We start from the raw sequence: 115,343 nt of genomic DNA, 5'->3' as shown, positions 1-115,343 counted from the left end.
TTTCCATCAACTCGTCCAGGTCCTGACTGATGCAGATCACGGCGGTGCCATTTGCCGCCAGATCCAGCAGTGCCTGCCGGATTGAGGCGGCGGCGGCCGCGTCAACGCCCCATGTGGGTTGGTTCACGACCAGAACCTCGGGGTGTTGCAGCACCTCGCGACCGATAACGAACTTTTGCAGATTGCCGCCCGACAGCGCCCGCGCGGCCGTACCGGGCCCAGGGGTTCGGACATCGAACGTTTTGATGATCCGTTTGGCGAATTCTTCCGTGGCGGCCCATTTCAAAAAGCCGCGGTTCATCAGATTTTCACGCTTGGCGCCTGTCAACAGGGCGTTTTCGGTCAGGCTCATTTCAGGGGCCGCGGCGTGGCCCAAACGCTCTTCGGGGGCGGTCAGAAGGCCGCGATCGCGCCGGGCGGTGGGCCCAAGGTTGCCGATGGGCTGACCCATCAGGCGGATCGCTTCGTTGTCGGTTGTCAGTTCACCAGAAAGGGCGCCCCAAAGCTCATCCTGGCCGTTGCCAGCAACTCCGCCGATACCCAGGATTTCGCCCTTTTTTACGGTGAAATGGATATTTCTCAACGAGGTGCCAAATTCACCCGGTGACCCGAGGGACAGACCGGTAACATCCAGCGCCACATCCCCCAATTCGCGACCAGCGCGCGCCGGGGCTTCAAATGCACTGCCAACCATCAGTTCGGCCATTTCGCGGGCGGACGTATCACGCGGGATACAGGTGCCGACGTTCTTGCCAAGGCGCAGAATCGTGGCATGGTCACAAAGCGCGCGTATCTCTTCAAGCTTGTGCGAGATATATAGGATCGCGACGCCTTCGGAGGTCAGTTTACGCAGGGTTTCAAACAGGATTTCAACCTCTTGCGGGGTCAGGACGCTGGTTGGTTCATCCATGATCAACAGGCGCGGATCCTGCAGCAGGCAGCGGATGATTTCAACGCGCTGGCGTTCGCCTGCGGAAAGATCGCCCACTGTCCGGAAAGGATCGAGCGGCAGGCCATAGGCTTCCGAAACATCGCGGATACGTGTGGCCAGATCGCGCATGGGCGGAGGATTTTCCATCCCGAGCGCCACGTTTTCCGCGACGTTCAACGCGTCGAAAAGCGAAAAATGCTGAAAGACCATGGCAACACCAGCCGCGCGCGCGGCGCGTGGTTCGGTCGGCGCGAAAGGCGCTCCGCGCAATGTCATGGTGCCACTGTCGGGTTTGACCAGGCCATAGATCATCTTGACCAATGTCGATTTTCCAGCGCCGTTTTCACCCAGCAGGGCATGCACTTCACCCTCGGTAATCTCGAACGAGACATCGCTGTTGGCGATGACCCCGGGGTAGGCCTTGGTCAGCCCGGAAATTCTAAGCAATGTTTTCGTCACGCTATCTTCTCCTGCCCAAGCTGCTGAGGCGATCGTTCATTCAATAATGCTGCAGCAACACCCACTGCAATTGCCTGTGGGTGTTTTCCCAGGTCTGGATCCCCAATCGGGCATTGAATGCGCGCTATTTGTTCGCCTGCGTGACCAAGCAACGCCAGGCGTTTGCGAAAGCGGGCCCATTTGGTGGCCGAACCGATCAACCCGACGTGGCCAAAGCCATGTGCCAAAAGCTGGTGGCAAAGTTCAAGATCAAGCGCGTGAGAGTAGGTGAGAACCAGATGATTTGCGTCAACCGGGGCATGACGAACCAGACGTGCGGGGTCTTGTGCGGGCAGGGCGGTGACGTTGGGTGGGATTTCGTCAGGAAACCGGTCAGTAGCAGTATCCACCCACGTGATTTGCACCCACGGCAACGGCGCAAGTGTATGAACCAGCGCGCGGCCCACATGACCCGCCCCCCAGATCCACAGGGTTGTGGTCGGGGTCTCAAACGGTTCAATCATCCAGTCGCCGATCAGTTGCGGCATCGGGGGCACGCCTTGCGCACGGGTTGCGGCAAGAAGGCGTTTGACCTTGAAAGGCATATCGCCATGGCCGGCAACCAAACGGGCAAAGACCTGTTGCTGGGTGAGTGTTTTCAGCCGCTCGGCGTCGTAAATTTCTGTCAGAACGTCCACTGCACCGCCGCAGCATTGGCCCATTTCAGGACCAAGCGCGTGACGGCCAAGCTGGTTGGGGGCGGCCTGCAACCGTGCGGCGCGGGCAAGGTTGAATTCCAGGGTACCACCACCGATGGTGCCGGATTGTCCTGTCTCCCAGACAAGCATCGCCGCGCCAACTTCACGCGGCGTCGAGCCGTGTGTGGCGGCGACCACAACCCGGGCCACGCGGCCATGTTGCGCTACGGCGCGGGACAGGCTGTTCAGATCAAATCCCATCACGCACCTTTTGAACGGTATGCAATATCTGTTCGGCGGTGGCGGGCGCATCCAGCGCCGGATAACCCGGCCCGCAGGCGGCGACCGCATCCGATAGCGCAAGAAAGGCCGATATACCCAACATGAAAGGCGGCTCTCCCACCGCTTTGGAGCGATAGATCGTATCTTCGCGGTTTTCGCTGTCCCAAAGGGTGACGTTGAACACATCGGGCCGGTCGCCACAGGCCGGGATCTTGTAGGTCGATGGGGCGTGAGTGGTCAGGCGGCCCTTGTCGTCCCAGACCAGTTCCTCGGTTGTCAACCAGCCTGCGCCCTGAACATAGCCGCCTTCGATCTGTCCGATGTCCAGTGCCGGGTTCAGGCTGGCCCCTGCGTCATGCAGAATGTCGGTGCGCAGGATGCGGTTTTCGCCGGTCAGCGTATCAATTACCACCTCGGTCACGGCGGCGCCGTAGGCGAAATAAAAGAACGGGCGCCCATGGCCCTTGATCCTGTCCCAGGCGACTTTTGGCGTTTTGTAAAACCCCGTGGCACTAAGGCTGATGCGGTTTTCATAAGACAGTTTTGCGGCTTCGGCGAAAGTATAACTGTGATCGCCAAGGCAGACTTTACCATCGGCAAAGGTGACGTTTGATGCGTCCGATTGATGGTGTTTGGCCAGAAATTCAGCCATCCGGTCGCGTATCTTATCGCAAGCCGCCTTGACTGCCATACCATTGAGATCACTGCCGGAACTGGCGGCGGTGGCCGAGGTGTTGGGAACTTTGGAGGTATCAGTGGCGGTGATCTTGATCGCCTCCAGGGGTAGGCCAAAGCGGGCGGCGGCCACCTGTGCAACTTTCTGGAACAGGCCCTGGCCCATTTCTGTGCCACCGTGGTTCAGATGAACCGAGCCGTCTTGGTAGACATGTACCAACGCGCCCGCCTGATTGAGATGGGTAAGGGTAAAAGAGATGCCGAATTTGACGGGGGTCAGGGCGATGCCCTTTTTCAGCACCGGATTGACCGCGTTCCAGTCTATTACGGCCTGGCGACGGGTGTGGTAGTTGCTGTTTGTGACCAACGCGTCGGTCATCTCATGCAGGATGAAATCCTCAACGTCCTGCCCATAAGGTGTGGTGTCATGTGCCCGTGCTGTGGCGGCGGCGTAGAAATTGACTTTACGAACCTCAAGCGGGTCGGCGCCAAGATGGTGGGCGACATGGTCGATAACTCGTTCGATCCCGACCACTCCCTGTGGGCCACCAAATCCGCGATAGGCTGTGGCGGATTGGGTGTTGGTCTTCAGACGATGCGATTCGATGCGCGCGGCGGGCAGGTTATAGGCATTGTCGGCATGCAGCATAGCCCGATCCGCCACGGGCAAGGAAAGATCCTGCGCCCAGCCGCACCGAGCGTATTGGACAAATTCGACCCCCATCAGTTTTCCCGTATCATCAAAACCCGCGCGATAGGTGATGCGGAAATCATGCCGCTTGCCGGTAATCATCATATCGTCGTCGCGGTCATAGCGCATTTTGCAGGGCTGATCGGTCAGGCTGGCGGCGACGGCGCAGGCAATGGCCAGCGCATTCCCCTGACTTTCCTTGCCGCCAAACCCACCGCCCATACGGCGGGTTTCCACGCGGACGGCATTCATGGGCCGACCCAGGGCATGGGCGACCTTGTGCTGAATTTCGCTTGGATGCTGGGTGGATGAGTGCACCAGCATGTCGCCATCTTCCTGTGGGAGGGCCAAAGCGGCCTGACCTTCAAGATAGAAATGTTCCTGCCCGCCAATTTCAAAGGTTCCTTCGATCTGGTGGGGCGCATTGGTGATAGCTTGGGCCGCGTCGCCTTTGGAATAGGTGCGGGGGCCTTCTTCGAACCGGCTGTCGGCGGCCAAAGCGTCGTCGATGCTCAGGATCGCGGCGGTCTCTGCAATCCTGGCCGAGCCGAGACGCGCCGCTTTGCGGGCGGCAAGGTGGCTGGTCGCTACAACCAGAAACAGAGGCTGGCCCAGATAGTGAACCTCGCCCTTCGCCAGAAGCGGTTCATCATGAGCAGACGGAGAGCAGTCTGCATCATGCGGCAGATCGCCATCGGTCAGAACCGCTATCACGCCGGGTGCCGCGCGCACGGCAGAAAGGTCAATCGCGGTGATCCGGCCTGCGGCCACATCCGAAAGGCCAAAGGCCAGATGCAGACAGCGGGCAGGTGTTGGTATATCATCGACGTAGCGCGCCGTCCCGGTCACATGCAGGTGTGCGGCATCATGGGGCAGGGGCTGTGAGACGCTCATGGCTGGACCTCCAGCACGCTGACGGACCCACCCAGGTCTTCCAGATAGTAGCGCGTCAACATGTTGCGGGCGGTCTCTGACCGGTAGCTGGCCGAGGCACGCATGTCAGACATAGGCGTATAATCCAAACCCCACGCAGGCCAAGCGGCTGCGATAGTCTCTTTGGTCCAGGGCTGGCCGGTCAAGGCCGCTTCGACATGGGATGCGCGTTTGGGTGTACCCGCCATGCCGCCAAAGGCGATACGGGCAGAGGTTACCATGCCATCTTCGACTGTGATGTTGAAACAACCGCAGACGGCGGAAATATCCTGATCAAATCGTTTGCTGAGTTTGTAGCAGCGCAACCTGTCGGTCTGGCGCGGGATGGTAATGAATTCAACGAATTCGCCACGGCCGCGATCCTGTTTGCCATACTCGATAAAGAAATCCTCAAGCGGCAAAGTGCGGCGGGTATCGCCCAGACGCAACTGCAGCACGGCACCCAGGGCGATCAGCGCGGGAGGGCCATCGCCGATGGGAGAGCCGTTGGCAATATTGCCGCCAATGGTCGCGGCGCTGCGCACTTGAGCCGATCCATAGCGGCGGATCATGTCGGCAAAGCTGGGGTGCAGGTCTTGCATGGCCGCACCCAATCGATCGAGGGTGACAGCGGCGCCAATGCGGATTTCGTGATCGGTGCTCTGGATTTGCTGCAGGTCAGCGCAACGATGCAGGAATGCAGCGGGTGTGATATCCTGCAAGCGCTTGGTAACCCAAAGCCCCACGTCTGTGGCCCCGCCCACCAGTGTCGTGTCAGGGTTTTCCAGCAAAAGCGCGGCGAGCGCGTCGGAGGACCCCGGCAGCGCCGGGGCCGCCTCGGCGCCCGCGTCGCCCCTGAGGGTCTCCATGTCGTGAAGCATCCAGGGTGGGACAGGCTGATCGGCGGCGGATCTTGCCGCGCGAATGATCGGCGCATAGCCCGTGCAGCGGCAAAGATTACCCGCCAGTACCGTGTCGTGATCACTGTCGCCGTTAAGGTGTGCCACTGCCATCGAGACCACAAAACCAGGCGTGCAAAAGCCGCATTGTGAACCGTGGTTTTCGATCATCGCCTGTTGAACCGGGTGCAGCATGCCGTCAGGGCCGCTGATGCCTTCAACCGTGCGCACCGCTTTGCCGTGCAGTTGCGGCATTAGCAGGATGCAGGCGTTAAGTGCTTTTGTCCCCTGCGCGTCGCTGACCATAACCGTGCAGGCCCCGCAGTCGCCCTCGTTACAGCCTTCCTTGGTGCCGTTTAGATTGCGGCTTTCACGCAGCCAGTCCAATAGTGTTTGAGTGTCAGGAATATCACTTAGGTCCACCCATTCTCCGTTCAGAAGAAAGTGTATGTTCATGCAAATTTGCCCGCCACGATACCTATGCCTTTTTATGCTCCCCTCGATGTGGCGTAGAAAAGAGCAGGCTTTCCCTGCTTTCAGGCTATGCGGGCCCAAGTGGGTTTGGCAAGGGCGCAGTGAAGCGCGGTAACTGCAATTGAGTTGCCGCATTGTGAATTTTGCTACTTTATCAACATACTAAAGGAGCCTTGAGTGATTGCCTTGGTTTTCTTGAAACTGCTTCTGGACGGCACCGGAAATTTTTTCCAGGTGCAGGCCGGACCTACGCATTGAGGTGGCAGACGGCCAAAGCCTGTCTTAGGGTAGGGGCATGAGCACTGATCCCCGATTCATCCACCTGCGCGTGCATACCGAGTATTCGCTTCTTGAAGGGGCGATGCGCCTGAAGAAACTTTCCGGCCTCTGTGCTGCGGCAGGCATGCCCGCAGTGGCGGTGACCGACACCAACAACATGTTTGCAGCACTTGAGTTCTCAGTGACGGCAAGCGGGGCAGGTATCCAGCCAATCATGGGTTGCCAGGTTGACATGGCCTATGTCCCGGCGACGCCGGGCGAGCGGGCCAAGCCACCCGCCCCGGTGGTTTTGCTGGCGCAGAACGAACGTGGCTATGAAAACCTGATGAAGCTGAACTCTTGCCTGTACCTGCGGGGGGATGGTGAATTACCGCATGTAACGGCAGATGATCTGCAGCGGCATGCCGAGGGGGTGATTTGCCTTTCGGGTGGACCGGACGGGCCGGTTGGCCGCTTGCTGCAAGCGGGGCAACGCCCAGCGGCCGAGGCGCTAATGGCGCGGCTGAAGGCGGCCTTTGGTGATCGGCTTTATGTCGAGCTGCAACGACACCCAGGTGAAAACGGTGCGCCGGAGGCGGAAAAGCTGACCGAGCGCGGCTTTGTCGAAATGGCCTATGCGATGGGCCTGCCACTAGTGGCCACAAACGATGTCTATTTCCCCAAGTCCGAGATGTACGAAGCGCATGATGCTATGATTTGCGTGGCCGAAGGGGCCTACGTTGACCAAAGCACGCCGCGCCGCCGCCTGACCGCGCAGCATTATTTCAAAAGCCCACAGGAAATGGTGACGCTTTTCGCCGATCTGCCTGAGGCGATTGAAAACACTGTTGAAATTGCCAAGCGATGTGCTTTCGGTGCCTATTGCCGCGATCCGATCCTGCCAAAGTTTGCCGATGATGAAGTGGACGAATTGCGCCGACAAGCCAAAGCAGGCTTGCAGGCGCGCCTTGCAGTTATCCCGCATGCCGCACCGGTCGAGGACTACGAGGCACGGCTCGAATTCGAGTTGGGCATCATCGAGGGTATGGGCTTTCCTGGTTATTTCCTGATCGTCGCGGACTTTATCAAATGGGCCAAGGATCACGATATTCCGGTGGGTCCGGGGCGCGGATCGGGTGCAGGCAGCCTTGTGGCCTATGCCCTGACGATCACCGATCTTGACCCGCTGCGTTATTCGCTGCTTTTTGAGCGGTTTCTGAACCCCGAGCGAGTTTCGATGCCGGACTTCGATATCGACTTCTGCATGGATCGCCGCGAGGAGGTGATCCAATACGTGCAGGAGAAATATGGCCGCGACAGGGTGGGGCAGATCATTACCTTTGGTGCACTTCTGAGTAAGGCTGCGGTGCGCGACATCGGCCGGGTTTTGCAGATGCCGTATGGGCAGGTAGACCGGTTGTCCAAGATGATCCCGGTGGAAGGCGTTAAACCTGTCAGTATCGAGCAGGCACTGGCCCAGGAAGACCGTCTGCGCGAAGAAGCCAGGAACGAAGAGGTGGTCGATCGCCTGCTGAAATATGGCATGCAGGTGGAAGGGTTGCTGCGCAATGCCTCGACCCACGCGGCCGGCGTGGTGATCGGGGATCGCTCATTGGATGAGTTGGTGCCGCTTTATCAGGACCCGCGTTCGGATATGCCAGCAACGCAGTTCAACATGAAATGGGTCGAACAGGCCGGACTGGTGAAGTTTGACTTTCTGGGTCTGAAAACTTTGACCGTGATTCAAAATGCGATTCAGCAGATCCATGGTGAAGGGCGCGATCTGCATGTCGCTGCCGATGGTCGCCGGATCTACGAGCCCGCGCCGGGGGCCGAGAATGATATCGGACATATCCCGCTGGATGATGAAAAGACGTATGAACTTTATGCGCGGGCCAAAACTGTGGCGGTGTTCCAGGTTGAAAGCTCGGGCATGATGGACGCGCTAAAGCGCATGAAGCCGACCTGTATCGAGGATATCGTGGCGCTTGTGGCACTTTATCGTCCCGGCCCGATGGAAAACATTCCGACCTATTGCGAAGTCAAGAACGGCCTGCGCGAGATTGAATCGATCCACCCCCTGATCGACAGCATTCTTGAGGAAACCCAGGGCATCATCGTCTATCAGGAACAGGTGATGCAGATCGCCCAGGTGATGGCAGGCTATAGCCTTGGTGGTGCTGATCTTCTGCGCCGCGCGATGGGTAAGAAGATCAAAGAGGCGATGGATGCCGAACGACCCAAATTTGAAAAAGGCGCGGGTGAGAACGGTGTTGAAAAGAAAAAAGCCAGCGAGGTTTTTGACCTGCTGGAGAAATTTGCCAACTATGGCTTCAACAAATCCCACGCCGCTGCCTATGCGGTGGTCAGCTATAAGACGGCGTGGTTGAAAACCAATCACCCGGTTGAATTTATGGCTGGTGTGATGAACTGCGATATTCACCTGACCGATAAGCTGGCAGTTTATTTCGAAGAGGTGAAAAAGGGGCTGGATCTGCCTTACCTGCCGCCCTGCGTAAACCGGTCAGAGCCGACGTTCGTCGTGCGCGAGGGGGCATTACACTATGCGCTAGGGGCTTTGAAGAACGTGGGTGTTGAGGCGATGAAGCTGATCACCGAGGGACGTGGCGACAAACCGTTTGCAACGCTTTACGATTTTGCCCGACGGGTCGATCTGAAACGGGTTGGCAAGCGGCCATTGGAAATGCTGGCGCGTGCAGGCGCCTTTGATGAGTTGGACCGCAACCGTCGCCGTGTGTTTGACAGTGTCGAGGCGCTGACGAATTACTCGGCAGCGATTCATGATCAGAAAAACTCGAATCAGGTGTCGCTGTTCGGTGAGGCGGGCGATGACTTGCCCGAACCACGTCTGAGCCCGGTAGAAGACTGGCTGCCTGCGGAACGCCTGACCGAAGAATTCAAGGCGATAGGCTTCTATCTGTCCGGTCACCCGCTTGACGACTACATGGCCGCCTTGCGACGCAAAGACGTGAAAACGCTGGACGAAGTGACGGTACAGGCCGAGCGCGCCCCTGCGATTGTGAAAATGGCGGGCGTTGTGGCCGGACGGCAAGAGCGCAAGTCGGCGCGTGGCAATCGATTTGCCTTTGTCCAGCTCAGCGATACAACCGGGGGGTACGAGGTGACGTTGTTCTCGGACACGCTGGAGAAATCGCGCGATTACCTCGAGACTGGTGCGCAGGTGGTGATTACTGCCGAGGCGACGTTGGAGAGCGACCAGTTAAAATTGTTGTGCCGTTCCGTGGCGCCGATTGACAATGTGGTGGCCGACGCGGGCGCTGTGGGCCTGCGGATATTTGTAGATCAGGCCGACGTGATCCATACCGTCGCTTCGGTGCTGCAGAATGCAGCGCAAACGGTCAAGACAGGTGGACGAGGCCCCATTCATTTCTGCCTGATGGATCAGGGCCTGCCCGGTGAGGTCGAAATTGCGACCGGTCAGGAGTATCCGGTTACCCCGCAAATCAAAGGCGCCATAAAAAGCCTTGGTGGCGTTGTGATGGTGGAAGAGTTGTGACAACCGGCAGCACTGCGCAGGAGTTTGACGCCTATACCCTGTTTGATGATGTGCCTTATGGCACAGCAATGCTGAACGGTACTGAAACCATACTGCACGCGGCGCTTTATCTGCCCAATTCGTATTCAGCGCCGCCGCCCTTGTTGCTCTGGCTGCACGACGGGGCGTTCAAATTTGGCAGCTATAAACAAAGGATTTGTGGCCGGGTCGGGCGCCGAATGGCGCGGGCAGGCATCGCTGTAGCAGCCATTCAATACCGGCTTAATGCCACGCCCGAAGATCTGTCGCCAACTGTGCGCGACCAGTTCGACGAACTGATGGGCAAAAGCACGCGGTTGATCCGCAACGGTCTAACCCATCACCGGTCGCTGGCCGCGATGGAGGATTGCGTGGTCTTCCTGAACTGGGCCGAGCAGCAGGCCGATCTTTACGGTTGGTCTGGCGGCCGGGTCATCGGCGGAATGTCAGCGGGTGGCATCACCGCCTTGAATGCGCTTTTTACCGCGCCTTCGCTTGGCCTGAATCGTCCGCCCGTGGCTGGCGTATTCTGCTTGTCGGGGGGGTATACCTATCCCGATCTGGTTCACGCGCCGACGCAAACCAGGGTGCTGGCCCTTCACAACCCAGATGACAGACGGGTGTCGATCCGCGGCGTACGGATGTTAAAGGAAAAACTGGGCGACCGGATGGAGCTTTTGGAATCCGACAGCATGATTCACGGGCGTATCGCGCTGACGCCGGATGAAAGGCCGATGGTCAGTTTTGCGCGCTTGTCCGAATTTGTCCGCAAAGCCGTGAATCAGTAATTTCAGAATGGGCTACCAGTGTGGTGGGCGCTCGTCCCCCAAAACCACTTGCGGGCTATTGGTCGCTTCGCGTTCGGCCTCGCGTTCCAGCAGCAACTGAACACGGCGGGTCAGCATGGCAATCTCGGTTTCCTGCCGGGCCACGATGTCTGACAACTCGTCTGTTGTGCGGGTCAGATGCGCGATCTGTTCTTCAAGTTTTTCCATGTTTGCAGGTGTACGGTGCAGCGCCTGCGCCGGTCAATAGCATGTGTATCGTCCCGGCGGGGAAAGCCGCGCCTTGCCCCCGATGCGCCCTTGGGCTAGACCCCGCGACGACAGCCACCCGCAAGGACCAAGCCATGGCCAAGCCTAAAAAACAACCCCGCCCCAAGGCTGAAACGCCGAAAGGGTTTCGCGATTATTTCGGCGCCGAAGTATCCGAACGCGCCGAGATGCTGCAAAAGATCGCCGGGGTCTATCATCGCTACGGGTTTGACGCGCTGGAAAGCAGTGCGGTGGAAACGGTCGAGGCGCTTGGCAAGTTCCTTCCGGATGTGGACCGTCCAAACGAGGGCGTCTTTGCCTGGCAGGACGAGGACGAGAAATGGCTGGCGCTGCGCTATGATCTGACGGCGCCTTTGGCGCGGGTTTACGCACAGCATCGCAACGATCTTCCGACGCCCTATCGGCGCTATGCCATGGGGCCGGTCTGGCGCAATGAAAAACCGGGGCCGGGGCGGTTTCGCCAGTTTTATCAATGTGATGCGGATACGGTTGGCACAGCGAGCATGGCGGCAGACGCCGAGATTTGCGCGATGCTTGCCGATTGCCTTGAAGAGGTCGGCATCCCCCGCGGCGACTATGTGGTGCGGGTGAACAACCGCAAGGTTCTGAACGGGGTTTTGGAGGCGATTGGTTTGAGTGAAGACCTTCTTCTCAATCCTCGCCCAATGACAGTCGATGAAGCCGCAGATGCTCTTTACGCCGAAATGGTCAGGAGGAACATTGAGCAGATTTCGCGAGCTGATGTCCTTCGTCAGATCGACAAGTTCGACAAAGTTGGCCTCGAGGGCGTCAAAGCCCTTCTGACAGACGGTCGAGAAGACAGTTCGGGTGCTTTTATTGAGGGTGTTGGCCTTACTGAGGATGCAGCAGAAAGAGTTCTACTGTTTCTAACATCTCGCGGGCATTCGAATTCTGAAACCTTGGCCAATCTGCGCGCGGCGGTCGGTGGCTCGGACATGGGCATGCAAGGCGTCAACGAACTCGAGGAAATCGCCACCCTCCTCGCCGCCCAAGGCTATGGTCCCGACCGCATCGTGATCGACCCTTCGGTGGTGCGCGGCCTGGGCTACTACACCGGCCCTGTTTTCGAGGCCGAACTGACCTTTGAAATCTTTGACGAAAAAGGCCGCAAGCGCCAGTTCGGCAGCGTTGCGGGCGGCGGGCGTTATGACGATCTTGTCAAGCGCTTCACCGGACAGGCTGTGCCGGCCACGGGTGTCAGCATCGGCGTTGATCGCCTGTTGGCGGCGCTGCATGAAAAGGGCCGGATTGGCGGCTCGGTTCAGGGGCCGGTGGTCGTTACGGTGATGGACCGCGACCGGATGGCTGATTATCAGAAAATGGTCGGCGAATTGCGCGCTGCCGGTATCCGCGCCGAGGTGTACCTCGGTAACCCCAAGAGCTTTGGCAACCAGTTGAAATATGCCGATAAGCGCAACAGCCCCGTCGCGGTGATCGAGGGCGGCGATGAAAAGGCCAAGGGTGTGGTGCAGATCAAGGATCTGATCCTTGGCGCGCAGATTGCGGAAAATGCCACGCTGGAAGAATGGAAAGAGCGACCCAGCCAGTTTGAAGTACCCCGTACGCAACTGGTTGAAAAAGTTCGCGAAATTCTGGGCGGGCAGGGCTGATGCCTGAACGCGCCGCAATTCGGGCCGAGGCCACCCGTCTGCGCACCATGTTCGAGGCGGCAGGGGCGCAGCCGGTTGAAACCTCGGTGCTGCAACCCGCCGAGGTTTTGCTGGACCTTTATGGCGAGGATATCCGGGCAAGGGCCTATGTGACATCGGATGCGTTGCGGGGCGAACAGATGCTGCGCCCGGATTTCACGGTGCCTGTCGTGCAGATGCATATGGAGCACGGGGCCGAGCCGGCGCGTTATACCTATTCGGGCGAGGTTTTCCGGCGGCAGGAAGATGATGCTGACCGCGCCAATGAGTATACGCAAGTCGGGTTCGAGCTGTTTGACCGCGAGCAACCACAGGCGGCGGATGCAGAAGTTTTCTTTATGATTTACAGCATGTTGTCGTCTTTTGAATTGCGCGCCTCGACCGGAGATATCGGTATCCTGATGGCGGCAGTCGAAGGGTTGCAAACAACCGAGCGGCGTAAGCGGGCCCTGATGCGGCACATCTGGCGCCCGCGGCGGTTTCGGGCACTGATCGAGCGATTCTCGGGGCGGGCGGTGGTGCCAGAAAGCCGGATGGCCCTGCTGGCCGCGCGGGATCCTCTGGCTGCGGCCGGTCCGGTGATAGGGTTGCGTGGACTGGATGAAATTTCAAGTCGCATCAATGCCTTGCGTGAAGATGCAGCGGCTGATCCGATCTCGGAACAGGACGTGTTGTTGATTGATGCCATTCTGGCGGTGCGTGAAACCAGCGACAATGCGCTGGAGCGGCTGCGTGATATCGCGGTGGATATGCCGGCGATCACGACCGCCGTAGACCGGCTGGCGGCGCGGCTTGATGCGCTGGATAAACGCGGCGTAGACGTTACGAAACTGGATTTTGAGGCCAGCTACGGACGGACACAGATGGAATATTATGACGGTTTTGTCTTTGGATTTTATGCAGAAAATCGCCCCGACCTGCCGCCGGTGGCAACGGGTGGGCGCTATGATGCGCTGACCCGGCAACTGGGGCAGGGGCGCGAAATTCCGGCAGTGGGTGGCGTGATCCGGCCGGGGCTTCTTCTGGAACTGGGAGGCGTCGGATGAGCCTCAAACTGGGTGTACCGTCCAAGGGGCGGCTGATGGAAAAAACCTTTGACTGGTTCGGTGAGCAGGGCATTACGCTGGGGCGCGCCGGGTCGGACCGGGAATATGCGGGTTTTGTCCAGGGTATTGATAATGTTGAACTTATCCTGCTGTCTGCAGGCGAAGTGCCGCGCGACCTGGCCGCCGGGCGCATTCATCTTGGGGTAACGGGCACGGATCTGGTACGCGAAAAACTGGGCGGTTGGGAAAACCGGGTGAAGGAACTGGCCGAACTGGGGTTCGGGCATGCGGATCTGGTGTTGGCGGTGCCGACTTGTTGGGTGGATGTGAACACGCTGGATGATCTCGATGCCGCCGCCGCTGCATTTCGGTTAAAGCACGGATTTCGCTTGAGAATTGCCACCAAGTACCACCGTCTGGTGCGTGATTTTCTGCGCGACAATGGCGTGGCGGATTACCAGTTGGCGGATAGTCAGGGCGCCACCGAGGGCACGGTCAAGAATGAAACCGCCGAGGCGATAGCCGATATTACCTCGACCGGCGACACGTTGCGGGCGAACCATTTGAAAATACTGGATGATGGGCTGATTTTAAAGTCGCAGGCGACGTTGTTCAAATCACGGATGGCCGAAATGAGCGATGCAGATCGCGCGACTTTGGTTGCGCTGAAGGAAAAGCTGCGGATCGACTGATCGAACTTTGTAAAGCCACTTCGGTTCATGGCGTCGAAATAGAGCACCCGCATGAACCTGAGAATCATTCGCATAATTTTCCCGGCGTAAACCCGGTGTGCCAATCGCACCGAAGGTGCCAGACCGGCGCGCGCATCGCGCGCTCAATTGGATCAGACCAGCCTAATCTGGCGGTGCAGACGCCCCGGAAAGGGCGCCTGCGGTTTGTCTGCAAGAAGTGAAAGTCAGAAGCGGAATGTACCGCGGATCTGAACGGTGGTCGCTTCTAGATCGCTACCTGTTGAGCCGAAATTGTCAAACTCGTGATACAGAACCTCGCCACCGACCGAGAAGTTTGCCGAAACAAGATGTTCGTAGCCAGCACCGATGAAATAACCATTGTCGTCGCCGGCGTTATTGGTATCGGCCCAGGCGTAGCCTGTGGTGCCATAGATCAGGCCATTGCCAACCTTATAGCCGCCACGGGCTTTGAGGCGAAAAATTTCCTCGACGTCGGTGGTGCCGATGGTGATGTCGGCAAAGTCATAATCCAGACCGGCACCGATCACCCAGTTGTTGCCCAGATCATAGTCATAGCCACCGACGATACCGCCGATGACACCATCGTCGTCACCACCCGGGCTGGCATCGACATTGGCAAAACCAATCTGGGCACCGCCATAGAAGCCTGTCCAGTCCTGAGCGAATGCAGGCGCGGTCATAAGCGTGATTGCGGCTGCGATAAGGGGGGTCGATTTAAGCATTTTCACGTCCTTTTGGTTACATTTCTGTCCGTTGCACACTGGGTGCGTCCGACTATGGCGGACATGGGGATAGCACCCGTATAAGGCAAGTGTGGTCGTAGTAGCGTTTGTTCAACTGGGCGTGACCGGAGTGGCTGAAAATTGCTGATGCGTGGATGGGCTGCGCTGAAAACTGCCTGTGTTCAATCAGTTCTCGGAAATGTGATCGCCCCATTCGGGCGCCCGCCCGCCCACCCTGTCCGCCCTCATGGGGCGATTTGGGGAATTGGTTAAAGCACGCCTATGTCCGCCAGTGCGGCGGATAGTTCAGGCGGCAGGCAGTCTTCACTGGCCCGTCCCTGTGTCAGGTCGGGCGGAGCATCAGACGGGCTGAGATAGCGCCAGCCCTGGAACGGGCGTTTTGGGGCGGTGGCGGTGCGGATCACCTCGGGGTCAAGCACAAAGGCGCAACGGCGGATTCCGTCATTTCCGATCACTTCGTCAAACCGGATCAGGCGCTGGCGGCATTGTAACATCCCCTGAAATACCCAGTAGATCGAGCCACCCTGCAGGATTTCGGCTTCGCGTTTCGGCCACATCCGGGTGATGTGGCGCGGCAGGCCATCCGGGCCCTGCGCACGGGGCGTGGATTGCCAGTCGCTCAGCCCTTCGACCGAGGTTGTTCCGACGCTGAGTTTGATCAGGTGCATTGTCACCACAAGAATCCCCACATTGGGCACATAGGGTAGTGGAAATGGCGACGGCTTCAAGCTATTGTGGTTGCCTGCTGGCCCAAGGAATCGCTACATGACCCGATTTTCCACCCCGATCGCCGAACAGATCTGGAATATGAAATACCGTTTCAAGGCGCCGGATGGCACGCCCCACGACAAGACGGTCGAAGATAGCTGGCGTCGTATTGCAAGGGCGTTGGCGCAGGTCGAGAACGACAAGGATCTGTGGGAAGACCGGTTTTACGGGGCGCTGGAGGATTTCAAATTCCTGCCGGCGGGGCGTATCACCGCAGGGGCGGGCACGGGCCGCAAGGTGACGCTGTTCAATTGTTTTGTCATGGGCACGGTGCCCGACGACATGGGCGGGATATTCGACAACCTGCGAGAGGCGGCGCTGACGATGCAGCAGGGCGGCGGGATCGGCTATGATTTCAGCACGATCCGGCCCAAGGGCGCGGATGTAAAGGGCGTGGGGGCCGATGCCAGTGGCCCGCTGAGTTTCATGGATGTGTGGGATGCGATGTGTCGCACGATCATGAGTGCGGGGTCACGGCGCGGGGCGATGATGGCGACGATGCGTTGCGATCACCCCGATATTGAGGGTTTTATTGCCGCCAAGGCCGATGCGGTGCGTTTGCGTATGTTCAACCTCAGCGTACTTGTCACCGATGAATTCATGGCGGCGGTCAAGGCCAACGGGCCCTGGGATCTTGTATTTGACGGTAAGGTCTATCACACCATTCAGGCGCGCGATCTGTGGAACCGGATCATGCAGGCGACCTATGATTTTGCTGAACCTGGGGTGATTTTCATCGATCGGATCAATGCCGCCAACAACCTGAGCTATTGCGAGACCATCGCAGCCACCAACCCTTGTGGCGAGCAGCCTTTGCCCCCCTATGGGGCCTGCCTGTTGGGGTCGATCAACATGGCAAAGCTGGTCAGAGATCCGTTTGAAGAACGCGCGCATCTGTGTGAAACGGCGTTGAATGATCTGGTAGGTAAAGCCGTCAGGATGATGGATAATGTGGTGGATGCGTCAAAATTTCCGCTTGAGGCACAGGCCGCCGAGGCACGGGCCAAACGGCGGATTGGTCTTGGGGTCACGGGACTTGCCGATGCGCTGCTGATGGTGGGTTTGCGCTATGGATCGGATGAGGCCGCAAAGCAGACCGAAGACTGGCTGCATGCGATTGCACGGGCGGCTTATCTGGCGTCGGTAGACCTGGCGAAAGAAAAGGGCGCGTTTCCCCTGTTTGACGCCGAAGCCTATCTGGCCAGTGGCACGATGCAAGGCATGGACGAAGACGTGCGTGCAGCGGTGGCCGAACATGGTATTCGTAATGCGTTGCTGACCAGTATCGCGCCGACCGGAACGATCAGCCTTTATGCGGGCAATGTCAGCAGCGGCATCGAGCCGGTCTTTGCCTATGCCTATACCCGCAAGGTGCTGCAGAAGGATGGCAGCCGCACCGAAGAGGAAGTGGTGGATTACGCCGTGCGGATGTGGCGCGATAAGTTTGGCGACAAGGAATTGCCCGATTATTTTGTCAATGCCCAAACGCTGGCACCGCTGGATCACGTCAAGATGCAGGCGGCGGCGCAGAAGTGGGTGGACAGCTCGATTTCCAAGACGATCAACTGCCCCGAGGATATTGCGTTTGAGGATTTCAAAGAGGTCTATATGCAGGCCTATGAAACGGGTTGCAAAGGCTGCACGACCTATCGGCCCAATGATGTGACGGGCAGCGTTCTGAGTGTGTCCGAGAGTTCTGAAAAGGTGCCGGGCGAAGCCCCCAAACAGGTGCATGGCGATTTCCCGGCAGAGGGTGGCGAGATTGTCTATATGTCCGAGCCACTGGACCGGCCCACCGAGTTGGAGGGCGCTACCTATAAGTTGAAGTGGCCCGACAGCAACCATGCGATCTATATCACCGTCAACGATATCGTGCTGAACGGGCACCGGCGCCCGTTCGAAGTTTTCATAAACTCGAAAAACATGGAACACTTCGCCTGGACCGTTGCGCTGACACGAATGATTTCGGCCGTGTTCCGGCGTGGTGGCGACGTGTCGTTTGTCGTTGAGGAACTCAAGGCGGTCTTTGATCCGCGCGGTGGGGCCTGGATGAAGGGCAAATACGTGCCCAGTATTCTGGCGGCCATTGGCGGCATTCTGGAACAGCACATGGTGCAGATCGGATTTCTGGAAGGCGAAGGCATGGGGCTGAAGAACGATCCGCAGGCGCAGGTGGTCAATCTGGGCGGCGCGCCCAAAGGCCCTGCCTGCCCGGCCTGCGGAGAGTATGGCATGCACATGGTCGAGGGCTGCATGACCTGCGGCAGTTGCGGGCATTCCAAATGCGGGTGATCATGGGGTAACCGCGTGTTTATGCTGCACCTTAAAGAGCAGGGCTGCCAGGGTTTTTAGCCTGCCGCAACGCTAGATGTTAATTCTGTGAGAAGTGGCTTTACCGTGAAAGCCGGTCTGCGATGCCTGCCATGAATCGAAGGCCCTGTTCCAGTTCTTGAACTTCGATATATTCATCCGGCGCATGGGCCCGAGAGATCGAGCCGGGACCGCAGACCACTGTTGAAAATCCGACGTCGCTGAAATAGCCGGCGTCGGTGCCAAATGCGACAACGCTACGGCTGTTCTGGCCGGTGATCTCGCTGACAAAGGCGGCGGCGCGTTCGGCGTTGCGATCGTCCAGTGAGGGCACGTTGACCTCGGTGATGATCTGGATGTCGGCCTTTGGATTGATGGCCTTCATCGGTGGCAGCAGTTCGTTTTGGGCATACTGGGTGATTTCAGCGATGATGGCCTTGCTGTCCTGGCCGGGCATCGGGCGGAATTCCCAATCGAAATTGCACCAGCCTGCGGTGGCGTTGCGCGCGGCACCGCCTTCGATGATACCGACATTGAAGGTGCCGTAGGGCGGATCATAGGGGGTATCCGGGTTGGACTGTGCCGCCAGCCGGGCGCCGATTTCCTCGATCTTGGCGATCAGGCGCCCCGCCACCGAAATGGCGCTGACACCTTTGGTGGGATTGCAGGAATGCACCTCGACCCCGGTGATTTCGGTGCGCATTTCGGCACCACCCTTATGGCCGGTGACAATGTTCATCTCGGTCGGTTCGCCCACGATCACAATGCCGGGGCGGAAGGGTTTGCCGGCCATGCTTTCCAGCAATGGAGGCATTCCCAGCCCGCCGGTTTCCTCGTCATAGGAAAAGGCGATGTGGATCGGCCTTTTCAGGTCTGCAGCTTTGAAAAGCGGAACAGAGCCCAGAACGCAGGCAAGAAATCCTTTCATGTCCACCGACCCGCGCCCATAAAGACGCTCATCCTGGCGGATAAGCTGAAACGGGTCCGTGCCCCATATCTGTCCTTCGACCGGCACCACATCGGTATGGCCGTTCAGAACAACGCCGCCGTCCAGCTCTGGACCGATTGTTGCAAATACATTGGCGCGTTCGCCATCCGCGTCATGGGACAGGGTCACCTCAACCCCATGGCCTTCGAGATAGTCCTGAATATAGCCAACGATGCCGTGGGTTGCTTGACCCGAAACACTGTCAAACCCAACAAGGTTTTTCAGAATCTCAATTGTATAATCCAGGTTGTCGGCCAACTGCGCGCCCTTTCCGTGGTACTTGTTCTGCCGCAGCCTATAGCGGCGAAATTCGATTCTGCCAGCTAAAGATTGAGCCATGTCGCAAACAAGACAGGCAGGCGTCGCATTGGGCGTACGGTTAAGGACATGACCCTCGATGCGCTGTTCATCTCCTGCACGGCACCGGCCTTTGCGACCGCGCATTACAACACCATCGTACGCGGCCAGTTGGCCCGGTATTGGCAGCATGATCCGCCGGATATGCGCATGCCACCGGTTTGGTCGGGTGGGTATAGGTCTATTACCGAGCATCAAGAAGAGAAGACGGGTCAGGCCGTCATAGCCTGTCAGGCACCGTCGAATTCGCACAGCGTGTGCACATCCATGCCCAGCGCCTCGATTCGTTTGCGCCCGCCCAGTTCGGGCAGGTCGACGATGAAAGCACAGCCGACGATTTCACCGCCCAGCCGCTCGATCAGTTTGATCCCGGCCTCGGCGGTGCCGCCGGTGGCCAGAAGATCGTCTACCAGCAGCACCTTGTCGCCGGCCTCGATCGCGTCATCGTGGATTTCTACCACGGCCTCGCCATATTCAAGCTGATAGTCTTCAGAGATCACGGCACCGGGCAGTTTGCCCTTTTTGCGGACCGGAACAAAGCCGACGCTAAGCTGATGCGCTATGGCGCCTCCCAGGATAAAGCCGCGAGCCTCAAGCCCTACAACCATGTCGATTTCCATACCGGCATAGGGGTTCAGCATCTGGTCGATAGCCATGCGAAAGCCGCGCGGATCCGCAAACAGCGTTGTCACATCGCGGAACATGATGCCTTCATGGGGAAAATCCACGATGGTGCGGATGTAATCCTTGACGGTTCTGGTGGGGGGCATGGTGCGGCTCCGATTGTGATCCGGCAGTGGTTGTGGCGCAGGACGGGCGCGGGTGCAAGGGGTCAGGCGGCGCCTCGATATTCGGCGATAGCCTGGGTGAGGGCGCTGACCGCCCAGAGTGTGAGGCCGAAAACCACGATGCAAAGCATAAAATTAAGCGCAGACTGTATCAGACGAGGGATGCGAGCCGCCGGATTGCCAAGAAACGGAATCTCGGGGCGCAGCAGAAAGCGCGAGGCGATATAGCCAAAGAGCAGCGCCGATAGCAGCCAGTAGGTGACAGAAAAGAGGATCTCGTCATGCGCCTTGGCGAGGTAACTGGCAAAACCCACGACCAGTACCCAGCGGATGACCTGAAAAACTTCATCCGCAAGTGCCTCGAAACGACGGCCCATATCATAGCGCCAGGCCTGATCAGCAAGTTTGTCGATAAGCTGTGTCATGTGCCATGTTGTGACGACCATGTGTATCCGCGTCCAGTGGTGGCAAGCCCGACGCGCGAAGAGTTTACCAGAGCGTGGGTTTCGCCATCATCAACCAGAAGACAGCGACAAGCGCGCCAAAGGCGGGCCAGCCCAGGGCCTACCATATCCGATAGGCGCGGTGGGCTGTCAGAGGAAGTGGCGTGCGCTTGGCAAGGGCCTCGGCGGCCAGATGGTACCGCGCGAAGTCGGCGGTCGCACCGTCGATTCCTATGGCCGATATTAGCAGGGCACGCGTAACTTCAGGCAGCGCGCTATACAGCGCCTCGGGGGCGGTAAGGTGGACCGCCTCGTAGATATCCGGAGGGGCAGTCAACACCCCGGCGGCGTTGATCACATGGGTGACGCGGGCAAGGTGAGGCTGCCAAAAGGCCGGGTCGGCGGTCTGTTCGCTGGTCAGATCGACACGCAGGGGGCGTCAAATCCCATGCACGCCAGCCTTTTGGTCCGCAGTGCCGAGGCAATGACCTGTCAACGGGATGCGCGCAGCCCGCAGGCCAGATGGCACCCGATGAAGCCATCGGCGCCAAGGACCAGAACCGTGCCGGGGCGGCCCGTCATGCAGACCGGCGCAGGGTGGCGGTTATCAGCCCCATGCCGATCAGGGTCATCCCGCCCGCGCGTGTAAGCCAGGTGATAACGTTTGGCCTGCCGATGGTCTGACGCAACCGATCGGCCAGCAGCGCATAGGCCAGTGCGTTCAGCGCCGCGAGGATGACAAAGGTGGCGATCAGGATTGCGAATTGCGGGGCCAGCGGGGCGCCAATGGTGACGAACTGTGGCACGAAGGCGATGAAAAAGCCGATTGATTTGGGGTTGAGCGTAGTGACAGCCGCCGCATGGATCAAAACCTGACGCGGGGTACTGTCGGCGGTGGCGACCGTATCCAGCCCCTCGGACCGGGGCGCGCGCAGCAGTTTCACACCCAGCCAGATCAGATATGCGGCCCCAACCCATTTGAGGATCGTAAAAAGCGTGGCTGAGGTCAGAACCAACGCCCCAAGCCCGGCCAGAGAGGCGGTCATGGCGATGAAATCGCCCAACGCCACCCCGGTGGCCGAGGCAATGGCCACGCGGCGCCCTTGGCTAAGCGCATAGCTGAGCACCAGCAGAACTGTGGGGCCGGGGATAAGTAGCAGCGCAGTTGAGGCCGCAACGAAGGTCAGCCAGAGATCAAGGGGCATATTCGAAATCCGAGTTTATAGTTGGAGAGCGTCGCGCAATATCAAGTTCAGCCAGGTAACATTCGTTCATTGGCAAATTATAATAGCGCCTTCGAGCCCCAAGGAAGTCCCGCATATCATCAGGGTGCGGCTTTGATAATCCTTTTACACTTGCTAAATGGCTGCGGGGCAGCTTTGGATCCGGATACTCGAGCCAATGTTGAATTTCTACCGCCAGGTAGTCTTCGCGCTCCGTAACAACATTGACCAAGGCTTCTCTCAACAAACCGTCTTCTTGGTGCCAAACAAATATGGTGTCACCACATACTGGGAAAGTGTTGGTTGTCTTAGCCACTGGTATGTCCAACAGCGTCATCCGGCTCTCCTGATCCGACAATGGATACCTTTTCCTTTGTTGCGTACATTGCGGTAAAATTCGCCATCACAAAACCCTTCCCGCCACCGCATCGAGTTTGGCGACAAGGCCGGGATCGCGTGCCTCGGGTGCGGTGAGAACCGCGAACTCCAAAGCGCGATCACAGCCATGATGGCAGGGCGTGCGATCGGGGGTCAGCAGGGCGGGCAGGCGGGACACCATGTTGCGGGCCTTGTCGGCATTGCCCATCAGCGTGGCGATGATCTGGGTCACGTCCACCTCGCCATGGTCGGGGTGCCAGCTGTCGTAATCGGTGATCATGGCCACGCTTGCATAACAAAGCTCGGCCTCGCGGGCGAGTTTGGCTTCGGGCATGTTTGTCATGCCGATCACGTCGCAGCCCCAGACGTTGCGGTACATTTTTGACTCGGCCAGCGTAGAAAACTGCGGGCCTTCCATGGCCAGATAGGTGCCGCCCCTGTGTACGGTGATCCCAGCGTCTTTGGCGGCATTTTCGCAGGCATCGCCAAGGCGCGGGCAGGTGGGGTGGGCCACGCTGACATGGGCGACAAATCCGGTGCCGAAAAACGATTTTTCACGTGCAAAGGTGCGGTCGATGAACTGATCGACGATGACAAAATCACCCGGTGCCATTTCCTCGCGGAAAGACCCGCAGGCCGAGACGCTGATCACATCGGTGACACCCAGCCGTTTCAGCGCGTCTATGTTGGCACGGTAGGGGACAGTGGTGGGCGAATGTACATGACCGCGCCCGTGCCGGGGCAGAAAGGCCATTCTGACATCGCCCAGCGTGCCGGTCAGAATGGCGTCCGAAGGCGCCCCCCAGGGGCTATCGACAGTGACCCATTCCGCGCCTTCCAGCCCTTCGATGTCATAAAGGCCCGAGCCGCCGATGACGCCAATCATAGTTCCGGTCATAAAAAATCCCCGCCTGTAACTTCGCGTTTGTGCGCGATTGTTACGTGGCGGGGACGGAAATGAAAATGCCTATACACTGTTCCGCGAGTGTTGGTGGCCCCCCTGCCATTCATCCCCGAAAAGCAGGGGAGCGCCAGATGGCGTATCAGGCCAGCATGCTGACGACTTCATCCGTGGTCCACACGGCGTTGGCCATGTAGCGGAAGTTGGTCAGCGCGGCGAGATAGCCATCGCCTTCGGGCAGCATCGCAGCGGCGGTGGCGTCCGAGACAACGGCAACCTCGAACCCCTGTTCCAGCAATTCGCGCATATGGCTTTCGGTGCACAGGTTGGCCGACATCCCCGCCAGAATGATCTGATCCACACCGTTCTTGCGCAGTTGCAGCGCCAGATCGTTATGTTCGGGGCCATAAAGCTTGTGCGGTGACGTCACGATGGTTTTGCCGTCGTTGATATATTTCTTGTACTGCTCAAGGAAATCCGCACCTGAGCCTTCGAACCCTTCCAGGCTAAGCGCATCCTTGCGGTCAAACATGCCAATCTTGTGCATGAGTTTTTCAAGCGCGCCTTCAAACCGCCAGCCCTTGTCTGTCGGGTAGTAATAGTGAGGCGAGACGGCAACGGTGATGCCCGCCGCCTTGGCCGCCTTGAACAGGCTGTCGATATTGGCAACCGTGTTGTTACGGGTGACCGAAGCCCCGACAACACCCCAGGTAACCCCATCAGGGCTCAGGAAATCATTTTGCGGATCCGTCACCACCAGCGCGGCGCGGGCAGGATCGATCTTCATGTCGCTGGGGGGCAGGGCCGGTTTGGCCGGGGGGGCGTAAGGGTCGGCCTCTTGTGCCTGGGCGTTTCCGCCTGCGACACTGGCCGCAGTGGCAACCCCGATTGCGGCCCCGCCAACCAGCGCCTGGCGGCGGCTTATTTTCGAGTCGTTGTCATGATCGTGGCAGTTGCACATGTGACATTCCTTTTTCTGTCAGTTTGATCCTAGGTTCAAGTTGACAGGGGGGATGTGCCTTTTCGTCCCAAAATTGTGGCTCAGACGATTATTTTTGTGCCTAAAGCGCCGGGGTGCGGTATCGTTCAGTCATGGAAGACCATGATTTGCATGACCGGATATTGGGCGAGTTGGATATCAGGGCCGAACCTTTTGCGGTCTGCGCTTTGCAGGGGACCTGCACCATGGGGCTGGGCCGCAACCCCGGGGCAACGTTGCATTACGTTTTGGGCGGGCAGGGGCAGTTGTCATTCCAGTCACGCGAGCCACTGCCGCTGTCGCCAGGGCGGCTGGTGCTGGTGCCGGCCTGTGTGACGCATAGCCTGTGTAACGCGGGGGGCGGGCAAACCGGCCTGCCCGCTTGCAAACCCGCCGGTCTGAACCTGCAAGAGCATTTGGAAAAGGGGGAAGGCAGTGGCAACATGGTGGTGCTTTGTTCAAACCTGTCGCTGGGTTTGCGCAATACGCATGGGTTGATTGATTTGCTGCGTGCGCCCCTGTCACTGGATGTTACGACCAGCGCCACAGCGGAACGCGCGGTGCAGGCCCTGATGACCGAGATGACACATCCGCGCGTCGGGCGCCGGGCGATGATACGGGTATTGTTGCTGCAATGCGTCACCGAAATGTTGCGCGTAAGGATCGAAGCGCACGATCCGGCCGTGATGTGGATTGCGGCCCTTGCCGATCCTGGTCTGTGGCTGGCGTTGCGCGCGATGCTGGACAGCCCCGGTGCTGCGCATTCGCTGGAAAGCCTGGCGGCAGCGGCGGGAATGAGTCGCTCGCGTTTTGCCGAAAGATTTCAAAAGGCTTACGGTACAGCACCGATGGCGTTTTTGCGCCAACTGCGCCTTGCGCGGGCGGCGCAGCTTTTGTCCGAGCGGCGCGAACCGATCAAACGAATTGCCCAATTGGTCGGCTTTGACAGCCGTAGCGCCTTTACCCGGGCCTTTACCGCCAGCCGGGGGCAATCACCGCGGGCTTTTCGGGATGGGTGTGACACCTGAAGCGTTTCACGCTCAAGAAGGATCAAAACCCGATCCCAACACGCCATGACAGTGGTATTTACCGCAGCGCATGGCTGCATCCCGCCGTCAGGACTGGCCATATCCGACGCCACCCTGTAGAGGGTCCGTTCGAGTGCGCAACACGACACGTATCAGGACAAGACCTTGAAAAAAGCAATATTGGCAGCCTTTGCCAGCCGTCTGACCATGCCCGATCTGCAACTGATGCCGGAAGAGCGGTTGACGGTCTCACGCCTGCGGATTGAAGTTCTGGCGGGATTAACCGTGGCGCTGGCCCTGGTGCCCGAGGCCGTTGCCTTTGCCTTTGTTGCCGGGGTGCATCCGCTGGTGGGGCTTTACGCAGCATTTATTGTGGGGCTGATTACCGCCCTGATCGGCGGACGACCGGGAATGATTTCGGGTGCGACCGGCGCTTTGGCGGTGGTCATGGTGGCCCTGGTGGCGCAACACGGCGTTGAATACCTGTTTGCCACTGTAGTGCTGATGGGGTTGATGCAGATTTTTGCCGGTGTCATGCACTGGGGCAAGTTCATTCGTCTGGTGCCACATCCGGTGATGTTAGGTTTTGTGAATGGTCTGGCGATCGTAATTTTTCTGGCGCAGATGAGCCAGTTCAAAGTTCCGGGATCCATTGTGAACACAGGGCACGGCATGGGCGGCGGTGAATGGCTTTCGGGTATGCCTTTGTATCTGATGCTGGTGCTGGTCGGCTGTACGATGGTGATAATCTGGGGCATGCCACGCATCACCAAACTGATCCCGGCGCCGCTGGCGGGGATCGGGATTGTCGCCGCTGTGGTGATCGGTTTTGGGCTGGACGTGCCCCGGGTGGGTGATTTGGCCAGTATCAAAGGCGGATTGCCGACATGGCATATCCCGATGGTGCCGCTGAACTTGGAAACATTCGAGATTATCCTGCCCTACGCCGTCATTCTGGCCGCTATTGGCCTGATCGAAAGCCTGCTGACACTGAACCTTGTTGGGGAAATGACCGGCAAACGCGGTGGCGCCAGCCAGGAATGTATCGCGCAGGGCCTGTCAAATACGGTGTGCGGATTCTTTGGCGGCATGGGGGGCTGCGCGATGATCGGGCAGTCCATGATCAACGTCAAATCCGGCGGACGCACACGGGTGGCAGGCATTGTTGCAGCACTGTTTCTGCTGATCTTCATCCTGTTCGCCGCGCCGATGATCGAGCTGATCCCGCTGGCGGCGCTGGTAGGGGTGATGTTCATGGTGGTTATCGGCACGTTTGCCTGGAATTCGCTGACCATTCTGCGCAAGGTGCCATTGACTGATGCAATGGTGATCGTGCTGGTGACGGTTGTCACGGTTAAATACGATCTTGCCATCGCCGTGGTCGTAGGTGTGATCGTTTCGGCGCTGGCCTATTCCTGGAACAATGCCAAGCGTATCCATGCGATCCGGCGCGAGTCGGTGACGGAAACCGGCGCGGAAGTCTACGAAATCCAAGGCCCGCTGTTCTTTGGTTCGGCCGAAGGATTTGCCGAGCTGTTCGATGTCGCCAACGACCCGGACGTTGTGATCGTCGATTTTGCCGAAAGCCGGGTGGTTGACCAATCCGCCCTGCAGGCGATCGAGGCCGTCGCCGGCAAGTACGAGGCCGCAGGCAAACAGATCAAGCTGCGCCACCTGAGCCGCGATTGCCACCGGTTGCTGACCAAGGCCGGACACCTGATGGTCGATAGCGACGATGATCCCGATTACGAAATTGCGGTCGATTATGGCGTGCGCACCGGCATTCTGGGCGGGCACTGAAGCAGGGATTTTCGGTTGTGAATAGCTGGTCGAGCCCAAAGCGGAGCTGGAGAAGCGCAATCACATATCACGGCCTTGCGTCTGCTTCGGGCCTACAAAAGCCCGGCTGAATCTAGATCTCGGGATTCAGCTTCGATACCAAAAAGGTGCTTAAAAAGCGCCGAAATCTACTTTTTATCGAAGAAGTCGTCGTGTGCAGAATCTGTAGCCATACCATCTCCGTTCATGGCACCGGTGCCCAGCGGCGAACTCAACAGTTCCAGGACGCCGTCAAACTCTTCTTTAGAGTTGATATGTGGAAAAGCCTCATCGGGCACTGGCAAATCCAGAAGTTTGCACAGAGGCGCCCAGCCATCTTTGGCTTCGAACTTGAGCAGACGATCTGCAGTGAAAGCTTCCGCCACACGTGCATTATGTGCGTGGAATGCAGCGATTGCAGATTCCTTGTCATTGATGTCACCGCCAAGATGATCATCAATTGTAGCTTTGATCATTCGACCCCATTTTGTTCCCGCATAAAGCGCCTGAAGGTCTTTACTGAAGATCGTTTTCTGGGTGGACTGAAACCAACTTTCTGCATCACGAACGGAAAGTATCACTTTCGCTTCTGGATAGGCATCTGCAAGCTCTCGCCAATATGTCGACGCCGGAAAATCAACTGTCGCCTCATAGTTCCTGAATATGGAGTTCCAGTCCGGGTTTCCGGCCGCTACATCAAGCCATTTATCGACATGCCCGGGATTTCCCAGAACTTCGCTCATGTGATAACAAGGCGCGCCAAGCAGCGTTTCGAGCGCAACTTTCAACGAGGCCGTACCCGTGCGCCCAAACCCGGCTCCAATTACCTTTAAGGTCATGTTCCGTCCCCCCGTTTCGACGGCCAGTATAGAACCAGGTAATGCCGACACAAGAGTTCTGCGAAGGTTCGCTTTGTCCCTGCAAACCTGAATTGCCAGGCGAGCCGCGAAAAGGCGTGCTATTCGCCCGGACGTTTCAGGCTGAATTTCTCGCGGATGACGGAATAATCCTGATACCCCAACCTTGTCAGCGGGTTGTAGCGCAGCACGTCGAACATGCCGTCAACAAGGCAGTCGTCGCGCATGTGCACGCCTGTGACTTCACCAAAAACCACGAAATTTGCCGCACCGGGCAATTGTACGATCTGGGTCAGTTTGCATTCCAGCGATGCAGGTGCTGCGGCCACACGCGGGCAGTTGATGGTTACACATTCGGCCTTGTCGACCCCGGAATCGGCGAATTCATCGACCTCGCGCGCCCATGCACCCGAGGTGAGATTCATCACGTCTTTCATCGCTTCCTCCACGATGTTGGCGCAGAAAACGCCCGTTTCGCGGATATTGGCAACGCTGTCCTTGGTGCCATCCCGGTCGGGCTTGGCCGAGGTGGATGCGAACATCACCTGGGGTGGCACATAGGCGACGGCGTTGAAAAACGAATAGGGGGCCAGATTATCGGATCCATCTGCACCACGGGTTGATATCCAGCCGATCGGGCGTGGGGACACAATGGAATTGAATGGATTGTGGGGCAATCCGTGGCCGTCTTCTGGTTTATAGAACATCTGCCCTCGCTTACTGGTTTGTACCAGACCTAGCGTCGTGCTAGGCGCAATTCCAGTCGAATCCACAAGGATACCCCGCATGTTTGACCTGCGGCCCGAAACAAAAGACGACTGGTGGGAGGTGGAAGCCCTCTATGACCTTTGCTTTGCGCCGGGGCGCGAGGCGCTGTCGTCTTACCGTTTGCGTGACGGGGTGCCGCCGGTGGCGGGCCTGAGTCTTGTGGCACGTGACGCAGGGGGTATTCTGGCCGGGGCCATCCGGTTCTGGCCTGTTCTGGTTGGGGACCAGACCGCGCTTTTGCTGGGGCCGGTGGCGGTGCACCCGACGCATCAGGGCGAAGGGCTGGGCGGGTATCTGATACGGGAAAGCCTTGAGATTGCATCAAAAAAAGGCTGGGAACGGGTGATGCTGGTGGGGGACGAGCCGTATTACAGCCGGTTTGGATTTACCCGGCTTGAGGGCGTTGAAATGCCACCCCCTACCAACCCTGACCGGGTATTGGGCCATGCGCTGGTGCCGGGCGCCTGGGATGAGGTTGTGGGTAAAGTCACCCGCTGCGCTTGAAAGCCGGGGGCCAAGTGGCAATGTTGATAACATTGGATTTTACAAAGTAAGGGATCAAATGGAGCTTCTGGACGCGCCGATTGATGAACCGGATGTAAACCGCCGTCTGGAGGCATTGGCCCGGCGCCATGCGCGGGCTGGCAATGTCGGGATACAGGTGCTGAATATTCTGGGCGGTCAGGCCGAAAACCTGTTGGATCGTCTACCTGCGCCTGTGCGGTCCCGACTGGGTGAGGGCGCTGAACAGGCCCTGCAACTGGCCATGCAGGCCGCGCATCGCTCACGCGATGTGGTCGGCGAACAGCCCGGCTGGATGAACCTGGTTGTGACCACGGCGATGGGCGCTGCGGGGGGCTTTGGCGGCTTGCCAAGCGCGCTGGCCGAGTTGCCGATGACCACAACCGTGCTGCTGCGCGCCATTCAGGATGTCGCTGTCGAACACGGATTTGATCCAGCAGAACAAGGTGTCAGGTTTGACTGCGTACAGGTTTTTGCAGCCGCCGGGCCGCTGGATCATGACGACGGATCGGATCTGGCGTTTCTGAGCACCCGTGTGGCGGTAACAGGGGCAGCACTTCAGGTACTGATCGCGCGGGTGGCGCCACGGCTGGCGACAGTGCTGGGGCAAAAACTGGCAGCTCAGACCGTTCCCATTCTTGGCGCGGCGGCCGGGGCGGCGACAAATTATGCCTACACCAGCTATTACCAACAGATGGCGCATGTGCATTTCGGTCTGCGGCGACTGGCGATTGAAGCTGACCGGGATCATGCCGATCTGATCGAGGAGTTCCGTAAACGGGTTGAAAAGGCACCCCTCAACAAAGCCTGATCACGGTGACGTCTTTCTTGCGGTGCAAACCCATCTTAGGCGGATTTTTTTGCGACAGAGGACGACCGGGCGGGCATCCATCTTCGAAACCTATTGTTTATAGTCGGGTGTTCGGCCGGTTGCCCGGCCGAACGATCATCAGGCGATATCGAAGATGAAATCGGTTGATTCTGTGTTCCAACCTTCAATCGGGAACTCTTCTTCAAAGAGTGTGCCTACAGGCACATCGCTGAGAAGCGAGAACGTATTGCCAAGCAGGAAGCCGTCGTCATTGCCATCAATCGATGGGATAATACCGTCAAACAGGCTGATACTTGGTCCGTCAAAGAAGCTGGAACCAATTCCTGCATCAAACCGCAGCAGGCCGGTAAACAGGTCCAGATCAAGCCCGAGCGTCGAAAGGTTAGAGAACACCGCATCCATATCGACGGCGACATCGACGCCCATCAATCCATCGGCATTTCCGTCCACATCGACATCGAACAGGCTGTCGTCCGGCGCTACAATGGTGATCTCGTCACCCAAAGAGAACCCGGTGATGGAGGAGCCGTCTTCAAGATTGGCAACCAGCGGCAGATCAATCAGGGACAGAGAGAATTCCTGAATCGCCTTCAGCGTGGTGATCAGGTCAACTGCAACAACGTCCCAGGTATAGTTAATCGAGATCAGGTTAAGATCGACGCCGGCAATGGTGGTTCCAAGACCAAAGCTATCGCTTTCGCCAAAGGTGATCGGAACGCCCGTGGCCAATTCGATCGCCTGGGCTGCTATGGCGTCGATATCAAGGGTCAGGACAGCAACATCGTCTTCACCTTCGCTGGTGAGTGTTTCACTGCCCGGAACAAGCGGGTCGCTTGTTGTGTTGATGACAGGGAAGTTAAGGTCGAGCGTGCCAAACCCGGCCAGATCGATTCCTTCGATTTCCAGATCATCGCCTGTTGCATTAAACAGGTTGAAGCCAGGTTCGCCCAACTCGCCTTCGAACCCAGAGATATTGCCGGTGTCGAGATCCCAGATATCAAGGCGCGTACTGCCAACCAGCAGATCAAGCGCCGTATCAATATCAAAGATGAAATCCATGCCAAAGTTCACGTTCGGAGACATCGTGCTGAAGGTCGCACCACCGTCCACCGTGTAGACGCTTTCAACGATGAAACTTTCGCCGTTTTCCACTTGCCGCGGTGTGGTGAACATCACGTCAACCGGAATGGATGCATCCACTTCTCCGGAATTGAACGAGAAATAGGGCTGCAAACCAACCCTGGCCGAGAAATCCCCCTCGGTCCTGATGCCGGGGATGTTGATCGAACTGGGCAGGTCAACATCCGCGTCACAATCTGCACCAAAGATCGATCCGATGGTGCAACCAAGATCGCCAATGGCATTCACGATAGACTCGATCCCGTCCAGAATCCCTTCAAGAAAGTCACCCTCGATAGAAAAGCCCGACAAAATCGTCGCGTTGAGGCTTTGCGTTCCGGTGTCAAAGCCAAAGAACGGCAAATCGGGTTGAAAGTTCAGCGCTTCACCGGTGCCGAACATCGACTGCCCCGTCGTCGCAAACAGCAAGTCATCGGTAAAGTTGATAGGCGCGTCATCCGCACCAACAACGGTCACGGTGATTGTGGCTGGGGTCGAGGTGTCTGTTTCTTCGGGTGAGATAGGTGTAAGACCTACGCCGCTGTCATCAATCGCGACATATTGAAAAGTCACATCACGGGTTTCTCCCTCCTCCAGGAACTGAAATTCATCTGTCGGGTTAAAAGTAAATGTACCGTCACCGTTATTGACCACTTTACCATATTGATTGCCAAACTCATCCGTCGGGGCCGAAATAATCTGGAAGCTCAGCGCATCTCCAATGTCGATATCCGTGCCCACAAAACTGCCCGTCACGCCATCGCCAGTCAAAGGCTGGAATTGCGAGTTCTGTACGGTGTCAAAGGCATCATCTTCATTGACAGTAAGCGCAACATCAAAGGCGTTGGGTTGGTCGTTCTGACCATCAATGGTCAGAACCACATCCGCTGTTGCCAAGTTGCCCGTGCTTGAAGTGGTCTCATAGGTAAATCCCCAGGTCTTGATTGCGTCGTGACCCAGTTTGTCCACATCCGCACCATCCGCCGTAAAGGTCGCAAAGCCGTCAGTGCTGATAAAAAGCGTGCCAAGCACAAGAGAATCAACCACGACTGTCCGCTCAAAACCTCCGGCGACAGCAGGCAGGCTGCCGTCCGCATCCTCGACCGAAATTACGGTTTTGCGGGTGCCGTCCGGTTGTGCGCCATTGGTGTCATTGGCCAGCAAATCTGCAGTATCTTCCGAGTTTTCATCAACTTCGAAAGCGTCATCGCGGGCAACTCCGCTGGCATCGCCTGCAACCTTGGAGCTTCCCCCTTGATCCCGCCCTTGGCCGATGGAAGTGTAGCGCAAACCGAAATCAGCCAGATCAAGGCTGTCCAGCGACAGATCCATTATATCTGACGATAGAATGAAACTTGCCTCTGAAATGTCATCTCTGCCCCTGCCGGGTGTGCCGAACTCGACACCAACATCGAATTTACCTTGTTCCTTTTCAACCTGGCCTTTGATGTTCACATCACCCTTAACGCGGTCAACATTTTCTTCGCCAAATACCGTGCCGCCGATAACGTCTTCGCTGCCGTCCACGCCTGTGATGGCCAAACCGGCAGTGCTGGCATCTAAATCGCCCAAATCAAAGAACATGCCGCGCAGATCACCCAAAGCCCCGTCGCCCAAAATCTCGATATCAAATCGCAATGTCCCGTCTGCTAACTCAGTTATTGTGATTAGACTGTCGACTGGACCTTCAACAGTGAATGTAATTGAGCGTGCCATATAGACGCCTCCTCTTGAAAAAATGTTTAGATTTTAACTGGTAAAAATCAGCCCGGAAAAGGAGCTGGTAACAAGCGTGAACTATCAAAAAGCACGACAATTATAGATTGAAACCCGTTTTTAACAAAACAAATTTCAAGAAACGCGAATTCCAAAATAAATAAATATTTATCAATACTTTAATTGGAAATTAGCTCACCAAAAAAGATTTGACCATTCTGCATCTGAACGCACTGAATTGCATCAGTGAGTTAAATCAACTTTTTGGGGTATATTTAGCTTTCTGCCCGAAAGGGTTGAGTTACCCTTTTGTTTGGAGCAGTCGGCTGGAGTTTTTACAGCGGGAATGCCCGGGTTATTTGCTGCAGGCCCGAGCCTTTCATCAGCGTTTTTGGCGCTTTGTGCCAAAGGCGCTTTGGCGATGGGGCGTTTCGTCGTCCACACGCCACCACTCCATTTTCCGCCCGACGTCGTCAAGGTTCCTAAACCGGTGCGCTGGTTTGCCTTAAAGCTTACCGCGAAGGTATTCCAGAACTGCGGGGCGTACCGATTGTTCGCCCCGGTCGCGGGCATCATTGATCACGGCACGCAGTTCGCTCAGGTCGGTGCGCCGCAGGATCGATTTGACCGGCCCGATTGAGGCCGGGCGCATCGACAGGGTGCGCAGGCCCATGGCCGTGATGCAGGCGGCCTCTACCGGGCGGCCGGCATCCTCGCCACAAAAGCTGAGCGGTGTGCCGTTGTTTGCGCAACGTTCCACAATCCATTCCAGAAAGCGCAGGAAGCTGACGTTGAGCGTGTCATAGCGTCGGCGCACGCGTTCATTCTCGCGGTCGGCGGCAAAGAAGAACTGCTTGAGGTCATTGCCGCCGATCGACAGAAAATCGACTTCGCGATAAAAATCATCGGTGGAAAAGGCAATGCTGGGCGTTTCCAGCATGGCGCCGACCTCAAGGCTTTCGGGAAGCGGATGGCCAAGGATACGTTCGCGTTCAAGTGCCTTGTCCATTTCGCGTTTGGCGGCGGTGAATTCTTCGCGTTGGGCAACAAACGGGAACATCACCGTCAGCGGCCGCCCGGCGGCTCCGCGGATCAGGGCCTGCAGCTGCATGCGCATCACACCGGGTTTATCCAGCCCCACCCGGATCGCCCGCCAGCCCATGGCCGGGTTTGGTTCGTCGGTGGCCTTCATATAGGGCAGCACCTTGTCCGAGCCGATATCGAGCGTACGAAACACCACGCGCTTGCCTTTGGCGGCGTCCATGACATGCGAATAAAGCTCGCTTAGTTCGGCCCGCTTGGGCATGTGGTTGCGGATCAGGAACTGCAGTTCGGTCCGGAACAGGCCGACGCCCTGGGCGCCGGAGTTTTCCAGGCTGGGCAGGTCGGCCATCAGACCGGCGTTCATCTTTAGCGTGATCCGTTGACCACACAGCGTTTCCGCCGGTTTGTCGCGAATCGAGGCATAACGTTCCTGCGCCTGTGCCTGCATCGCCATCTTGTCACGGAAGGCGCTGATTACCGTGTCGTCTGGCCGCAAATGCACAACACCCTGATCGCCGTCAACAAGGATGGGATCGCCATTCAGGGCCTCGGTGGTGATGCGCTGGGCGTGGATTACCAATGGGATGGCCAGTGCGCGGGCGACGATGGTGGCATGGCTGCCGACCGAGCCTTCTTCAAGCACGATACCTTTAAGGCCGCGGCCGTAATCCAGCAGTTCGGCGGGGCCGATATTGCGGGCAATCAGGATCGGGTCTGGTGGCATTTCGGCACCGGTTTCAGCGCCCTGACCGGTGAGAATGCGCAGCAGACGGTTGCTGAGATCATCCAGATCATGCAGGCGGTCGCGCAGATAGGCGTCGGTGACCTGGCCCATCCGGGCGCGGGCGGTGGATTGTTCTTTCTCGACCGACGCTTCGGCTGACAAGCCCCGGCCGATATCCTCTTCCATGCGGCGCATCCAGCCTTTGGAATTGGCAAACATGCGGTAAGCCTCGAGTACCTCAAGCTGTTCCTTGTCGCCTATGGCGGCAATGTTGAGCATCTTGTCGACGCCAACGCGCAGTTCTTCCACGGCCGTGTGCAGACGCTCAAGTTCGCGGTGGGGGTCTTCGGCAATCAGGTTGGTGACCACGACGCGCGGTTCGTGCAGCCAGACATGGCCTTGCGCGGCCCCCTCCTGTGCCGTGGCGCCGCGAAACAGAACCGGATGCTGGTGCCGGGCCGACATAGCCGCCCCTTCGCCGATGAAGGCACCAAGTTCGGCCATTTCAGCCAACACCATGGCAACCACTTCGACGGCATAGATCTCTTCGTCGGAAAAGGTGCGCGCCTGTTTGGACTGCACCACCAGAACCCCCAGCGTTTCACCCAATCTTTGGATCGGTACGCCAAGGAAGGAGGTATATGCCTCTTCCCCGGTTTCGGGCATATAGCGAAAACCTTTGGTGCCGGGGGCATCATCGGTGTTGATGGTCTGGCCGGTGCGGGCCACCCGACCTACCAGGCCTTCGCCCAGTTTCATGCGGGTTTCGTGCACGGCCTGCGGATTCAGGCCCTGGGTTGCACAAAGCTCCAGCGTGTCGTCATCGCGGAACAGATAGATCGAACAGACCTCGGTGCGCATTTCCTCGGCGATAAGATCCGTGATCTGGTCAAGCCGTGCCTGGCCCGCCGCGTCTTCGGCCATGGCAGCACGAAGACGCCCCAGCATCTTCCGACTGTCAGTTTTGAATGTCTGCGTCATTGACGATGCCTGGGCCCTGTGTGTTCAGCGACCTGCAAAAACCTAGCAACATGCAAGGTCAGGGTCAGGTCGCTTTGTCCAATTCGAACGCATCATGCAGGGCTTGGACGGCAAGTTCCATGTATTTCCGGTCAATCAGCACAGAAATCTTGATCTCTGATGTCGCAATGACCTTTATGTTCACACCTTCATCGGAAAGCGTTTTGAACATCTTGGCGGCCACGCCGGACTGGCTGCGCATACCGATGCCCACTGCCGAAACCTTGGCGACGCCGGTGTCTGCGATCAGATCGTGATAGTTGATTTCACCGCGTTCCTTGGCGTCGGACAGGGCCTTTTCAGCGCGTTTCACCTGATCGGTGGGGCACGAAAAGGTCATGTCGGTACGACCCTCTTCCGAGATGTTCTGAATGATCATGTCCACGTTCACGCCAGCCTCGGACAGCGGGCCAAAGATGGCAGCGGCAATACCGGGGCGGTCGGCGACCGAGATGAGGGTCATCTTTGCCTCGTCACGCGAATAGGCGATGCCACTTACGACATTTGATTCCATGATTTCCTCCTCGGCGCAGACAAGGGTTCCTGCGTCGTCTGATTGTTCCTCGAAACTGCTGAGAACCCGCAATTTCACGTTATAGCGCATGGCAAGTTCAACCGAGCGTGTCTGCAGCACCTTGGCGCCAAGCGAAGCCAGTTCCAGCATTTCCTCGAACGCGATCTTGTCCAGCTTGCGGGCTTTGTCCGTGATCCGCGGGTCGGTGGTGTAAACCCCATCCACATCGGTATAGATGTCACAACGCTCGGCCTCGAACGCGGCGGCAAAGGCCACGGCGGTGGTGTCACTCCCGCCCCGGCCCAGTGTTGTTATCCGGCCTTCGGGGCTGACGCCCTGAAAGCCCGCGACAACAGCCACTTTCATGCCTTCGGCGAATTTGGTGCGGATATTTTCGGGCGGAATATCTTCAATACGGGCACTGGCATGGGCAGATGTGGTTTTGACGGGCACCTGCCAACCTTGCCAGCTGCGCGCGGGAACATCCATTTCCTGCAGCGTTAGCGCCATCAGACCGGCGGTGACGTTTTCGCCCGAACTGACAACCGCATCATATTCGCGTGCGTCGAACAGCGGCGAGGTTTCATTGACCCAGCCGACCAGTTCGTTGGTTTTGCCGGACATGGCCGAAACGATGACAATCACGTCATAGCCTTTGGCCACTTCAACGCCCACGCGCTTGGCGGCGCGGCGGATACGGTCAAGCGTGGCGACAGATGTGCCACCGAATTTCATCACAAGAACGGGCATGTCTTTGTCCCACTGCGTCAGTTTGCGCGCGGTTTACGCGGCGATACGGCAAAGGGCAAGATGACATTGCTGTCGCAGGAAACGTGGTGTTAGGAAAAAAGGCACCCGCCGTCTTGACCGGCGGGTGCCTGAAATTTGCTACGCTGCGATCAATTGTTTCCAAACGAACGGTTATAATTACCAAAAACGCTTGATTGTATCCGCAGCCTTGTAATTCAAACTCGTTACATAACAGTACTTGGTGGGGGTGCCGCAAAACACTAAAACATAAAATCCGGGGACGTGGACACTCGTAAACGACGGGACAACGCGGCACCCCCAAGACCTTTTTACACGACTCACGTGGATGTGATCTACGCCTGATTGCGAAACAGTCTGTTCTACCAAAAAATGGGAGTTTACCCTTATTTTTTAGGGCTTAGAACGGATGGTCGCAACCTTCGAATGTTACAAAACAACCTGTGGTTTTATTTGAGAGTTCGTTAAACCGGGCGATCAGCCCGTCAGCAGACTGTTCCACGCTGATTGCCGCTGATTCGCCACCCATGTCGGTTCGGACCCAGCCGGGGTGATAGATGCCCACGGCAATATTCAGCACCTTGAGGTCGGTGGCCAGATTGCGCCCCAGATTAAGAGCCGCGGCCTTGGAGGCCCGGTAGATGTAACTGCCGCCGGGTGCGTGGGTCTGGCTGGCCATCTGGCTGGATATGATCGCAATTTTTGCTGTACCGGCAAGTTGCAGGTTCGGAAGCAAGGACTGGACGGTCAGAAAAACACCGGTGACATTGGTCGCAAACGTGTCGGCCCACATGGGCACCGGATAGCCATCGGCTAGGTTTTCGTGCTTATCAAGATAGACGCCGGCATTGCAGACCAGCAGATCAACAGGCTGACCATCCAGTTGATGGGCCAACGCGGCATGGCTTTCAGGATCGGTGACATCAAGCCGGGCTTGTGCGCCCGGTGCGCGGGCTGTGCCGGTAACCTGATGTCCGGCGGCCGAATACCGCGCCGCAAGCGCCTGTCCGATGCCACGTGTCGCACCGGTGATGACAATATGCATGAGGGATTCCTTTTGGTGTCAGTTCGACTTCTGACCGGATCTGAAGGGCAGGGGGGTGACGGGCACGCCATCTTCGATCAGTTTGCGTGCCTCATCGGGTTTGGCTTCGCCGTAGATAGAGCGCGCAGGTGTCGTACCTTCATACATGTCGCGGGCTTCAGCCGCAAAATTCAAACCGACATATTCCGAGTTCTGCTCAATCTGCCTTTTCAGCTCGGCTATGGCCTGTTCGGCGGGATTGGCTGGTGTACTCAGCTCACCTGAAGCTGGTTTTACCGCTTTTGAGCGGCTGTCGCGGATGCGCGGTGCCATTATGGCCTTGTCCACTTTGTCCGATCCGCAAATGGCACAGGTGACCAGGCCCGCACCCTTCAGTTTGCCAAAAGCTTCAGTGGATTGAAACCAGCTGTCAAACTGGTGATCCTCGGCGCACTTCAGGGACAGTTTTATCATCATCCGTTCCAATCTAAACCAGTCGGATAATCCACTTATAATCCCCAAAAATCAAGAAGCGGATACTGCGACTAAATCTTCAGCATATCAGGGTCGAAATACTTCAGGATATTGGAAAGCTCGGGTTCGTCGACCTTTTGCGCCGCCTTGGCAGGGCGCATCCATTTCCGGCGGCGCTGTCCTTTTTCGGGGAATTTAACGGCAAGTGATTTGACCTTGATGGCATAGACCATGGCCACACAGGGCAGACCGCGTTCCGGGCCAATCGATTTGCGATATGAATAAAGACCCAGGCAACGGTTATGCGCGTCGCCACGCACACCAGCCTCTTCCCAGGCTTCAATCAGCGCCGATTCGGCTGGTGTCTTGCCATCCATGGGCCAGCCTTTCGGGATGATCCAGCGGCCTGCTCTGCGGCTTGTGACCATCAGAATCTCGGGCTTGCCCTTGACGATCCGATAGCAAACGGCGGCAAATTGTGTACGCACGTCGCTTTTCGCGGCGGAGCGCAGAGAAATCGGCGCTTGTGATATGGATTGTAGGCTCATCGGGTCCTTCCCGCCAGCCATCGCTGCTCTACCGAATTAGTTTTTCAGCCTAATATAATCAATACTCGGATGTTATTTCCAGTCTATTCATGCAATTGCAGGGTAAATCTGCCGCTTGCGCTGACGCCGGGCTTGGGAAATACTTGCGCCGATGCCATCTGTTTTTCGCCTTTTCACAACAGTTTGCGCGCTAATGTTATGCCCTGTTATGGGGTTGGCAGACGCGTCAGTGAGGGTGTTCGCCGCCGCCTCGTTAAAAGAGGCGCTCGACAAGGTGGCCGAAACCTATCCGGGTCAGGTGGTGATATCTTATGGCGGTTCGGGCCTTGTGGCACGGCAGGTGGCCGCGGGGGCGCCTGCGGACGTGGTTGTGCTGGCCAATGTCGCCTGGATGGATTGGCTGCAGTCTAAAGAGACAATTGTGCCAGACAAGCGAATGGATTTGCTTGGGAATAATCTGGTTCTGATTGGCCCTTCCGGCGCGCCGCCTGTCACCGACGTGGTGGCACGGCTGGGCGAAGGACGACTGGCCATCGGACAGACAAATGGCGTGCCGGCCGGGATTTATGGACGCCAATGGCTTGAACGCACCGGGCTGTGGGAGGATCTGGCCGGACATCTGGCCGAGACCGAAAACGTGCGCGCGGCGCTGGCGCTGGTATCGCGGGGCGAGGCACCTTTGGGGGTGGTCTATGCCTCGGATGCGCTGGCTGATCCGGGGGTGGCGGTGGTTCTTGAAATCCCCGGGGATCAACATGATCCGATCATTTATCCTGTGGCCCCGGTCAAGGAGGGGAATGCCCTGGCAGCAGCTGCATTTATCGGGTTCATGACATCCGAACCTGTCGCAGAGATTTTTCGCAATCACGGCTTTATCCCTCTGAGGCCCCCGTCATGACCCTGCACGCCGAAGAATGGGCGGCGCTGGCCTTGTCGTTGAAAGTATCGGTGTGGGCGGTCCTGCTCAGCCTGCCGCTCGCACTGGCCGTGGCGTGGCTGCTGGCCCGGCGCGAGTTTCGTGGCAAGGCCCTGCTCAGTGCGCTGGTGCATCTGCCGCTGGTCCTGCCGCCGGTGGTCACCGGGTACCTGCTGCTGATCGTCTTTGGGCGCAACGGGGCTGTGGGTGGGTTTCTGGCCGATCTGGGCATCGTGCTGGCGTTTCGCTGGACGGGGGCGGCGCTGGCCGCTGCGATCATGGGATTTCCCCTGATGGTGCGGGCCATCAGGCTGGCAATCGAGGCGGTGGACCCCAAGCTGGAGCAGGCGGCGGCCACCTTGGGCGCGGGGCGGGTCGCGGGATTTATCCTTGTGACGTTGCCACTTATCGCGCCGGGGATTCTGGCGGGGGCGGTGCTGGGCTTTGCCAAGGCGATGGGTGAATTCGGCGCCACAATCACCTTTGTTGCCAATATCCCGGGGCAGACCCAGACCCTGCCATCGGCGATCTATGCTTTCCTTCAGGTTCCCGGAGGTGAAGCCAGCGCGCTGCGTCTGGTGGGGTTGTCGCTGGTGGTGGCACTCGGGGCGGTGCTGGTATCGGAATGGCTGGCGCGCAAGGTTGCTGAAAGGATTGGCCGGGGATGAGCAGCCTGCAGGTGCAGATCACGCATCGGTTTGACGCGCTGACGCTGGATCTGGCGTTTGAGGCTGGTCTTGGTGTTACGGCCCTGTTTGGCCCGTCCGGATCTGGAAAGACAAGTACTATCAATGCTATAGCAGGGTTATTTACCCCCGATTCAGGGCGTGTTTCGTTAAAGGGCAAGACGTTGTTCGACGTTGCCTCCGGCGTCAATCTGGCACCGCAGGAACGGCGGATCGGCTATGTGTTTCAGGATGGGCGGTTATTTCCGCATCTGACAGTTGAGGGCAATATCCGATTTGGCATGCGCTTTGCCGACCCTGCGCCGGGACCGGAGGAAATGCGGCAGGTGGTCGAAATGCTGGGGTTGCAATCCCTGTTGGAAAGACGCCCCGGCACCCTGTCCGGTGGCGAAAAACAACGGGTGGCATTGGCGCGCGCGTTACTGTCTAAACCGCATTTATTGCTGATGGATGAACCACTTGCCGCGCTGGATGAACCCAGAAAAGAGGAAATATTCCCTTATCTGGAACGGCTGCGGGATGAAGCCGGGATGCCGATCATCTATGTCAGCCATTCGCTGGCCGAGGTAGCGCGGCTGGCGGATGATCTGGTGGTTATGCAGGATGGAAAGGTGGTCTGCGCCGGCTCGGCCGAGGATGTTTTAAGCGACCCGGCCGCCCTGCCGTTTGTGGGTGTGCGCGAGGCCGGGGCAATCTTGCCGGCACAAGTCGTTGAACATGGGGCAGACGGGCTATGCCGGTTGGCAATCAGCGGTGGCGAATTGCTGTTGCCGGGGGTGACGGCCAAGCTTGGCGCCTGGCTTCGGATCAGGGTGCTGGCACAGGATATCATCCTTTCAAATCAATTACCTGCCGGGCTTTCATCGCGCAATATTCTGCCGGTTAAGGTTGAAGCGATCCACAAGGGTGGCGGCCCGGGGGTGGCCATTGGCCTGCGCGCCGGAAAAGACCGTTTGCTGGCACGGATCACCGCACGGGCGGCGGCGGAAATGGATCTGAAGCCCGGTAAAGATTGCTTTGCGATCCTCAAGGCAACGGCGGTGCCACGGGGCAGTATCGGTGTCAGCCGGGGTTTTTGACGGCTTTTGATTTTCGGCGATGCGAATGTAAGGTCTGTAGGGTTTCTGAGGGGAAACTTTAAGGAACCGAACATCGGTCCGAGGTATTCCCAAGCTTTCAGGGGGGCGGTGCCCCCGTTCCGGATGATATCCGGGGCTTCTCCCAGGATATTGGTAGCAAGAAGAACCCGCTGTGCCGAGGCGTGGGCCTATTCGGCGTAGTGGCAGGCGGCCTGGGTTCCGTTTGGCAGGGTGCGCAGTTTGGGACGCTCGGCAAGGCAGCGATTCTGTACCTTGGCGCAGCGCGGTGCAAAGGGGCAGCCCTTGGGCAGGTTGACCGGATCGGGCAGTTCACCCGGTTGACGGGGCTTGTCGAAAGAGCCACCTGCCAGTTTCGGAATCGCGTCCAGCAACAATTGCGTATAGGGATGTTTGGGGGTGGCAAAGATGGTTTCGGCCGTCGCCAGTTCCATCACCTGACCCAGATACATCACCGCCACGCGGGTGCCGAAATGTTCGACGACCGATAGATCGTGGGTGATGAAAAGATAGGTCAGCCCCCGATCCGCCTGCAGGTCGGTCAGCAGGTTGAGGATCTGCGCCTGAATGGACACATCCAAAGCCGAGATCGGTTCATCGGCAACGATAAAGGCAGGGTTGGTGACAAGCGCGCGGGCGATTGCGATGCGCTGACGCTGGCCGCCTGAAAACTCGTGCGGCAGCTTGCGTTGCCAGCTTTGATCACAGCCGGTGGCCTCAAGCACGTCCTCGACCTGCTGGCGCACATCGGGCTCGGATTTTTCGGGCATCAGGTGGCGGATCGGTTCAGCCAGGGTTTCAAATACGTTGCGGCGCGGATTAAGCGAGGCGTAGGGGTTCTGAAACACCATCTGCATGTCACGGCGGATCGGCTTGCGGGTGTCCTCGTCCATCTGGTCAATACGCTGGCCATTGAAATAAATCTCGCCCGCCGAGGGGGTGTTCAGCCCCATGATGGCGCGGCCAAGGGTGGTTTTGCCGCAACCGGATTCGCCCACCACGCAAAAGCTTTCGCCGGCCTCGATCGACACATTGACGTTTGTCAGTGCATGCAGCATCGGCTTTTCGCGGCTGAGAAAGTGGGTGGGCAGGGCAAAGCGCATGTCTACGCCCTTGGTTTCGATGATGGGCTGGGTCATGATGTGGCCTCGGCTTTGGCCTTGAGCGGATTGTAGCAGGCGACCCCGTTCACCAGAGCGGGGGCTGCTGCGTGGCACCGCTCGCTGGCAAACTCGCAGCGCGGGTGATACGAGCAGCCGTTGGGCAGGGCCGTGATAGGCGGCATCGAGCCGGGTATCTGATAAAGCCGCGAGCCGCGCTCGGCGTTTTGCGGCAGCGCCTTGAGCAGGCCGCTGGCGTAAGGGTGGCGCGGGGCGTCGATGATCTGCCGGGTGGGGCCGGTTTCAACACATTTGCCTGCGTACATGATCATCAGCCGTTCAGTGACTTCGGCGACGACACCCAGATCGTGGGTGATCAGGATCAGGGCGACATCCTTTTCGCGGCAAAGCTTGAGGATCAGTGCCATGATCTCGGCTTGAATGGTGACATCCAGTGCTGTTGTCGGTTCGTCCGCGATGATGATCTCGGGGTCGGTCAGCAGGGCGATGGCGATGACCACGCGCTGGCGCAGGCCACCGCTGAGTTCGTGTGGGTAGGCATCAAGCCGGGTTTCGGCCGAGGGGATCGCCACCTCTTTCAGCTTGTCGATAGACAGTCTGCGGGCTTCGGCGGTGCTGATCTTGCGGTGTGCCTTGAGGGTTTCCACCATCTGCGTCCCGATGCTGAGCACCGGATTGAGCGTGACCATCGGATCCTGAAAGATCATCGAAATACGGTTGCCCCGGATCCTGCGAATTTCGCTTTCGGACATCTCCAGAAGGTTGGCCCCCTCGAACCGGATCGTACCTTTGGACACACGGCCGGGATCGGCAATCAGGTTGAGGATAGCAAAGGCAAGCATCGACTTGCCGGCGCCGGATTCGCCTACCACGCCAAGGCGTTCGCCCTTTTCCAGTGTCAGGTCGACGCCGCGCAGGGCCTCGACCCAGCCGCGTTTGCCGCGCGGAAAGGCGACATGCAGGTCGGATACTTCGAGCATGGCCATCAGTCATCCCCCCGGCGCAGTTTCGGATTGAGCACATCGCGTAGCCAGTCGCCCAGCAGGTTTAGCGCAAGGATCAGAGCAATCAGGACAAGGGCAGGGTAGAGGGTGATCCACCAGCTGCCCGAAAAAACGAATTCAAAGCCGGATCGGATCAGAGACCCCAGAGAAGGCCGATCAACCGGCATGCCGAGGCCAAGAAACGAAAGCGCCGCCTCGGTCATGATCGCCTCGGCTACCTGAATGGTTGAGATAACCATCACCGGTGTCAGCGCGTTGGGCAGGATATGGCCCCACATCACCTTGCGCGCCGGAAGGCCAATGACGCGGGCGGCATCGACATATTCCTTGTTTTTCTCACCCAGAACCGAGGATCGCACGGTGCGGGCAAACTTGGGCCATTCGGCGATGCCGATGATCAGGATTAGCATGATGATCGCGTAATCGGCATAAACGCTGGCCTCGAACGCGGCCTGAAACAGCGCCAGCACGATGATGGCGATCATCAGCGTCGAGAGCGACATCTGGATGTCTGCAAGTCGCATCAGAAAACTGTCAACCCAGCCCCCCCTGTACCCGGCCCACAGGCCAAGCGTGACGCCAAGAATACCCTGCACGATCACCGCGCCGATGCCGATCAGCAGTGAAATGCCGGTGCCATACATGATGGTAGACAGAACACCGCGCCCCTGACTGTCAGTGCCCAACAGGAACCGCGGATCACCGCCGGGTTGCCAGCTGGGGGGCATTTCGCTGTCCATGATGTCAATCTGCAGCAGGTCATAGGGGTTTTGTGGGGCGATGACCGGGGCCAGCACTGCCATCAGGATAAGGATCAGCAGTACGATCCCGGCGCCGATGGCGACAGGATCGCTGAGGAACCGTTTGAGGAAGCCGCGCCAGGTAATCATGCTTTGGCTCCCGGCAGTTTTACCATTGGATTAATCAGCGTATAGATGAAATCGACCAGGGTGTTGACGACCACAAAGATCAGGCCGACGACGATGATATAGGCGATGATCAGCGGGGTATCGACGCGGTTCACCGCCTCAAGAAACAGAAATCCCATACCGGGCCACTGGAACACTGTTTCGGTCAGGATGGTGTAGGCGATCAGCGTGCCGATCATCAAACCACCGACCGTCACCACCGGCAGCAATGTGTTGCGAAATGCATGTACGTAGCGGACGCGCGCGGTGGACAGCCCCTTGGCGCGGGCGAAACGGACGTAATCTGTGCCCATCGTCTCCATCATCTCGGCGCGGATCAGGCGGATGAACAGCGGCAGCATGATTGAACTGAGCGTGATCGACGGCAGGATCAGATGTTTGAGGCCGTCTATTGTGAGAAACCCTGTTTCCCAGCCCCAAGGCAGTTCGTACACGTCACCGCGTCCAAAGGCAGGTAGCCAACCCAGTTCAACACCGAACAGCCAGACCATGCCAATGGCAGTCAGAAAAACCGGAACGGAGATGCCAAGGATCGAGCCGGACATGATGATCCGGCTAAGCCACGAAGTTCGGTTGATGGCGCAATAGATGCCTGCCGGGATCGACAGCGACAGGAAAATGACAACTGCACCGATCACCAGTTCGAAGGTGGCGGGGAATTTATCCATGATCACGGCCAGCGCGGGCCGCTTGAAAAAGTAAGATGTGCCCAGGTCACCCTGTACAGCCTTGCCCAGAAAACGGGCATACTGGGCAAAGAAAGGGTCGTTCAGGCCCATATCTTCGCGCATCAGGTCACGCTCGGCTTCGGAAACAGACTGTCCCACAAGCTCGCGCAGGGGGTCGCCCAGATTGTCCTGAATAGAAAATCCGATGATCGAGATCACGAACATCACGATCACGGCCTGAACGGCGCGGCGGATAAGGAAGGCGATGATGTGCATCGGCGTCGGTTGTCCCCGTTATGCGCCCGGGCCCCGAGCCGAGGCCTCTGGTTTGGTGGAAGAGGTCCCGGATCAGGTCCGGGATGCGAGGTGCGAAAAAGGCGGGCCGGTCATGAACCGGCCCGCCACATTTTGTTATTCCGAGATAACCAGATCGCCCAGATAGGGGAAGTTCATCACGTTCAGCACGGCCTCGGCGCCAACACCCGAGCGTGCAGCCCAGGCCAGATCCTGCCAATGCAGCGGCACAAACGCGGCGTCATCATAAAGGATCTGTTCGACCCTTTGCAGCATCTCGGCGCGGGTGTCGCCCTTGGTTTCGACCAGCGAGTCAACGGTTAGCTTGTCAACTTCGGCGTTTGAATAATTGCCCGAGTTATACTGACCACGGCCGGTTTCCTCGTTCGGGGTCATTGCCAGGAATTCGTAAAAGTTGGCGCTGTCCTCGGTATCCGAATGCCAGCCGATCATCATGATGTCAGCAGCGCGTTCGTCAAACTTGGGCCAGTATTGCGCCTTGGGCATGGTGGTCAGATCAATGTCGATCTTGATCTTGGCCAGCATCGCCGCCGCTGCTTCGCAGATTTTGAAATCGTTGACGTAGCGGTTGTTGGGGCACATCATTGTGGCCTTGAAGCCGTCAGCATAACCTGCTTCTTCCATCAGGGCTTGCGCCTTGGCCAGATCATAACGCGGCTTGAGGTTGGGGTTGTAACCCAGATAGCCCTTTGGCGACATTTGGGCCGCAGCGGTGCCAAAACCCTTCATGATCTTCTGAACAATGCCTTCGTTGTTGATGGCATGCACGATCGCCTGACGCACCTTCGTGTTGGCCAGCGCCTCGTTGCGCTTCTGGTTCAGTTGCAGCGTGATGATCCGCGTGCCTGACATGGTGATCAGATCGGTGCCGTCATTGTTGGCGATCCGCTCCAGATCGGTGGGCGGAACCGGCGCGATAAAGTCAACGTCGCCTGCCAGAAGAGCCGCCACACGGGTCGGCGCCTCTTTGATCGGGGTCAGGATCGCGGTTTGAACGTTGCCGGGGCTGTTTGTGTCCCAGTAATCGGCGTTGCGTTGAAAGACGACCTTAACGCCTTGTTCACGTTCGGAAATTGTGAAAGGGCCAGTGCCCGACACGGTTTTCGAGGCAAAGCTGTCACCGTGTTTCACGATTTCAGCACCGCCTTCTTCGTAGAACTTGCTGTCCATAGGGAACACATACGTGGCGGTGTGCAGTACCAGCGGGCTGGGGCCGTCAGTTTTGATTTCGACCGTCGTGTCGTCCAGGGCGGTGGCGCTTACCCATCCGGCGAAAATGCCCTTGAAATCAGGCGATTCTTTCAGGCGATTGATGGTCCAGACCACGTCGGCAGCGGTCATCGGGTTGCCGGAATGGAAGGTCACACCGTCACGCAGGCTAAAGCGCATGGTGGTGTCATCGACACGTTCCCAGCTTGATGCCAGACGCCCGTCAAAACCAAGTTCCTTGTTCCAGCGCACCAGCGGGTCAAACACCATATGGCTAAGCTGCAGCGTGCCGCCCGACAGCTGCTCGTGCGGGTCAAGTGACACCGGATCGGCGTCATAGGCAAAGTTGAGCGTTTGTGCCGGGGCCATCGTGGCCATGCCCAGTACAACGGCTGTTGCGGTTGCTAATTGTCGAAGTGTTTTCATTGGAGTCTCCCTGAATTAGCCGGACACTTTCACGCGGCAGGCGCATGATGGTCCGATCATGTGCGGCAGGGTGTCGCGATTTTGCCGAAGTGTAAAGAGCGCGTGACGAAAGAAAATAATGCCCGTTTTTTCACTGAAAGCTTGAACTATTCCTTCGACGGGTTGTGCGAAAGGTTTCCATTTGTTGCGGTGACCTGTCGTTTTCGCGATTCGCCTGGTCGTGTTTACCCAAAGTCGCCGCGGGTGATTGACCCCGGAAGGCCGACATAATACTGATCAAAAGACTCGGACATTGGCTGCTTTTTTGAGGATTTCTTGTTGACTGAACGCCTGCTGCACAGACTGGCTTGGATTGTCGCGCTGATTTGCGTGGCGCCGATTGTTGCCGCAGCCTTGGCAGCCTTTGCCGGTGATCTGAAGACATGGCGCGATATCCTGTCCTCGGTCCTGCCACGCTATGCCCTTACCACGCTCACGCTGGTGGTGATTGTCGGGATCTCAACTGCCGTGATCGGCAGTGTCACCGCGTGGCTGGTGACGGTCTACCGGTTTCCCGGCTCAAAATGGCTGGAGGTGGCGCTGGCCTTGCCGCTGGCCTTTCCGGCCTATGTGCTGGCCTATGCCTATACCTCGCTGCTGGATCATCCTGGACCGGTGCAGACCTTGCTGCGGGACGTGACCGGCTGGGGACCGCGCGACTACTGGTTCCCGGAAATCCGCAGCCTGGGGGGCGCGGCGATGATGCTGACGATTGTGCTCTATCCGTATGTTTACCTGTTGGCGCGCGCCTCTTTCCGGCAGCAATCGGCAAACGCCTTTCTGGTGGCGCGGACATTGGGCCGGTCGCCGATCAAGGCGTTCTGGCGGGTGGCCCTGCCGATGGCGCGCCCGGCGATTGCCGGTGGCGCACTGCTGGCGGTGATGGAGACCATTGCCGATTTCGGCACGGTGGCATTTTTCAACGTCCAGACCTTTGCCACCGGCATCTATCAGTCCTGGTTTTCGCTTGGCGATCGGGCGGCCGCGGCGCAACTGTCGCTGTGCCTGCTGTCGTTTGCCATGCTGTTGGCGGGACTGGAACGCGCCCAACGGGGCAAGGCCCGCACCGCCGGGCGTGGCGCACGGTTCGAGTCGATGGAAAAGCCCCGCCTGCGCGGACCGGTGGGGTGGGGGGCGGCATGCCTGTGTCTGTTGCCGGTACTGCTGGGGTTTGTCATTCCGGTAATCATGCTGGGGCACATGGCGATCGGTTCGGGGCAATCGTTGCTGTCAGATCGCTATCTGGGCCTGATGGGCAATTCGGTCATGCTGGCCGGGGTGGCGGCAGGGCTGACGGTGGTTGGCGCGATCCTGATCGGTTTTCGCGCGCGCACCAACCCGGGGCGGCGATCGCGTCTGATCGTGATCGGGGCAGGGCTGGGATATGCCGTGCCGGGCGGCGTGATCGCCGTGGGACTGATGGTGCCGATGGCAGCGCTGGATAATGCCATTGATGCGGTGATGGAGGCGCGGTTTGGCATCAACACCGGGCTGCTGATCACCGGATCGATCTGGTTGATGGTGCTGGCCTATGTCGCCCGCTTCATGGCGGCGGCGCTGAATTCCTATGACAGCGGCATGGCTACGGTGCCAGCGCATTTCGATGCGATTGGCCGGTCACTGGGACAACCCGGGCCAAAGCTGCTGTGGCGGGTGCATTTGCCGGTGGCACGAACAAGCGTGCTGACTGCGCTGCTGATTGTCTTTGTCGATGTGATGAAGGAACTGCCCGCCACGCTAATCCTGCACCCGTTCAATTTTTCGACGCTGGCGGTGCAGGCGCACCGGCTGGCCGCCGATGAGCGCCTGAACGAGGCCGCCGTGCCGTCACTGGTGCTGGTGGCGTTTGGCCTTATCCCGGTAATTATCCTCTGTCGGTCACTTGGTGCGTCGCAGCCGGGCAGGCGCGCAGCGCGGATCGGAACCTCGCTGACGCCGGGGTAAGGGATCGCAATTGTCTGTTATGCAGCTGAAGGTCCGACGTTCGACCTTGTGCCTCTCATCTGGAATAAAGCCGCAGGCGTCTGGTACTCGCCGCGCCTAAAGTGTTTCGCCATAACCCTGCCACGGGTTCAAGGCGAAATGCGTAAGCACACGAACAACGGCATCCTGTCACCCGTTGACTTCGAATTCAGACGGCAGAAACTGACCCGGCAGTTGCCTGGAAGGCTGGGGGTCACCTCAGGGATTGTCCCAGAATAGTGGCCAAATCATCCTGAGGCTGTTGTCGAACATCCATGTTAAGACCGCTCTGAATGTGGTTCAGGTGTGCTATCAGAAGCGTTTCAGCCTGCTCTGGGTCACGCGACTGGATCGCCTGAAGTATCCTGCTGTGTTCGTCATCAGGACAGCTTGCGTTCTCCGAGGACCCGAAAAGGCCCACGATCAGCGAGGTGCGCGTGACAAGTTCCCGCATCATGCGGGAGACGAACTTGTTCCCGGTCGCCTGGGCAAGTTTGGTGTGAAACTCGCCGGACAGACGAATGATCTCTGTGCGCTCGTTCCGGGCGCGGGCAGAATCTTCCAGCGCGATGTGATCTGTCAGCAGCGCCAGGCTAACCTCATTCGGCCCTTCCGCCAGCTGTCGGACAAGCGGCGGTTCGATTAGCATTCGGGCCGCAAATACGTCATTCGCTTCGGCCTTGTCCGGGCAGGCGACATAAGCACCACGATTTGAGTGCAGTTCGATGATTCCCTGACTTGAAAGAAGCAAAAGCGCGCGCCGAACACGCATTCGGCCGACACCGAAAGTTTCGCAAAGGCGCGCCTCGCTCAGTTTGGTGTTGGGTGCCAGGCGTTGCTCCATGACAGCCTTGTAGATTCGTTCAACGATCAGGTTCTCATCTGGTTCAGTTGAAAAATCCGTTTCATCTTGGCTGTTTGCCCGAGATTTAATGCTCACAATGAGACCTTTCGAGACCGATTGATTTGGCAGCATATGGTGATTGATGCTGCTTTGGAACAAGCCAATGTAGGGACAAGCACGAGATATTGTCGACTAAATTCATAGAAATGTGTTGACATAAATTGTTAACAATCGTGAAATCGAGGGGCGGCATGAATGGTGCGTCCATCTAACTGCCGGCCAATAATGGCGCCCCAGGCGTCGAAATCGAATTCAACGGGAGTTAGAAATGCAACGTAGAACCCTTATGAAAGCTGCCCTGACGGCGGCGGCCCTCACCGCGTTTCAGGCCACGGCGGCTTTTGCGGAAAACCCGGTTCTGAAAATCGGCTTTGTCGGTGTAACCAGCGGCCCGGCAGCAGCGTGGGGCATCTCGAACCAGCGCTCGATGGAAACCCGCGCGGCCTGGATCAACGAGACCGGAGGATACACCATCGGCGGCACGACCTATGACATCGAGATCGTGTCATTTGACGACCAGAAAGACCCCAAGCGCGCGATCGCGGGCATGGAGAAGATGGCCCAGGAAGGCATCCATTATGTCGTGGGCCCCAACGTCGATGACGGCGCGGCGGCTGTGCGCCCCGTCGCTGAGGCGAACGGGATCATGTATTTCCCTTACGCCTTCCCCAAGTCGCTGTATCAGGCGCCCGCCTCGAACGCGGTTTTGGGCATGGTGGCCAATTATCAGTCTGGCCCGGCAATCTACAAATACCTGATGGAGAACGAGGGCGTCAAAACCGTCGCTTTCATTGCGGCCAACGAATCCGATCCGCTCAGCCAGCGTGATGGCGGTGTTGCAGCCGCCAAGGCTTTGGGGCTGGATGTTGTGTCTGCCAATGTGACCTATCAGGTCGACACCACCGACTTTACCCCTGTGTTGACCCCGGTCATGCGTACGCGCCCTGATCTGCTTGTGCTGTCGGGTGTGTCGCCCGCGAATGCGCCACAGTTGATCCGCTCTGCGCGCGAACTGGGTTTTGAGGGCGTGATTTCGACGGAAACCGCACAGGATGCGGGTGTTCTGGCCGAAGGTGCGGGCGATCTGGCGAACGGGTTTATCTCGGTTGGCGGCGCATCCACACCCGAGCTTGCCTCGCCGATGATGAACGAATTCGTCGAGCGTTACACAAAGATGTTTGGCGAATACAACGACGAGTCCAACACCAAGGTCTATGCGCTTGAATACATCCTTGAAACGCTCAAGGCCGATCCTGCGGCAATGACCGATGTGGCTGCATTTCAGGCGGCGATGGACACGTTCGAAGCACCAAACCCGTATATGAACGGCGATGCGAAACTGCGCTATGTCGGCATGTCATCCTTCGGACAGAAGCGTCAGGTTGCTGTGCCACTTGTGGTCAATGTCTATCAGGACGGTGCATTCGAGACGCTGTTCGTCGCTGAAGTCGACTAAGCGTTCCGGCCTGTTTTCAGGTTCGTCCCAAGCAGAACTTCCCTGGGCCATATTGGCCCGGGGCATTTCCTGAAAGAAAGCACTCATGGAACAGATACTTGCCAATGGCGTCTATCTGGGGTCCCAATATGCGATGATCGCGCTTGGTCTGACCCTGATCTTTGCCCTGATGAATGTCCTGAACTTTGCCCATGGGCAGATGTATGTGATCGGCGGTTTCGTCACCTATACATTTTATGGCCAGTGGGGCGTACCATTTGTTCTTGCGCTGGTTATGTCGTGTGTGACGCTGGCCATCCTGGGCGCCCTGATCGAAAAATTCCTGTTTGCACCGGTGATAAAAGGCTCGGCCCGCGAAGAAAGCACGATGTTGCTGGCCGCAGGTATCGCGTTCTTTCTGGATGCGGTAATCCTGCTTGTTTTCGGGGAAAAGCAGCGCGGTGTTCCGAAGATCGTCAATGGCGTGTTCAACTACGATTTCCGCCTGATCATGCCATACGACCGTATTCTGATCTGTGTTCTGGCAATCCTGTCGATCGTCGCCTTTATCGGGCTGATGCAGTACACCAAAACAGGCCGCGCCCTGCGCGCGCTTGCGCAGGACCGGACTGCGGCCCAGTTGATGGGCGTCAATGTTGACCGGTATTCCATGATCGGCTTTGCCCTTGGCGCGATGCTGGCGGGGCTTGTCGGTGGGCTGCTGGTCACCATCACGGGCGTAAACCTTGGCATGGGCGGGCCAACCTCGATCAAGGCCTTCATGATGGTGATGATCGGCGGTGCCGGCGTGATTTCCGGCGCGATCTGGGGCGGCATCATCCTTGGCTTCATGGAGGCCATCGGCCTTGCCGTGCTGTCGCAATACGGCGATATCACCTATCTGCTGATCTTTGTCTCGCTGATGATTTTCCTCGCCATCCGGCCTCAGGGCCTGATGGGCAAGCCGTGGGGTTGATCTGATGCTGGGATTTTCCGTAAGACAACTGGTCGGCGTCAGCGTCTTCCTGTTCGCCATCTTCGTCGGCGTGCCGTTGGTTATCGGCGCGACCGGCCGCTGGGATTTCTATTTTACACTGACATCGGTGGCGCTTTTGGCGATCGCAAGTGCGGGGGTGTGGCTGACATTCTACATCGGCCGGATCAACATCGGCCAGGGCGCATTTGCCCTGATCGGGGCCTATGTCTCGGCCATTCTGGTCGTCAAAGCCGGGTGGTCGTTCTGGGTATCGCTGCCTGCCGCCGGGATATTTGCCGCCCTGGTGGCAATCCTGATCGGCATGCCGATCCTGCGTTTACGCGGCGTCTATTTCGCGATGATCACACTGGTTTTGACGCAGGTTGTCACACTCACAGCGCTTGCCCTGCCAATCACGAACGGGGCCAAGGGGATTTCGTCCATTCCGCTGCCATCAGGTGTATCTGTGTTTGGCATTCCCCTCCTGCCTGACTTTGCCGGGATGGAGAACACCAAGCTGGCCTTCTACTATACCGCGTGCATCCTGATGATCGTGACCTATGCCGCCTTGTATCGCCTGGTAAATTCCCGCCTTGGCCACCTATGTCGGTCAATGCAGCAAAACGAGGAACTGGCCAGCTCGATCGGGGTCAACATCGCCTACATTCGCATCGTGATTTTCGCCATCTCAAGCTTCTTTGGCGGCATTGGCGGGGCCATGTTCGGCTCTATCGCGCAGTCGGTCTACCCCTCCAGCTTTCAGGTCGTGGATTCCGTTAACTTTATGTTGAACTGTTTCCTCGGCGGTTTGGGCTATGTGTTTGGCCCCATGCTTGGCACATTGGTTCTTTATTTCGGTTGGGACCTTCTGTTTGAATTCGGCAAATACCAGATGCTGATCTACTCAACGCTCCTGATCCTGATTATCCGCTTCCTGCCCAATGGCCTGCTCAGTTTGCGCATCGGCAAAGGAGGTGACAAATGAGTCCGCTGCTTGAGGTCAAGAATGTCACCAAGAAATACGGTGGCCTGACCGCGAATAACGACATCAGCTTTGACGTGGCCGAAAACGAAATCCTGTCGGTGATCGGGCCAAACGGGGCTGGCAAATCCACCCTGTTCAAGATGATCTCGTCATTCACGCCAACCACTTCCGGCGAAGTGCTTTATCAAGGCGAGCGCATCTCGAACCTCAAGCCGCACATTGTCGCGCGCAAAGGTGTCGTCAGGACGTTTCAGGAAACCACTATCTTCAAAAGCATGACAGTGCGCGAAAGCGTTGTGGTGGCACAGCACCTGCGGGCCAAGGCATCGCTTGCCGGATATTTCTGGGGGTCGAAAACTGCAAAGGAAGATGTTGCAGCCTTTGGCGAATATGCCGACGAACTGCTGGAGTTTCTCGGCATGTCCGCGATCAGCAATGAACAAGCCAGCAACCTTCCGCAAGGCAGCCTGCGCGCGCTCGGCATCGCAATCGGCCTTGCCACGGACCCCAAGGTTTTACTGTTGGACGAACCGTTTGCGGGCATGAACCATGATGAAACCATGCGCATGGTAGATCTTGTGCGCTCGGTGCGCGATGAACGCAGGGTGACCGTCATGCTGGTCGAACACGACATGCCGGCGGTCATGAACATCTCGGACCGGATCGTGGTGCTGAACTTTGGCGAAAAGATCGCCGAAGGCACACCGTCTGAAATCCAGAACAATGAAAAAGTCATCGAGGCCTATCTGGGCAGCGCTGACGATGAGATTGGGATGTAGACCATGACAGCCATGTTGGATTTCAAAGACGTCGAATTGTATTACGACCACGTTTATGCGCTGAAGGGTGTGTCGCTAAGCGTCAATCAGGGGGAAACCGTGGCGCTGATCGGGGCCAATGGGGCTGGCAAGTCATCTATCCTGCGCGCCATCACCGGGCTGGCAAAACCCGCCAAAGGGTCTGTGACGTTCGAAGGTGCACGTGTTGACGGCACTGACCCCTCGGACATCGTCAAACGCGGCATCGCGATGGTACCCGAGGGCCGCCGCGTGTTTCCTTTCATGTCGGTCAAGGACAACCTGATGATGGGGGCGTTCACCCGCAGCGACAAGGCCGACATTCAAGACACGCTCGACAGCATCCTGATGCGCTTTCCCCGCCTGAAAGAACGCTATGGTCAGGCTGCCGGTACCCTGTCAGGTGGCGAGCAGCAGATGATGGTGATCGGCCGTGCGCTCATGGCCAAGCCCAAACTTTTGCTGCTGGATGAACCCAGCCTGGGTATTGCCCCCAAACTGGTGCAGGACATTGCGCGCTCTATCGTGGCGATCAACCGGGACGAAGGTGTTTCGGTGCTTCTGGTCGAGCAGAACTCACGTATGGCTTTGAGTATTTCGCATCGTGCCTATGCCATGGCGACGGGAAATGTGATGATCGAAGGCCCATCGAAAGAATTGCTGCACGATGACCGGATCAAGGCTGCATATCTTGGTGGAGAGGTCTGATCTGACATGAAAATCCTCGTGATAAACCCAAATACCACCGCCTCGATGACCCAGAAAATCGCGGTCGCAGCGCGCGCCGTTGCCCGCCCGGACACAGAGATCGTAGCGGCCAATTCACAAAATGGGCCCGCCAGCATTCAGGGATTTCTGGACGTCGCCATATGTGTGCCGGGACTGCTGGACGAGGTCGCAAGACATCCCGATGTTGACGCGATCGTCATCGCGTGTTTCGACGATACCGGCCTCGACGCGGTCCGCTCGTCGGTTTCGGTTCCTGTTCTGGGCATTGGCGAGGCCGCCTATCATGCCGCCAGCATGATCGCGACGAAATTTAGCGTTATCACCACGTTGTCCCGTTCTGTGCCAGGTATTGAAAACAACCTGATGCGCTATGGTCTTGCGCAAAAGTGCGTACGCGTGCGGGCAACCGACATTCCCGTCCTTAAACTGGAGGAGGGTGACCCGGCGACACTGTTCAAGATACGGTCTGAAATCCGTGAGGCAATCGTTCAGGACCACGCAGAAGCCATTGTTCTGGGATGTGCCGGAATGGCCGACCTTATGGCGCAGCTCAGCGAAGAATTCGGCCTGCCTGTGATTGATGGTGTTGCAGCGGGGGTCACCTTTGCAGAAGCGCTGGTGAACAACCGGCTTAAAACATCTAAAATTGGGGCCTATTCCCTGAAATAGAAGCATCGGCAATCCGTGTTTTGATGCATGTGGATGACATTATGTGTCGGTTTCCGCCCCAAATATTGTCACCAACAAATGCCGGTAGGCGACGGTTTGGCGATAATGGAGACCCAGAAAGCTTTGGCGCGGTTGTTCTGCGGCCTTGATCGCCACCGCCGGTATTCCAGCCAGGCTGGTCTGACGCGGGCGGAATACGTCAATCGGTCAAAGAAGACCAAAGCTGAACACAGCCCGGATATTTTTTAAAAAAAAGCCCGGCACAGTGGCCGGGGCAGTTTGGGGATCAAACCGATCACCGCCCCGGCCACTGGGGAGATAAAGCGCGGCCGGAGCGACTTTATGCCAGGCGTTTGGCCCGGTTTCAGGTTTGCAGATAGGATTCCAGGCTGTCGTCCAGCGCGTCTTTCCACGGGGTGTGGTGCGGCGGGGCCTTTTTGCCGGTCATCGGCGAGGTATAGCCGTGGTTGCGGAATTCCATGATGTTTTTCTTTTTGTGCTTTTTCCACTCAAAGAAAGCCTGATTTGCGGCCTCGACATCAAAGCTGGGATAGTCGGTTTCGTCAATTAGCTCCTGCACATACGCCCCCTGATAGCGGATTGCGCCATAGTCATCCTCGATCGCGTCTTCCTCGGCCTCGCGGCGTTTGGGATCGGCCTCCATCGTGGCCTGATCGGGCAGGGCGATCTTGCCCATGATGCAATCACGCACCCACCATGCCTGGGCGTCGAACATGTTGAAAGTGAACCATTGGTCCTGCATGCCAAGGTAGAACATCTTCGGATTTTTGGTCCACACGACGCCTTTGTAAAGGTCGGCCGCGGCCAGACGGTTGGCGGTTTTCAGACGCAGATCATCCGGCAGGAAGTTGAAGTGATGGCGATAGCCGGTGCACAGAATGATCGCATCGACATCCTTGCTGGTGCCGTCCTTGAAATATGCAGTTTTGCCTTCGACCTTGACCAGTGCCGGCACCTCTTGCCAGTTGTCGGGCCAGTCATAACCCATCGGGGCTGTGCGATGCGCAACGGTGATGGATTTGGCCCCGTATTTCCAGCACTGGCTGCCGATATCCTCGGCGGAATAGGATGTGCCGAGGATCAGGATATCCTTGCCAGCAAATTCGCGGGCATCTCGGAAGTCATGGGCGTGCAGGACACGGCCATTGAAGGATTCAAACCCCGGGTAATAGGGCACATTCGGGGTCGAGAAGTGACCCGAGGCAACGATGACGTGGTCATAGTCCTCAACAGTTTCGGCATCTTTGACCGTGTCGCGGGCGGTGACGGTGAACATACCGGTATCATCATTGTAGTGCACGTCGCGCACGATGTTGTTGAACCGGATCCAGTCGCGCACGCCAGCCTTTTCGACGCGGCCCTTGATATAGTCAAACAGTACGGCGCGGGGCGGGTAACTGGCAATTTCCTTGCCGAAATGTTCGTCGAATGTGTAATCGGCAAATTCCAGGCCTTCTTTGGGGCCGTTCGACCAAAGATAGCGATACATCGAGCCATGGCAGGGTTCGCCCGAGGCATCGACGCCGGTGCGCCAGGTGTAGTTCCACAAGCCGCCCCAGTCGGATTGCTTTTCAAAGCAGACGATCTCGGGGATGTCCTCGCCGTTCTTGGCTGCGGATTGAAACGCGCGCAACTGGGCAAGGCCTGACGGACCCGCGCCAATGATCGCTACTTTTTTCTTTGCCATGTGTGTTGTCTCCCTGGATTGGTATGAACCAATATTCAGCTTTGGTTCTTTTGGTTCGTTATAATAAGCCAAATTGTGAACCAATTTGTCAACAGCAATCCTTGACTGGACTGAAATTCATCCCTCAACTAGACCGGAACCAGTTGAACAGGAACTTGATAACACATGGAATCTTCCAGTTTTGCCCATCGTCTGGCGATCAGTGGTGCGCTACCGCGACTGTCAGTTGGCATGGCGTCCACGGTCAATATCGGCTTTCTGGCGCCTTTAAGTGGCCAGGTCGAATCCTGGGGGCTGCCCGGATTGCATGGCTGCCGGATATGGGAGCGCTGGCTGAATAACGCCGGTGGTCTGCTGATTGGCGGGCGGCGCTATCCGATCAGAATCCATGCCTATGACTGCGGCTATGACGCTCAGGCAGCGCGCGAGGGCGCTATGCAACTGGTGCAGGATCATGACGTCAAGCTGATGATGATGCTGGGAGGCGATACCTTTACCCCCGTCGCCGATTATCTGAGCGAGCGGCGGATCTTGACCTCGACTCTTTTGCCCAGTGATCTCAGTCCCGACACGCCCTACCTTATCGCACCCAGCGAAGTGCACCCGATTTATGTTGTGACCGGCGTTGATTGGCTGACCCGCACAAGGCCGACCCTGAAAACCGTCGCCCTGTGCAGCCAGACTGATGGCATGGGCCTGCCGTCCCTGGCCACCTATCGTGCCGCGTTCAAGGCGGCGGGCACAAATATCGTCAAAGAGGTGCAGTATCCCGGCGAAGGCGGCGATGCGGCGGCGATTGTGCAGCCGATGCTGGATCAGAACCCCGATATCCTGTGCTGGTGCACCAGCTATACGCCAATGGTGCATGCAATGACCGAATATGCCTACACCCAGGGCTTCAAAGGCCAGATCATTTCCTGCACGCTGGACCAGTACGAGTCGCTGGTGGCCAAGACCAGCGCGGACTTCATGGAAGGGGTGGTGTTCCAGTTCCCCGATTTCGATGACCCGGCCCTGCGCGAAAAGGCATTTTTCTTTAACCAGCCCAATGTGTTTTTTGAAGAATACAACAACCGCTACCCCAACAGCTGGAGCGCGGTTTCATGGGAATATGCTGCCATCCTCGATATCTGGCATGCTGCGGTCGAAAAGGCTGATACGGTAAATCCGATGTCTGTCATGGCGGCGATGAAACAACTGGGCCATGTGACCCACGCCTTTGGCCCGGCCGAGTGGTGGGGCACCGAAATCTTCGGGATTGATAACGCGCTGGTGGGGGACTGGCCGGTGGTGACGATTCAAGAGGGCAAAGCGCGGATCGTCGACTTTGGATCGATCCCCGGATGGCTGACCGATCACAGTGACCTGCTGCGCATCGAGATGCAGGATCTTGGCCAGATGTGGCAACAACGCCTGCGCCGGGTGGATGAGGGCACGGAACTGGGCGCGCGTGGGATCGAGGCCTAGGGCCTGCGTGGCGGATGCCTGCGTTGGCGAGGCCCGCCGCCCCGGGCCAGGGCAGGATCAGCATGAACCGCAAGCTCTCGGTGATCGCTACACCGAGAGCTTTGTGAATCTACGGTTTAGGCTGGGCTTGTTTCTTGAAGCCCCCAGCCAAGTGGCTTTTATTTCACGGGCAAAGTCCGCGTAAAGGCCAGTACGTCGACACCGACCTGCAGATCAAATGCCCGCAACGCGATCATCTCTACGCCGGGGTGGCCATTACGGATTTTGTGCAGAACTTCCCATGGGTTTGCATTCGCCTCGGTCCCGACATAGCCCGGCTCATCGGCATCGCCCCAGTCAAGCGCGCGACCATCAAAACCGTGGCAAGACGCACAGGTTGTCTGAAAGACAGCGGCGCCGTTCTGAATGTTGCCCGCTACTTCGCCGGTATCAAAGTTGATCACGGTGTTCATGTCGTCGAGCCCTTTGGCAAGGAAGGTCGAAATATACTGCGCGTGGTCTTTCGGAATCATGTCTTCGCTGTAACCATGAGGTTCGGCTCGTAAAAGCGCCTCAAGTGCCGTTGCATCGCCGGAATAGCCCATTACGCCAGCAATGCCGGTCTGGTAAGATCCCGAACCGTATTTGCCGTCGGCCCCGCGATAGTCCCACCCATGGCAGGATTTGCAGCGTGTGGTCACACCGCCGGACTTCTTAACATTGCTTGCTGGCCACGCAGGATGCGTGTCTTCGGGCTTGTCCATATCTTGAGTGGCGTACCAGTTGTCATAGAGTCGTCCTCCGCGCGTCACTTCCCATGCTTCTGTGCTTTCTGCAGGCGCGCCGAAAACGAAGTCGGCATGGTAGCTTTCATCACGGTCTTTTGCAGTTGCTGCTCCTGCTACAAAACAGGTCGTGAGCACTACGATTTTTGAATTGATTGGCATTATTTGTTCTTCCTCCCCTTGTCATCCGGATACTCTGGACGTCCTTGATCAAGCGCTTACGACGAATATGCTGTCGTTGACGCAGGTCATGGACAAGCTAACGATCCCCCCATCGCGTGAGGTGATGGCGCCGAAAGGGGTGTTGTCGCCTTTCAGGTAGTCCTGAATTTGCTTGGGCGTCAGGTTGTGGCGGCGCAGCTTGGTGCGGAAACTCCGGCGGCAGGTTTCAATCGTCGGCTGGTAACGCAACGCCCACAGCGTGCTGCCCGTTCCCTCGGTGCGCGGGGGATTGAGGCGTACAGAGTGTGTGATGCGTGGCCATTTAGAGATCAAAGCGAACGTCTGCCCGCTGCATTTGGCCTTTCTGACATCCGATATCCAGTAGGATTAACACAGATCAATTTGTCAGTCTGAGTTCTAGCTTAGACTGACAAATGTGCGGGCTCAGGGTCAATGAGGCCGTCCGAAGGTTTTTGGGGAAGCGGAGCTTTCTGCAGAACAATATGCAAGGAGAAGATCTATGACACTTCAGAATACTTTAGCAACTGCAGTAATACTATTTTCTGCGTGCGCGGCTCAAGCTGAGGATTCCACTATCATATTAGGGAAATCGACCTATACCAAAACTTGCTCAGTGTGCCATGGGGACGACGCCAAAGGCGGAGGTGAGGTCGCAGACCTGTTTCAGGTAAAGCCAAAAGATTTAACGAAACTTTCCGAGCGTGCGGGTGGAAAGTTTCCGTTTTCTGATGTCTATAATGTCATAATACTAGGTATGGAAGCACCTGGTCACGGCCCTTCAGCGATGCCGGTTTGGGGTGATGAATTTATCGCCGATGCAATGCAAGATCGCGGCGTTAGCAAGTCTGATTCCATTTCCATTGCTGCTGGCCGGGCTATGGCGGTGGCACTTTACTTGGAGACAGTTCAAGAATAGCCCCGAGAAATCAGCGCCATCACTTTGCTTCCCAGAGTACCCCAATTTCGGCGCTCTGGGGCGTGGGGCCGGTGATCAGGTTATTTCCCTCTGACCCGATCCCCAAGAGATGTAAAGGCGCTGCTGATGGAAGCTAAAGCTTGCAAGTTGAAGGTCCGCTTTGCGTTTTCCATAGCGAACATCGGAATTGCCCACCCTCAAAACTCCTGTAACAGCAGTTTCTGCTCTTCCACCAGATGCAGCTTGATGAACTCCACCGCCGAGGCCACATCGCGTGAGGCGATGGCGTTGAATAGGGTGTTGTAGCGCTTCTGATAGTCCTGAATTCGCTTGGGCGTCAGGTTGCGGCGGCGCAGCTTGGTGCGAAAGCTTTGGCGGTAGGTTTCAATCGTCAACCGATAACACGACGCCAGCAGCGGGTTGCCGGTGCCCTCGGCGATCTGCATGTAAATCTTTTCCTCAAACCCGATGAATTCATCCACATCCGTCAGGATCGCCTCGATCTGTGACAGTGTCTTGGACAGTTCGGTAATCTGGCGCGGGGTCATGTTGATCACCGCAAGGCGTACCATTTCGGGCTCCAGAATGCCGCGCACCACCAGGTGATCCAGCGGGCTGGTGTCATCGGCGACCGAATTTTCCGGCGTATTGCTGGGCGTGCTGGATTTGTAGGTAACAAAGCTGCCCGATCCGGCGCGCCGGCGGATGACCTTCTGGGTTTCCAGCACATCCAGCGCCTCGCGGACCGTATTGCGCGCCACGCCCAGCTCCGAGGCCAGCGTGCGCTCGGATGGCAGCCGGGTGTCGGTTGGGTATTCTTCGGATTTGATCCGGGCAAACAGCGTGTCCACAACAATCTGCACCGTGGCACCGACCGGCTGACCGGTGATCAGGGTGGTGGCGGTTTCATCAATCTTTTTGTTCATCTCGGCATCCGGGCAATTGTCGGGCCCCGCGCCGGGCCCCTGAGTGGCGTGTCTTATACCATAGAGCGCGCTATGCACGGCGAAAAGCGCCATAAACCCCTATGGCTGCCGGTGTCGTTCTGGCCGACTTTGAACCAATATAGAGCAGATACCCCCAAATTGGTACTTTTTTGATCGCATCATGATCGGATGCAGAAGATTTGTTCAAGTTGCTGAAATATATGAATATTCGTGCAAATTTTATAATAAATATAGACCGAAAATGTACCAAAATCAAAAAATACATCAAAAAAAGAACCAATTTTCTTGGCAGATACCCGGTTGTCTGTTAGCTTTTTCTCACGGGACCAAACCAATTTGCGCGAACTGGTATTGTAACACCTTAAGATGTCGACGCTCGGCAGTGAGTGAACGCAAGTAGGTGGTTTCCAAAAACATCTACCCGGAAAAACGGGTGTGCCAACATGGGAGAAGTCTAATGCTATCCAAGATCATGAAGTCGGGCCTGACGCGCCGGACCTTTCTGCAATCGACCGCCGCCGCGGCGGCCGCGTCCAGCATGCCCCGGGTGGCGCTGGCAGCGGACAAGGTAATCAAGATCGGCTTTCTGGCGCCGTTGACCGGGCCGGTTGCGGCCTGGGGCAAACCCGGCCTTGATGGCTGCGAAATCTGGGCCGAGCGGGTGAATGCCGCCGGCGGGATCAAGCTGGCCGATGGTGACTATCAGGTCGAATTTGTCGGCTATGACAACGAATATGACCCCGCCAAGGCCCGCACCGGTGCGACCAAGCTGATCCGCGAGGATGGCGTGAGCTTCATCATGATGCTGGGTGGCGATACATGGCCCGGCGTCCAACCCGTGGCCGACAAGACCGGCATGCTGTTTTCCACCCTGCTTCCCAGCGATCTGTCCCCCGATACGACAACCCTGATAGCCCCGGCCGAGGTGCACCCGATTTACAACGTCACCGGTGTTGAATGGCTGGCCGAAAACAAACCCGAGCTGAAAACAGCCGTGATGTGCGCGCAGGACGACGCCCTTGGCCTGCCGTCGGTTGCCACCTATCTGGCCGCATTCGAGGCCGCTGGCATTGAAATGCTGGACGATCCGCTGCTGTTTGACCCGGCCACAACCGATTTCGCGCCGGTGGTGACGAAGCTGATTTCGGGCAATCCCGATATCGTCTGTCTGGATACCTGTTATTCCGATTACGTCCATCCCATCGCCGAACAGCTGTTCCAGCAAGGCTTCAAAGGTCAGATCATCAGCTGCACGGCCGATTTCTACGACCAGATGATCGCAAAAACATCCGAAGAATTCATGGAAGGGTTCATCTTCCAGTTCCCCGATTTCGACGATGCAGCACTGAATTCCGATCAGATCAACTTTGCTGATCCCAACGGATTCTATGCCGAATTCAACAAACGCTTCCCCGGCCAATGGGGCGCGGTCAGCTGGGAATATGCCAGCATCATGGACCTGTGGAAGGCCGCCGCCGAAAAGGCCGGCTCGGCCGAGCCCGACGCCGTGGCCGCCGCTATGAAAGAAGGCGGAACCGGCAAACACGCCTTTGGCGACGCCAAGTGGTGGGGCACCGAGCTGTTCGGGATTGACAACGCGCTGGTCGGCGACTGGCCGGTTGTGGCGATCGAAGGTGGCAAGGCCACCATCAAGGAATTCCGCAGTATTCCCGCCTGGTATGACAAGCACGGCGATCTTCTGGTCAAGCATATGAAGGCTTATGACCAGATGTGGGATCAGCGCGGCTAACCTTTCAGACTGGCTCGGGGCGGCGCAAGGGTGCCGCCCCAACTCCCTCTAATAAGAGAAACCCAACGATGCTGGACCTACTCGCGCAGACCGGCCTGAACGCCATATATGCTGCTTCCTACATCTCGCTCATTGCGGTCGGCCTTGTGCTGATCTTTGGGGTGATGGGCGTGATCAACTTTGCCCATGGCGAGCTGTATATGGCAGGCGCCTATTCGGTTGTCTTTCTATACACCGACTGGCAGCTGCCGTTTTTCATTGCCGTGGCCGCCGGGCTGATATTTGTCGGCTTTCTGGGGCTTGCGATGGAACGGGCGCTGTTTCGACCGCTCAGGGATAACCCTTTGGGCGGGCTTGTGGCGTCGATCGGGTTTCTGATGATCCTGCAGGCACTGGCGGTGATGGGCTTTGGCGTGCGGATGGAGAATATTCCCCCCGTCACCCAATACGTGATCGAGTTTTCCGACAGGGTGCGCCTGCCGCTGGCGCGGCTTTATGTAATCATCGCGGCGGTTGTTTTGCTTAGCATGCTGTGGGTGTTTCTCAAGAAAACCCGCTTTGGCTGGGCCCTGCGCGCCGCCGCCCAAGACCCCGAGGCCGCTGCGCTTCAGGGGATTTCCATCAATCAGACCGCACGGATTGCAATGTTCATCGGGGCGGGGCTGGCCGGTATTGCGGGCGCGCTGACCGCACCGCTGGTGTCGGTCAACCCGCATATGGGCCACTCGGTCATTGTGACCGCCTTTATCGTGATCATTGTCGGCGGGGTCGGCAGCCTTGAAGGGGCGATTGTTGCCTCGGTTGCCTATGCCTTTGTGCATACCTTTGTGACCACCTTCTTTGACGGGGTGATTGCCGATATCACCGGCCTGTCGCTGATGCTGCTGGTGCTGATCGTCAAGCCCACCGGATTGTTCGGGAGTGCGGATCGTGCGTAACCTGATCATCCTTCTTGCCGCCGTTGCCGCGTTTATCGCGCTGCCCCACGGGTTGTCGTTTTCGCAACAGGAAATCCTTGTTTTCCTCACCATAAACATCCTTCTGGTCTCGTCTTATCGCCTGCTGACCCTGACCGGCGAATGGTCGCTTGGTCATGTGGTCATCATGGGCGTGGGCGCTTATGCCTCGGCGCTTTTCTCAAAAAAGCTTGGCGTTTACGTGCCCGTCTCGATCTTACTGGGGGGCATCACCGCCGCCCTTCTGGCGGTGCTTTTGTCCTTCCCGCTGTTCCGGATGAAGGGGTTTTATTTTCTTATCGGCAGCTTTGCCGCCGGTGAAATCATCCGCCTTTTGTGGAAACGCTTTCGCGATCCCTTTGGCGGGGCCAAGGGGATCAAGGGGATCGACCCCATGCCGGACTTTTCCATCGGCATCTATGATTTCGATTTTTTCGAGCCGGTCAGCTATTACTACATGTCCGGCGCAGTAGTGGCGTTTTGTCTGTGGGTTCTGTGGCGGATTGAAAAATCCCCGGTCGGGCTGACCTTTCACGCCGTGCACTGGCAGGACAAACTGGCCGAGGCTTCGGGCGTCAACCTGCGCGCCTACCGCACCCTGGCCTTTGCAATCGCCAGCGGCTTTGCCGGTATCGGCGGGGCGCTGCTCGCCCATTACATCGGCACGATCAACCCCAACTCTTTTGACGTCGAGGTAATGGTGTTCGTGCTGACATGGGCCATCGTCGGCGGCACCGGCACGTTCTATGGCCCGATCCTTGGCTGTGTCGTGCTGACCGTGCTGAACGAAATCGTTCTGCGTGAAATGGGGTTCGAACAGATGCGCCCGCTGATCTATGGCGCGATCATGATCCTGTCGATCCTGTTCATGCCCAAGGGCCTTGAAAGCGTCGTGCAGAAAATATTCAGCCGCCGGGCACCGGACGGTGCCCCCAAACAGGAGGCCGCGAAATGACCCAGTTTCTCGAAGTCGACAATCTGACCATGCGTTTTGGCGGTCTGACGGCGGTGGACGGGCTGTCGTTCAAGGTCAATCACGGCGAAATTCACGGGCTGATCGGGCCCAACGGCGCGGGCAAGACCACCACCTTCAACATGATCTCGGGCTTTTACAAACCGACCGAGGGGCAGGTGCGCCTGCGCGGCGAAAACATTTCAGGCCTCAAGATGCACGAGGTTGCACGCCGCGGCGTGGTGCGCACCTTTCAGCACTCGACGCTGTTTGCCGAACTCACGGTGATGGACAACGCCCTTGTCGGCACCCACATGCCGTTTCGCCCCAATATCTTTGCGGCCATCATCGGCTGGGACAAAGAGGATCGCCACGGGGCGCAGGCCCGCGCGAACGAGGCGCTGGAATTCTTCGGTCTGGATCACCTGAAAAACGATCTGGCCGGCGATCTCAGCCATGGCCACCAGCGTGCGCTAGGCATGGCCGTGGCCTATGCCAGCCACCCCGACGTGATGCTGCTGGACGAACCCTTTACCGGCATGAACCCCGAGGAAACCCGCCAGATGATGGGCCTGATGCGCAAGCTGCGCGACGATGGCATCACCATCCTTCTGGTCGAACACGATATGCAGGCCATAATGGGCCTGTGCGATACCATCACCTGCATGAGTTTCGGCAAGTTCCTCGCCGAAGGCAACGCCGAGGAAATCCGCCATCACCCGGCGGTGATCGAGGCCTATCTGGGAGGCGCGCGCCATGTTGCTTGAGATGAAGGATATCTCGGTCAATTACGGCAAGGTATCCGCCGTGCGTAACATCTCGATTTCGGTGCCCGACGGAAAAATCGTGACCATCATCGGCGGCAACGGGGCGGGCAAAACCACCACCCTGCGCGCGATGTCGGGCATGGTGCCGCTGGCGGGCGGTGAGATCCATTTCAACGGCAAACGGATCGACGGCCTTCTCTCGGACAAGGTTGTCGCGCACGGCATTGCCCATGTCCCCGAAGGCCGGCGGATTTTCCCCGACATGACAGTCGAGGAAAACCTGCGCACCGGTGCGTTCCTGCGCCGCGACAAGGAGGCGGTTGAAAATGATCTGGAAGGCGTGTTCACCCGCTTTCCCCGCCTCAAGGAACGCCGCCGCCAGATGGCAAAAACCATGTCGGGGGGCGAACAGCAGATGCTGGCTATCGGCCGCGCCCTGATGTCGGCGCCCAAACTGCTGCTGATGGACGAACCCTCAATGGGTCTGGCTCCGGTGATTGTCGAGGAAATCGCCGTGATCATCGAAGAGATAAACGCCCAGGGCCTGTCGGTGGTGCTGGTCGAACAAAACGCCGAACTGGCGCTGGAACTGGCCGATCACGCCTATGTGCTGGAAACCGGAAACATGGCCTTGGAGGGCCCCGCAAATGAGCTCCATGACAACGAACATGTTCGCGCCGCGTATCTGGGGGTTTGACCTCGGCTCGGCCCAGGCGCGCATCGCCCGGGCCGCGGGCTGGACCCGCGCCGATATCCTGTGGGAAGGGCTGATGGAGGCCGGTAATGCCGCCTGGGCATCGGGCGATCAATCCCGCGCTGCCACGCTTTTCACCCGCGCCCATTGGGTGGCGAAACTGCGTTTTTCCAAAACTGACCCGCGCCGCGCCACGGTTCTGGTCAATCTGGCCATGCTGGATCAGGCCAATGGCCGGGCAGGGCGGGCATTATCGCGTTTTGACAAGGCTCGCGCGATCTGGAGGGGAAATATTCAAGATTCAGTTGAGAATATGCAAATTCTGCCTCGCGCGCGCAGCTCGCTTTTCCACCTGCGGATGGAGGCACGCCACCGCGATACCTATCATGACAACATGCGCCACCGCATCGGCAAGATCGCCGATGAAACGCTGGCCGTCATCGACGCGCTTGCCGGCGGCCAGCCCCCTGCGCACCGGATGTATGCGCGCTGGCTGGGCGAGCGGCCCAATGTCTACGACGACACCCGCAAACTGCTGGGTGCCTGCCTGTTGATCGTGGATGCCTGAAGGGCCTGGAATTATCGCTTTGCATCCCCCCCGGCAGACACCGTACCTTGGCGTAACGCCAATCCAGGGACGACCCGCCGCATGACTGAAAACACGCCCTTCATTTCCACCCTGCTTGAGATCGAGCCGGGCTGGATCGACTATAACAACCACCTGAACATGGGCTATTACACCGTGCTGTTCGACCGCGCTGCCGATCAGGTGTTCGAAGGCTTCGGTTTCGGCCCCGACTATATCGCCGCCCACAACCACACCACCTTTGCGGCCGAGTTTCACGTCCGCTACCTGCGCGAGCTGAAACTGGGCGACCGGGTACGCTCGTCTTTCCGGATCATTGACCACGATGAAAAGCGGTTTCACACCTTTCAGGAACTTTTCCACGAAGACGGCTGGCTGGCGGCCACCGGTGAATGCATGACCCTGCATGTCAATCTTGACGGTCCCCGCGTGGCCGCCATGCCTGATTTCATCCTCACCCGTGTCCGCGCCATGGCCGCCTCTGACGCGCGATTGCCTTTGCCCGAGGGCGTCGGCGGCAAGATCGGCATCCGCCGGTAGGGAGGGTAAATCCCACGCGCCTTGACGCCAAGACTCCTTCCGCTTGCATTCAATCACCGGTTGGGCCACCCTGCTTGGGTTCTTCTGGGGGGGAGCAACCTGTATGAGTACATTTGAAAAGATCGCCGACAAAAGTAGCACGATTTGCGTCGGTGCCTTGGCTTTCGCTTTGGGCGACCCCTCGGGTGGTATTGTTGTTGCCACCGGGTTGGGCGGGCTGGCCGCCGTCGGTATAGCCCTGCGCAAAAACTGCGCCAAACGTGCTCGCGAAAACGCCATCCAAGCCACCATTGTGGCCCTGCGCGACACACCCGAGTTCGACGGGGTTAACCTTGAGCGCGCCAATGCCCTTCTGCAAGACCGGCAGGAGCACACAACCCTCAACTCCGGACATCTGATCGCTGCGTATAAACATGGCGCCAAAGAAGCACGTATCGCCGCTCTGGTAGAGCTCTTGCACGCCACCATCCCTTTTGACGGTGACACCAATCAGATCAAAACGCTCCTGCGCCATGCCCTCACCGCCGCAATGCGCTCCTGCTACGACGACAAGGACTTCCGCGCGCAACTCAACGAAGAAACCTTGATCGATATCGCTCGCAAAACCGATGGCCTCACCACCACGGTTGATCGGGTGGAAAAACGGACCGAGAAGATCGAGGCTGGCCAAAACGAAATCAAGGAAAGTTTGCAGGATATTCAAAGCAACTTCCGCCGCTTGCAAGAACAACACAAGAATGACCCGGAAGCCGCACTTGCCGATTTGCGTGATATCGCAATTGAACTTAACCACCCCAAACCTCATCGCGAAAATTGGCAAGACCTGATCGTTTATATTACCAACAAAGTTCAGCAACTGCAGGCAACGATTACCCGCTACGAACAAACTTCTCCTGAGGATGGCAACGCTAATGCACGAAGCGAGATCGCCCGCCTTCTGCGGGAGCGTCGCTATGCAGAAGTCCAAAAACTATTTGATGGTATCCTCGAGATGGGGCGTGACGGCGAATTAAATCGGCGATTAGAGGAAGCGGCATTTGCTCTTGAAGGAAAAGCTGACCTAGCGTTAATCGAAAACCGGGTCGAAGACGCGTACGATTATCTTTCGCGTGCCGCTGACAGTTTTGCTGGCATCGATCCGCTAGAAACGGCGGAAAAAAGGTTCGCATATCACCAACGCCTGAGAAGCCATGGAGACAGGTTTGGTGGAGAGGGCTTTGATTTTGCTGTAAAAATCCTTGAGGCCGCTACGCAAAGTTACAATAAACTTAAAGATAACAAGGCCTTGCGTTCAGAACACAGTCGCCTTCAAACCTTGGTGGAAAAGAGCAACAGGATGGATGACACTAGTGCATCCCATTTGCTCAAAGAGGTCATCATGGAGTACCTTCCGCTTTTGGCAACTTATATGCATGTTGGGCATAAGGAAGACGCCGCAACAGTCGAAAATAGCCTTGGCCGTGCTCTCAATACACTTGTTAGAAGAAATACCGCAGCTAACCGTGCAAACGCTCAGCCCATAGAAGATGTTCATCTAATGGAATTGGCGTTGTGGCATTTATCTTCCGCAGTGGACTATTTTCGTAGCGTTGAAGACATGGAGAAATGGGCTGGAGCACGAAACAATTACGCAAATGCGAGAAAGAATTATGCGGTATTATTCGGGAATCACGATCAAGAAAAATTTCTTTTCGAAGCACTGGAAGCCTTCGACGACGCACTTACAGTCATAACGCGCGAAAAGGATTTTAATAAGAACGTTGAGATTCGCCGGGACCGCGCTTCGGCAAGGGTTTGCTTAGGTCAAATGGTTGAGGGCAATAGAGGAACTGAACATATTGATCATGCATTAAAGGATTATGAAGAGGTAATTAAAATCCTGTCAAACTCCGACAACCCTAGGCTACTGGCGGAGACCCACGCAAACTTTGCACTCATGAGGATCAATCGTGCAGAACACAATAATACGCAAGAACCTGAAATCCACCTGAAGGGTGCTCTCAGAAGTATCGAGCGCGCGCTAAGCATTTTCACCAAAAAAGCTATGCCCAATGATCACCAAAACGCCATCCAAATCCGCGACTATATCAAGTCCCGACTTAGCGCATTGGCTGGATGAAACCTCCCCCCTACCGCTCATTTCGTACAAAACGTACGCTTGTTTCTGAACGCCTTGCGAACAGCGTACGAAATCCACGTACGTTTCGTACGCATCGTACGAAATCCGATGGTTCACACGCCCCATCCGGACAAGGGGCTCGACGAAGGTATTAAGCTTGGGCTAGGCTCCGAGTCGGACCCCGCACTTACAAGGACAGGCCCGGCTGACATGACCTCATTGCTCCTTCGCCGCCTTGCGCTTGGTCTGGTAACTATCTGGATTGTTTCAGTTATTATCTTCCTCGGGGTCGAGGCATTGCCGGGCGATGCCTGCACCGCCGTGCTGGAACGCGATGCCCAGGGCGAGGTGCTGGCCAAATGCCGCGACGATCTGGGGCTGAACGCACCCGCGTTAACCCGTTACGCCGATTGGGCCGTTGGTGTTCTGCACGGCGATTTCGGCATGTCTGCCAATGGCCTGCAAAGCATTTCCGAACTGGTGGGCTACCGGGTGCGCAATTCTCTTTTACTGGCGGCAGGTGCGCTAAGCGTCGGAATTCCTTTGGCAATTTTTCTGGGCACCGTGGCCGGCCTGTGGCGGGACAAGCCGATTGACCTGTTGTTTTCCACCGGCGCCATCTTTGCCATGACGATACCTGATTTTGTCTCGGCCACGATCCTCATTCTGATTTTCGCCATCTGGCTGGGCTGGGTGCCTGCAATTGTTATCACACCGGCCGATGCGCCGCCGCTTGATTTCTTCCCCGAATTCGTGCTTGCCGCGGTGGTTCTGACCCTTGTCATGATCGCCCATATCATGCGCATGGTGCGATCCTCGGTGATCGAAGTCATGGCCACAGACTACGTCCAGATGGCCACGCTGAAAGGCGTACCCTACTGGCGCATCGTTCTGACACACGCACTGCCCAACGCTTTGTTGCCCGCCATCAACGTGATAGCCCTGACCATCGCGTGGCTTCTGGGTGGGGTGGTTGTGGTCGAAGTTGTCTTTAATTATCCTGGGCTTGGCCGGATGCTGGTTGATGCGGTCTCGGACCGTGACCTGCCTGTCATTCAGGCGATTACCCTGATCGTGGCCGCCACCTATGTGGGTGTGAACCTAGTGGCAGACATTCTGGCGATGATGCTGAACCCGCGCCTCAGAACCCACCAGACGAGGCGCCAATGACCGAGGTTTCCCCCATCACTGCACCGGCTCAATCGCGCCTTCAGCGGGTTTTGACAACCCTGCAAGAAGTCGTGCGGCTACCCTCAGGCAGTATCGGCCTGACGCTGGTGACGCTGCATATTGTGCTGGCGCTGATCAGCCCGCTGATCGTGCCATATGACTTCAAGGAAATGAATTCGGCCATCATCCTGGCCGATCCTTCTGCTGCCCATTGGCTGGGCACAGACCATTTGGGCCGTGACGTGATGACCCGGGTTTTGCTGGGCGGGCGCGAGGCGCTGATCGTGACCGGTATCGCCACCCCGGCCGCGCTGATCTGGGGCGGGCTGACCGGTGTTTTGCTGGGCTTGCGCGGTGGTTGGCTGGACGAGGTGGTAATGCGCCTTGTCGATGCGTTTCTGGCCTTGCCGGGGGTGCTGCCGCTGTTGGTGCTGGTCACGGTGTTCGGCACTGGCAACGATGTTCTGATCCCGACACTTGCGTTTTTCTTTGGCATTCCGGTGATACGGGTGGCACGGGCGGCAACACATGAGGTCGTAGCACGTGATTTTATCTCGGCGGCCCGAGCGCGTGGCCACAGCCAGTTGACTATTGTCCGGCGCGAACTGATGCCCAATGTGCTGGATACGATGATGGTCGAAGGCGCGATGCGCTGGTCCTGGATGCTGCTGGGGTTTTCAGCGCTGTCTTTTCTGGGCTTTGGCGTTTCGCCGCCCACGCCCGACTGGGGGCTGATGATCGCTGACGCGCGGGTCTACATGTCGCTGGCGCCCTGGGGTGTGCTGGGGCCAGTGGTTGCCCTATCATCGCTGATCATCGGGATCAACTTGACCGCTGACGCACTTGCCAAAACCCTCGGGCTGGATCGCAGCCGAAAGGCGGTTGTCTGAGATGGCCGAGCCTGCGCTGATTGATATCCGCAACCTGACAGTAGGCTTCAGGGCCAGATCAGGCGCACTGCTGCCGGTGCTGCGCAACGTCGACCTGCAGGTCTGTCGCGGTGAAAGTCTGGGCATTGTCGGCGAAAGCGGCTCGGGCAAAAGCACGCTGGCGCTGGCTGCGATGGGCTTTCTCAAGCGTGGATTGCAGCGGATGGGTGGGCAGGTTCTGTTCAACGGCGATGACATGTTCGACCGCACCCGCAAGCAGCTTGAGGCCATCCGCGGCGGGCAACTGGGTGTGGTGCCGCAGAACTCGGGCCAGTCGCTGACGCCGACCTTGCGTATCGGGACTCAGATGCGCGAGGCGTTGCGCCTTCATTGCACTCTACCAGAGGCCGAGCATGAGGCCCGCGTAATCAACCTTTTATCGCAGGTACGCCTGCCTGACCCGTCGACAATTATGCAGCGTTATCCACATGAATTGTCCGGTGGACAGCAGCAGCGGGTGGCGATCGCAATGGCCCTGGCCGGAGAGCCTGATGCGCTGTTGCTGGACGAGCCGACTACAGGTCTTGATGTCACCACACAGGCCCATATCCTTGAGCTGCTGCGCGAGCTGGCCCGAACGCGGAACATGGCCATGGTCTATGTCAGCCACGATTTGGGGGTAATTGCCCGGGTCTGCGAAAAGGTGCAGGTTCTTTATGCTGGCGAGGTGGTACTGGAGGGGCCAACGCGACATGTGTTGACTGACCCGCTGCACCCGTACGCACGCGGGTTGCTGGCCTCTATCCCACGGTTGGGGGAGACCCATCTGCCCGTCGCGCTGGACGGGCGCCCACCGACCCCGGGCAAAACCGGATCAGGTTGCGCCTTTGCGCCGCGCTGCGTGCTGGCGAACGATCAGTGCCGCAGCAAACGTCCACCGCTGATCACAAGCGCCCATGGCGAAGTGACCCGCTGTTTTTATCCCGAAAAGACGGGGCAGATTGCGACCATCGGGTCGGGTACCGACCCGGTGCACCATGATGCCTGCGGCGACACCGCATTGACGCTCAGGGATCTGTCGATCAGCTATGCCCGTTCTGGCCTGATCGAACGGCTGTTTCCACCGGCTGTTCCCACGGTGCCCACGGTTGATGGGATCTCCATCATCCTGGCCAAAGGCGAAACCCTGGGGTTGGTGGGTGAATCCGGCAGCGGAAAATCCACCATCCTGAAATCTATCGCCGGGCTTTTACCGCCCTCGGGCGGGCAAATCCTGATGGGAGCGGACACACCTCTGACACCCAATGTCGAACGCCGTCGCCCGGATCAACTGCGTTGCATTCAGATGGTTTTTCAGAATCCTGACGAAAGCCTTAATCCCCGTCAGTCGGTGCTTGAAATTCTGTCCCAGCCGCTGCGGCTTTATTTCAATCTGCGCGGCCGGGCGCTGCAGGATCGCGCGGTGGAATTGCTGGAAACCGTCCGCCTTGGTTCGCATTACCTTGACCGGCGTCCCGAGCAATTGTCGGGTGGTGAAAAACAACGCGTCGCTGTGGCCCGCGCCTTTGCCGCCAATCCCGAGATTGTTCTGTGTGACGAGATTACTTCGGCGCTTGATGTCTCGGTGCAGGCGGCGGTGCTGGAACTGCTCAACGACCTGAAGAAATCCATGGATACCACCTATATCTTTGTCAGCCATGACCTGACGGTGGTGCGCGCGCTGTCCGATCGGGTAGCGGTGCTATATCAGGGCCGCATCTGCGAAGTTGGCCCGGCGGCGGCCGTCTATGGCAGTCCATCGCACCCCTATACCGATATCCTGCTGAACGCAGTGCTGGAGCCTGACCCAGACGTTGCGCCAAAGCTTATGGCCGAAGATGTAGTTGAGTTGGCACCGCCCGCCTGCGGCTGTCCCTTCCAACGCCGCTGTCCACGCAAACTGGATTCCGTCTGTGAAACGGACACACCGCCCTCACAGACAGGTGCGGACGGCCATGTGGTCCGATGTCATATTCCACTGAACGAGCTGTAAGACCAATTCGGTAGCTTTACTCAAAGCCCGTGCTTTTTAAACCGTATCTCAACAAGGCCGCCATTGGTCATGATTTTGGCTATAGCTATTCTTTGCTTGCCGCGCATAGCCAAGCCCGTAGGCATTCAGCCTGTGACATGAACAGAGGTGTCCCAGGCAGAACAACTTTCGGACAGGGCAGCAGGTAACGGCCGGTCTGTGAAGAACTGGTCGATGTCGCGCAGTGAGCCGATACGCATCGGTGCAGAGCGTTGAAATTTCGAATGATCAGCAACCAGAAACGTAGAACGGGAGCATTGTAGCAATTTCTGGCTGACCACTACCTCCTGAATGTCGAAATCCAGCAGATCGCCGTCGTCGTCCAAAGCCGAGCAGCCCAGGATTGCGTAGTCGAATTTGAAATTCTCGATATTGCGTGCGGTCAGGTTGCCGACCAGCCCGTTATCGGCCCGGCGCAGTGCGCCACCGGCGACGACGATGTCGCATTCCTTGTTGGCCAACAGGATTTGGGCCACGTTCATGTTATTGGTCATAACCATCAGATTGCGGTGATCCAGCAGTTCATGAGCGACGGCCTCGGTTGTGGTGCCGATATCAAGAAACAGCGAGGCCCCATCTGGGATGGCCCGCGCGCAGGCGCGCGCAATGGCCGCCTTGCCTGCCTCATTCAGGCGGCGGCGTTCGTCGTAGAGAATGTTGGTCACGCCCGAGGGCAGGATGGCGCCGCCATGGACGCGCTCAAGTTTGCCGGCGTTGGCAAGTTCAGTTAGGTCGCGGCGGATGGTCTGAACGGTCACGTCGAACCGCTCAGCCAGATCTTCGACCGTGACCTTGCCCTCGGCGCGGGCGATTTCAAGGATGTCGGGCTGTCGGAAAGTCTGGGACATAGGGCGGGTCCTGCCTGATAATTGTTCGATTATGTTCGTTTTTGCGGTTTGCGCAAGGGCAGCGCCAAAATTTCCTGGATGGGTCCAATAATCGAGTGTTTTAATTAAAGTGTGGGCGATTTGGCCAATTAATTATGGAAAGGTTTACAGTGCTCGCTCCCGGCTCACTTGGATTAAAAGGAGAATTCCAGTTGGAAAGCACGTTTTCGAGGGAAATCGAAATGAAACGAACATTCTATTATTGACGATACATACGGAATCATGGTTCGTTTGGTGGCATATCTGACAATGGGGGCGGTGTCGGTGCCTACGCCAAAGGCTACACATACGGTCGATCTGTTTGTGATCGGCGGCGGGATCAACGGCTGTGGGATTGCGCGCGATGCTGCAGGTCGTGGGCTGAGCGTGGAATTGGCCGAGATGAACGATCTGGCCTCGGCGACCTCATCCGCGTCAACCAAGCTGTTTCATGGTGGGCTGCGTTATCTGGAGTATTTCGAAATGCGGTTGGTGCGCGAGGCGCTGATCGAGCGCGAGACCCTGTTGCGCGCAATGCCGCATATCAGTTGGCCTATGCGATTTGTTCTGCCTTATCATAAGGATATGCGGTTTGAAGGGGAAACACCGACGTCAAAGCTGCTGAGTGTGATCATGCCATGGACCCGCGGGCGACGCCCGGCCTGGCTGATCCGGCTGGGGTTGTTTTTGTATGACCATCTGGGCGGGCGCAAGATTTTGCCGGCGACCAGCACGGTTGATCTGACGATGGCCCCTGAGGGCAAGCCGCTAAAGGATAAATACCGCAAGGCGTATGAATATTCCGACTGCTGGATTGAAGACAGCCGTCTGGTCGCGCTGAACGCCCGCGATGCCGAGGCCCGTGGCGCTGTTATCAATACCCGCACCAAGGTTGTGTCCGCCGAGCGTGACGGCGCGTTGTGGCAGATCGTGCTGGAGGATCAGGACACAGCGCAACTGCGCAAGGTCCACGCCCGGGCGCTGGTCAATGCCGGCGGTCCATGGGTTGAAAACGTGATCCGCAACACCGTGCGGGTAAACGCCACCGAAGGTGTGCGGCTGGTTCGGGGTAGCCATATTGTGACCCGCAAGTTGTTTGATCACGGCAAGTGTTATTTCTTTCAGGGGCAGGATGGACGGATCATTTTCGCCATTCCCTATGAGACGGATTTCACCCTGATCGGCACCACGGATTCCGATCACGAGGACCCGAATGCCAAACCTGAATGCACGCCCCAAGAGGCCGACTATCTGTGCAACTTCGCCTCGGAATATTTTCGGAAACCGGTGACCAGGGAAGATATTATCTGGACCTATTCCGGAGTGCGGCCACTTTATGATGACGGGGCCACATCGGCCACGGCGGCGACGCGGGATTATGTGCTGAAGCTGGAAACATCAGGCCCTGCGCCGCTGTTGAATGTCTTTGGAGGCAAGATCACCACCTATCGCAAACTGGCCGAGGCCGCGATGGCCAGGCTGGCGCCGTATTTCGATAAGCCGGATGGGCAATGGACAGCGGGCGTGGCATTGCCGGGCGGGGATTTCGCAGTTGACGGCGTGGCGACACTTGTTGACAACTTGCAGGAGAATTATGCGTTCCTGGATGATTTCTGGGCCAAGCGACTGGTGCGTGCCTATGGCACTGACGCCGCGGTAATTCTGGGGGGGGCCAAAAGCGCGGAGGACCTGGGGCAATCGTTCGGCGCTACGCTTACAGAGCGCGAGATCGACTGGCTGATGGACAAAGAATATGCGCGCCGTGCCGAGGATGTGGTCTGGCGCCGCTCTAAGCTGGGTTTGCGGATGAGCAAAGCCGAGATTGAAGCGCTGGATGTGTGGATGACGAAACACAAGGGCGGCGGGCCGGTGGATTTATCCACGGCTATGCCGACATGAGGGAGAGGGCAGTCAGATGACGCTGACACTGGAGGGGGTTTCAAAGGTGGTCAACGGACGGGTACATATCCATCCCACCGACCTGACCCTTGAAAACGGTACGATGAATGTGCTGCTAGGGCCGACGCTGTCTGGCAAGACCTCGATCATGCGGCTGATGGCGGGCCTGGATGCGCCGACCAAGGGCCGGATTTTGTGGAACGGGCAGGACGTGACGGGGATGCGCGTGCAGGACCGCAAGGTGGCGATGGTGTATCAGCAGTTCATCAACTATCCGTCGATGACGGTTTATGACAACATCGCCTCGCCGCTAAAGCTGATGGGCAAGTCGCGCGACGAGATTGACGCGGCGGTGAAGAAATCCGCAGACCTGATGCAGTTGACGCCGATGCTACACCGCAAACCGCTGGAGTTATCCGGCGGACAGCAACAGCGCTGCGCCCTGGCGCGTGCGCTTGTAAAGGATGCCGGGCTTGTGCTGCTGGACGAGCCGCTGGCCAATCTGGATTACAAGCTTCGCGAAGAACTGCGGATCGAAATCCCCAAGATATTCGAAGAGGCGGGCAGCATCTTTGTTTATGCAACCACTGAGCCGGAAGAGGCGTTGTTGTTGGGTGGTAATACAGCGACGTTATGGGAGGGCCGGGTCACGCAGTTCGGCCTGACGCCGCAGGTGTACCGGCAACCGGTGGATGCCACAACAGCGCGGGTGTTCAGCGATCCGCCGATGAATTTCCTGAAAGTCGCCAAGATCGGGAACAAATTGATGTTCGATGGCGGGCAGAATGCGCCGGCAACCGGCGTGCTGGCGGACCTGCCCGATGGCCGCTACGCTGCCGGGTTCCGGCCCAATCACCTTGAAATCGGAAAGCACACATCCGAGGCGGTGGTGTTTACCACTCGGCTGATGGTGACCGAGCTGACCGGATCAGAGACATTTGTACATCTTGATCATCAGGGCGAACGTTGGGTCGGGCTGATCCACGGTGTGCACGACCTGAAACTGGGGGAGGATCTGGAGGTCTATCTGGACCCTGCGCATGTTTATATTTTCGGCGAAGACGGTGGGCTGATTGCGCCCGCAGCCTATGCTTTGGCGGCTTAAGGGGCAGGAGAATGGCAAAGATAACGCTTGATAATCTGGCGCATTCCTATCTGCCCAATCCAGCATCAGAGGATGATTTTGCGCTGAAGGAACTGAACCACGATTGGGTGGACGGTGAGGCCTATGCGCTACTGGGGTCGTCGGGGTGCGGCAAGTCGACATTGCTGAACATCATTTCGGGGCTTTTGCATCCCAGCCAGGGGCGAATTCTGTTTAATGATGTGGATGTGACCCATGCGCCGACGGCCGAACGGAACATTGCGCAAGTATTCCAGTTTCCGGTGGTCTACGACACTATGACCGTGCGCCAGAACCTGGCGTTCCCCCTGCAAAATCGCGGGGCAGATGCGGGCTATGTGGCGGCGCGCGTGCAAGAGATTGCCCGGATGATAGGCATGGAAGAGACACTTGACCGCAAGGCGCGCGGGCTGACTGCGGATGCCAAGCAGAAGATCAGTTTGGGGCGCGGCATGGTGCGTGAGGATGTAAATGCGCTGCTGTTCGACGAACCGCTGACGGTGATCGACCCGCATATGAAATGGGAGTTGCGCACGCAGCTGAAATCGCTTCACCACCAGTTTGGCCATACGATGATTTATGTCACCCACGACCAGACTGAGGCGCTGACTTTTGCCGACAAGGTGGTTGTGATGTTTGACGGTCGTGTGGTGCAGATTGGCACGCCGCAGGAATTGTTTGAGCGGCCCGAACATACCTTTGTCGGCTATTTTATCGGCAGTCCCGGCATGAATGTGATCCCGGCGCAGGTCGAGGGCAACCGGGCCATTGTCAGCGGCTCACAGGTGCCGCTGGCGCAGACGTATGGCAAGCTTGATGGTAAGGTTGAGATCGGCGTGCGGCCTGAATTTGTAAGGCTGTCCGAGGATGAAGGCCTGCCGGTTAAAATCCGCCGGATTGAGGACGTAGGCCGCCACAAGATCGTGCGGGCCGATTTTTACGGAAGCGAGATCAACATCATAGTAGAAGAGGGCGCGCAAATCGGCCCTGACATGAACCGGGTCAATTTTGATCCGGCGCATGTGAATGTCTATGCCAATGACTGGCGTGTGCAGGGGGAGGCCGCGTGATGGAAAAAACTGTTAACCAAAAAGCGTGGTTTCTGGTGCTGCCGGTTCTGTTGCTTGTGGCGTTTTCGGCGGTGATTCCGTTGATGACCGTGGTCAACTATTCAGTGCAGGACACGTTCGGCAACAATCAGTTCTTCTGGGCCGGGCTGGAATGGTTCAGTGAGCTGCTGGACAGCGACCGGATGTGGGATGCCCTGGGTCGTCAGATGGCGTTTTCGGCGATCATTCTGGCGATTGAAGTGCCTTTGGGAATATTTGTGGCGCTGAATATGCCCAAGAAAGGCTTTTGGGCGTCGCTCTGTCTGGTATTGATGTCGCTGCCGCTGCTGATCCCGTGGAACGTGGTGGGCACGATCTGGCAGATTTTCGGTCGGGTGGATATCGGCCTGTTGGGCTATACGCTGGACAAGCTGGGAATTTCCTACAACTACACGCAGGATTTCTTTGCCGCCTGGGCCACGTTGATTGTGATGGACGTGTGGCACTGGACGTCGCTGGTGGCCTTGCTGGCCTATGCGGGGCTGCAATCTATTCCCGACGCCTATTATCAGGCGGCCAAGATTGATCAGGCAAGCCGCTGGAAAGTATTTCGTTTCATCGAATTACCCAAGATGATGGGCGTGCTGATGATCGCCATTCTGCTGCGGTTCATGGACAGTTTCATGATTTACACCGAGCCGTTTGTTGTCACCGGTGGCGGGCCTGGCAATGCCACGACATTCCTGTCGATTGATCTGGTGAAAATGGCGCTTGGTCAGTTTGATCTGGGCCCTGCGGCGGCGTTCTCGATCATGTATTTTCTGGTGATCCTGTTGATTTCCTGGGTGTTCTATACCGTAATGACCAACCTTGATAAGCGGGAGGGCTGAGGCATGACTGATGTGACTGCAAGCCAATCTGCCCGCCGTAAGGCAATACCGAAAGTGAATGGCAAAGCGGTGGTGATGGCGTTCTATCTGCTGTTTCTGATGCTGCCGATTTACTGGCTGGTAAACATGAGCCTGAAGACCAATGAAGAGATCCTGAACGTCTTTACCCTGTGGCCGCGCGATCTGACATTTGCCAATTATGCGACCATTCTGACCGATGCCAGTTGGTACATGGGGTACGTAAACTCATTAATCTACGTGGTGGTCAATACGGTGATTTCGATCACCGTGGCCCTGCCTGCTGCCTATGCGTTCAGCCGCTATCACTTTATGGGCGACAAGCACCTGTTTTTCTGGCTGCTGACCAACCGGATGGCGCCGCCTGCGGTGTTCGCGCTGCCGTTCTTTCAGCTGTATTCGTCGGTGGGCTTGTTTGACACGCATATCGCCGTGGCCCTTGCGCATTGCCTGTTCAACGTGCCGTTGGCGGTATGGATTCTGGAAGGGTTCATGCGCGGCGTGCCGAAAGAGATCGACGAGACCGCCTATATCGACGGCTATAGTTTCGGGCGGTTTTTCATCAAGATTTTCATGCCGCTGATTGCATCAGGAGTAGGGGTTGCGGCGTTCTTCTGCTTTATGTTCTCATGGGTGGAACTGCTGTTGAGCCGGACGCTCACAAGCGTCGATGCCAAGCCGATTGCGGCCACGATGACACGGACGGTTTCCGCCAGCGGCCTTGATTGGGGCGTTCTGGCAGCGGCGGGTGTGCTGACCATCGTACCGGGGGCCTTGGTGATCTATTTCGTGCGGAATTATATTGCCAAGGGCTTTGCCCTGGGGAGGGTGTGAATTGAGGGAAGGTCTGCACTAAATGGATGTGATCGCAGTATACGGCGCGGTGCTTTCTACTTTCTTGGCGATAGTAGGTCTATGGAATTGGTGGATGCGAGAGATATATCTGACAGTCCATGGAATACACCAATTTGAGAATTGGTTGGGATCAGATGCTTTTGCTTTCGCAATTGCCAACTCAGGTAGGCGCGCAACAATTGTGAGAAAAGTAAAAGTGGAGTTCTTCGAAGGAAAAGGTGCCTCAACAGGGAAGCTTGGTGAAGCGATTTTTGATCACTCAACACGATTCAACCCGGCAACTAAAGATGTACCCGTCGACGGAAAGCCAAACACAAGTAAACGGGAACCCAATGTAATTCAGCCCGGTGACGAAATTCACGGAATGGCACACCCTATTAGTGAGTATCGACCCGACAAGCACTGGATTAAAGTTACGGCATTAGCGCGAGGGACAAATAGAGAGTTCTCCCATTGGATTGTTCCGCAAAAAAGAAAGGAGAAAGAGTAATGGCCTGGATGGCATGGACCTTACCCACAGCAATCTTCTTCGTAGTGATCGCCTGTCTGCTGATCACCTTCACGATCCTCGCGATCAAGTTCCCCGAGACGCCGCGCGTGGGTGTGCTCAGGATTGAAACGACGCGGGGGGATCGTCTGTTTATTACGCTTTTGGGCTCGGCCTTTATCAATCTGGCCTGGCTTGGAATTGTCGGTGCGAACCAGCCGTTCGCGCTGATTGTCTGTCTGATCTACGCCGCAGCGGTGTTTCGCTGGGTGTGATTGGCAATGCACGACCTTCGGGCGGCAAAGGCGCGGCCCGGAGCACATAATCAAAGAAGTTCGATTAGGGAGGAACCAAAATGAACTTTCGACTGACAACCTCAACCGCGCTGGCAGCGCTGGCCCTGGCGGCCGGTCCTGCGCTGGCGGATATGGAGAGCGCGAAGGCGTTTCTCGATAGCGAGATCGGAGACCTGTCGACGCTGAGCCGTGCCGATCAGGAAGCCGAAATGCAATGGTTTGTCGACGCTGCCAAACCTATGGCGGGCATGGAGATCAAGGTGGTATCGGAAACCATTGATACCCATTCCTATGAATCCAAGGTTCTGGCCCCGGCCTTTACCGCGATTACCGGCATCAAGATCACCCATGACCTGATTGGCGAAGGCGACGTGGTTGAAAAGCTGCAAACCCAGATGCAATCGGGCGAAAACATCTATGACGCCTATATCAACGACTCTGACCTCATTGGCACCCACTGGCGCTATCAGCAGGCGCGCAACCTGACCGACTGGATGGCGGGCGAGGGGGCGGATGTGACCAACCCCAATCTCGACCTTCAGGATTTTATCGGGCTGTCGTTTACCACCGGCCCCGATGGCAAGGTCTATCAGCTTCCCGACCAGCAATTCGCGAACCTTTATTGGTTCCGTTACGACTGGTTCAACGACGACAAGAACAAGGCGGATTTCAAGGCCAAGTATGGCTATGATCTGGGTGTTCCGGTCAACTGGTCCGCCTATGAGGATATCGCAGAATTTTTCACCGGGCGCGATCTGAGCCATTTGGGTGTTGAAGGCGAAGTCTTTGGCAACATGGATTACGGCAAGAAAGACCCAAGCCTTGGCTGGCGCTATACCGACGCGTGGATGTCCATGGCCGGCATGGGCGATAAAGGCGAGCCCAATGGCCTGCCGGTCGATGAATGGGGCATTCGGGTGAATGACAATTCGCAGCCCGTGGGCTCTTGCGTGGCGCGCGGCGGGGCAACCAATGGCCCGGCGGCGGTTTATGCCGTGACCAAGGCGATTGAGTGGCTGCAGAAATACTCACCGCCCGCCGCACAGGGCATGACATTCTCAGAGGCCGGGCCAATTCCGGCGCAGGGGAATGTGGCGCAGCAGATGTTCTGGTACACCGCGTTCACGGCGGCCACGGTCAAACCTGACCTGCCGGTGATGAACGAGGACGGCACGCCCAAGTGGCGTATGGCCCCCAGCCCGCACGGGGTATACTGGAGTGAGGGTACCAAGATTGGCTACCAGGATGCAGGATCCTGGACGCTGATGAAATCGACGCCGGTGGACCGGGCCAAGGCGGCCTGGCTTTATGCACAGTTCATCACCTCGAAAACTGTGGATGTGAAGAAAAGCCACGTTGGCCTGACCTTCATCCGCGAGTCGACCATTCAGCATGACAGCTTTACCGAGCGTGCCGACAAGCTGGGTGGTCTGGTCGAGTTCTACCGCTCACCCGCCCGCGTACAGTGGTCGCCCACGGGGACCAACGTGCCGGATTATCCCAAACTGGCGCAGTTGTGGTGGCAGAACATCGGTGATGCGATGTCAGGTGCCAAGACACCGCAAGAAGCGCTGGATAGCCTGTGTGCCGATCAGGAAAAGGTGCTGAGCCGTCTGGAACGTGCTGGCGTGCAGGGTGAGTTTGGCCCCAAACTGAACGATGAGATGGACCCCGAGCATTGGCTGAGCCAGCCCGGATCGCCCAAGGCCAAGCTGGCCAACGAGGACGAAGAGCCGGTCACCGTGGCCTATGACGAGCTGATCAAGTCCTGGCAGTAAGCGTTGCTCCTGTCATCCCCGGGCCTAGCCCGGGGATGACGTCTTTTAAAAGGGACCAAACCCATGACTCATATCCTGGCCATTGATCAGGGCACCACCTCAAGCCGGGCCATTCTGTTTGACGCAAAGATGCGGCTGGTGGCTACGGCGCAGGAAGAGTTCCGCCAGCATTTCCCCGATTCAGGTTGGGTTGAGCATGTGGCAAAGGATTTGTGGACGACCACGGTGGATACCTGTCGCGCGGTAATTGAAAAGGCGGGCCTAAGTGCTGCGGATGTGGCCGCGATCGGCATTACCAATCAGCGCGAAACCACGGTTGTCTGGGATCGTACCACCGGCGAGGCGGTGCATAATGCGATTGTCTGGCAGGATCGGCGCACAGCCAATTACTGCCGCAGCCTGCGGGAGGCCGGACACGAGCCGATGGTCAGCAACCGCACAGGCCTGCTGCTGGACCCGTATTTTTCGGGCACAAAACTGCGTTGGGTGCTGGAAAATGTCGACGGGGCGCGGGCAAGGGCGGAAAATGGCGATTTGCTGTTCGGTACAGTCGACAGCTATCTGATCTGGAAACTGACGGGCGGCCGGGTGCATGCCACTGATGCTACAAATGCGGCGCGCACGTTGCTGTATGATATTCGCAAAGGGCGGTGGAGTCAGACGATCTGTGACCTGCTGGAAATCCCGATCCGGATGTTGCCCGAAGTACGCAACAGCGCCGATGATTTTGGCATGGCAAGTGCCGATCTGTTGGGCCGCGAGGTGCCTATCCGCGGGGTGGCGGGCGATCAGCAGGCGGCGACGGTGGGACAGGCTTGTTTTCAACCAGGTATGCTGAAATCGACCTATGGCACTGGGTGCTTTGCGCTGCTCAATACCGGGGATACGCCGGTGACGTCCAAAAACCGGTTGCTGACGACAATCGCCTATCAGCTGGACGGCAAACCGACCTATGCGCTGGAAGGATCGATCTTTGTGGCCGGGGCGGTAGTGCAATGGCTGCGCGACGGATTGAAAATCATCGGGGGCGCGGGCGAGACGCAACCGCTGGCCGAAAGCGTCGATCCGTCGCAGAACGTGGTTCTGGTGCCGGCTTTTACCGGTCTTGGCGCCCCATATTGGAATGCAGATTGCCGTGGCGCGATGTTTGGCCTGACCCGCAATTCGCGCCCCGAGGAATTTGCCCGTGCTGCACTGGAAAGCGTGGGCTTTCAGACCCGCGATCTGCTGGAAGCTATGCGCGACGACTGGGCCGGTCATGGTGCTGAGGCGGTACTGCGGGTGGATGGCGGCATGAGTGCCAGCGATTGGACGATGCAGTTTTTGTCTGACATCATTGATGCGCCTGTGGATCGGCCGAAGGTTCTGGAAACCACGGCGCTTGGGGCGGCGTGGCTGGCCGGGATGCGGATTGGACTATACCCCCAAGCGGACGAATTCGCCCAAACCTGGGCCTTGGAAAAGCAATTCACGCCGGCGATGGACAGGGCCGAACGCAAGCGCAAATACGATGCCTGGAAAAGGGCGGTGGCGGCGACGCTGACGTTCTGAGTGCTGATTTGAACCCGTGCTTGGCAGCCTGTGTTTTAGAGTGATTTAACAAACGTTTGCTAGTTATTGGCATTTCTCACGAAAGATTTGGGCAACTGTCTGGCGCAACACCTTGTTGTGAAAGGCTTTGGGCGTTACGTATCGAAGTGCGGTGTCAATACGGCGCTGTATAGGGAGCCCCGATGTCAGATCCTGTTTCGGTCATTGTCCCCGCCCGCGACGAGGCGGCCACGATCCGCAAGGTGGTTGAAACCTTGTTGGGAATGGACAGCGTGACCGAAGTGATCGTTGTTGACAACGGATCATCAGATGACACCGGGCGCATCGCACTGGCTGCAGGCGCGCGTGTTGTCGCTGAATCCACCCCGGGCATGGGCCACGCGGCCAAAGCAGGATTTGCCGCCGCCAGCCACAATTGGGTAATGAAGGTCGATGCCGATCTGGACAAGTTTGATACCCGTCTGTTCGCGCGCATGTCCGAGGCGCGTACCAGTGGTGTTGGCCTGGTCAAAGGCGCCTGGAACGACCCCAAAGACAATATGCCAATGACCCGTTTGCTGGTGATGCCGGCGATCCGGCAGATGTTCCCGTATTTGGGCAAGCTGCGCGCCCCGAATTCGGGGATTTATCTATTTGACCAGTCCCTGATCGCCATTGAGGAGATGACGGGCGACTATGCGGTTGATCTGGATGTTATGCTGCGGGTGCACGCGTCGGGCGCCGAGGTGGTCGAGGTTGATATCGGCCGGATCGTACACGATTCCCGGGACATTCAGCATTACAACAATATGGCCGAGATAATCATGGGCTTCTTTCTGGAGCAGCATGAAAAACAGATTTTGAAGGAAACCGTGGTGCTGGCACAGACGGCAGAGCAGGTGATCTGCAACAGTCTTGGCGTTTTGGCGGCACGTTCAAAATATGGTGCTGTTGTAACGGTGTTTCTGGCGCAATACGACACCGATAGCGCACGCGTTCTGAGCAATGCCCTTTCACCCTTTCCAACGGCGTCTGTGCAATCCCTGGACAAGGCGGGCGGCTTCAAACCCCGGCATGTTCCGGCGGATTTGCGCGTCATTGCGTCCTACCCCGTGGTCAACGAAGAGGGCCCGATAAATGAAGCCCTGCGGATCGCGCAGGCATTTGGAAGGCCCGAGCATGATCTTTTTCTGATGCCGAACAGGCCGGAACGTGTTGTGGTCGATGGTTTCAAAGCGGACATGGCAATTGAGACCGGCAGTGGTTCACGGATCAAGGCACAGATGCTTGAAAAGATTGCAGCTGAAATAGGCGCTGCGAGCAAAGAGCAGAGCCCACGAGAATTGTTTCAGAGCTACCAGTCGTTGCCTGATGCGCTAAAATCGCAACTCTTGCCCGCATCTAACTGCGCCGACGCCGGGAATATGTAATCCCGACTTTCGTTTACCTGGCCCTCAGGGCGTGAATTCCAGGCTTAGGTTCCCTTGAAGTTGATCCGGCCCTCGTGTTCCAACGCATCTTCCTGCCCAAGGCGCATTTCCTCGGCAATGCCTTCGGCGCGGTTTCTGCGGATGCGGCCATATTGGCCAATACCTATGGCCAGAAGGATTATCGCACCGCCTGGGACAAGGCCGGGGCCGGGGTCTTCGCCCAGCATCACCATGGCAATTATGATGGCGGCAAGGGGCGAGAAGGACGTTGCCAGCGATACGTCACCCGAGCGCGCATATTTCAGGCCGATCGCCCAAGCGAACTGGCCCAGAACCACCACGATCAGCGCATAGATCCAGACCCATTGCCAGACGACGGGCGCCAGAACGTCTTGAAAATGTTTCGGCCCGAACAGGTATATTGCCAGAAAGAAATAGAATATGGTGCCGATCACTGTTCTGTAGATCGCAAATATCCCCATTGGAATGCCCCTGAGCCCGGTACGCGCCACCAATGTTGAGGCAATGTAGGACAGGGTGGCCAGTGCTGCGCCGATCTCGCCCTTGCCGAAGGTGAACTGGTTTTCACCATTGTTCATCAGGATCATCACCACCGCGCCCCCAAGGGCTACTAGACCGGCGACGAATGCCCAGGGTTCGAACTCTTCACGCAGGATCAGAAAGGTGGCGAGGATGAATAGTGGCGGTTCGATCCGACCGACCAGAACCACGTTGGTCACGGTGGTTCGTTCCAATGCGTAAAAGAATAACCCCGGTGTCAGCGCCGAAGACAGGAACGCCGACACGGTCAGGATCAGCCAATGATGAGGTTTGAGTTTGCGCAGGTTTTCAAGCGTCCATTCGCGCCAGAACATGAACGCCATTGGCACGATTGACATTAGCGAGCCGACAAAAAGGAGGTTGCAATAGGTAATGGCATTGCGACCATAAACCTTGTGCTGCGCCCCGATGTCGGCCAGCAGTGACACGATGGAATTGGACGAGGCATAGATCAGCACCGCCGCCCAGGCGAAAATGGCCCCCATCATTACCTTGGACACGTCTGGCGCGATGTCTGTTTTTGCGAGGCTCATAAATCGGGTCCTACAATAAAGTTTAGGCTAGTAAGGATGATGTTGTCTGATGCTGCAGCTATATCAATGGTTGTGTTGTCACGTTTTAATCACGTTGCCGACATGGGCGGAAATATTGTTTCAGATTGCGTTAATCGGTAACGCTGGCGTGGCGGAGTGTGAAAAGACCGGAGTGATTTATGGTTGTATGTTAACATTTTACCAAGTTAGACCGGGCCAGTTGCACATGATCCGCGTGCTATATTTATCCGGAGATAACGACATGACCGACGCTGCAGCCCCCCAGAATGAAGATTTTGTAACGATTTTCGACGACACATATAATCAGCCCGACTGCCGCGCCTATTTCCGCATGATGGATGATCTTGATTATCGCAACCAGCATCATGCGACTGCTGTTTTCCGGGCTGCGTTGAAAGAAATGGAACGTGTCAGGGGCGTGCGGGGTTCCGCTCGGGTGATCGACTTTGCCTGCAGCTATGGGGTTGTCACAGCACTGATGCGGCATGAAGTCAGCCTGCAGGACATGTTCGCGCGGTATCGGGAGCCACGGTTTGACACGGCTGTGCCCGAGGAGGTCATAAAATGGGATCGCGAATGGCTGGCCGGGAACAGACGGCCGGATGTGACGGCGCATTTTACCGGAATTGATGTGGCCAAGAACGCGGTGGCCTACGCGGTTGATGTTGGGCTGCTTGATGAAGGCTATGCAGAAGATCTGGGCGCCGCCCACGCATCGGCCGGGTTACAGGCGGCGTTGGGGGCATGTGATATGATCGTCGAATGCGGTAGTGTCGCATATCTGATGCCCGACATTCTGGACAAGATGCTGTCTATGGCAGGGGGTGAAAAGCCGTGGATCGTCACTTCGCCCATCCGGGGGAATGAACGGGCGCAAGCGCTTGAAGTGATGCGTGACCATGGGCTTGAAGTGGAAGTTCTGGGCGGGCCGTTCCGGCACCGTCGATTTGAAGGCGAGGATGAACAGGCGCGGGCCATAGAAAACGCGCGCGCAGCCGGGCATGAGACAGATGGTGTAGAAAGCACAGGCCATTTTCATGCGCAGCTTTTTCTGGCCCGGCCTGCGCAGGAAGCAAAAGCGACGGCGCATTGGCCCATTGATTTACCGGGACCACAGGTACGGTGAACGCACCCTCCCGTGATCCAGGTTGCTGGGCGACACAACGCATCGCTCGCAGGGTTGGGTATATTGAACTCAAAAGATGTGCCCTTTGGCACAGCCGCGCGATGACTGTCAGATGACACGTTGTTCAATTACAGAATTGGCCTTATTGTTGGCTGGTGTTGAGTGCCTTTTCACGTGGTCACGTCTTTTTTTTCGACTGGAGTTACCTGTTTTGCCGACTGAAAGAATATTTTTGGGAACGTCCGGCGCAGCTTGTTTCCATGGCAGTGTTTCGGTTGGCTGATATGGCGTGGCGATCGGGCAGCATGACGTTTCTGGCGGCCATCGCATTGGGATATGGCACTGGGCAGCTTGCGTTGACACTGACGGCATCTGATTTGCGTCGGGTTGCCCCGATTGTACTCGAGCAGGGTAATAGTGCCGCTGGTGACAGTGATCTGCCGGACGATGCTCGTGGTTGGCCGCCGATATTTGGGGTTTTCACGCCGAACCAAACCGTAACTGCCGCCGCGCCCAAGCCAAGTGAGAATTACGAACTGCTAGGGCTGATGGCCGGAGGCGACCAAGCGTGGGCAATGGTCACCTCCTCACAGGGCAATGCCCTTGTCAGTGTTGGTGATACCTTGCCCGGTGGAGAGGTTGTTCGCGGCATAGATGCCGAAGGGGTCTGGATCGAAAAAGACGGCGCCAAAGAGGTGGTGGGCTTTGAGGAGACGCCCGCCGAGACATATTCGCGCCTGGTGTCATCCGATCCCTTGAAGCCGAAAACTGCGGAAGTTCCCATTTCAGCATTTTCCGGCCGTGATATGCGCAGGGTGCTGGGGCGTGCCGGAAGTGTCCGTATGGTTGCGCCGCGCGGGGGCAATGGCGACAAGTTTCCCGAAATTCTGTGGGTGCGCGAAGGGCAGCTTTACGATCTCATCGGACTACGCAGGGGAGACTTGGTTTTGAGGGTCAATGGGTATTCTGTTGGCGATCTTGATACGTTGGAAAACGCAAGCACAATTCTGAGCAGCGCAGACAAGTTTGTGGTCGAGATTTTGCGCGGTGGGCAGCGCCAGACAATCAACGTGAAAGTATCAGGCAGGGGTTGAGTGCAGGCCATTTTCTTGCCTGCCTGCGGTTGTTGTCTAATTCGAGTCGATCACGGCGCTGCTATCTGTTGTGTATTTTTGGAAAACATTGCCCGAAAAAAGCAGAGATTGTTCGCATAAGCCCTACATTTGTTAACGATTTTTGGGGGTTGAAACATCCCGGATCAACCAAGTGAATATTTGTTTACGCTAGGGAAGAACTTTTAAAAATATTTGAATTCAGGGTTTTAACTGGATATCGGTTTTTATCAGCGGTGAAAAAAGAAGTATTTCGCCAGATCACGATAAAGTTATGATTGTTATACGGAGTTTTTCATGTTGTGATCAAAAGCGTTAGTTGACCGGCCACAACACCGGTTTTCCAACTGGGGAACTAATGGCAAGGCCATGCTGCCGTTGTGCATGGTATGGGGTGTTTACCCCCAGAGCATTTTAAAAAATTGGCGTATCACAGATCCGCCCGGGCCAACCACATTACTCAACTCATCGGCCTGACATCACATAGTCATCGGGTACTGAACCCGAAACCTAAAGAGGTCTTTTGACTTCTTCTATCTTGAGGTCCGTTTGGGCCTTCCTGACTCGCGGCACTCGTGGCGCGTTACCCGTCGCGCCATGTTTGGCGTACTATTGAAACTATTTTCGCGAGCTTTTTCTGCTGGAGGACTAAGCATGAAACGAAGAGAAGCATTAAAACTAGGCTTGGGCACTGCTGGTGCTGGCCTAGTGGCCAGCCAGGCCGGTGCAGATGTTGTTGATGACAACAGGGAGATTATCGACCAGTGGGGCACAAACCCCACGCAATCGGGCCTTGTTTTCCCTGACAACTTTGAACCGAGCATCAAGGCGTCACCAAGCCCTGCTGTTGAGCCGTTTACGGCACCACTCAACATTATGCCGGTTGCACAGCCGCTTGACATCAACCCAGCGACGGGTGAACCGGATTTTTTGTACGGTGATCCAGTTGAGCCGGCGCGTCACCAGCGGTTCGACGATTTCCCGCCTCAGAAATACTACGAAGAGGTGCTGGGAGAATTCCGCTGGAAGTATCACTGGCAGCCCCCGTATGGCGATGGCACACCTGGTGTCGTCGGCAAGGGTGGTGACCCGAACGTTGGTTCCTGGCATTGGGGTTTCAACGGCATCACCCCGGGCGAAACGTATCATGCACGTTATGGCGAGCCGGTCTTCCTGCGTCGCAACAACGAGCTTCCGCCGGTTGGCTCTGGCCATGTGAACTTTGCACTGCCGTCGCCCACGATCCACCTGCACAACGCGCATACCGCGTCTGAATCAGATGGTATCCCGCAGGACTTTTTCAACCCTGGTGAATTCTGGGATCATCACTATGCCAACTTCCCGGCGGGTTCGCCGAATGGGCATGGGCCGCATAACCGCGAGATCATGAACACGCTGTGGTACCACGACCACCGTCTGGATTTCACCGCGACCAACGTGTATGCGGGTTTCTCAGGCTTCTATCTGATCTTCGACGAGCGTGACTCGGGCGATGAGACCGATCCCAACCCGCTGGCCTTCAACCTGCCATCGGGCGATTATGACATTCCGCTGATCATGCACGACGTGCAGTTCACACCGGAAGGTCAGGTGATCTGGGACTTCTTTACACCCTCTCCGGCGACCAAAGCTCCGCACGATGTTGGTAACCTTGACGGTCGTCCTGACACCTTCGAACCGCTGCGTCGTCAATACACCACGAACGGCATGACCGGTGACAAAATTACTGTTAACCGGATCATTCAGCCCTATCTGGATGTGGATCGCCGCAAGTACCGCTTCCGCTTCCTGAACGGTGGCCCCTCGCGTCTGTATCAACTGGTGCTTAGAATTGTACCGGCGGATGGCAGCGATCCGTATTTCGACGACTGGACCGTTCTTTCGAACGACGGCAACCTGCTTGAAGAGCCGATCCAAGAACCGATGCTGGAAATCTGGGTTGCAAACCGGAATGACGTCATTGTCGACTTTTCGAAGTATGCAGAGGGCGACAAGATTCAGGTCATGAACCAGATGGAGATCCGTCCCGATGGCGCTGGCCCGACGGGTTACACGCTGGAAGGTGATAATCTGATGCCGGTTATTCAGTTCAACTGTAAACCCGGTGAAGTTGCTGACCCGTCAAAAGTTCCGGCCAAAATGCGCAAACTGCCGAAAATCCGCATGTCGGAAGTTCGCCGTAAGCGTCTTTTTGTCTTTGACTATGACAACGGTCTTTGGACAGTTAACGGCCGCTTGATGGATCCCAACCGTGTGGACGTCAAGATTGAGCAGGGTTCTGCCGAAATCTGGACTTTCCGCAACGAGGGTTCAAACTGGGCGCACCCGGTTCACACGCACTTTGAAGAGTTCCAGATCCTTGAGGTCAATGGTCGTCCGCCAAGCCCGTTTGAGACGTCGCGTAAAGACGTGGTCTCGCTTGGGCCCGGAGACGAGGTGACATTCTTTAGCCGCTGGCGCGATTTCTTCGGCAAACACGTGATGCACTGTCACAACGTTGTGCACGAAGACCACGCCATGATGATCCGTTGGGATATCGTCCCGGTCGGTCAGGGCGACTGATTTTCCACCGTTCAAGGAAATCTCTGAGAAAGAGAGGATATTAAGATGACAAATAGACGTCAATTCCTGACCGGAATTCCGGTCGCTGCCGCGGCGGTGGGCTTTTCGACCACAGCGGGCAGTTCGTCCGAAAGGGCTGCTGCCGAACGTCTCGCGGCGCAGCAAGCTGCAGCAAACCGTCTCGCTGCGCAAAAAGCTATCGGCCCCAATGATCTGCCGGTGGTATGTAATCCTATCAATAGTGGTGGGGTGATCGACACCTCGATGCGCGACGCGTTTCCAAATGTCATGATGGTCAATCATGACGGTCTGGGCATGTCGTTCTACGAGGGCTTTATCGAGAACAAGGTTGTCATGATGCATTTCATGAGCCTTCGGGATGAAGAACATTTCCCGATCACCCGCTTCGTGGGCGATGTTGTGGCCGAGCTTGGCGACAAAGTTGGCCGTGATGTGCAGGTCTATTCGATTACACGTGATCCCGAACATGACACACCCTCGCGTCTGTCGGCCTATGCCAAAGAACTGAACGCCCCCAAGGGCTGGCAGTTCCTGACAGGGACCAAACAGCATTGCGCGGACCTTGCCTTCCGGATGTATCGGATGGGTCACAGCACCCTTCCGGGCAAGCGTAAGGTCGATGTTGTGTTTTACGGTAACGGCGCTGCCGGTCTTTGGGGCGCCTTCCCGCACGGCATCCAGGCGGATGACGCTGCGAGCCGTGTGTCCTGGGTGATGCCGCAAGAATTGCCAGTTGATGGCAAGATGCGTCGCGCCGGACCTCGTGTGTTCGATATGAACGACACCCGCAATCACAACCGCGAAGTCTGAGTTTCTGGACCCCGGGAGACACCGGGGAACCAGCACAGCATTGAAACGGAGAAAATGAAAATGTTTCGCAAATCTATAAGAGTAGTTGCGGTGATGGCCTTGCCAGCCGTACACACACTTGGGGGGGGTGCTGCTTTCGCAGACACTGACACCCTCGGGCCCGTTCCCCCCAACCCGGGGAACCTGGCGGTGTTGAACCAGCTTTGCATTGACAAGTACGGCTCGAACCAGCAACCGCGCGTTTCTTTCGAGAACCGCAGGGACAACGCGTTAAGGGATGCAGATGGTAATCTGGTAGTTGATGCAGATGGTAACGTTGTACGTGGTGCAACGATTACCGAACTCAATACTGCGGCATCGATATTCCCGCCTCCCACGGGGCCAATGGGAACGTTTGGGGCAAATCCGACCAACGTGATTCCGACCAAGTACGAGGACGCAGAAACCTGCCGGGGCACTCCAATCCCCAATACGCTGCCCTCGACACCGGACAACCCCTATAACCTGCATGACGACCCGGTGGTGACGCAAATCGATAAAACGTCGCCCACAGATGATCTGGATTGGATCATGGACCGTCTGGAAGAGATGCAATCAGGCAGAACTTCCAATGCACGTAGTCTGGCGCAACATGCGGTCGATATCATCGAAGGTGTGCCTCTGAGCGGTCAATTCAAAGACCGTGAATACGAAGGCTTTCCGATCCTGCACTACTTTGGCGGTCTGAAGACCAAAAAAGTTGATGGTGTGACCAAGAACGTTGTGATCAACCAGATCTGGTATGACAGCCACATTGAGGCCGATGCCAACTATCTGAACACCGATGACGTTCAGAACGATGAGTGGACCATCACCTATAACGTGAAGATCCTGAATCGCGGTCACGAGGACTTTGCGCCTTACATGATGGTGTTCGACGATCCGAATGAATTGGATTTCTCGAACGAGACATGTCAGACGCCGATGGGGCCGATCACCTGCCCGAACCTTCAGGGCCGGAACATCCCCAACGTTGGTCTTGACCAGACATTCTTCCCGATGGAGGAAGGCCAGCAGTACACGCTCAACATGAAGATGCCCCCGGCACGCATGTGGAACCTCAGCTATCACTGGGGCTGGAGGGTTCACCCGCCACGCGTTCAGGTCGTCGAGAACCGCAATGTGCCGCTTGCAAACGGTGCGCCGCGAAACGCTGCCGAAGTTGGTGTGTTTGGTGAAAACCCGCTTGCCAGCGAAGAAGCCAAGCTGGCCGCAATCGCTATGATTGGCGACACGGCCCCGTCCAAGCGGATGTGGCGGATGTTCAAAGAGATTGCCGATGGCCAAGGTCACCCGCGCAGTCTGGACGTTCTGATGCCGTTGATCCGTCAGGCTTTCTATGACTGGTCGAACCGTAACCAACTTCCTACCGGTTACGAAATGGCGGACTGGGCGGACATGACCGTGCTGTTCCTGAACAACACGATCTATGGTCAGGTGCGTGGGCATGATGGTGAAGCGCAGGTCGCTCTGACCGACGATATGTGGCTGAACCGTGGTGACACTGTGAACGTGCAACTGCTGAACGGCGACTACTTTGTCCACGCCTATGTTCTGGTTGACTTCGGTGGTGTGCGTGGATGGGAAAACACCTTCCACAACACGCTGCCTATCGGTGGTGCTGGACCATTGTTCACCTTCGGGCGCAACTACTTCTGGATCAACATCGCTGGTAATGGCCCGATCCCTGTGCCGCCTGCGGTGCGCCCGACAGAGCCTGTTGTTACACCGCATGCATCCTACGCCGAGGCTCATGGCCACAAGTACATGCGTGGTCACAATGGCAACGCTCACGGACGTGGCAACAACGAGCACAGCTCCTGGGGTGGTCTGATGATGCCAGTGGATGGCTACACAACAGCTGAAGGCATTGGCGAACACAAGGTGATCGTAAACTTTAACTACGAACCATCACGCCGTCTGCGGATGTATCAGTTCGACGCGCTTCATCACGACGTGGCCGTCTGGTCTGTACACTAGGACCGGTATAAGATTGGCACCGGCAACAATAGTTGCCGGTGCTACTTATTTTGAGACATTACTCTCTCAATGGAGACTTGAAATGAAACACTTTGAAGGTTTGGCAACCGCCGTATCCGCCTTTGCCTTGATGGTCGCGGCGTCGGGATTTGCCCTGGCCGCAAGCGATACCGAAATGGACCACTCTGCGCATGGCGATGGCCACACAATGATGGGTCACGAGAACGCTGAAGGCCACGATATGGAGGCCCATGATCACGGCGCCAGTGATCACCGGATGCCCACACATATTGGCATGGACGATGGCAATGCAGTCGAACTGGCCGCGCGCCCGGACGGGTTTCAATATCAGCGCAGCCGCAATGCCTATGAGATGCCCGATGTCACCCTGCGCGACAGTCGCGCCCGTAAGGTGAATGTTGCGGAATTAATGGAATATGACGGCCCGGTGCTGCTGAATTTTATTTTTACAAGCTGCGCCACGATTTGCCCGGTGATGAGTGCGACCTTTGGGCAGACTCAGGATGAGCTTAAGGCAATTGACGAAAACTATCTCATGGTGTCGATCTCGATCGACCCGGAATATGATACCCCCCGCAGGCTGCGGGAATATGCGAAACTGCATGACGCGCATGACAACTGGGTGCTGCTCACAGGACAATTTGACGATATTTTCCAGGTCGTTCGCGCCTTTGACGCCATATATAAAGGTGAGAACAAGATGTATCACCGGCCGCTGACATTCCTGCGTGAAGGTCCTGATGCGAAGTGGCTGCGTTTGGAAGGCCTGCTTTCATCGGCTGAACTTGCCGCCGAATATACCGAACTGGTAAATCCGGAGGTCAATTAATGGTACATAACCGTGTGGTCGCGACCCTGCAGGGCGCGATGGCTGGCGTAATATTGGCCGTTACACCGCTGGTGGCCTTCGCCGGAGGTGATGCCGAGTTGGGGCGCAAGCTTTATTGGGAAGGTATCGGAGCGGACGGTATGCCCGTGCATGGCAAGACACAAGGCGACGTGCCGGTGTCGGGCGCGCAATTTTCCTGTGTGAACTGCCACCGCCCAAGTGGCTTTGGTACCTCGGAAGGGGGCAACTATGTTCCTCCGATCATCGGGCCGGTGCTTTATGAAAAGCGTACACCCAACCGGAATCGTATGTTCAAAGAGCTTTACCAGGAAGTACAGCCTCCTGGTTTCTGGGCACGGGTGCGTCAACCCCGGATCAGGCCAGCCTATGATCAGCCCTTGCTGGCGCGCGCACTGAAAGAAGGCCTGGATGCTGCCGGCCGCCCGCTGGATCCAATCATGCCACGGTATGAATTGTCCAAGGACGACGTTTCCAATCTGGATGCGTTCCTAAAAACACTTTCCGCCGAAATATCACAGGGTGTTGGCGAAACAGAGATCCACCTTGCCACGATCATCGGACCAGATGCGGATCCTGACGAGAAAAAAGCAATCCTGGACACGATGAACCTGTTCACGACATGGATGAATAAAGACACCGAAGGTGATACCAGCAAACCCACGTTTTCGCCCCGGTACAGGTCAGAGTTCATCAAGGCTTACCGCTATTGGAACCTGCATGTGTGGGAACTGGAAGGGCCGCCCGAAACCTGGCGTGCACAGTTAGAGGCCAAATACGCAGAGCAACCTGTTTTTGCCACGGTAGGCGGGCTGGTTCCCGGACCCTGGGATGAAATTGGTAAGTTCTGTGATGACAAACGCTTGCCCTGCATCCTGCCAAATACCGAACTGCCTACGCCGGGCGAAGGCCGGTATGGCTATTCTGTATTCTTCAACCGGGGCTTGCCGCTTGAGGCTGAAGTATTGGCAATGTATCTGGCAGACAGCGAAACTGTACCAAACCAGATTGTCCAGATAAGAGCCGCAGGGCCGAGTGGCGAGCGCCCGGCCAATGCCCTTTCAGACGCAGTAGCGATGATGATGGAAAATACCGATGTGCAAACGGTTACCTATGAGGATGCTGACAGTTTGCGGGCGGCACTGGCCAAACATGCTGACGCCGAAGTACTTGTCGTTTGGCCGGATGATCCAGAGGCCGCAGTGGATGCTTTGGCCGATATTAATCCGCCTTCAAAGATGATTGTATTGCCATCGGCCACCAAGGATGAAGCAGCTGCCGGATTGTCGAAAGACCTGATCGATCGAACCCTGGTTGTGTGGCCGTACGATAAGCCCGATTCGTACCATCCGCGGAAATATCGCATCCGCGCCTGGATGCACACGCGTCGGCTGAATGTGACACATCCAAGACTCCAATTGCAGACATATTATGCGCTGACGATGATGCAATATGGGCTGTTGCACGCGATCAACGATTTTCATCGTGACTATCTGATGGAAATTATCGAGCATGAGGCCGAGAATGAATTGAATCCTGGCACACACCCCGAACTGGGACTGGGGCCTGGGCAAAGATTTGCGTCCAAAGGCGCTTTCATTGCCAAGTTGGCCCCTGAGGAACGGGTCGGATACCGTGTGATCAGTGACTGGATCGTACCCTAGGGTTTTGAGTAATGGGCCTTTGGGTACGAGTGGGCGGTAGGGTAACCTGCCGCCCACGTCTTTTTATCCCACCACAAATACCAAGGCTGCGGCCGCAGACAAAAAAGCGCCAAACGGGATCGCCATTTCACCTTCCAAAGGTTGCTCATGTCGCCGCGCGTTTATGGCTGTGACCAAAAGTGCCAGCAGGGCCGCAACAAGCGTCACTACCGGGATTGCGCTGATCCCCAAGGCTGCACCGATACCGGCCATTAACTTGACATCGCCCAATCCCAGCCCTTCGCGCCTGCGAAGTGATTTGTAGACGATCCGTATCAGCCAGAATGAACCGGCCCCGGCGGCAGCGGCGAGAACGCCTTGGTTGATATGGCGTGAGGGGTCCTCCCACACCAGCGCCATTCCGATCAGAAACAGCAAACTGGTCAATGCATTGGGTAGACGGAAAGCGGCGAGATCACACAGGGCCAATCCAAAAAGAGTCCACAAAAATGCCGCCCCCAGAACCATGTGTGTCGGCCCAAAGGCGACAGACACAGCCAGGATTGCCAGAACCGCACCGGTGATTTCCGCGTAAAATAGCCGTGCAGGAATGGCCTGACCGCAATGGCGGCATTTTCCCCCAAGCGACAGATAGGAAAACACAGGTATCTTGTCGCGCCATGCAATACCTTTACCGCACGTCCGGCATTGCGATGGATGGGTCATAACGTTTTCGCCCAACGGAAGGCGGTCGGCCAGAAGGGCCATGAACGAACCGACAGCGGGGCCGATCAGGATCAGAAAAACAGCCAGCGGTAATGGATGCGTCATGACGTATTAAAATCCCTGCATTGCCGCAGACCGGCAAACGCCGAGATTGTATAAGTGTCGCTCGTGCGATATGATTCCATCTGAAAAACTTTATGAATTCCGGAACGATTTTACCATGCAAATCAATGCGTCACGTAACCTTCAGACCCAATCGCAGAGCAGCGAAGATGAAGGATTTTCTCTGCTGGAACTGATGGTTGTCGTAGTTATCATGTCAATCTTGGCACTTGTTGTCATGCCAAGGATCATAGACCGTCCGGACCAGGCACGCGTGGCGCGGGTCAAGTCGGACCTTGCTGTTCTGAACAGTGCGGTCAAGCTGTATAAGCTGGACAACTACCGCTATCCGACAACCGAACAGGGACTGATGGCGCTGGTCGAGGCGCCGACAACCGAACCTGTGCCAAAGAACTGGGCGCAGAACGGCTATATTGATCGTCTGCCCAAAGACCCCTGGGGTAATGACTATCAATACCTGCAGCCAGGCGTACATGACCAGGTTGATATTTTTACCTTGGGGGCTGATGGCGTTTCGGGCGGCACCGGGCTGGACGCGGATATCGGGACATGGACCGAAGAATAGCGCCAGCCGATCAGGGGTTTACCCTGCTGGAGCTTGTGATTGTAGTTGCGGTCGTTGCGCTTTTGTCGATCACGGCTGTGTTTTCAGTTGGCCGGTCTGCCGGCCCTTCCCAAAGCGATACGCAGCGTTTCAAAGCCAGCTATGATCGTCTGCGCCACGCCGCAATCATGTCGCACAAACCCAGAGCGATGGCCCTGAGGCAGAAAGGTTTTCAGGAGCTGGAGTACCATTTCAAAGATGACGGGGAATCGCCCTGGCAACCCGTAAACAAAGCGCAGAGATACGGAGGTGAAGTGCGATTTCAGGGTTTGAAGGACCCATTAAGCGCGGATTTCGATGAAAAAGAGCTTTTACCGGATGTCGTTTTTCTGCCGGACGGTCAGGCCACCCCTTTTGACGTCAGCTTCATCTCGGCGGGTCTGGTGACGCGCTGCGTCGGGTCAGGCTGGTCTGGCCTGAGCTGTGAGGGACAGTGATGTCAGAGCGCATGAACAGTACGAAAGGTGTGACACTTTTGGAACTGGTCATCGCCATTTTTGTATTGTCGATCGGAACAGTCGCTGCGTTACGAAGTGTCGACCATGCACAGCGCAACATCGGCGGAGCGGCGGCAAGAATTTTCGCAGCACAGGCGGCATTGAACAGGGCCGAGGAAATCAAATTGCTTGGGATGACGCGCGCGCGCGCCTTACCCGTGAATATCGATTACGGCCCTTACAGCTGGAGCATCAACGTCGACGAAGAGGAAACGCGCGCCGGGTTTGTTGAGGCAACCGTGACCACCCGGTCGCCGGGTCAGCCGGGGGGGCAGGCCGTGGTGATTGCGAAATCCGGAGAAGGCGGATGAGAGGCTGTGCAGGGGATAAGGGGCTGACTCTTCTTGAGCTGGTTGTTGTCCTGTCGCTGTTTGCGCTCGTGGCCGTCATGGGGTTGCAGGCATTGAGTGGCACAATGCGGGCGCAGGATCGGCTGATAGAGGTCGACGACAGAACCGCCGAACTGGCCCGTGCCCTGACGATCATGCGAAGTGATCTGAGGGCGGCGGCCGCAAGGGAGTTTATGCCCCCGGGTGCCGATGAAGCTGAACCTGCATTTATGGATTTGTCGGCCAACGAAGGGGTTGTTACCTTTTCGATCACGGGTCAGCAGGTGCTGCCCGGGGTCCAGGCCGCAGGTCAAAGCCGGGTGATTTGGCGCTATGATCGCGATGAAGGGTATCTGACGCGGCAGGTCTGGCCGGTGCTGCGCCCTGCCGCGGTTCGGGCGCTGTCGCCCGAAGTGGTTATGCTGGAAGGCATTATTGACCTCGACGTTAGGTCCTATACGGGCGAAAGTGAGGGATGGGTCAGAGATTACGGGCTGGACCAGGATATTGAAGTTCCACCGCTTCCCCAGGCAGTGGACATTCGTTTGGAATCCAGGCTTTACGGAGCTTTGAGAGTGGTGGTGAGTTTTTGATGGACGGGCAGCGCGGCATAGCTCTTTTGAATGCGCTTGTGATGGTCGCTGCAATTTCGGCCGTGGCATCGGGGCTGATGCTGCGCGCAGAAACCAGCCGAACCAACCTGTTTGAGATGCGCGCTGCCGATCAGGCGGGGCTGTATCTTGATGCGGCCGAGTTATTGGTCGAGCCGGTTTTGCAGGCGGACTGGGCGCAGGACCAGAGCATTGACCACCTGAGGGAAAGTTGGGCCACAGAAACTTTTGAGGCCGATATTGATCGCGGCCAAATCTCGGGAAAGCTTCAGGACCTGCAAGGTCTTTTCAATATCAATTGCCTAAGCGATCCGGCCGATGTTCAAGCATTGCAGGCGTTCGATAGACTGTTGCGCAGTCTGGATGTACCTGTGGTACTGGCGCGTGAAACAGCCTCGTTTGTACAAGCCAGAGGGCCGGTGAATTTAGAGTTATACACGCAACGTGAATTGCCCGTTCGCCCGCCGAATGGCCCGGTTCAAACGGTTGAAGAATTGCGACTTATACAGGGGATGACGGAACAAGCGTATCTGCGGCTGCGTCCCTATGTCAGCGCTTTGAGTGGCTGTAGTGCAATCAATATGAATACCGCGCCGCGCCTGGTTCTGGCGGCGCTGTTGCCAACAGCCAATCCCGGGGGCCTTGATAAGTTGCTGGAAGAGCGTGACCGCCTGCCATTTTCCAGCAGCGGGGATTTTCGGGAACGGGCAGAAAAACTGATCCATGGACGTGTGATTGAGCAATCGCATTTTCCGCTGGGGGGGGTGTCGGTAAAAAGCAATTGGTTTCAGGCTGAATTTACGGCTCAATTGGACGATACAACAACGGCACGTCAGTTGATTGTCGAGCGTTCGAGCCTGACTGGCAAAACTGAACTAACCTATCGTTCCGCGGTTTTACCATGAGTTTTTTTGGAAAGTCTGACACAGCTCAACGCAAGGATATGACGCTGTTTCATATCCTGGGCACAGGTGCCGAATTGCCCCGGTCAGAGTTTGTGGCCCTGGCCCCTGGTGCCAATGCGCCGCTATTGCCGCTGGATTTGCCGCCTGGTTTGAAAGGGCAGACCCGCGAACGGGTTGCAAAACGACAGTTGACTGATGCTTACGGTGGTTCAGCGGGCGGGGCTGAAATACGCCTTGCGGATTTGGCAGGGACCAAAAAGCTCACTAGCCGAGGCTTAGTGGCTGCCGGACGCGACAGGCAGGCCTGGTGTGACGAAGTGAAGTCGGCTGATGGTTTGTGCCGTGCGATTTTGCCCGATTATCTGGCCTTGCCGACAGCTGTCGGGTGCTGGACGCTTGAGGCCTCGGATGGCGTTATCCGCGCGCGGCTGGGTCCCGAAGATGGGTTTGCTGCCGAACCCGATTTGGCGCTTTCAATGTTGGAAGTGGCATATCGCGTTGAACCTCCGAACGTGGTCTTGCGTCTGGGGGCCTATTCTCCGTTAATTGATGGCTTCATATCCGAACGGAATCTAAAGCTGGCGGACAGCCCCGACAAGATTGCCGCAATGGGCCTTCCAAAACCCTTGGCGCTGGCGCATGGCGAAATGTCACTGGATCTGTCGCGCGAACCGGGTGCTGATGCTGCGGCACTTCGCAATGCCTTACGCCCCTACCGCTTGACGGCGGTGATGGGTTTGCTGGCGTTGGCGCTCTGGTCTGGCAGTGTCATTTTGGAAACGCGCGAGCTCCGTGAACAGGCGCTGACTTATCGCCGCAACGCCGAAAGTATTCTGCGCGAAACCATGATCCCAGCAGGGCCGATCCTGGATATCCGTGCGCAGGTGACCAAACTGATGGATGATCGCCGTCAAAGTGAGGCCTCCAAAAGCAATGAGAACCGGCCATTGGATGTTCTGGCGGCTGCAGGTGGTATTCTCAGTGGTGATGACGTTCGGGTGACACGTGTCGGATATCAATCGAACGGCGGTTTGCTCATTGATCTTCAGGTCGCAGATTTTGCCAGCCTGGACGAGTTGGTTCTGAATCTCAGGGAAACAGGGATCAACCTGAATGTCGCCCAATCGGGCACACGCGAGAACGAAGGTGTCGGGGCGACATTGGCGCTTGGGCTGGAGGTGCGGCGTGGATCACAGTGACAAGAAGGACCGAGGCCAACATGTGGGATAGGGTGATCCAGTATCTGGCGGGGTTAAGCCAACGGGAGAGGTGGCTGATGCTGTTGCTGGTATTTGCAGTGCTACCCGTCGGTCTGTTCTATGGCGTTGTATTGCCCTTGTCCGATGCCCGAGACGCCGCCCGTCGCGAAGTCGCCGACGCTCAGGCGGTTGAGGCCTGGGTTGGGGATCAGGCAGCTGTTTTCATGGCGATGAAGGGGGCAACAGGTCAGAAAGCCACGACGCAGGGCGCGCCGGTTGGCATCAGTGGTATCGAAGAAAGCCTGGTATCGGCGGGTCTGCGCAAGGATGTCGCGCAGCTGGCTAACAATGCCGCAGGTGGTATCACCTTACGGTTTGAAACTGTCCGCTTCACAGCGATTTCAGAGTGGTTGACGGCAAGTGCTGGCGTCTGGGGATATGATCTGACTTCCTTCACCTTTGAACGCGGCAAGGAACCGGATGTTGTCGCGGCTGAGCTTAATCTGGTACCTGCGCAATGATGCGTTTCCTGCTGGTGATACTGGGCTTGATTTTGGGGTTAGGTGCTGTGGCAGTCACCGAGGGCCGCGTTGTGCATTTACGCAAATTTGCACCGTCGGCTTTGCCGCAATGGACCGCAAATGTGACAGATGCCTCAGGTATTCTGCGGGGCGAAGCCACGGGATTTCAGGTGCCCGGGTTGCCTGTAACCACAACGTTGGACTGGTCATTTGAGCGATTGGAACTGCAAGGCCCGGTCTGGAAAGTAGGCTTTCAGGCCGCCGGGGTTGAAGGTTCTGGATATCTTGCAGTGCCTCAGCTGACCGGAACCGCCCAACTGACCGATGCAAGAGGTGAGATTGCACTGGATCAGTTACCCGCTATCGCGGGCGGCGCCAAGGTGGGCGGCATCCTGTCTTTCAGGGATTTTGATGCAAGGTTTGATTATCCCGACGGGCGTATTGCCGAACTGCACGGTACGGCGCGATGGTTGGGTGCGCAGATTGATGGTTTCGATATTGGCGAGGGCGCGCTTTCTCTGGTGTCTGATCAGAATGGCGGCTGGCGGGCGCCGTTCGAAATCTCGGGCGATGTCGTGGTTGTCAGAGGCCAAATGCAAGGTCGGTTTGGCCTGAGCGTTGTTCAGCTTGACGTGACAATCGAAGACGCTGGCGCAATGCCTTTGGAGTGGAAGCAGACGCTAAGCAGGCAGGTGACGCGCGGCGAAAACGGTTGGGTGTTAACGCGGGAACTTAACCTGGCCACAGGCTGGCCAGTATTCTGAAAGCGTTTTCTGGCAGGCCGACCTGAATTTCTGCAGGTTGCGGCGACACGCAACAGGCTGTTAACCGCTTTTGTTGACGCGCGATAACTCTTCGCGGATGTCACTGCGGCGCGACGCCATGGCGCCCATTGGGTCCATTTCGGGATCAATTTTCAGCATCTCATCAATGGCGCTGCTGGCGGCGTGCAGGCTGTTTGCTGTCCCGCTGCCAAAATCGCCATTGTTCATCGCCAGAATGGCTTTTTCATGTTCAGCAGCCCCCTTGACGGCCAGAGCAGCAGCGCGATCCGAGCCTTTAAGGGTCTGTGCCAGCGCACCTGATACGCTTGATGCTTCATCAAAGCGGCCTGCGCGCAACAGGGCATGGGCATATTCCAGCCGCAGTCGCGGTTCAAACGGCCCTGCCTCGGGGATCATGGCGCCATAGCCTTTGATTGCCATGTCGTAGTTGCCTGTTTCAAGCGCTTTTCGGGCAATACTGTAATTGCGCTGAAAGCTGCTGCCTTTGCTTACGACACCCGGCTCACACGCGGCCAATGCAAAGACCAGCCCAAAAACGGTCAATGAACGGCACTCAAATTGAATGCGCATCTTTGTTTCCTGCCTCTATATTTTTATTTTTAGCTTTAACACGGAGTTTCCCATGTCGCATACAAACAGAAGTGATTTTTAGAAAAGAATTTACGTTTTCGGCGAAATGGTCACATTAATGATCCGCGCTGTGCCGTTGAAATCAAAGGCAATTTCTACTGCCAAGCGCAGGCTTGGAAAGTCTTTATGGCTTTATTTCCAAGACCTTAATATCGGTCGGCGCGGCAGTTTGGATACACTGTGTGTTGGTCGGCTGCCCTCTGGCATTAATGATAGAATCGCTAACTTTTTGTGGTTATACTGCTTTTTAATAATATGAGAGGGAGGCCCGTGTGACGAAACGCGCGATGGTAATTCCCTGAGAGGCACATAGGCGAGCGGAGTCAGGATATGACGTCCTTGGTATTTCAAAATGCTGTTTTTTAGAGCGTGGGCCCTGTCGGCCGTTGTTCTGTTTCTTACGACGTTTCAGGGGCAGGCACAGCTTTCTCTGGATCTGCGTGACGCAAGTTTGCGGGATTTCGTGCAGATCGTGGCTCAGTCAACAGGCCGAAATTTTGTTCTGGACGAGCGCGTTCAGGGCACGGTGACCGTGGTGGCGCCGAACGAGGTGTCCAGTACGGCGGTCTATGAGATTTTCCTGAACGTTCTGGAGCTTAACCGGCTGACCATCGTCGAAGGAGACGAGTCAGACAGGATTGTTCCGGTTGATATCGCACGCGAACTGGCGCCGGGACAAAACAGATCAAGGTTGGGTGGCGATTACGAAACCCGCGTCATTGCTGTGCGAAACAGTTCAGTGGATGAAATCGCTGAAGTTATACGACCACTTTTGCCCGCCGAGGCCGTCATGTCGACAGTGCCGGATTCCGGGTTGATGATCCTTTCGGACCGGCGCGAGAACTTCCAGCGTATCGTGCAACTGATCGACCGTCTGGATACACCGACGCGAAATGCCATTGAAACAATCCCGCTGCGAAATGGTAGCGCCGCTGAGATGTTGTCGGTCATCAATACGCTGGCGATTACACCCCCGGGCTCCAGTCTGTCTGCCGATGCGAGATCGAATGCGCTGCTTGTGTCTGGCACGCCAGAATTTCGGAACCGCATACGTCAGGTTGTAAATCAGCTGGACAAGCCACAGCGAAATTTCGCCACCCGTGTCGTGCGACTGAACTATGCGGATGCCGCAGAACTTTCCGATGTAGTGCGTCAGTCTTTTGGCGGGCAAGCCACCAATGCCGAAGGCCAGGTCAGCGGAAACAGCGCTATCACGATTGTCCCCGAGCCGCAGCAGAATGCCATTATCGTTTCGGCGCCATCTGATCGCATCGGCCCGATTGTGGACGCCATCAAAGGATTGGATCAACGTCCCAGCCAGGTTCTGATCGAGGCCGTGATTTTTGAACTTTCCGTCGATAGTTTCTCGGAGCTGTCTGTTCAATTCGGCGGGGTTCTTGAAGACGCCGTTGTCGGGGGGGTAGAGTTTGCCTTTGAGGGACGCCCCACGCTGACCGGTCTGGTCGGAACGGTTCTTGCAGGTAATTCGCCGACCGGCGGAGGAAGTGGGGGAACCCTTGCCGCGTTTGACAAGCAGGGCTTTGGCGGATTTCTGGCAGCTTTGGCGACAAAGACGTCTACTCGTTTGTTGTCGACGCCTTCGATTCTGACCCTGAACAACGAAGAGGCCGAGATTGTCGTAGCGCAGAATGTGCCGTTCGTCACCGGCAGCTTTTCCACGGTCGGCGACAGTGCCGTACCCGAGCAGCCTTTTCAGACCATCGAAAGGCAGGATGTAGGTTTGTCCTTGCGCGTCACGCCACAGATCACGCGGGATAACACCGTACGCCTGTCGATCGATCAGGAGGTTTCGAACCTGACCAGTTCAGCCTCTGCGGCGGGCGGTGAAATTACCGCCACGCGCCAGCTTTCGACCAATGTTCTGGTACGGGATGGTCATGTTATTATGTTGGGTGGCTTGCTGGAAGATAGTTCGGATTCGATAGGCCAGCGCGTACCGGGCCTGAGTGAGGTGCCACTGCTGGGCAAGCTGTTCCGTGGGCGCAGCGTGTCGCAGACGCAGCGCATCCTGTTGATTATGTTACGGCCACGCATATTGAGCTCGGACTCAGAGGCGCGTCGTTTGACCCAGCGGCTGGCACGCGAGGCGAAACGTGCAAGTGAGGCAATCGCCCCGATAGACGATGGCAGCTACCCTCGCGTTCCAAGTTTAAGCTTCCCGTTTGACGGAGCAAACCTGGACCAGCCCTTTGACGCCGGATTTATTGACGAAATGGCGCAAACTCGCCGTTATCCTCCGTTGCCATCACGGTTGCAATTCGGGGAAAGATAGCGATGGCGGCGCCGGTCCTTCCGTTTACCCTTGCACGTGACCAGCAGGTGCTGGTCGAGGGCGACAAACTGCTGATTGGGCCAGCTGCCACAATGTTCGGTCTGCGCGAAGCGCGTCGCCGGGCAGGGACACCGCTGGACGTGAATAAACTGACAACCGAGGACTTTGAGGCGCGCCTTGCTTCTCTTTATCAGGGCGGTGGCGGTGCGGATGAGGTCGATGGCGAACTGACCTTTGATCTGGAAGAGCGCAGTAGTGCCCGGGGCCCACGGGATCTTCTGGAGGATGGGGAAGAGGCCCCGGTAATCCAATTGGTGAACCAACTTTTGCGCCGTGCCGTGCGGGCCGGGGCATCAGACCTGCATGTAGAGCCAAATGAAAACGGTTTGCGGGCAAGGATGCGGGTGGACGGGATGCTCCAATCGGTCATGGACCGGCAGGATGTCCCCGTGCGCCGTGTTGTATCGCGACTGAAAGTCATGGCGGGTCTGGATATTTCAGAAACCCGTCTGCCGCAGGATGGCCATATCGCCCTTCGGCTGGGCGGTCGTGCCATAGATGTGCGGGTTTCGACCTTGCCGGGAAATTACGGTGAAAGGGTGGTTATGCGGGTGCTCGACCGCTCGGCCGGGCTGCTGCCGCTTGATCAGTTGGGTCTGCGCCCTGATCAGGTGGTTATACTGGAGCGGCTCGCCTCAAAGCCAAACGGAATTATCCTGGCCACAGGACCTACAGGCAGTGGCAAGACGACGACGCTTTATTCGCTTCTGCAACTGGCCAATGATGAGATTCGCAACATTCTGACGGCTGAAGATCCGATTGAATACGATCTGCCGGGGATATCCCAAAGTCAGATCAATGCCGAGATCGGCATGACCTTTGCCGCTGGCCTTAGAGCCGCCCTGCGACAAGATCCTGATATTATACTGGTTGGCGAAATCCGTGACCATGAAACTGCCAGCGTGGCCGCGCAGGCTTCGTTGACGGGACATCTGGTGTTTTCATCGCTGCACGCGAATGGGTCTGTTGGGGCGGTGGTCAGGCTGCGTGATCTGGGGCTAGATGATTTTCTGATTGCAGCCACTTTGCGCGGGGTGATTGCCCAGCGTTTGCTGCGAAAACTTTGTACGGAATGCTGCGAAATGGCGCCGCCCACCGTTGAAGAGAGCCGACATTTCACCGATGCGGGCATGGATGTACCACCCACGATTGCCCACGCAAAAGGCTGCAGCACCTGCCTGAATACCGGTTATGCAGGCCGTATCGGTATCTTTGAGATACTCGAGGTTAGCGACACGTTGCGTGATGCCATTGATCAGGGCAAGTCCGAGCTTCAGATGAAGGAAAAAGCGCTGGCGCCGGATCAAACGTTGTTTGGTCAGGCGCTGTATCAGGTGGCTGAAGGTAAAACCAGCCTGGCCGAAGCACTGCGAGTGGTAGGCGACGCGCTGTGAAGGCATTCGCATACACAGCCTTTAATGCCAACGGCCAGCGTAAAAAGGGCACACTTGTGGCCGAAAGCGAGGTGCAGGCCTCGGAAATTCTGAGATCGCAGGGGCTGTTTGCCGAAGAAATTTCCGCCAAAGGCCAAAGCCGCAGTTCCGTAAGGGGACGCCGGCAAAGGCTTAATGCAGATATGAGAGCCGTTTTTACCCGTCAGATGGCAGTGCTTTTGTCCTCGGATCTGTCTGCCGAAGTCGCCCTTGAAACGGTTCGAAGTTCGGGTACATCCCCGGCGATCGAGGCTGCTGCGGCTCAGGCCAAGGCCGCACTGCTGGATGGCCAGTCGTTATCGGAATCTCTGGAAAGTGCCGATGCCGGGTTCCCGCGGTTCTATGTGGCTGCTGTGCGCGCCGGCGAAGTTTCGGGCGACGTTTCTGCCGTGTTCGAAGGGCTGGCTGATTACCTGGAAAGTGTCGGCAGCGACAAGGCGCAACTGGCAACTGCGCTGATTTATCCGGCATTTGTGGCAGGTGTATCGCTGCTGGTTTGCGGAATATTGATGGTCAATGTTGCCCCTGAAATTGCCGCTATGTTTGAGGTTTCAGGCCGTGAATTGCCGCAACTGACGCAGTTTGTCATGGCCATCAGTGACTGGATTCAGGCACATTGGATCGCGTTGCTGGTTGGGCTGGTTTGCGGTATTTCCGGGATTGTCATGGCCCTGAGGGTGCCGCGTATTCGGGACCGTTGGCACAATGTGGCGCTTGCGCTGCCGGTAATCGGGCGGTTGTTGCGCCTGTCGGCGGCGGCACAATATTTGCGCACACTGGCGCTGGTCATATCCAGCCGCCAGACTGTTGTTGATGCCGTCACCAGCGCAAGTGACGTTCTTGTTATCACCCGTTTCCGCAATGAAGCACAGGCCTTGGCCGAGGCGGTACGCTCAGGCGAAAGCCTGAGTCAGGGACTGACCCGGATGTCGTTGATTCCACCTGTATGCCGTCAGTTGATTGATGCAGGGGAAAAATCAGCACGTTTGGGAAAGATGACCGAACGTTCGGCCGTTCTGGTCGAGACTTGGCTGACCAACGAGCGAAAGCGCGTTGCAGCCCTTTTGGATCCCTTGCTGATGATGCTTGTTGGCGGGATGGTCCTGGTGATCGTGCTGGCAATTTTGCTGCCAATTTTTGATTTGCAGGCCGCTGTCGGTTAAGGCCCGTATCTATCGCTTGAATGCAAAAATGGGGATAGTGGCCAGATAAACCGCGCATATGAATAAAATCGTGATCCAAGGATAAACGATAAGGGACATGATCGTCGCGGTGGCGACAAGCATCACGGCATATTGGAAGCGGGGCGGGATCACGACGTATTTCAGTGAAACGGTTCGAAATGTACCAATGGCCAGACCACCGCAAAACAGGATGTAAATTGCTGTGGCGATTGGATAGGCCGAGCCGACGTCAAACCCCTGCATCCGCATGAACAGCGGCGCAAAGGCAAGACCCGCGAGGGCTGGAGCAGGCACGCCGACAAAATAATCCTTAGATTTGATCACCTCTTCCTCGACCTGCAGCCCGACATTGAAACGCGCCAGACGGAAGGCGCAACAAGTGGCCAGAGCAAGCGAAGTAAACCAGCCGAAATTTGCGTGTTCCGAGCCGGCAAAGATCGAAAAATACAGGATCAGTGCGGGCGCGATACCAAAATTGAAAAAATCTGAAAGCGTATCAAGTTCGGCTCCCATCTTGCTTTGGCTTTGTAAAAATCGGGCAACCTTGCCGTCTGCTGCATCAATAATCATTGCCAGCACAAGCAGCGTCAACGCTGTTTTCAAGTTGCCCTGAAGTGCCATCCGGACAGCGGTTAGGCCGACGCAGATACCAAATATCGTTATCATATTCGGAATCAAGCCGCGCAGTGGCACGCCTGAGGACACTCTGGGCTGGTGTTTCATATCAGCTTTCCTTGCCAGTTTTCCGCAGGCAGGTTCAGGTCAGCCAGAATTGTTTCACCTGCGACGGCCGTTTGGCCTACGCTGACGCGAGGAGGAACACCTGGTGGCAGATAAATATCAAGTCGGCTACCGAAACGGATCAGTCCGAACCGTTCACCTGCATCCAGTTTTTCACCTACAGAAGTGAAACATACAATCCTTCGGGCGACCAGCCCCGCGATCTGAACAATGCCGATTTTTATGCCATCGTCACCCGTGATGGTAAGGGAATTGCGCTCGTTATGTTCGCTGGCTTTATCTAGTGACGCGTTTACGAAGCGGCCTTTGTGGTAGACGATCTTTGATACGGTTCCGGGAATGCAGGCGCGGTTTACATGGCAGTTAAAGACGTTCATGAAAACCGAAACGCGGGTCAGGGGCTGCGTCCCGAGATCCATATCCGCAGGTGGAATAACATCTGAAATCAAGGAGATGATGCCATCCGCCGGTGACAGGACCAACCCGGGTTTTTGCGGCACGCTGCGCACGGGATTTCGAAAAAAATAATAGCACCAAACGGTGAGCGCGGCGCCTATCCAGAAAAGCGGTTTCCACAAAAGGCCCAGCAAAATGGCGATGACCGCAAAGATCGCAACAAACTTGCGCCCTTCTTTGTGCATTGGCACCGCGACGATTTTTATCATGTTCATGTGTGGATCCGGTTTTTTGTCATTGGAAAATGATCGAACATACTGTGATGCCCGCGTACAGGCCCGTTGCTATCAGCATACACATCACGGCCAGTGATCCCAGATCTTTGGCGTGTTTTGCAGGTTCGGACCAATCGGGTGAAATATAGTCCACAATACACTCAATCGCCGTATTCAGTGCTTCTACCACAATTGTCATCAGGACCAACACCGCCATGACGACAAACTGTTGCAACGATGCACCGACGAAATAAAGCAGGATGAACAACAGACAGGCCGCCAGGACTTCGTGCCGAAAGGCCGCTTCCCGCCAGAGGCGTTTGAGGCCTGCAAGCGAGTAGCCGGCAGCGGCGAAAAAATGAGCCACACCGTTTACACGTTCTGGTCGGGGGCGCGGGGTTTCGGGATTGGTCATGTCTTTCCTGTCTTGGACAGCGGGCTGGCAGTGGGAATTCAAGCCGGCTATTAGGTCAATCAGTCTCCTGAGCCTGAAAACCGTGATAGCCAGTCTTCACGTTGCTCGTCGGTGATTTTGGCGAACAAAACCTCGGGTACGGTAAAGCCATGGCCCGGCGCAAGTGAATGGAGCGCAGCACTTACGTCATCAGGCCAGTCGTTGTCGTTCGTTTGCATTGCTTTGAGCATCGATGCCGTTGCATCGGGGATAAAGGGCTCCGACAAAATCGCATACAGCCGGATCAGGTTCAGGGCCAGACGTATCTGCATCGCGGCGGTTTCAGGGTTTTCCTTGAAGGTGGCCCAGGGGGCCGCCGATTGCAGGTATTCGTTGCCTTCCACCCAGATCGCACGCAGCTCCTGCGCCGATTTGCGCACCTCCATTGCCTCCATATGACCTTCATAGGCGCGGATACGGGCCGTGAGACGATCAATCAGGGCAATTTCGGCCTCACCCAAATTGCCGCCTTCTGGTACTTTTTCGTCGAATTTCGAGCGGCAGAATTTGGTGACACGGCTGACGAAATTACCCAGCACATCAGCCAGATCCTTGTTTACCGAAACTTGGAAGTTTTCCCACGTAAACTCGCTGTCACTGCTTTCGGGGGCATGACTCAGCAGCCACCAGCGCCAGTAATCGGGCGGCAGGATATCCAGTGCCTGATCCATGAACACGCCGCGCCCCTGGCTGGTGCTGAACTGCCCGCCATCATAGTTGAGGTAATTAAAGGACTTAATATAGTCTACCAGCTTCCAGTCTTCGCCTGAACCAAGGATCGTCGCGGGGAAGGAAAGCGTGTGAAAGGGCACATTATCCTTGCCCATGAACTGGGTATAAGTCACGTCGTCGGCACCTTTTTCCGTGCGCCACCAGCGTTCCCATGCGGCATCGTCCAGCCCGTTTGCCTCGGCCCATTCGGCCCCGCAGGCGATGTATTCGATGGGGGCATCGAACCAGACGTAGAAAACCTTGCCTTCCATGCCTGGCCAGTCTTCGTCGCCACGTTTCACGGGAATGCCCCAATCCAGATCGCGCGTAATACCCCGGTCCCGAAGACCGTCACCGTCGTTCAGCCATTTCCTGGCAATTGATGTCGTCAGAATGGGCCAGTCTTTTTTGCTGTCGATCCAGGCGTTCAGCTGGGCGCGCATGACGCTTTGTTTCAGATAGAGGTGTTTGGTCTCACGAACCTCCAGATCGGTCGATCCGGAAATCGCGCTGCGTGGATCAATAAGATCGGTCGGGTCCAGCTGTTTGGTGCAGTTCTCGCACTGGTCGCCGCGGGCCCTGTCATAGCCGCAGTTGGGGCAGGTGCCTTCGATATAGCGATCCGGCAAAAACCGTCCATCGGCATTGGAATAGACCTGTTTTTCAATAATTTCGTCAATCAGGCCAGCCTTGTAGAGCTGCCCGGCCATATGTTGTGTCAGCCTGTGGTTTTGTGGGCTGGAGGAGCGGCCAAAATGGTCAAAAGACAGGCGAAAGCCTTTGGCAATCTCGGACTGAACGTCGTGCATGCGTGCGCAATAGTCGGCAACGGCTTCTCCCGTCTTGGCCGCAGCCAGTTCTGCCGGGGTGCCGTGTTCATCCGTTGCGCAAAGAAACAGCACTTCGTGGCCACGACTACGCAGGTAACGGGCATAAAGGTCGGCGGGTAGCTGACTGCCGACAAGATTGCCCAGATGCTTGATCCCGTTGATGTATGGGATTGCCGAAGTGATCAGATGTCGTGCCATTTGGATCGTACCCTTTACCGCTTTGTGCTTCCTTTAGCGCAGCTTGTCGGGCAGTTCTAGCGTTTGTCTCGGCTACGCCCTGTCAGGCGTCCGATCATAAAGCTGGTACGTGGTGACCAGACATAGGGTGTGCGGTCGCGCAGGGTGGGCCGCGCGCGCATCCGACTAAGGCCGAATATGACCAGAACAGCGTGACCCACGGCGATCATTGCAAACATGGCGCCGGGTCCATAGGCATCCATTAACCACGAAGCGACAAGAGGTGCGGCAATGGCGCCAAGCGCGTAGAAAAACATCAGCGCCGCCGACAATTCGACCCGCTGACTGTGGTCGGCAAAATCATGGGCGTGCGCGGCCGAGACTGAGTAGATGGGAAAGGTTGTAAGCCCGAAAAAGAATGCGGTCAGCAGGATGCCATTTTCGCTTAGGTCGTGTGACATAGCGGTCAGGGCGCTGCTGAAAATCGCTGCAACCGACAGGCCGATCAGCACCCAGCGGCGGTCAAACCGGTCAGCCAGCCAGCCCGCCGGATATTGGGCCAGCGCCCCGCCCAGTACAAAGGCGGCGAGAAACCAGGCGATCTGATCCACGGCAAGCCCAACCTGTTGGCCATAGATTGGCCCGACCATGCGAAAGCTGGCGCTGGAAAGCGCGGCAACAACCACACCCGCTGCAGCCAGGGGTGAACATTGGATGGCCAGCCGGGGGCGAAGGCGCGGGGCGTCGGGTGTCTCGGGTTGGCTGGCCCGGGTGAGCGTCAGCGGCAAAAGGGCAGCGCAGCACAGGATAGCCAAAAGGTTGTAAGATACGTACGAGGCGGGCTCCAGCACCGAGATCAGCATTTGTGCCACCAGCGATGCGCCCATGTCTGCCACCCGGTACGCGCCCATCGTGCGACCGCGGGTTTCGTTGGTGACCTTGGCCTGCAACCAGGCCTCGATTACCGTATAGCAACCCGCAACACACAGACCAGACGCTACGCGCATCAGCGCCCAGGCATAGGGATTGACCACCATCATGTGGGCCAGCAATCCGATGGCCCCTGCCGAGGTGAAAGCCGCAAAAGCACGCGAATGGCCGACGCTGCCCATCAGGCGTGGCGCCCACCAGCAACCAATGAAAAAACCCATGAAATGAGCCGATCCCAAAAGGCCGATCTGTTCGGTGTCAAACGACAGCGCCAAACCTGAAATGGCATCCAGCGGGCCAACGCCACCTGACGAAAGCTGCAAGAGGATGACCGACAAAAAGAGGGCCGCAAAGGAGATCAATAAGCGCATATTGCCCCAAGCATCGCAGGCTTGCCTGCGAAGGCCTGTGCATAATCGACAATTCTGTGTCGTTTTCCGCGTCTGGAATTTATTTCTGGATCCGGGCCAGAATACGCAGGTCTATCTGGTCATCGACGTATCTGCCATACCCGCCTGCGCCAAAGGCCGCGCGGCTGATTGATCCGGTCAGAAGTATCGTCAGACGGCTGCGGTCGCCCAGTTCTGTGCCACGCTGACGATAGAGCCCTGCCTGAAGTGTGACCGGCCGGGTAACGCCACGCACTGTGAGTTGCCCGACAACAGTTGCGCCTGACAGGTCGCCGGTGATCCGGGTTGAGCGGAAACGAATTTCGGGGAATCGGTCAGTAAAAAGAACCTCAGGGCTTTTCACTGCCTGTGTGGCAAAGAAAAACCCCGCCCGGGTCGCACGGGCATCCAGCGCTACGGATACCTGGCTGTCAGGGACATTATCTAAATCTATCATCATGTTGGCGGATTTCACCGGCATGGTTCCGTCCTTGGGAGTACCGCCAAAGATATAGCTGAAGCCGACCTGCGAGCGAGCAGTATCAAGCCGGTATTGTTGTGGCTTGGCGTCGGCCAGAGAAGCAACCAAGCATAAGATGATGGTCAGGCTGCGCATGCTGAATCCTCGAGGGTTGTATTAGGGCCTGTTAACACTATTACGTAGTGCTGTTTGATGCTAAGTATCTGTTATGAATGAGATAACAGAAAATCAATACGCGCTGATCCAGCCCTACTTGCCAGTCCAGCGCGGGAATGTGCGGGTTT

The 115,343-nt window shown here is 57.1% G+C and carries 103 protein-coding genes and 1 pseudogene (1 of these 104 running past the window's edge); 61 read left to right on the top strand and 43 right to left on the bottom strand.

All coding sequences use genetic code 11. From position 1 onward, the window contains the following. The 4 genes in view from PEL8287_RS12555 to xdhA are tightly spaced (each overlapping or abutting the next) and all read right to left on the bottom strand, a layout consistent with a single transcriptional unit that may run on beyond the window. On the bottom strand, positions 1-1,390 hold the 5' portion of the coding sequence (locus PEL8287_RS12555; RefSeq protein WP_085892768.1) for an ABC transporter ATP-binding protein. The gene continues 134 nt to the left of window position 1, outside the view; only the first 1,390 of its 1,524 coding nucleotides appear in the window; the start codon lies at positions 1,388-1,390; the stop codon falls past the left edge of the window. Then, positions 1,387-2,328, bottom strand: coding sequence for a xanthine dehydrogenase accessory protein XdhC (xdhC, locus tag PEL8287_RS12550; protein ID WP_085892767.1), 942 nt, complete (start codon positions 2,326-2,328; stop codon positions 1,387-1,389). Before xdhC ends, PEL8287_RS12555 begins: the two co-directional genes overlap by 4 nt. Continuing rightward, positions 2,318-4,609: a xanthine dehydrogenase molybdopterin binding subunit gene (gene xdhB, locus PEL8287_RS12545; RefSeq protein WP_085892766.1), complete on the bottom strand. Its 2,292-nt coding sequence runs from the start codon at positions 4,607-4,609 to the stop codon at positions 2,318-2,320. The genes xdhC and xdhB overlap by 11 nt, the downstream gene beginning before the upstream one ends. After that, positions 4,606-5,982: a xanthine dehydrogenase small subunit gene (gene xdhA, locus PEL8287_RS12540; protein WP_085892765.1), complete on the bottom strand. Its 1,377-nt coding sequence runs from the start codon at positions 5,980-5,982 to the stop codon at positions 4,606-4,608. The genes xdhB and xdhA overlap by 4 nt, the downstream gene beginning before the upstream one ends. A gap of 313 nt (positions 5,983-6,295) precedes the next feature. On the opposite strand from xdhA, the gene dnaE reads away from it, so the two are divergent. Next, positions 6,296-9,796 (top strand): DNA polymerase III subunit alpha, encoded by a 3,501-nt coding sequence (gene dnaE, locus PEL8287_RS12535; RefSeq protein ID WP_085892764.1) that lies wholly within the window; start codon positions 6,296-6,298, stop codon positions 9,794-9,796. Further along, positions 9,793-10,602 carry an alpha/beta hydrolase gene (locus PEL8287_RS12530; RefSeq protein ID WP_085892763.1) on the top strand — a complete coding sequence of 270 codons (810 nt, stop codon included), beginning with the start codon at positions 9,793-9,795 and terminating at the stop codon, positions 10,600-10,602. The genes dnaE and PEL8287_RS12530 overlap by 4 nt, the downstream gene beginning before the upstream one ends. 12 nt (positions 10,603-10,614) lie before the next feature. On the opposite strand, the gene PEL8287_RS12525 is transcribed toward PEL8287_RS12530, so the two are convergent. Continuing rightward, on the bottom strand, positions 10,615-10,809 hold the full coding sequence (locus PEL8287_RS12525) for a SlyX family protein (RefSeq protein ID WP_085892762.1): 195 nt from the start codon (positions 10,807-10,809) through the stop codon (positions 10,615-10,617). A 134-nt stretch (positions 10,810-10,943) separates the two neighbouring features. Between PEL8287_RS12525 and hisS the strand changes: the two genes are divergently transcribed. The 3 genes from hisS to hisG are packed head-to-tail and all read left to right on the top strand — an operon-like array spanning position 10,944 to position 14,277. After that, entirely contained in the window at positions 10,944-12,500 is a 1,557-nt protein-coding gene (gene hisS, locus PEL8287_RS12520) for a histidine--tRNA ligase (RefSeq protein WP_085892761.1), read from the top strand. Further along, positions 12,500-13,585 carry an ATP phosphoribosyltransferase regulatory subunit gene (locus tag PEL8287_RS12515; RefSeq protein ID WP_085892760.1) on the top strand — a complete coding sequence of 362 codons (1,086 nt, stop codon included), beginning with the start codon at positions 12,500-12,502 and terminating at the stop codon, positions 13,583-13,585. Before hisS ends, PEL8287_RS12515 begins: the two co-directional genes overlap by 1 nt. Beyond that, the gene (gene hisG / locus PEL8287_RS12510) at positions 13,582-14,277 is read left to right on the top strand and encodes an ATP phosphoribosyltransferase (protein WP_085892759.1); all 696 of its coding nucleotides are present in this window, start codon (positions 13,582-13,584) and stop codon (positions 14,275-14,277) included. Before PEL8287_RS12515 ends, hisG begins: the two co-directional genes overlap by 4 nt. A gap of 224 nt (positions 14,278-14,501) precedes the next feature. Here the strand turns inward: hisG and PEL8287_RS12505 are convergent, their stop codons facing one another. Continuing rightward, positions 14,502-15,020 (bottom strand): outer membrane protein, encoded by a 519-nt coding sequence (locus PEL8287_RS12505; RefSeq protein ID WP_085892758.1) that lies wholly within the window; start codon positions 15,018-15,020, stop codon positions 14,502-14,504. Positions 15,021-15,289: 269 nt separating this feature from the next. Next, complete coding sequence (locus PEL8287_RS12500; protein WP_085892940.1) at positions 15,290-15,709, bottom strand: DUF1489 family protein; 420 nt, start codon at positions 15,707-15,709, stop codon at positions 15,290-15,292. 97 nt (positions 15,710-15,806) lie between these two features. Between PEL8287_RS12500 and PEL8287_RS12495 the strand changes: the two genes are divergently transcribed. Beyond that, positions 15,807-18,101 carry an adenosylcobalamin-dependent ribonucleoside-diphosphate reductase gene (locus PEL8287_RS12495; protein WP_085892757.1) on the top strand — a complete coding sequence of 765 codons (2,295 nt, stop codon included), beginning with the start codon at positions 15,807-15,809 and terminating at the stop codon, positions 18,099-18,101. Positions 18,102-18,201: 100 nt separating this feature from the next. Here the strand turns inward: PEL8287_RS12495 and argE are convergent, their stop codons facing one another. The 8 genes from argE to PEL8287_RS12455 all read right to left on the bottom strand — a co-directional run bounded on the left by argE (position 18,202) and on the right by PEL8287_RS12455 (position 24,158). Continuing rightward, a complete protein-coding gene (argE, locus tag PEL8287_RS12490) occupies positions 18,202-19,365 on the bottom strand; it encodes an acetylornithine deacetylase (protein WP_176228638.1) in 1,164 nt (387 codons plus the stop codon). A 329-nt stretch (positions 19,366-19,694) separates the two neighbouring features. Beyond that, on the bottom strand, positions 19,695-20,234 hold the full coding sequence (locus tag PEL8287_RS12485) for an adenine phosphoribosyltransferase (RefSeq protein WP_085892755.1): 540 nt from the start codon (positions 20,232-20,234) through the stop codon (positions 19,695-19,697). Between the two features lie 62 nt (positions 20,235-20,296). Next, a complete protein-coding gene (locus tag PEL8287_RS12480) occupies positions 20,297-20,698 on the bottom strand; it encodes a hypothetical protein (RefSeq protein ID WP_139837790.1) in 402 nt (133 codons plus the stop codon). 118 nt (positions 20,699-20,816) lie between these two features. Continuing rightward, positions 20,817-21,053, bottom strand: a complete 237-nt coding sequence (locus PEL8287_RS20055; protein ID WP_085892753.1) for a hypothetical protein — start codon at positions 21,051-21,053, stop codon at positions 20,817-20,819. A 220-nt stretch (positions 21,054-21,273) separates the two neighbouring features. Then, on the bottom strand, positions 21,274-21,900 hold the full coding sequence (locus PEL8287_RS12470; RefSeq protein ID WP_085892752.1) for a LysE family translocator: 627 nt from the start codon (positions 21,898-21,900) through the stop codon (positions 21,274-21,276). Next, positions 21,890-22,255 (bottom strand): hypothetical protein, encoded by a 366-nt coding sequence (locus tag PEL8287_RS12465; protein ID WP_085892751.1) that lies wholly within the window; start codon positions 22,253-22,255, stop codon positions 21,890-21,892. Before PEL8287_RS12465 ends, PEL8287_RS12470 begins: the two co-directional genes overlap by 11 nt. A gap of 66 nt (positions 22,256-22,321) precedes the next feature. After that, positions 22,322-23,194, bottom strand: coding sequence for an S-methyl-5'-thioadenosine phosphorylase (locus tag PEL8287_RS12460; RefSeq protein ID WP_085892750.1), 873 nt, complete (start codon positions 23,192-23,194; stop codon positions 22,322-22,324). Positions 23,195-23,339: 145 nt separating this feature from the next. Continuing rightward, entirely contained in the window at positions 23,340-24,158 is an 819-nt protein-coding gene (locus tag PEL8287_RS12455) for a cysteine hydrolase family protein (protein ID WP_085892749.1), read from the bottom strand. 131 nt (positions 24,159-24,289) lie between these two features. Between PEL8287_RS12455 and PEL8287_RS12450 the strand changes: the two genes are divergently transcribed. Beyond that, the gene (locus PEL8287_RS12450; protein ID WP_085892748.1) at positions 24,290-25,204 is read left to right on the top strand and encodes an AraC family transcriptional regulator; all 915 of its coding nucleotides are present in this window, start codon (positions 24,290-24,292) and stop codon (positions 25,202-25,204) included. A 165-nt stretch (positions 25,205-25,369) separates the two neighbouring features. Further along, on the top strand, positions 25,370-27,004 hold the full coding sequence (locus tag PEL8287_RS12445; protein WP_176228637.1) for a SulP family inorganic anion transporter: 1,635 nt from the start codon (positions 25,370-25,372) through the stop codon (positions 27,002-27,004). A 167-nt stretch (positions 27,005-27,171) separates the two neighbouring features. On the opposite strand, the gene PEL8287_RS12440 is transcribed toward PEL8287_RS12445, so the two are convergent. Together PEL8287_RS12440 and PEL8287_RS12435 are read right to left on the bottom strand one after the other, a co-directional pair. Then, the gene (locus tag PEL8287_RS12440) at positions 27,172-27,861 is read right to left on the bottom strand and encodes a sulfotransferase family protein (RefSeq protein WP_176228636.1); all 690 of its coding nucleotides are present in this window, start codon (positions 27,859-27,861) and stop codon (positions 27,172-27,174) included. A 119-nt stretch (positions 27,862-27,980) separates the two neighbouring features. Beyond that, complete coding sequence (locus PEL8287_RS12435; RefSeq protein WP_085892747.1) at positions 27,981-28,586, bottom strand: flavin reductase family protein; 606 nt, start codon at positions 28,584-28,586, stop codon at positions 27,981-27,983. 79 nt (positions 28,587-28,665) lie between these two features. On the opposite strand from PEL8287_RS12435, the gene PEL8287_RS12430 reads away from it, so the two are divergent. Both PEL8287_RS12430 and PEL8287_RS12425 read left to right on the top strand, forming a co-directional pair. After that, positions 28,666-29,151 carry a GNAT family N-acetyltransferase gene (locus tag PEL8287_RS12430; protein WP_085892746.1) on the top strand — a complete coding sequence of 162 codons (486 nt, stop codon included), beginning with the start codon at positions 28,666-28,668 and terminating at the stop codon, positions 29,149-29,151. 58 nt (positions 29,152-29,209) lie between these two features. After that, positions 29,210-29,980: an EcsC family protein gene (locus PEL8287_RS12425; protein WP_085892745.1), complete on the top strand. Its 771-nt coding sequence runs from the start codon at positions 29,210-29,212 to the stop codon at positions 29,978-29,980. Between the two features lie 138 nt (positions 29,981-30,118). On the opposite strand, the gene PEL8287_RS12420 is transcribed toward PEL8287_RS12425, so the two are convergent. The 6 genes from PEL8287_RS12420 to PEL8287_RS12395 form a co-directional block, all read right to left on the bottom strand. Next, positions 30,119-32,836: a VCBS domain-containing protein gene (locus PEL8287_RS12420; RefSeq protein WP_139837789.1), complete on the bottom strand. Its 2,718-nt coding sequence runs from the start codon at positions 32,834-32,836 to the stop codon at positions 30,119-30,121. Between the two features lie 505 nt (positions 32,837-33,341). Further along, complete coding sequence (gene ptsP, locus PEL8287_RS12415) at positions 33,342-35,585, bottom strand: phosphoenolpyruvate--protein phosphotransferase (protein ID WP_085892743.1); 2,244 nt, start codon at positions 35,583-35,585, stop codon at positions 33,342-33,344. A gap of 64 nt (positions 35,586-35,649) precedes the next feature. Next, positions 35,650-36,888 carry an aspartate kinase gene (locus tag PEL8287_RS12410; protein ID WP_085892742.1) on the bottom strand — a complete coding sequence of 413 codons (1,239 nt, stop codon included), beginning with the start codon at positions 36,886-36,888 and terminating at the stop codon, positions 35,650-35,652. Positions 36,889-37,306: 418 nt separating this feature from the next. After that, positions 37,307-37,951, bottom strand: a complete 645-nt coding sequence (locus tag PEL8287_RS12405) for an SDR family NAD(P)-dependent oxidoreductase (protein ID WP_085892741.1) — start codon at positions 37,949-37,951, stop codon at positions 37,307-37,309. 18 nt (positions 37,952-37,969) lie between these two features. After that, positions 37,970-38,404 carry a DUF1178 family protein gene (locus PEL8287_RS12400; protein WP_085892938.1) on the bottom strand — a complete coding sequence of 145 codons (435 nt, stop codon included), beginning with the start codon at positions 38,402-38,404 and terminating at the stop codon, positions 37,970-37,972. Between the two features lie 71 nt (positions 38,405-38,475). Next, entirely contained in the window at positions 38,476-38,952 is a 477-nt protein-coding gene (locus PEL8287_RS12395) for an NUDIX hydrolase (protein ID WP_085892937.1), read from the bottom strand. Positions 38,953-39,181: 229 nt separating this feature from the next. Between PEL8287_RS12395 and modA the strand changes: the two genes are divergently transcribed. Genes modA through modC form a run of 3 tightly spaced genes read left to right on the top strand, consistent with a single transcriptional unit; the run spans position 39,182 to position 41,633 of the window. Continuing rightward, positions 39,182-39,850 carry a molybdate ABC transporter substrate-binding protein gene (modA, locus tag PEL8287_RS12390; RefSeq protein ID WP_235862296.1) on the top strand — a complete coding sequence of 223 codons (669 nt, stop codon included), beginning with the start codon at positions 39,182-39,184 and terminating at the stop codon, positions 39,848-39,850. After that, positions 39,847-40,536 (top strand): molybdate ABC transporter permease subunit, encoded by a 690-nt coding sequence (gene modB / locus PEL8287_RS12385; RefSeq protein ID WP_085892738.1) that lies wholly within the window; start codon positions 39,847-39,849, stop codon positions 40,534-40,536. The genes modA and modB overlap by 4 nt, the downstream gene beginning before the upstream one ends. Continuing rightward, a complete protein-coding gene (modC, locus tag PEL8287_RS12380) occupies positions 40,533-41,633 on the top strand; it encodes a molybdenum ABC transporter ATP-binding protein (RefSeq protein WP_085892737.1) in 1,101 nt (366 codons plus the stop codon). The genes modB and modC overlap by 4 nt, the downstream gene beginning before the upstream one ends. 188 nt (positions 41,634-41,821) lie before the next feature. Here the strand turns inward: modC and PEL8287_RS12375 are convergent, their stop codons facing one another. The 5 genes from PEL8287_RS12375 to PEL8287_RS12355 all read right to left on the bottom strand — a co-directional run bounded on the left by PEL8287_RS12375 (position 41,822) and on the right by PEL8287_RS12355 (position 47,323). After that, positions 41,822-42,790, bottom strand: coding sequence for an ABC transporter ATP-binding protein (locus PEL8287_RS12375; RefSeq protein ID WP_085892735.1), 969 nt, complete (start codon positions 42,788-42,790; stop codon positions 41,822-41,824). Continuing rightward, entirely contained in the window at positions 42,787-43,758 is a 972-nt protein-coding gene (locus PEL8287_RS12370) for an ABC transporter ATP-binding protein (protein ID WP_085892734.1), read from the bottom strand. The genes PEL8287_RS12375 and PEL8287_RS12370 overlap by 4 nt, the downstream gene beginning before the upstream one ends. Next, a complete protein-coding gene (locus PEL8287_RS12365; protein WP_085892733.1) occupies positions 43,758-44,666 on the bottom strand; it encodes an ABC transporter permease in 909 nt (302 codons plus the stop codon). The genes PEL8287_RS12370 and PEL8287_RS12365 overlap by 1 nt, the downstream gene beginning before the upstream one ends. Next, positions 44,663-45,649, bottom strand: coding sequence for an ABC transporter permease (locus tag PEL8287_RS12360; protein ID WP_085892732.1), 987 nt, complete (start codon positions 45,647-45,649; stop codon positions 44,663-44,665). Before PEL8287_RS12360 ends, PEL8287_RS12365 begins: the two co-directional genes overlap by 4 nt. A gap of 135 nt (positions 45,650-45,784) precedes the next feature. Next, on the bottom strand, positions 45,785-47,323 hold the full coding sequence (locus PEL8287_RS12355) for an ABC transporter substrate-binding protein (protein WP_085892731.1): 1,539 nt from the start codon (positions 47,321-47,323) through the stop codon (positions 45,785-45,787). 318 nt (positions 47,324-47,641) lie between these two features. Here PEL8287_RS12355 and PEL8287_RS12350 point away from each other — a divergent pair, with 318 nt between their 5' ends. Next, positions 47,642-49,306, top strand: a complete 1,665-nt coding sequence (locus tag PEL8287_RS12350; protein ID WP_085892936.1) for an ABC transporter permease — start codon at positions 47,642-47,644, stop codon at positions 49,304-49,306. Between the two features lie 232 nt (positions 49,307-49,538). On the opposite strand, the gene PEL8287_RS12345 is transcribed toward PEL8287_RS12350, so the two are convergent. Then, positions 49,539-50,264 carry a GntR family transcriptional regulator gene (locus tag PEL8287_RS12345; protein ID WP_235862295.1) on the bottom strand — a complete coding sequence of 242 codons (726 nt, stop codon included), beginning with the start codon at positions 50,262-50,264 and terminating at the stop codon, positions 49,539-49,541. Between the two features lie 232 nt (positions 50,265-50,496). Here PEL8287_RS12345 and PEL8287_RS12340 point away from each other — a divergent pair, with 232 nt between their 5' ends. The 6 genes from PEL8287_RS12340 (at position 50,497) to PEL8287_RS12315 (ending at position 55,819) form a co-directional block, all read left to right on the top strand. After that, positions 50,497-51,684 (top strand): ABC transporter substrate-binding protein, encoded by a 1,188-nt coding sequence (locus tag PEL8287_RS12340; RefSeq protein WP_085892729.1) that lies wholly within the window; start codon positions 50,497-50,499, stop codon positions 51,682-51,684. Positions 51,685-51,769: 85 nt separating this feature from the next. Then, complete coding sequence (locus tag PEL8287_RS12335) at positions 51,770-52,639, top strand: branched-chain amino acid ABC transporter permease (RefSeq protein WP_085892728.1); 870 nt, start codon at positions 51,770-51,772, stop codon at positions 52,637-52,639. A gap of 4 nt (positions 52,640-52,643) precedes the next feature. Continuing rightward, entirely contained in the window at positions 52,644-53,624 is a 981-nt protein-coding gene (locus PEL8287_RS12330; RefSeq protein ID WP_176228635.1) for a branched-chain amino acid ABC transporter permease, read from the top strand. After that, complete coding sequence (locus PEL8287_RS12325) at positions 53,621-54,403, top strand: ABC transporter ATP-binding protein (protein WP_085892726.1); 783 nt, start codon at positions 53,621-53,623, stop codon at positions 54,401-54,403. Before PEL8287_RS12330 ends, PEL8287_RS12325 begins: the two co-directional genes overlap by 4 nt. Positions 54,404-54,406: 3 nt before the next feature. Beyond that, positions 54,407-55,129, top strand: a complete 723-nt coding sequence (locus tag PEL8287_RS12320; RefSeq protein WP_085892725.1) for an ABC transporter ATP-binding protein — start codon at positions 54,407-54,409, stop codon at positions 55,127-55,129. 6 nt (positions 55,130-55,135) lie between these two features. After that, positions 55,136-55,819 carry an aspartate/glutamate racemase family protein gene (locus PEL8287_RS12315; RefSeq protein ID WP_085892724.1) on the top strand — a complete coding sequence of 228 codons (684 nt, stop codon included), beginning with the start codon at positions 55,136-55,138 and terminating at the stop codon, positions 55,817-55,819. Between the two features lie 364 nt (positions 55,820-56,183). On the opposite strand, the gene PEL8287_RS12305 is transcribed toward PEL8287_RS12315, so the two are convergent. Then, entirely contained in the window at positions 56,184-57,527 is a 1,344-nt protein-coding gene (locus PEL8287_RS12305) for a trimethylamine monooxygenase (protein ID WP_085892721.1), read from the bottom strand. Between the two features lie 165 nt (positions 57,528-57,692). Here PEL8287_RS12305 and PEL8287_RS12300 point away from each other — a divergent pair, with 165 nt between their 5' ends. After that, complete coding sequence (locus PEL8287_RS12300; RefSeq protein WP_085892719.1) at positions 57,693-58,994, top strand: ABC transporter substrate-binding protein; 1,302 nt, start codon at positions 57,693-57,695, stop codon at positions 58,992-58,994. Between the two features lie 158 nt (positions 58,995-59,152). Here PEL8287_RS12300 and PEL8287_RS12295 read toward each other — a convergent pair whose 3' ends face one another. Next, positions 59,153-59,920 carry a c-type cytochrome gene (locus PEL8287_RS12295; RefSeq protein WP_085892717.1) on the bottom strand — a complete coding sequence of 256 codons (768 nt, stop codon included), beginning with the start codon at positions 59,918-59,920 and terminating at the stop codon, positions 59,153-59,155. A gap of 48 nt (positions 59,921-59,968) precedes the next feature. Then, positions 59,969-60,253, bottom strand: coding sequence for a hypothetical protein (locus PEL8287_RS12290; RefSeq protein WP_085892716.1), 285 nt, complete (start codon positions 60,251-60,253; stop codon positions 59,969-59,971). Between the two features lie 187 nt (positions 60,254-60,440). Here PEL8287_RS12290 and PEL8287_RS12285 point away from each other — a divergent pair, with 187 nt between their 5' ends. Further along, positions 60,441-60,857 (top strand): c-type cytochrome, encoded by a 417-nt coding sequence (locus PEL8287_RS12285; protein ID WP_085892715.1) that lies wholly within the window; start codon positions 60,441-60,443, stop codon positions 60,855-60,857. Positions 60,858-61,054: 197 nt separating this feature from the next. Here the strand turns inward: PEL8287_RS12285 and PEL8287_RS12280 are convergent, their stop codons facing one another. Continuing rightward, on the bottom strand, positions 61,055-61,783 hold the full coding sequence (locus tag PEL8287_RS12280) for a FadR/GntR family transcriptional regulator (RefSeq protein ID WP_085892934.1): 729 nt from the start codon (positions 61,781-61,783) through the stop codon (positions 61,055-61,057). A gap of 478 nt (positions 61,784-62,261) precedes the next feature. On the opposite strand from PEL8287_RS12280, the gene PEL8287_RS12275 reads away from it, so the two are divergent. From PEL8287_RS12275 to PEL8287_RS12225, 11 genes are all read left to right on the top strand, one after another. Further along, positions 62,262-63,554: an ABC transporter substrate-binding protein gene (locus tag PEL8287_RS12275; RefSeq protein WP_085892714.1), complete on the top strand. Its 1,293-nt coding sequence runs from the start codon at positions 62,262-62,264 to the stop codon at positions 63,552-63,554. 68 nt (positions 63,555-63,622) lie between these two features. Beyond that, positions 63,623-64,492, top strand: a complete 870-nt coding sequence (locus PEL8287_RS12270) for a branched-chain amino acid ABC transporter permease (protein ID WP_085892712.1) — start codon at positions 63,623-63,625, stop codon at positions 64,490-64,492. Further along, positions 64,485-65,465 (top strand): branched-chain amino acid ABC transporter permease, encoded by a 981-nt coding sequence (locus PEL8287_RS12265; protein WP_235862294.1) that lies wholly within the window; start codon positions 64,485-64,487, stop codon positions 65,463-65,465. Before PEL8287_RS12270 ends, PEL8287_RS12265 begins: the two co-directional genes overlap by 8 nt. Then, the gene (locus PEL8287_RS12260) at positions 65,462-66,229 is read left to right on the top strand and encodes an ABC transporter ATP-binding protein (RefSeq protein WP_085892710.1); all 768 of its coding nucleotides are present in this window, start codon (positions 65,462-65,464) and stop codon (positions 66,227-66,229) included. Before PEL8287_RS12265 ends, PEL8287_RS12260 begins: the two co-directional genes overlap by 4 nt. After that, positions 66,219-66,926, top strand: a complete 708-nt coding sequence (locus tag PEL8287_RS12255) for an ABC transporter ATP-binding protein (protein ID WP_085892708.1) — start codon at positions 66,219-66,221, stop codon at positions 66,924-66,926. The genes PEL8287_RS12260 and PEL8287_RS12255 overlap by 11 nt, the downstream gene beginning before the upstream one ends. Beyond that, positions 66,898-67,491: a BTAD domain-containing putative transcriptional regulator gene (locus PEL8287_RS12250; protein WP_085892707.1), complete on the top strand. Its 594-nt coding sequence runs from the start codon at positions 66,898-66,900 to the stop codon at positions 67,489-67,491. Before PEL8287_RS12255 ends, PEL8287_RS12250 begins: the two co-directional genes overlap by 29 nt. Before the next feature lie 81 nt (positions 67,492-67,572). Next, positions 67,573-68,049, top strand: a complete 477-nt coding sequence (locus tag PEL8287_RS12245; RefSeq protein ID WP_085892706.1) for a thioesterase family protein — start codon at positions 67,573-67,575, stop codon at positions 68,047-68,049. A gap of 103 nt (positions 68,050-68,152) precedes the next feature. After that, complete coding sequence (locus PEL8287_RS12240; RefSeq protein ID WP_085892705.1) at positions 68,153-70,168, top strand: hypothetical protein; 2,016 nt, start codon at positions 68,153-68,155, stop codon at positions 70,166-70,168. 210 nt (positions 70,169-70,378) lie between these two features. Beyond that, a complete protein-coding gene (locus tag PEL8287_RS12235) occupies positions 70,379-71,338 on the top strand; it encodes an ABC transporter permease (RefSeq protein WP_085892704.1) in 960 nt (319 codons plus the stop codon). Further along, positions 71,335-72,228: an ABC transporter permease gene (locus PEL8287_RS12230; protein ID WP_085892703.1), complete on the top strand. Its 894-nt coding sequence runs from the start codon at positions 71,335-71,337 to the stop codon at positions 72,226-72,228. The genes PEL8287_RS12235 and PEL8287_RS12230 overlap by 4 nt, the downstream gene beginning before the upstream one ends. Before the next feature lies 1 nt (position 72,229). Further along, positions 72,230-74,239: an ABC transporter ATP-binding protein gene (locus PEL8287_RS12225; RefSeq protein ID WP_085892702.1), complete on the top strand. Its 2,010-nt coding sequence runs from the start codon at positions 72,230-72,232 to the stop codon at positions 74,237-74,239. A gap of 125 nt (positions 74,240-74,364) precedes the next feature. On the opposite strand, the gene PEL8287_RS12220 is transcribed toward PEL8287_RS12225, so the two are convergent. Then, entirely contained in the window at positions 74,365-75,126 is a 762-nt protein-coding gene (locus PEL8287_RS12220) for a DeoR/GlpR family DNA-binding transcription regulator (RefSeq protein WP_085892701.1), read from the bottom strand. A 288-nt stretch (positions 75,127-75,414) separates the two neighbouring features. On the opposite strand from PEL8287_RS12220, the gene glpD reads away from it, so the two are divergent. From glpD to PEL8287_RS12170, 10 genes are all read left to right on the top strand, one after another. Continuing rightward, on the top strand, positions 75,415-77,043 hold the full coding sequence (gene glpD / locus PEL8287_RS12215; protein WP_085892933.1) for a glycerol-3-phosphate dehydrogenase: 1,629 nt from the start codon (positions 75,415-75,417) through the stop codon (positions 77,041-77,043). A 16-nt stretch (positions 77,044-77,059) separates the two neighbouring features. Continuing rightward, positions 77,060-78,148 (top strand): ABC transporter ATP-binding protein, encoded by a 1,089-nt coding sequence (locus tag PEL8287_RS12210; RefSeq protein WP_085892700.1) that lies wholly within the window; start codon positions 77,060-77,062, stop codon positions 78,146-78,148. Positions 78,149-78,159: 11 nt separating this feature from the next. Then, positions 78,160-79,236, top strand: coding sequence for an ABC transporter ATP-binding protein (locus PEL8287_RS12205; protein ID WP_085892699.1), 1,077 nt, complete (start codon positions 78,160-78,162; stop codon positions 79,234-79,236). After that, the gene (locus PEL8287_RS12200) at positions 79,236-80,105 is read left to right on the top strand and encodes a carbohydrate ABC transporter permease (protein WP_085892697.1); all 870 of its coding nucleotides are present in this window, start codon (positions 79,236-79,238) and stop codon (positions 80,103-80,105) included. Before PEL8287_RS12205 ends, PEL8287_RS12200 begins: the two co-directional genes overlap by 1 nt. 3 nt (positions 80,106-80,108) lie before the next feature. After that, complete coding sequence (locus PEL8287_RS12195) at positions 80,109-80,957, top strand: carbohydrate ABC transporter permease (protein ID WP_085892696.1); 849 nt, start codon at positions 80,109-80,111, stop codon at positions 80,955-80,957. A 22-nt stretch (positions 80,958-80,979) separates the two neighbouring features. After that, positions 80,980-81,468, top strand: a complete 489-nt coding sequence (locus tag PEL8287_RS12190; RefSeq protein WP_085892695.1) for a hypothetical protein — start codon at positions 80,980-80,982, stop codon at positions 81,466-81,468. Then, positions 81,468-81,740: a DUF2160 domain-containing protein gene (locus tag PEL8287_RS12185; protein ID WP_085892694.1), complete on the top strand. Its 273-nt coding sequence runs from the start codon at positions 81,468-81,470 to the stop codon at positions 81,738-81,740. Before PEL8287_RS12190 ends, PEL8287_RS12185 begins: the two co-directional genes overlap by 1 nt. A gap of 80 nt (positions 81,741-81,820) precedes the next feature. Further along, entirely contained in the window at positions 81,821-83,539 is a 1,719-nt protein-coding gene (locus PEL8287_RS12180; protein WP_085892693.1) for an ABC transporter substrate-binding protein, read from the top strand. Positions 83,540-83,602: 63 nt separating this feature from the next. Then, the gene (gene glpK / locus PEL8287_RS12175) at positions 83,603-85,090 is read left to right on the top strand and encodes a glycerol kinase GlpK (protein WP_085892691.1); all 1,488 of its coding nucleotides are present in this window, start codon (positions 83,603-83,605) and stop codon (positions 85,088-85,090) included. 182 nt (positions 85,091-85,272) lie between these two features. Next, positions 85,273-86,499: a glycosyltransferase gene (locus PEL8287_RS12170; protein WP_085892690.1), complete on the top strand. Its 1,227-nt coding sequence runs from the start codon at positions 85,273-85,275 to the stop codon at positions 86,497-86,499. Positions 86,500-86,543: 44 nt separating this feature from the next. Here the strand turns inward: PEL8287_RS12170 and PEL8287_RS12165 are convergent, their stop codons facing one another. Further along, positions 86,544-87,593, bottom strand: a complete 1,050-nt coding sequence (locus PEL8287_RS12165) for a DMT family transporter (protein ID WP_085892689.1) — start codon at positions 87,591-87,593, stop codon at positions 86,544-86,546. A gap of 262 nt (positions 87,594-87,855) precedes the next feature. Here PEL8287_RS12165 and PEL8287_RS12160 point away from each other — a divergent pair, with 262 nt between their 5' ends. The 7 genes from PEL8287_RS12160 (at position 87,856) to PEL8287_RS12130 (ending at position 97,796) form a co-directional block, all read left to right on the top strand. After that, on the top strand, positions 87,856-88,740 hold the full coding sequence (locus PEL8287_RS12160) for a hypothetical protein (protein WP_085892688.1): 885 nt from the start codon (positions 87,856-87,858) through the stop codon (positions 88,738-88,740). A gap of 260 nt (positions 88,741-89,000) precedes the next feature. Next, entirely contained in the window at positions 89,001-89,834 is an 834-nt protein-coding gene (locus PEL8287_RS12155) for a type II secretion system protein N (RefSeq protein WP_085892687.1), read from the top strand. A 672-nt stretch (positions 89,835-90,506) separates the two neighbouring features. Continuing rightward, entirely contained in the window at positions 90,507-92,414 is a 1,908-nt protein-coding gene (locus tag PEL8287_RS12150) for a multicopper oxidase family protein (RefSeq protein WP_235862293.1), read from the top strand. Between the two features lie 45 nt (positions 92,415-92,459). Next, positions 92,460-93,245 carry an SCO family protein gene (locus PEL8287_RS12145; protein ID WP_085892686.1) on the top strand — a complete coding sequence of 262 codons (786 nt, stop codon included), beginning with the start codon at positions 92,460-92,462 and terminating at the stop codon, positions 93,243-93,245. Positions 93,246-93,305: 60 nt separating this feature from the next. Then, complete coding sequence (locus PEL8287_RS12140; RefSeq protein WP_139837788.1) at positions 93,306-95,264, top strand: hypothetical protein; 1,959 nt, start codon at positions 93,306-93,308, stop codon at positions 95,262-95,264. Positions 95,265-95,346: 82 nt separating this feature from the next. Beyond that, positions 95,347-96,114 carry an SCO family protein gene (locus tag PEL8287_RS12135; RefSeq protein WP_085892684.1) on the top strand — a complete coding sequence of 256 codons (768 nt, stop codon included), beginning with the start codon at positions 95,347-95,349 and terminating at the stop codon, positions 96,112-96,114. Further along, positions 96,114-97,796: a hypothetical protein gene (locus PEL8287_RS12130; RefSeq protein ID WP_085892683.1), complete on the top strand. Its 1,683-nt coding sequence runs from the start codon at positions 96,114-96,116 to the stop codon at positions 97,794-97,796. Before PEL8287_RS12135 ends, PEL8287_RS12130 begins: the two co-directional genes overlap by 1 nt. Before the next feature lie 63 nt (positions 97,797-97,859). Here PEL8287_RS12130 and PEL8287_RS12125 read toward each other — a convergent pair whose 3' ends face one another. Then, positions 97,860-98,606, bottom strand: coding sequence for a prepilin peptidase (locus PEL8287_RS12125; RefSeq protein ID WP_085892682.1), 747 nt, complete (start codon positions 98,604-98,606; stop codon positions 97,860-97,862). Between the two features lie 115 nt (positions 98,607-98,721). Between PEL8287_RS12125 and gspG the strand changes: the two genes are divergently transcribed. From gspG to PEL8287_RS12085, 8 genes are read left to right on the top strand one after another with little or no spacing between them, the layout of a single operon-like run. Further along, complete coding sequence (gene gspG, locus PEL8287_RS12120) at positions 98,722-99,189, top strand: type II secretion system major pseudopilin GspG (RefSeq protein ID WP_085892931.1); 468 nt, start codon at positions 98,722-98,724, stop codon at positions 99,187-99,189. After that, entirely contained in the window at positions 99,174-99,665 is a 492-nt protein-coding gene (locus PEL8287_RS12115; protein ID WP_085892681.1) for a prepilin-type N-terminal cleavage/methylation domain-containing protein, read from the top strand. Before gspG ends, PEL8287_RS12115 begins: the two co-directional genes overlap by 16 nt. Before the next feature lie 11 nt (positions 99,666-99,676). Then, positions 99,677-100,036 (top strand): type IV pilus modification PilV family protein, encoded by a 360-nt coding sequence (locus tag PEL8287_RS12110; RefSeq protein WP_176228634.1) that lies wholly within the window; start codon positions 99,677-99,679, stop codon positions 100,034-100,036. Further along, positions 100,033-100,647 (top strand): type II secretion system minor pseudopilin GspJ, encoded by a 615-nt coding sequence (gene gspJ, locus PEL8287_RS12105; RefSeq protein ID WP_085892679.1) that lies wholly within the window; start codon positions 100,033-100,035, stop codon positions 100,645-100,647. Before PEL8287_RS12110 ends, gspJ begins: the two co-directional genes overlap by 4 nt. Then, complete coding sequence (gene gspK, locus PEL8287_RS12100) at positions 100,647-101,570, top strand: type II secretion system minor pseudopilin GspK (protein ID WP_085892678.1); 924 nt, start codon at positions 100,647-100,649, stop codon at positions 101,568-101,570. Before gspJ ends, gspK begins: the two co-directional genes overlap by 1 nt. Beyond that, positions 101,567-102,769, top strand: coding sequence for a type II secretion system protein GspL (gene gspL, locus PEL8287_RS12095; RefSeq protein ID WP_085892677.1), 1,203 nt, complete (start codon positions 101,567-101,569; stop codon positions 102,767-102,769). Before gspK ends, gspL begins: the two co-directional genes overlap by 4 nt. Beyond that, positions 102,766-103,290, top strand: coding sequence for a type II secretion system protein M (locus PEL8287_RS12090; protein ID WP_139837787.1), 525 nt, complete (start codon positions 102,766-102,768; stop codon positions 103,288-103,290). The genes gspL and PEL8287_RS12090 overlap by 4 nt, the downstream gene beginning before the upstream one ends. Further along, entirely contained in the window at positions 103,287-104,054 is a 768-nt protein-coding gene (locus tag PEL8287_RS12085) for a hypothetical protein (RefSeq protein ID WP_085892675.1), read from the top strand. Before PEL8287_RS12090 ends, PEL8287_RS12085 begins: the two co-directional genes overlap by 4 nt. 60 nt (positions 104,055-104,114) lie before the next feature. Here the strand turns inward: PEL8287_RS12085 and PEL8287_RS12080 are convergent, their stop codons facing one another. Next, complete coding sequence (locus tag PEL8287_RS12080) at positions 104,115-104,645, bottom strand: outer membrane protein assembly factor BamD (protein WP_085892674.1); 531 nt, start codon at positions 104,643-104,645, stop codon at positions 104,115-104,117. Positions 104,646-105,057: 412 nt separating this feature from the next. Between PEL8287_RS12080 and gspD the strand changes: the two genes are divergently transcribed. Genes gspD through PEL8287_RS12065 form a run of 3 tightly spaced genes read left to right on the top strand, consistent with a single transcriptional unit; the run spans position 105,058 to position 109,654 of the window. After that, positions 105,058-106,998, top strand: a complete 1,941-nt coding sequence (gene gspD, locus PEL8287_RS12075; protein WP_085892673.1) for a type II secretion system secretin GspD — start codon at positions 105,058-105,060, stop codon at positions 106,996-106,998. 2 nt (positions 106,999-107,000) lie between these two features. After that, a complete protein-coding gene (locus PEL8287_RS12070; protein WP_085892672.1) occupies positions 107,001-108,452 on the top strand; it encodes a GspE/PulE family protein in 1,452 nt (483 codons plus the stop codon). Then, a complete protein-coding gene (locus PEL8287_RS12065; protein WP_085892671.1) occupies positions 108,449-109,654 on the top strand; it encodes a type II secretion system F family protein in 1,206 nt (401 codons plus the stop codon). Before PEL8287_RS12070 ends, PEL8287_RS12065 begins: the two co-directional genes overlap by 4 nt. A 9-nt stretch (positions 109,655-109,663) precedes the next feature. Here the strand turns inward: PEL8287_RS12065 and PEL8287_RS12060 are convergent, their stop codons facing one another. From PEL8287_RS12060 to PEL8287_RS12035, 6 genes and pseudogenes are all read right to left on the bottom strand, one after another. Next, complete coding sequence (locus PEL8287_RS12060) at positions 109,664-110,398, bottom strand: CDP-alcohol phosphatidyltransferase family protein (RefSeq protein ID WP_085892670.1); 735 nt, start codon at positions 110,396-110,398, stop codon at positions 109,664-109,666. After that, positions 110,395-111,093 (bottom strand): annotated as a pseudogene (locus tag PEL8287_RS12055) (phosphatidylserine decarboxylase); the annotation flags it as partial. The pseudogene PEL8287_RS12055 and the gene PEL8287_RS12060, both read right to left, overlap by 4 nt. A gap of 13 nt (positions 111,094-111,106) precedes the next feature. Next, on the bottom strand, positions 111,107-111,502 hold the full coding sequence (locus PEL8287_RS12050; RefSeq protein ID WP_085892668.1) for a diacylglycerol kinase: 396 nt from the start codon (positions 111,500-111,502) through the stop codon (positions 111,107-111,109). A 59-nt stretch (positions 111,503-111,561) separates the two neighbouring features. Then, complete coding sequence (gene metG / locus PEL8287_RS12045) at positions 111,562-113,280, bottom strand: methionine--tRNA ligase (RefSeq protein WP_085892667.1); 1,719 nt, start codon at positions 113,278-113,280, stop codon at positions 111,562-111,564. Positions 113,281-113,336: 56 nt separating this feature from the next. After that, positions 113,337-114,560: an MFS transporter gene (locus PEL8287_RS12040; protein WP_085892666.1), complete on the bottom strand. Its 1,224-nt coding sequence runs from the start codon at positions 114,558-114,560 to the stop codon at positions 113,337-113,339. A 79-nt stretch (positions 114,561-114,639) separates the two neighbouring features. Then, on the bottom strand, positions 114,640-115,194 hold the full coding sequence (locus tag PEL8287_RS12035; protein ID WP_085892665.1) for a YceI family protein: 555 nt from the start codon (positions 115,192-115,194) through the stop codon (positions 114,640-114,642). Positions 115,195-115,343 lie beyond the last annotated feature (149 nt).

This window comes from Roseovarius litorisediminis, assembly GCF_900172295.1.
Taxonomy (GTDB): domain Bacteria; phylum Pseudomonadota; class Alphaproteobacteria; order Rhodobacterales; family Rhodobacteraceae; genus Roseovarius; species Roseovarius litorisediminis.
The sequence above is the reverse complement of the archived record's forward strand: the minus strand, read 5'-3'. Positions and strand labels throughout refer to the sequence as shown.

Coding starts and splice junctions, on each gene's coding strand:
- PEL8287_RS12360 (WP_085892732.1), bottom strand. CDS start 45,649: ATGCACATCATCGCCTTCCTTATCCGCCGCGCCGTTCAGGCCGTGATC.
- gspD (WP_085892673.1), top strand. CDS start 105,058: ATGCTGTTTTTTAGAGCGTGGGCCCTGTCGGCCGTTGTTCTGTTTCTT.
- PEL8287_RS12305 (WP_085892721.1), bottom strand. CDS start 57,527: ATGGCAAAGAAAAAAGTAGCGATCATTGGCGCGGGTCCGTCAGGCCTT.
- PEL8287_RS12170 (WP_085892690.1), top strand. CDS start 85,273: ATGTCAGATCCTGTTTCGGTCATTGTCCCCGCCCGCGACGAGGCGGCC.
- metG (WP_085892667.1), bottom strand. CDS start 113,280: ATGGCACGACATCTGATCACTTCGGCAATCCCATACATCAACGGGATC.
- PEL8287_RS12465 (WP_085892751.1), bottom strand. CDS start 22,255: ATGACGCTGTTGGACATACCAGTGGCTAAGACAACCAACACTTTCCCA.
- PEL8287_RS12230 (WP_085892703.1), top strand. CDS start 71,335: ATGACCGAGGTTTCCCCCATCACTGCACCGGCTCAATCGCGCCTTCAG.
- PEL8287_RS12340 (WP_085892729.1), top strand. CDS start 50,497: ATGCAACGTAGAACCCTTATGAAAGCTGCCCTGACGGCGGCGGCCCTC.
- PEL8287_RS12195 (WP_085892696.1), top strand. CDS start 80,109: ATGACTGATGTGACTGCAAGCCAATCTGCCCGCCGTAAGGCAATACCG.
- PEL8287_RS12440 (WP_176228636.1), bottom strand. CDS start 27,861: ATGACCTTAAAGGTAATTGGAGCCGGGTTTGGGCGCACGGGTACGGCC.
- PEL8287_RS12450 (WP_085892748.1), top strand. CDS start 24,290: ATGGAAGACCATGATTTGCATGACCGGATATTGGGCGAGTTGGATATC.
- PEL8287_RS12430 (WP_085892746.1), top strand. CDS start 28,666: ATGTTTGACCTGCGGCCCGAAACAAAAGACGACTGGTGGGAGGTGGAA.
- PEL8287_RS12130 (WP_085892683.1), top strand. CDS start 96,114: ATGGTACATAACCGTGTGGTCGCGACCCTGCAGGGCGCGATGGCTGGC.
- PEL8287_RS12325 (WP_085892726.1), top strand. CDS start 53,621: ATGAGTCCGCTGCTTGAGGTCAAGAATGTCACCAAGAAATACGGTGGC.
- PEL8287_RS12070 (WP_085892672.1), top strand. CDS start 107,001: ATGGCGGCGCCGGTCCTTCCGTTTACCCTTGCACGTGACCAGCAGGTG.
- PEL8287_RS12035 (WP_085892665.1), bottom strand. CDS start 115,194: ATGCGCAGCCTGACCATCATCTTATGCTTGGTTGCTTCTCTGGCCGAC.
- PEL8287_RS12200 (WP_085892697.1), top strand. CDS start 79,236: ATGGAAAAAACTGTTAACCAAAAAGCGTGGTTTCTGGTGCTGCCGGTT.
- PEL8287_RS12375 (WP_085892735.1), bottom strand. CDS start 42,790: ATGACCCAGCCCATCATCGAAACCAAGGGCGTAGACATGCGCTTTGCC.
- PEL8287_RS12060 (WP_085892670.1), bottom strand. CDS start 110,398: ATGAAACACCAGCCCAGAGTGTCCTCAGGCGTGCCACTGCGCGGCTTG.
- modC (WP_085892737.1), top strand. CDS start 40,533: ATGAGCAGCCTGCAGGTGCAGATCACGCATCGGTTTGACGCGCTGACG.
- PEL8287_RS12420 (WP_139837789.1), bottom strand. CDS start 32,836: ATGGCACGCTCAATTACATTCACTGTTGAAGGTCCAGTCGACAGTCTA.
- PEL8287_RS12355 (WP_085892731.1), bottom strand. CDS start 47,323: ATGAAAACACTTCGACAATTAGCAACCGCAACAGCCGTTGTACTGGGC.
- dnaE (WP_085892764.1), top strand. CDS start 6,296: ATGAGCACTGATCCCCGATTCATCCACCTGCGCGTGCATACCGAGTAT.
- PEL8287_RS12400 (WP_085892938.1), bottom strand. CDS start 38,404: ATGATAAAACTGTCCCTGAAGTGCGCCGAGGATCACCAGTTTGACAGC.
- PEL8287_RS12515 (WP_085892760.1), top strand. CDS start 12,500: ATGCCTGAACGCGCCGCAATTCGGGCCGAGGCCACCCGTCTGCGCACC.
- PEL8287_RS12315 (WP_085892724.1), top strand. CDS start 55,136: ATGAAAATCCTCGTGATAAACCCAAATACCACCGCCTCGATGACCCAG.
- PEL8287_RS12160 (WP_085892688.1), top strand. CDS start 87,856: ATGACCGACGCTGCAGCCCCCCAGAATGAAGATTTTGTAACGATTTTC.
- gspK (WP_085892678.1), top strand. CDS start 100,647: ATGGACGGGCAGCGCGGCATAGCTCTTTTGAATGCGCTTGTGATGGTC.
- PEL8287_RS12040 (WP_085892666.1), bottom strand. CDS start 114,560: ATGCGCTTATTGATCTCCTTTGCGGCCCTCTTTTTGTCGGTCATCCTC.
- PEL8287_RS12285 (WP_085892715.1), top strand. CDS start 60,441: ATGACACTTCAGAATACTTTAGCAACTGCAGTAATACTATTTTCTGCG.
- PEL8287_RS12280 (WP_085892934.1), bottom strand. CDS start 61,783: ATGAACAAAAAGATTGATGAAACCGCCACCACCCTGATCACCGGTCAG.
- glpK (WP_085892691.1), top strand. CDS start 83,603: ATGACTCATATCCTGGCCATTGATCAGGGCACCACCTCAAGCCGGGCC.
- PEL8287_RS12125 (WP_085892682.1), bottom strand. CDS start 98,606: ATGACGCATCCATTACCGCTGGCTGTTTTTCTGATCCTGATCGGCCCC.
- PEL8287_RS12405 (WP_085892741.1), bottom strand. CDS start 37,951: ATGCATATTGTCATCACCGGTGCGACACGTGGCATCGGACAGGCGCTT.
- PEL8287_RS12505 (WP_085892758.1), bottom strand. CDS start 15,020: ATGCTTAAATCGACCCCCCTTATCGCAGCCGCAATCACGCTTATGACC.
- PEL8287_RS12485 (WP_085892755.1), bottom strand. CDS start 20,234: ATGCCCCCCACCAGAACCGTCAAGGATTACATCCGCACCATCGTGGAT.
- PEL8287_RS12295 (WP_085892717.1), bottom strand. CDS start 59,920: ATGCCAATCAATTCAAAAATCGTAGTGCTCACGACCTGTTTTGTAGCA.
- PEL8287_RS12320 (WP_085892725.1), top strand. CDS start 54,407: ATGACAGCCATGTTGGATTTCAAAGACGTCGAATTGTATTACGACCAC.
- glpD (WP_085892933.1), top strand. CDS start 75,415: ATGGGGGCGGTGTCGGTGCCTACGCCAAAGGCTACACATACGGTCGAT.
- PEL8287_RS12250 (WP_085892707.1), top strand. CDS start 66,898: ATGTTCGCGCCGCGTATCTGGGGGTTTGACCTCGGCTCGGCCCAGGCG.
- PEL8287_RS12425 (WP_085892745.1), top strand. CDS start 29,210: ATGGAGCTTCTGGACGCGCCGATTGATGAACCGGATGTAAACCGCCGT.
- PEL8287_RS12240 (WP_085892705.1), top strand. CDS start 68,153: ATGAGTACATTTGAAAAGATCGCCGACAAAAGTAGCACGATTTGCGTC.
- xdhC (WP_085892767.1), bottom strand. CDS start 2,328: ATGGGATTTGATCTGAACAGCCTGTCCCGCGCCGTAGCGCAACATGGC.
- hisG (WP_085892759.1), top strand. CDS start 13,582: ATGAGCCTCAAACTGGGTGTACCGTCCAAGGGGCGGCTGATGGAAAAA.
- modB (WP_085892738.1), top strand. CDS start 39,847: ATGACCCTGCACGCCGAAGAATGGGCGGCGCTGGCCTTGTCGTTGAAA.
- PEL8287_RS12235 (WP_085892704.1), top strand. CDS start 70,379: ATGACCTCATTGCTCCTTCGCCGCCTTGCGCTTGGTCTGGTAACTATC.
- ptsP (WP_085892743.1), bottom strand. CDS start 35,585: ATGACGCAGACATTCAAAACTGACAGTCGGAAGATGCTGGGGCGTCTT.
- PEL8287_RS12460 (WP_085892750.1), bottom strand. CDS start 23,194: ATGACCGGAACTATGATTGGCGTCATCGGCGGCTCGGGCCTTTATGAC.
- PEL8287_RS12115 (WP_085892681.1), top strand. CDS start 99,174: ATGGACCGAAGAATAGCGCCAGCCGATCAGGGGTTTACCCTGCTGGAG.
- PEL8287_RS12210 (WP_085892700.1), top strand. CDS start 77,060: ATGACGCTGACACTGGAGGGGGTTTCAAAGGTGGTCAACGGACGGGTA.
- PEL8287_RS12080 (WP_085892674.1), bottom strand. CDS start 104,645: ATGCGCATTCAATTTGAGTGCCGTTCATTGACCGTTTTTGGGCTGGTC.
- PEL8287_RS12145 (WP_085892686.1), top strand. CDS start 92,460: ATGACAAATAGACGTCAATTCCTGACCGGAATTCCGGTCGCTGCCGCG.
- PEL8287_RS12500 (WP_085892940.1), bottom strand. CDS start 15,709: ATGCACCTGATCAAACTCAGCGTCGGAACAACCTCGGTCGAAGGGCTG.
- PEL8287_RS12220 (WP_085892701.1), bottom strand. CDS start 75,126: ATGTCCCAGACTTTCCGACAGCCCGACATCCTTGAAATCGCCCGCGCC.
- PEL8287_RS12525 (WP_085892762.1), bottom strand. CDS start 10,809: ATGGAAAAACTTGAAGAACAGATCGCGCATCTGACCCGCACAACAGAC.
- PEL8287_RS12470 (WP_085892752.1), bottom strand. CDS start 21,900: ATGCCCCTTGATCTCTGGCTGACCTTCGTTGCGGCCTCAACTGCGCTG.
- PEL8287_RS12150 (WP_235862293.1), top strand. CDS start 90,507: ATGAAACGAAGAGAAGCATTAAAACTAGGCTTGGGCACTGCTGGTGCT.
- hisS (WP_085892761.1), top strand. CDS start 10,944: ATGGCCAAGCCTAAAAAACAACCCCGCCCCAAGGCTGAAACGCCGAAA.
- PEL8287_RS12395 (WP_085892937.1), bottom strand. CDS start 38,952: ATGAGCCTACAATCCATATCACAAGCGCCGATTTCTCTGCGCTCCGCC.
- PEL8287_RS12050 (WP_085892668.1), bottom strand. CDS start 111,502: ATGACCAATCCCGAAACCCCGCGCCCCCGACCAGAACGTGTAAACGGT.
- PEL8287_RS12370 (WP_085892734.1), bottom strand. CDS start 43,758: ATGGCCATGCTCGAAGTATCCGACCTGCATGTCGCCTTTCCGCGCGGC.
- PEL8287_RS12300 (WP_085892719.1), top strand. CDS start 57,693: ATGGAATCTTCCAGTTTTGCCCATCGTCTGGCGATCAGTGGTGCGCTA.
- PEL8287_RS12270 (WP_085892712.1), top strand. CDS start 63,623: ATGCTGGACCTACTCGCGCAGACCGGCCTGAACGCCATATATGCTGCT.
- PEL8287_RS12410 (WP_085892742.1), bottom strand. CDS start 36,888: ATGCCCGTTCTTGTGATGAAATTCGGTGGCACATCTGTCGCCACGCTT.
- PEL8287_RS12245 (WP_085892706.1), top strand. CDS start 67,573: ATGACTGAAAACACGCCCTTCATTTCCACCCTGCTTGAGATCGAGCCG.
- PEL8287_RS12260 (WP_085892710.1), top strand. CDS start 65,462: ATGACCCAGTTTCTCGAAGTCGACAATCTGACCATGCGTTTTGGCGGT.
- PEL8287_RS12275 (WP_085892714.1), top strand. CDS start 62,262: ATGCTATCCAAGATCATGAAGTCGGGCCTGACGCGCCGGACCTTTCTG.
- gspG (WP_085892931.1), top strand. CDS start 98,722: ATGCAAATCAATGCGTCACGTAACCTTCAGACCCAATCGCAGAGCAGC.
- PEL8287_RS12330 (WP_176228635.1), top strand. CDS start 52,644: ATGCTGGGATTTTCCGTAAGACAACTGGTCGGCGTCAGCGTCTTCCTG.
- PEL8287_RS12255 (WP_085892708.1), top strand. CDS start 66,219: ATGTTGCTTGAGATGAAGGATATCTCGGTCAATTACGGCAAGGTATCC.
- PEL8287_RS12225 (WP_085892702.1), top strand. CDS start 72,230: ATGGCCGAGCCTGCGCTGATTGATATCCGCAACCTGACAGTAGGCTTC.
- gspL (WP_085892677.1), top strand. CDS start 101,567: ATGAGTTTTTTTGGAAAGTCTGACACAGCTCAACGCAAGGATATGACG.
- PEL8287_RS12335 (WP_085892728.1), top strand. CDS start 51,770: ATGGAACAGATACTTGCCAATGGCGTCTATCTGGGGTCCCAATATGCG.
- PEL8287_RS12190 (WP_085892695.1), top strand. CDS start 80,980: ATGGATGTGATCGCAGTATACGGCGCGGTGCTTTCTACTTTCTTGGCG.
- PEL8287_RS12185 (WP_085892694.1), top strand. CDS start 81,468: ATGGCCTGGATGGCATGGACCTTACCCACAGCAATCTTCTTCGTAGTG.
- PEL8287_RS12455 (WP_085892749.1), bottom strand. CDS start 24,158: ATGTGCAACTGCCACGATCATGACAACGACTCGAAAATAAGCCGCCGC.
- PEL8287_RS12135 (WP_085892684.1), top strand. CDS start 95,347: ATGAAACACTTTGAAGGTTTGGCAACCGCCGTATCCGCCTTTGCCTTG.
- PEL8287_RS12435 (WP_085892747.1), bottom strand. CDS start 28,586: ATGTTCTATAAACCAGAAGACGGCCACGGATTGCCCCACAATCCATTC.
- xdhA (WP_085892765.1), bottom strand. CDS start 5,982: ATGAACATACACTTTCTTCTGAACGGAGAATGGGTGGACCTAAGTGAT.
- PEL8287_RS12180 (WP_085892693.1), top strand. CDS start 81,821: ATGAACTTTCGACTGACAACCTCAACCGCGCTGGCAGCGCTGGCCCTG.
- PEL8287_RS12110 (WP_176228634.1), top strand. CDS start 99,677: ATGAACAGTACGAAAGGTGTGACACTTTTGGAACTGGTCATCGCCATT.
- PEL8287_RS12365 (WP_085892733.1), bottom strand. CDS start 44,666: ATGATTACCTGGCGCGGCTTCCTCAAACGGTTCCTCAGCGATCCTGTC.
- PEL8287_RS12165 (WP_085892689.1), bottom strand. CDS start 87,593: ATGAGCCTCGCAAAAACAGACATCGCGCCAGACGTGTCCAAGGTAATG.
- PEL8287_RS12495 (WP_085892757.1), top strand. CDS start 15,807: ATGACCCGATTTTCCACCCCGATCGCCGAACAGATCTGGAATATGAAA.
- gspJ (WP_085892679.1), top strand. CDS start 100,033: ATGAGAGGCTGTGCAGGGGATAAGGGGCTGACTCTTCTTGAGCTGGTT.
- PEL8287_RS12140 (WP_139837788.1), top strand. CDS start 93,306: ATGTTTCGCAAATCTATAAGAGTAGTTGCGGTGATGGCCTTGCCAGCC.
- PEL8287_RS12480 (WP_139837790.1), bottom strand. CDS start 20,698: ATGGTCGTCACAACATGGCACATGACACAGCTTATCGACAAACTTGCT.
- PEL8287_RS12205 (WP_085892699.1), top strand. CDS start 78,160: ATGGCAAAGATAACGCTTGATAATCTGGCGCATTCCTATCTGCCCAAT.
- xdhB (WP_085892766.1), bottom strand. CDS start 4,609: ATGAGCGTCTCACAGCCCCTGCCCCATGATGCCGCACACCTGCATGTG.
- PEL8287_RS12085 (WP_085892675.1), top strand. CDS start 103,287: ATGATGCGTTTCCTGCTGGTGATACTGGGCTTGATTTTGGGGTTAGGT.
- PEL8287_RS12155 (WP_085892687.1), top strand. CDS start 89,001: ATGGCAGTGTTTCGGTTGGCTGATATGGCGTGGCGATCGGGCAGCATG.